This is a genomic window from Phyllobacterium sophorae (assembly GCF_003010965.1).
GTDB lineage: Bacteria > Pseudomonadota > Alphaproteobacteria > Rhizobiales > Rhizobiaceae > Phyllobacterium > Phyllobacterium sophorae.
In genome coordinates this window covers 114,670-230,012 of the sequence record NZ_PGGM01000007.1, presented here as the reverse complement: position 1 = coordinate 230,012, position 115,343 = coordinate 114,670, and the positions used below count along the sequence as shown (strand labels likewise).

Sequence of the window (115,343 nt, the reverse complement as noted above, 5' to 3'; positions counted from 1 at the left end):
AGTGACTTTGAGCGGTGAAGAATATGTTCTGAAATTCGCTCTGCCGAACTTCTATTTCCACGTGACAACGGCTCAAAATATCTTGCGTCACAATGGCATTCAGGTCGGAAAGCTCGACTACATCGGTTCGCTTGGCTAACCTATAACCGCACTGCGACCGCGGTCGACGACCAACCGCGGTCAATTTGCCGATCGTTACCGGGCTAAGCAACCAGATGTTCAATCTGATCCGCAGACAGCTCGTTCTTCCTCCCCATTTCATTCCAACGCTTCAGCATCGTGCGGTACTTTTCCAACTGCAGCTCCGGCCGATTGTCGGCGCGGTTGGAAATATCCTGCGGAAACTTGAGAATGTTGCTGAGAAAGTCAGCATAAGCGAAGTGCTTGTTAGGCTGGCTCGGGCCAAAGCCGACGAACTGTGTGTTACGGGTGCTGTTGCTGCTTGACCCGGGACTGCTGGAAGCTTTGATCGCCCGGAATAACGCAAGGATGTCATCCATTTCCTGCGCAGCCGCTTTGCTTAGCGTGGTCGCCGAAATCCCAAGGTCCTCGTAGAGACTCTCGAAACCCTTCTCTACGACTTCCTGGTGCCGCTCGTATAGGTCGGTCTTGTCAGGATCAAGTTTCTTCAAGATTTCGTATTGGTTAAACAATACTAAACGTTCCGCAAAGCTAAACACTGTTCACCTCCGTATGATATGGTTGCGACAGACGCCATGTCTCTTGCAATAATTCACGGGATTTCTGGGTGTTACTTTACACACATTCATCTTAAGAAGATTGTATTGCGCTTGTTACAATTTTACCTTTTGCAAACAGCGAAATAGCAGGCTCCGAGAAATGGTTGCTTGTGGTTCCTCGAATTATCGCTCGCTTTTGGTGCTCTTGTAGATATTGACACCCAGCTCGCGGATTTTCTTTCGAAGCGTGTTGCGATTGAGCCCCAGCAGTTCGGCGGCCTTGATCTGATTGCCGTGCGTTGCCGTCAGGCATGAAAGGATCAACGGATATTCAACCTCCTCAAGCACACGCTGATAGAGGCCTGCCGGTGGGAGCTCCTCCCCATAGGACAGGAAGTAGCGCTGCATGTTCAGTTCGACAGATTGAGCAATCGTCACATCTTCATTGGTCATCGAGCTTGATGATGGCTCGTTTGGTCGCAGGTCGGCTTTCAGTTCGGCTTCAATAACCTCAGCGTTGATTTCTTCTTGCGGATAAAGCGCAGCCAACCGACGGACAAGATTTTCCAGCTCGCGCACATTGCCGGCCCATGGATAGCGGCGCATGAGATCGAGGCCGTCGGCAGTGATGCGCTTTTCAGGCAGGCCATCCTTTGCCGCCATCTTGAAGAAGTGCCGGACGAGATCCGGAATATCCTCGCCGCGCTCACGCAGCGGCGGCAGACGCAGTGGCACCACATTCAGGCGGTAATAGAGATCTTCGCGAAACAGCCCCTGATTGATCAGTGTACGCAAATCCTTGTTCGTCGCAGCAACGATGCGAACATCGGTCTTGATTGGCGTACGGCCTCCAACGGTCATGTATTCGCCCTGCTGCAGCACGCGCAGCAGCCGGGTCTGTGCCTCCATCGGCATATCACCGATTTCATCGAGGAACAGCGTTCCACCGTCCGCCTGTTCAAAGCGTCCGCTCGAACGGTTCTGCGCGCCGGTGAAGGCACCCCGTTCATGGCCGAACAATTCGGATTCGATCAGATCGCGCGGGATTGCGGCCATGTTGATGGCGACGAACGGGCCTTTGCGCCGGCGCCCGTATTCATGCAGCGCCCGCGCCACGAGTTCCTTGCCGGTACCGGATTCGCCGGAGATCATCACCGTGAGGTCCGTCTGCATCATGCGGGCAAGAACACGATAGATGTCTTGCATTGCCGGTGAACGTCCAACGAGTGGCATGGTGTCCGGCTGTTCGTCAGCGGCCCACTTTTCCGGCTTCTTCTTGGGTTCCGATAGTGCGCGACCGACAATACTGACGAGTTCCGTCAGGTCGAATGGCTTCGGAAGATACTCATAGGCCCCTGCTTCCGATGCACGGATGGCAGTCATGAAGGTATTTTGCGCACTCATGACAATCACTGGAAGGTCGGGGCGGGATTTCTTGATGCGTGGCAAAAGATCAAAGGCGTTTTCATCGGGCATCACCACATCGGTGATCACCAGATCGCCATCTCCGGCCGATATCCAACGCCAAAGGGTGGCTGCATTCGAAGTAATCCGCACGTCATAGCCAGCACGGGAAAGCGCCTGATTAAGAACTGTTCTGATTGCCGCGTCGTCATCCGCGACGAGTATGCTGCCCAAACTCATGATCAGGATCCTGCTTTCTTGGAATATGGATTTTCGTCTGCATGAGCATCATCAAGCGGACCACTCTGCCAGGCAGGCATGAGAATTCTGAATGTCGTCTTGCGCGGCACTGAATCGCATTCGATGACGCCGCCGTGGTCTCCGACAATCTTGGCAACGAGCGCAAGGCCAAGCCCTGAACCATTTGGCTTGGTCGTCACGAAGGGATCAAACAGATGCGGCATGATATCGGGCGACACGCCAGCGCCCGTATCCTGGACAGTGAACTCCAGCGGCAGCGAGACGCGATTGCGCATGCCCGGAATCGAAAGGCGGATGCCCGGGCGGAACGCGGTCGATAGCGTGATTTCACCTGGCTCATTTGAGCCGATGGACTCGGCGGCATTCTTTACCAGATTGAGGAAGATCTGCACCAGCTGGTCACGATTTGCGAAGACATATGGCAGCGACGGGTCATAATCCTCATGAAATTTGATATGACTCGCAAAGCCGTTCTTGGCGATTGCTTTGACGTGGTCGAGCACCACGTGGATATTTACCGCTTCGCGTTCGATCGGTCGTTCGTCGGAAAAGACTTCCATCCGATCCACGAGCGAAACAATCCGATCCGTTTCATCGGTAATCAGCCGCGTCAGGGCCCGGTCGTCGTCATTCAAGCCGGTTTCGAGCAACTGCGCGGCGCCACGAATGCCGGATAACGGGTTCTTGATTTCATGCGCCAACATGGAAGCAAGACCTGTGACGGAACGCGCGGCACCGCGATGCGTCATCTGCCGGTCCAGCTTTTCAGCCATGGACCGTTCCTTGAAAAGAATGACAATCGATCCGGGAGATTCGTTGACCGGAGTTACATAGAGATCAACGATCCGGTCCTGACCGAGCCGCGGCGACGAAACATCGACGCGGTATTCGTTGACTGGAGACGGGTTTTCACGCACCTGCTTCACGAGCGCCAGCAACGGGCTGCCGAATGGCAGCAGCATGTCGAGTGTATTTCGGCTCAAAATGCTGGCGCTCGACCGGAAAAAAGCCTCGGCATCGGCGTTGGCATAGGAGATATACCCTGCATCATCAAGCATGATGACGGGATGCCGTATAGAATTCAGGACAATGCCTGCCAACCGGTCTTCCAGTATGGGATTGTCTGGAGCTGTCATTACGCTACCTTCTTGATGTCATCGGCATGCGCTCTGGATAGCGCAGCGTGGAGACGCCTTGCCACCTGACGCGGATTGATTTCGGTCATGATCGAACCGCGCTCGGCAGGGCTGATATCGACACCATGCATTTCCAGGTACCAGCCGAGGTGCTTGCGGGCATGACGAATTCCGGTGGACTCGCCATAATGCGCGAGCATCGCTTCGTAGTGCGCGACCGCATAGTCGGCGATCACGTCGTTGGTTCCCTCCCCGATGCCGCGGGCGATCGTTCCTGGCAGCCAAGGCTGGCCATAGGAGCCACGCCCGACCATCACTGCATCGGCGCCCGACGCCTCGAGAATCGAAATTGCATCCTCCCGGTCCAACACGTCGCCGTTTGCAACAAGCGGTATGGAGATTGCGTTCTTGACAGCGCGAATGGCATTCCAATCGGCCTTGCCCTCGTAAAACTGGCACCGTGTCCGGCCGTGAACCGTGACCATCCGTGCACCCGCCTGCTCCGCCCGGGCGGCAAGTTCCGGCGCGTTGATTGTGGCATCATCCCAGCCAAGCCGCATTTTCAGCGTCACTGGGACCTTTACGGCCCCAATTGTCGCCTCGATCAGCGTCAGCGCGTGATCGAGATCGCGCATCAGCGCCGAGCCTGACAGGCCACCAGTGACCTTCTTGGCGGGGCAACCCATGTTGATATCGATGATATGCGCGCCTTCGCCTTCGGAAATGCGCGCGGCTTCCGCCATCCAACGGGCTTCGCGTCCGGCAATTTGCACGACATGAGTGCCGAGCCCATTGCCTTTCAGGCGCAACAGATTTCCACGTTCACGCGTACAGAGTTCGGCGCTCGCAACCATTTCAGAGACGACCATGCCGGCACCTGCCTGCCAAGCCAATTGCCGGAATGGCAGGTCGGAAACGCCCGACATCGGCGCCAGAAATACCCGGTTGCGCAACAGCACACCGCCTACTTCCAATGGTTGGTCAAGTTCTATCACGCTCGGTCTGCCTGTTTCGTATGCAATTTTACAATAGCCTATCCTTTAGACAGGATCGTGCCTCTTCGCAAGGCAGAGAGCGTCGTTGATTGACCAGATTTCGACCTCCGGCTGTCTTAAACCTCTGGTCTTTCGGCTTGGCAAAGGGTAACGCAGTTCGATGCGACGGAGAGAATTGTGCCGGGTAAGACTAGTGACAAACAAATGCGGGTAGCCGCCGTCATTGTGGCGGCCGGACGTGGAGAACGCGCGGGCCAAAGCGTTGAGGGACCAAAGCAATATCGCAAGATCGGTGGGGAAGCCGTTCTGGCGCATACATTGCGCGCATTTCTTGATTGTCCGCTGATAGATCATGTCGTTGTCGTCATCCACAAGGAAGACGAGGCATTGTTTGTTCAAGCCGCCGAAGGCTGCTTATCCAGCGTTATTTCTGTAACGGGTGGACCTACTCGCCAGGAATCGACCCGCCTGGGACTTTTGGCGCTCAAGGAAATCGCGCCGGACCACGTGTTGATTCACGATGGGGTCCGCCCCTTTATTTCGGCTGACCTTCTGGAACGGGTTATTTTCAATCTTACGCCGCATATTGGCGTCCTGCCCGTGCTTGCTGTTTCGGATACTCTAAAAGCGGCGGGCCATGATGCGATGGTTAGCGCCACCGTCCCGCGCGCCGGGCTCTATGCTGCACAGACGCCCCAGGCATTTCCATTTGTGCCGATCCTTGCTGCGCATGATGCCGCGTTCGCCGCAGGCCGCTCCGATTTCACCGACGATTCAGCTATCGCAGAATGGCATGGCCTGCCGGTCCGGATCGTCGAAGGATCGGCCGACAACACGAAACTGACCTGGGCAAAGGATATCGATATGGCCGATGATCGTCTGTCACAGAAGCTTTCCGCCTACCCGGATGTGCGAACCGGAAACGGCTATGACGTGCATGCATTCGAACCGGGCAAGGGCGTGATGCTTGCCGGTGTCTTCATCGAACATGATTGCAAGCTGGCCGGACATTCCGATGCTGACGTCGCGCTGCATGCATTGACCGATGCCCTGCTGGCGACGCGCGGCGCTGGCGACATCGGCACACATTTTCCGCCATCCGACCCGCAATGGAAAGGTGCCGCGTCGCATATATTCGTTGAACATGCGGTGAAGATCGTCAAGGAAGCTGGCGGGCGGATCGCCAATGCCGATATCACGCTGATCTGCGAAGCGCCAAGAGTTGGGCCGCACCGCGAAGCGATGACGGCGGCGCTGTCGAAGATGCTGGGTATTTCCCCCGACCGCATTTCCATCAAGGCAACAACGAACGAAAAACTCGGCTTTATTGGACGCAAGGAAGGCATCGCGGCGATCGCAACGGCTTCCGTAATCTATCCGGGAGGCCTGCCGGAATGAGTGGTCTTATTGCAGAAACCAAGGCAATAGCTGTGCTTGAGGCTTGCCGGCACAAAGGTATTCTGCTCGCTACGGCGGAGTCCTGCACCGGAGGTTTGATTGCAGCTTCCCTGACAGATATTGGCGGCTCGTCCGACGTCGTTGATCGCGGTTTCGTCACCTATTCCAACGATGCCAAGCACGAAATGCTCGGTGTCCCGCCAGAATTGATCGCAGCACACGGCGCAGTATCGCAGGAGGTTGCGCTTGCCATGGCTGCAGGCGCCCTCACCCATTCGCGCGCCAGCGTCGCTGTCTCTGCCACCGGTATCGCAGGGCCCGGCGGTGGCACGGAAACAAAACCCGTCGGGCTCGTCTGGTTTGGGCTGGCGCTCAAGGGAAAGCCCCCAGTAGCGATATGCCATATCTTCGACGACCACGGCCGCGCTTCGATCCGCAATGCCGCGGTCAATGCGGCACTGGATATGATTCTGAAAGCGTTGTCAGATGATCAGGAACGTTGAATGCGAAGTGCCATGCCAATCGATTCAGGCGAGACAGGCTCGAAACCAAACTTCGCGTAAAGATATCTTGCAGGGCCGTCGGCAATCAGGCTGACATAAGCACCATCTGGCGCTTCCGCCTGTACAAAATCAACCAGACTCGCAACAACGATCTTTCCAAGTCCCTTGCCTTGATGGGCGGGATCAACGGCGATATCGACAATCTGGTAGAAACAGCCATCATCCCCGACAATTCGCCCCATCGCTACCGTTTCCGCGTGATAGATAATCGTTGCGGCGAAGATCGTGTTGGGTAGGCCTTTTTCCGCGGCATGCTGGCTTTTTGGGCTCAATCCGGAAACTTCACGCAAACGTCGATAGTCTTCGACGGAAGGTGTTCCGATGTGAAGCAGATAATCTGGATTCTCGTGTTTCATCGCCAGGTCGTCCTTCAGGCCGGTGATTTCTCGCCCTTGCCATAGATTGTGTCGGCGCGTTTTTCAAATGCCTCGGTGAACTTTCGAAAAGCGATATCAAACATCGAACCCATAAGAAATCCGAGGGTTCGGCTCTTGAACTCATAGTCGATGTAGAATTTCACCGTGGAATGATCCGGATTGACATCTGGTACAAATTGCCAGCGGTTATCGAGGTAGCGGAATGGTCCATCGATATACTTGGTCAAAATGACTTTTTCTTCCGGCTTCAGCAGCACCTGGCTGGTGAATGTCTCGCGGATCAGTTTGTAGCCCACGGTCATGTCGGCAACCAATAGGGTCTTTCCGTGGCTTTCCTTACGGGATCGGACCTTCAGGCTCTCACACATCGGCAGGAATTGCGGATAGCTTTCGACGTCTGCGACCAGATCGAACATCTGCTCGGCCCGGTGCACCACAGGACGGCTCGTTTCAAATTTCGGCATTGGTCAGGCGCGGCCAGCGTGCAGCGCCTCGCGTGCCGCCTTCAACTTAGCGAAATCCTCGCCGGCATGATGTGACGAACGCGTCAACGGGCTCGAAGCGACAACGAGGAAGCCCTTCGTCTTGGCAATCGTCGCGTAGGACTTAAACTCGTCGGGCGTCACATAATTGAGGACTGGATGGTGTTTGCGCGTCGGCTGCAAGTACTGGCCGATGGTCATGAAATCCACGTCTGCCGACCGCAAATCGTCCATCAGTTGCAGAACTTCGTTTCGCTCTTCGCCAAGCCCGACCATAATGCCCGACTTCGTAAAAATCGTCGGATCGATCTCCTTTACGCGCTGTAACAGGCGAATGGAATGGAAGTAGCGTGCACCCGGACGAACCTTCAGGTAGTTGGACGGAACGGTCTCAAGATTGTGATTGAAAACGTCGGGGCGAGCAGCCACAACAATTTCCAACGCGCCTTCCTTGCGCAGGAAGTCGGGCGTCAGGATCTCAATGGTTGTTCCGGGCGAAATCCGGCGGATCGCGTGGATAACATCGGCAAAATGCTGCGCGCCGCCATCGCCAAGATCGTCACGATCGACTGAGGTGATGACCACATGCGACAGGCCCATCTTCTTTACAGCCTTGCCAACGTTTTCGGGCTCGTTGGGATCAAGTGCTGTGGGCAGACCAGTAGCAACATTGCAGAATGCACAAGCGCGCGTGCAAATCTCGCCCATAATCATGAATGTCGCGTGCTTCTTGTCCCAGCACTCGCCAATATTGGGGCAGCCGGCCTCTTCACAGACGGTAACGAGATTGTGAGACCGCACGATTTCGCGTGTCTCCGAATACCCTTTTGACACGGGCGCCTTGACGCGAATCCAGTCCGGCTTTTTCAGAATCTCCGAATCGGGTCGGTGTGCTTTCTCCGGATGACGGAGGCGGCGCTTTTGATCGATCGTGTCGAGTACCGTTACCATAACTAAACTATCCTAGCTTGCAGCTCTGGACTTGCCAAAGATCCAAAGAATGAGGATTGCGCCCGCCGTCGCAACAATCAGATTTCCAAGAAATCCGTAGAAATTAAAATTCAGCAGATCAGCTAGCGTACCACCGACAAAAGAGCCAGCAATGCCGACGATAATGTTGGTGAGGAGGCCATGGTCACGCTTCATTGCTTTCTCTGCGATATAGCCGGCAATAAAGCCAACGAGCAGCATTCCAAAGAAACCGACGCCTGGCATACCCATGATGCCGACTGACTGATCCATCATTTTCTCCCCTCGCTAGCGCCCTGATGCAATCGCTATGGCGCGCAGCACCAGAGCCCATATAGCACCGAAAAGAAAACCACCCAACCCGCAGGCAACAGTCACAATCCAGACACCGGTCCAACCAACGATCGCAATTCCATTGACGGATATGGTGTTACCCGAAAGCAGACTCAAGGCGGAAGGCACGAACCCGACCAAGAGGCCGACGATTGTCGACCATTTGAGGATTAGCCAGGAAAGGCTGATCCAGGGTCTGCTATCCTTGATGGTGAACAATGAGTCTGCGTTCCTTTCGGGATCAGGCGTTCAGCACGCGGCCATAAGCATCCAGCACACTTTCCTTCATCATTTCCGACAAGGTGGGGTGCGGGAAGACCGTATGCATGAGTTCTTCTTCAGTGGTTTCGAGGTTCATGGCCACGACAAACCCCTGAATAAGTTCGGTGACTTCGGCTCCAACCATATGCGCACCGATCAGCTGGCCAGTCTTCTTGTCGAAGATTGTCTTGACAAGACCCTGATCTTCACCGAGCGCGATCGCCTTGCCATTCGCTGCGAACTGGAAACGACCGACGCGGATTTCACGGCCATTTTCCTTAGCCTTTGCTTCTGTAAGTCCGACCGAAGCAACCTGCGGATGGCAATAGGTGCAGCCTGGGATCTTGTCCTTTTCCATCGGATGGACGCCCGGCAGGTTGGCGATCTTCTCGACGCAGATAACGCCTTCATGCTCGGCCTTGTGCGCCAGCATGGGTGGGCCAGCGACATCGCCGATCGCGTAGATACCCGGCACGTTGGTTTTTCCGTAACCATCGATGACGATGCATCCGCGATCAGTCTTTACCCCCAGCGCCTCAAGTCCGAGATTCTCGATGTTACCCTGAACGCCAACCGCGGAAATCAGCCGGTCGGCGGTGATCTTCTCGACCTTGCCGTCCTTGGTCTCGATATGGGCAGTAATCGAATTGGCGGCTTTCTCGACTTTTGTCACCTTGGCATCGGTGATGATCTTCATACCCTGCTTTTCAAATTGCTTGCGGGCGATCGCAGATATTTCAGCGTCTTCAACCGGCATGACGGTCGGCAGCAACTCGACAACCGTTACTTCGGCACCCATTGTGCGGTAGAACGAGGCAAATTCAATGCCGATCGCCCCCGATCCCATCACAACCAGGGATTTTGGCATTTCCGGCGGCACCATGGCCTCGAAATAAGTCCAGATGAGCTTGCCATCCGGCTCAATGCCGGGCAGAGCACGCGGTCGGGCACCGGTCGCAACGATAATATGCTTAGCCGAATAAGTACCCTCACCCAGCGCATTCTTGGGCAGTGGATTTTGCGGCTCCATGGGCTTCTTTGACGTCTTGGCGACAATGATCTCGCCTGGCTTGGACAGTTTGGCCTCACCCCAGATCACATCGACCTTGTTCTTCTTCATCAGGAAGCCAATGCCGGCATTGAGACGGGCGGACACGCCACGCGAACGTTGCACGACAGCTTTGACATCGGCAGAGATCTTGCCTTCGATGGTCAGCCCATAATCCTTCGCGTGCTGGCCATAATGGAGTATTTCCGCAGAGCGCAACAGCGCTTTCGTCGGAATGCAACCCCAATTGAGGCAAATGCCGCCAAGGTGTTCGCGCTCGACTATCGCTGTCTTGAACCCAAGTTGGGCGGAGCGAATGGCGGTAACGTAGCCACCAGGGCCCGAACCAATGATGATCACGTCGTAATTATTGGCCAAGACCTGGGTCCTCCTAATTAAAGATCAAGTATGTCTCGAACGATGGGTGCAATCGCTTTGCCGATTGCCCGTGTATTTTCTGCATCAAGATGTACGCCATCAATGGATGACGTTGTAGCGACGGCACCCGCGTCAAAAAACGCGCATCCCGCAAGCAAAGCTGCATTGTTATAGAAGCCGGCTAATAAGTGGGACTGTTCAATGCCGCCTTCAAAAATCAACTTGAATTCTTCGCCACCATCCCCGCCCAGAGGTGGTGGCGACATGATCAGTACTGCCGGTGCCTTGGCGCCGAACTGATAAGGCACCGTGCGAACGATTTCGATCAACCGTTGCATACCCCGCTTGGAACCAAAAGCATTGCCGCAGAGCACATGTTTCATGTCGTTGGTGCCAAGCATGATAATGACCAGGTCAAGCGGGAAATGCGTGCCAAGTGCCGTCGTCAGCGTCTTGGCCGCATTGCGTTCAAATCCTGACAAATGATCGTCATAGGCAGTCGCTCGACCATTCAGACCGTCGGCGATGACATGAACGCCGTCACCGAGCTCCGCTTGAAGCACCTGCGGCCAACGATCCCTGAATGCATGGCGACCCGATCCATCAGGGATATAACCCCAAGTCAGCGAGTCGCCATAACAAAGGACGGTTTTCATGTCGCTTCTTAGACCAGCATGCCCATCGGGTTTTCGATATGCCGTTTGAAGGCCTGTGCGAGTTCTGCGCCCAGTGCACCATCAACCGCACGGTGATCTGTCGAAAGCGTCACTGACATGACGGTCGCAACCTTGATTTCACCTTTCTTGACGACTGCCCGCTCCTCGCCTGCACCGACCGCAAGGATCGTTGCATGTGGCGGGTTGATGATCGCAGCGAAGTCCTTGACGCCGAACATGCCGAGATTGGAGACCGCCGTGGTGCCGCCCTGATATTCCTCGGGCTTCAACTTGCGATCACGGGCGCGCTTGGCAAGGTCCTTCATTTCATTGGAAATGGTGGAAAGTGTCTTCTGCTCGGCTTTGCGGATGATCGGCGTGATAAGTCCACCTGGAATCGACACGGCTACACCCACATCGGAATGTTTGTGCTTGACCATATTGGCATCTGTCCAGGAAACGTTCGCTTCCGGAACATCGCGTAACGCCAGCGCCATGGCTTTGATGATCATATCGTTGACGGAAAGCTTATAGGCTGGAACGTCGCCCTTCTCGGTCTTGCGCATCGGTGAGGCGGCGTTGATCTGTGCCCTCAATTCCAGCAATGCATCAAGCTCGCAATCAAGCGTCAGATAGAAATGCGGAACAGTCGATTTGGCCTCGAGCAAGCGCTTTGCGATAGTCTTGCGCATGCCATCGTGCGGCACGAGTTCGTACGAGCCGTCCTCGAACAGCTTCAGCACGGCGTCATCGGACATGGGTTTTGGTGCCGAAGGTGTGGCCGCTGGAGCAGAGGCGGCTGCAGCCGGTGCTGCTTTAGCGCCACCGCCGGCAATCGCGGCTTCAACGTCCTTCTTGATGACGCGGCCATGCGGCCCAGAACCTGCAACAGCGGCAAGATCAATTCCAGCATCCTTGGCGATACGACGCGCCAAAGGTGAAGAGAACGGGCGATCGCCCGCCTTGGCGGGTGCAGAAGATGCTACCGGTGCCGGAGTTGTTTCTGACTTTGGCGTTTCAGGCTTTGGTGCAGCGGGAGCGGCATCGGCCTTCGCTTCTTCCTTTGGTGCTGCGGCTTTGGCCGGAGCCGCATCGGCGCCGCCCTTGGCAGCGGCTGCCGCATCTTCGCCCTCGCCCGCCAGAATAGCGATCAGTGCGTTGACCTTGACACCTTCGGTACCCGCGGGGACCACGATTTTGGCAACGGTACCTTCATCGACCGCTTCGACCTCCATCGTTGCCTTGTCGGTTTCGATCTCGGCGATGACATCGCCGGGCCCAACCTTATCGCCTTCCTTGACGAGCCATTTGGCAAGATTGCCTTCTTCCATCGTGGGAGAAAGCGCCGGCATGGTGATATTAATCGGCATATCGGTTTCCTCCCTTACGCTGTGTAGGTCACAGCTTTGACAGCGTCTACAATTTCCTTGACGTTTGGCAGAGCGAGCTTTTCGAGATTCGCTGCGTAAGGCATCGGCACGTCCTTGCCCGCAACTGTCAGGACAGGCGCATCGAGATAGTCGAAGGCTTGTTGCATGACGCGTGTGGCGATTTCCGTACCGACTGACGATTGTGGATAACCTTCCTCGATCGTGACGCAGCGGCCGGTCTTCTTCACCGATTCAATCACGGTTGGAATATCCATCGGGCGGATCGTGCGCAAATCGATGATTTCCGCATCGATGCCGAGCTTGGCGAGTTCCTCGGCGGCTTTAACCGTGTAATTCATGCCAATGCCGAATGATACGAGCGTGACGTCTGTGCCGGTCTTGTGAATGCGGGCTTTGCCGATAGGCAGCACGAAATCGTCAAGCTTCGGCACATCGAATGAATGGCCGTAGAGGATTTCGTTTTCGAGGAAGATAACCGGGTTCGGATCCCGGATGGCTGCCTTGAGCAGGCCTTTCGCATCCGCAGCCGTATAGGGCATGACGACCTTCAGGCCAGGAATGTGGCTGTACCAGGCGGCGTAACATTGGGAATGCTGCGCTGCGACACGCGATGCCGCACCGCTAGGTCCGCGGAAAACCATCGGAGCCCCCATCTGACCACCGGACATGTAGAGTGTCTTGGCGGCAGAGTTGAGAATTTGGTCGATTGCCTGCATGGCGAAGTTGAAAGTCATGAACTCGACGATGGGCCGCAACCCCGTCATCGCCGCACCAACACCAACGCCGGCAAAACCGTGTTCGGTAATCGGCGTGTCAACGACCCGCCGCGAGCCGAATTCATCAAGCAAACCTTGCGTGATCTTGTAGGCGCCCTGGTATTCGGCGACTTCTTCACCCATGATGAAGACATCAGGATCGCGGCGCATTTCTTCCGCCATGGCGTCGCGCAGGGCTTCACGGACCGTGGTCGAAACCATTTCAGTGCCGGCCGGAATATCGGGATCCGCAGCGACTTCGGTCTTCGGCGCGGCAGGAACGGAACCAGCAGACTTCTCAGGCGCAGCTTCCTGCTTCGGCGTTTCTTCGACCTTGGCAGGCGCTTCGGCAGCTTTCGGCGCGCTAACAGCATCGGCGCTTTCGCCTTCGCCAAGCAGAACGGCAATGATGGTGTTTACCTTTACCCCGTCCGTGCCTTCGGCAACAAGAATTTTGCCGATTGTGCCTTCATCGACAGCTTCGACTTCCATTGTTGCCTTGTCGGTTTCGATTTCCGCGAGAATGTCACCCGAAGTGACCTTATCGCCCTCCTTTTTCAGCCATTTCGACAGTTTGCCCTCTTCCATAGTCGGCGAGAGCGCTGGCATCAGAATATCTACAGGCATTTGGTACGCCTCCCTTAGAGCAGAATGTCGGTGTAAAGCTCGGATGCATCCGGCTCCGGATCGGACTGGGCAAAATCAGCAGCATCAGCCACGATATCGCGAACGTCCTTATCGATCTTCTTCAGGTCGTCCTCAGTGGACCAACCCTTCTCGATCAACCGGTTCTTCACCTGCTCAATGGGATCATGATCGGAGCGCATCTTCTGCACTTCGTCCTTCGAACGGTACTTGGCCGGATCCGACATGGAATGGCCGCGATACCGGTATGTCTGCATTTCGAGGATCATCGGCCCCTTGCCTGAGCGTGCCCAAGCTGCAGCTTCGTCGCCGGCTGCGTTGACAGCGCGCACATCCATGCCGTCGACCTGGATGCCGGGAATGTTGAACGAAATCCCGCGCTTGGAAAAATCGGTCTCGGCAGATGCACGGGATACCGAGGTACCCATAGCATAGCGGTTGTTCTCGATAATGTAGATGACTGGCAGCTTCCACAGGGAAGCCATATTGAAGCTTTCGTAGACCTGGCCCTGGTTGGCAGCACCGTCGCCGAAATAGGCCAGCGACACATTACCATTGTCACGGTAGCGGTTGGCGAAAGCGAGGCCAGTTCCGAGCGATACCTGCGCACCGACAATGCCATGACCGCCGTAGAAATGCTTCTCCTTGGAGAACATGTGCATCGAGCCGCCCTTGCCCTTGGAAAGGCCGCCCCGGCGACCGGTCAGTTCGGCCATGACGCCGCGCGGGCTCATACCGCAGGCCAGCATGTGACCGTGATCACGGTAGCCGGTGATAACCTGGTCACCTTCCTTCAACGACATCTGCATGCCGGTGACGACGGCTTCCTGACCGATGTAGAGATGGCAGAAACCACCGATGAAGCCCATACCATAGAGCTGACCGGCCTTTTCTTCAAAACGGCGTATCAGCAACATCTGCCGGTATGCTTCGAGCTCTTGCTCTTTCGTGAACTGGATTGGTTTTGGTGCTTTAGCAGCAGAGGTCTGCGCAGATCGCGCAGGGCTTTTTTTTGCCCTCGTGGCCATATCTCACTCCCTGTGACTTGGTCGCACGAGAATAGCAGCAGGGACGGAACTTACAATATGCAGAATCGAATAAGTGCTATGCAAATAAGGTGTTCAAAATACAAAGGAAAAACGCCATTAACCCGAATTCAGTTAATAGCAAGATCACCGGAGCCACGCATTATCGTGACTTCGTCCGGACGGGAAACATTCAATGCTTTACGAGCCTGTTCGTCCAGCATGTCCTTCTCAATTGTGCCATCATGCATAAGTTGCACCTGCCGTTCAAGCTCCGTGCGTGATGCCGTGACAGCATCGAGTTGAGCCTGAAGCAATTTGGTCTGCTCCTGCAGTTTGATGGTTGAATAGAGGCCATACTCGCCGTGATAGGCGTGGAAACCAAAATATGCGAAGAACAGGGTTGCCATCAGCGGAACGATCAACCGCCCACGTTTGGTTTTTCGTCTCTGTTTTGTCCACATGGCAGATGACCCGGAAGCTTCGTGAATCAGGTCACGATGGCCTGATTTGTTACCCGTCAATAAGACTATGTTTTGCTTAACAGGGGATTACCGCCGCCCCACACAAAACAAAATGGCGGGCACAGGGGCCCGCCATTCATCTTTGAGAAGCGCTCTGGATCAAGCGTTACGGAAAATTCCGCGTCCGGCATAGCGAGCCTGAGGTCCAAGCTCTTCCTCAATGCGGATGAGCTGGTTGTACTTCGCGACCCGGTCAGAACGAGCCAGCGAGCCGGTCTTGATCTGACCGCAATTGGTGGCAACAGCAAGATCAGCAATCGTTGAATCTTCTGTTTCGCCCGAACGATGCGACATCACGGCGGTGTATGCGGCGCGATGCGCGGTATCCACGGCGTCAAACGTTTCAGAGAGAGTCCCGATCTGATTGACCTTGACCAGAATCGAATTGGCGACCCCCATCTTGATACCATCACGCAAACGGGCCGAGTTGGTGACGAACAGATCGTCACCTACGAGCTGGCATTTATTTCCGACGAGTTCAGTCAGATATTTCCAGCCATCCCAGTCATCTTCGGCCATGCCGTCTTCGATCGTAATGATTGGATAGTCACCGACCAGCTTGGCAAGGTATTTTGCCTGCGTCTTCGGATCACGCGACTTTTTCTCGCCCTCGTAGACGTAGTTGCCGTCCTTGAAAAATTCAGTCGAGGCGCAATCAAGGCCGATGGCGATTTCTTCGCCGGGCTTGAAGCCCGCCTTTTCGATCGACTCGACAATAAAATCCAATGCAGCCTGGGCGGTCTTTAGGTTGGGCGCAAATCCACCCTCGTCGCCGACATTGGTGTTGTGACCGGCATCCTTCAGACGTTTCTTCAGCGTATGGAAAACTTCGGAACCATAACGAACCGCTTCGGCGATTGACGATGCGCCAACCGGCAGAATCATGAACTCCTGGAAATCGATCGGATTGTCGGCATGCGCACCGCCGTTGATAATGTTCATCATCGGCACGGGCAGCACGTGGGCGCTTGGGCCACCAAGGTAGCGATAAAGCGGCAAGCCAGAAGCCTCAGCGGCCGCCTTTGCAACGGCGAGAGAGACGCCGAGGATGGCATTGGCGCCAAGTCGGCTCTTGTTGGGTGTGCCATCAAGGTCGATCATCGTCTGGTCGATGTGGATCTGATTTTCGGCTTCCATGCCGCCAATGGCATCGAACAATTCGCCGTTGACCGCATCGACAGCCTTCTGGACGCCCTTTCCGAGATAACGCGGCCCACCATCACGAAGTTCGACTGCTTCATGCGCACCCGTGGATGCGCCCGAGGGAACCGCTGCACGGCCCTGGGAGCCATCTTCGAGAATGACATCGACCTCAACAGTCGGATTCCCACGACTATCCAGAATTTCACGGCCAATAATATCGACAATCGCAGTCATGGGGCATTTCCCTTTCAATTAGCATTGTGCAGCTAGCATCGCGTAGCGTTGGGCTGGCCACTGAATAGCGAATGAAGATGACAAGGAAAATCCCCACAAAGACGAATTATGGATCAAAACAGAAAAAAGGCCGTCAGAGACGGCCTTGCTGCAATCAGTAGTGAGTTTGGGCCGGCGTATCGACCTTGTAATACGAAAATGACATGTCGCGAACCTGACGGCCGTCATTCTCCGTCAATTCGGTGATACCGTGCGCGGGTGCCTGTTCCAGCTGGTCGCGTGTAAACGGTACAACGTAACCGCCGGTGCTTTCATCGTAATCGAGCAGTTTCCATGGAATAGCGTGATATTTCTCGCCGATGCCTAGGAAGCCGCCGAAGCCGACAACTGCAAACATGATGTTGTCCGCGGTCTTGTCCAGCATCACATCCTCGATCTCACCTATCTTATCTCCGGCGTTATTGTAGACACTGGTACCAATGACGCGGGAAGCCCGGATGGCTGTCGTATGTCCTGAATTGGTTGGCATATTGCTCACTCCTTTTCTGGTTTAGAGACAAGGGTAATGAGCAAGGCAGCGTCAGAGTTGCATAAAAACTTAATTTTATGTGGAAGAACGATTGTACCGGATTTTCACACGGCTTTGGCGATCCGGTCGAATTCCAGGAGCTTTTCCAGTAGACGTGGCATCTGGTCGAGCGGGACCATATTGGGACCGTCAGATGGTGCATTGTCCGGATCTTGATGGGTTTCGATGAAGAGGCCGGCAACGCCGACGGCCACTGCCGCGCGGGACAGGGTTTCCACGAACTCGCGTTGGCCGCCCGTTGAGCCGCCCTGCCCGCCGGGCTGCTGGACCGAATGGGTTGCGTCAAAGATGACCGGTGCACCAATGCTCGCCATGATGGGCAAAGATCGCATATCGGAGACGAGCGTATTGTAGCCGAAGGATGCGCCGCGTTCGGTCACCATGACATTCGGATTGCCACTTTCCGTAACTTTCGCCACTACGTTTTTCATGTCCCATGGAGCGAGAAACTGCCCCTTCTTGATATTGACGATCTTGCCAGTCTTGGCAGCGGCGATCAGCAAGTCAGTCTGGCGGCAAAGGAAAGCAGGGATTTGCAGCACATCGACCACTTCACCAAGAATGGCGCATTGTTCTTCTGTGTGTACGTCAGTCAGGGTCGGCAGGCCGAGTTCCTTGCGGATATCAGCGAAGACGGGCAAAGAGTTTTCCAACCCGAAACCGCGCTTCCCCGTCAATGAAGTGCGATTGGCCTTGTCAAAACTGGACTTGTAAACGAGACCGATACCGAGTTTGCCGGTCAGTTCCTTCAGCGCACCCGCCATATCAAACGCGTGCTGACGACTTTCCATTTGGCATGGACCGGCAATCAGCGACAATCGTCCGGTGTTGGAGAATGCAACATTGCCGGCGGAAACGGTGGAATTCAGGGACATTACAGGGCCTCAAATGCGATGGCGGCGCCCTGCCCCGGTGCCTTGTGCACAATCAGACGGGAGCCACGCTTTTCGAAGGGAATATTGTTCTTGGCCAGCAAGGATTCGACGCTAGCGAGATCACGAACTGCAAGCACCAAGGCCTGCAAGCGCAAACCGCGCTCATTTTCTGAACTTTCGATGTTGAAAAATGAGCGCAAGCCCTGCGGCGTCAGCACCGTGACATTGGCATTGGCGGCGCGCAAGTCCATACCAAAGGAATGGGCGTTGACATCGCGCTGGTTGATGACTTCCTGCAGCAGATATTGGAAATCCGTTGGATTGACTTCGGAAAGGACTATCTCGCGCAGAGCAACGGCACCATTCTCGTGTGCGTGAAATGCTGTGCGGTCGACTTTCGGCGTATTGACCCGCTGACAGGTAAAGAAAAACGCATCAGGTGCACGCAGATCGGCAGCGAAAGCCAAACGAAAACCCGCAATATCTTCCTTGCCGTCGGGAGTTCTGAAAGCCCGGGAGAAATTCAATACCTGGCCGGCAGATATGCCAGCTTGCACGAAAGCATTATGGTTCGCCTCGGCGTCCTTCGTACCCATCACAAGGGCCGAAAAACCTTCATTGCCATTGCGGAACCGAAAGGCCTGATCCCGCGCAACAAAGACATTGCCGTTTCTCGCCTCGACCTCGCAGGTTTCCCGCTGGCCCACCGCCAACAATTCCAGAAAACTGTCGTCACCGAAGTAGACGCAAATGTTCTCCGTACCGAAGGGATGTTTCCCAACCGGAGCAACGAGAAAACCGAGCTGTTCCAGTCGTGCTCTTGCGACATCTAGGTCTGCTGTCGGCAGGACCAGATGATCGACGGGATGCGCTGTACGGGGTGAAGAAGCGTTCATGGTCAAAGGGTGTGCCTCAATGCGCCGTGCAATTCAAGTCACACCCGTTGATCAAACCAGTCTGCTTTGCGCCATTGCTGCGTTGATGAACGAAGCAAATAGCGGATGTGGCTCGAACGGCCGGGATTTCAGCTCGGGGTGATACTGAACGCCGATGAACCAAGGATGGTCGGGGTACTCGATGGTTTCCGGCAAAACGCCATCCGGCGACATGCCAGAAAACACGAGACCGCAGTCTTCCAGACGATCCTTGTAGTCAATGTTGACTTCGTAGCGATGGCGGTGGCGTTCCGAGATATCGGTCGTTCCGTAAATATCAGCGATACGCGTCCCGGATTTGAGAAGAGCCTCATAAGCGCCAAGACGCATGGTTCCACCAAGGTCGCCCGATTGTGCGCGCTTCTCCAGCATGTTTCCCTTGAGCCATTCCGTCATCAAACCGACAACGGGTTCGCTCGTCGGACCGAACTCGCTCGAGGATGCCTTGTCAACGCCGGCAAGTGATCGCGCTGCTTCAAGCACGGCCATTTGCATGCCAAAGCAGATGCCGAAATACGGAACCTTCTTCTCTCGTGCGAATTTGGCAGCCAGAATCTTCCCCTCCGAACCGCGCTCGCCAAAGCCGCCCGGCACGAGAATTCCGTGCACCTTCTGCAGATAAGGCGCAGGATCCTCCTGTTCGAAGATTTCCGATTCGATCCAGTCAAGGTTGACTTTCACCTTGTTGGCCATGCCGCCATGGTGAAGGGCTTCTATCAGCGATTTGTAGGCGTCCTTGAGACCGGTATATTTGCCGACGATCGCAATCGTGACCTCACCTTCCGGATTGTGGATGCGTTGGCTGACCTCGTCCCAGCGCTCCATGCGTGGCTTGGGCGCGGGATCGATGCCGAACGCGGCAAGCACTTCCGAATCGAGGCCCTCCTTGTGGTAGGCCATGGGCACGTCATAGATTGTGTCGACGTCGAGCGCCTGAATGACCGCCGACGCGCGCACATTGCAGAAAAGCGAAAGCTTGCGCCGCTCGGATTCCGGAATCTCGCGATCGGCACGTATGAGCAGTATATCGGGCGCAATGCCGATCGAGCGGAGTTCCTTGACGGAATGCTGCGTTGGCTTGGTCTTGAGCTCGCCAGCCGCCGGGATGTAAGGCATCAGCGTCAAGTGAATATAAACGGCGCTGCCGCGCGGCAAATCATTGCCGAGCTGGCGAATTGCCTCGAGAAACGGCATGGCTTCAATATCGCCGACCGTGCCACCGATTTCACAAAGAACGAAATCATACTCCTCATTACCTTCGACAATGAAGTTCTTGATCTCGTCCGTGACGTGCGGAATCACCTGAACAGTCGCGCCGAGATAATCTCCCCTGCGTTCCTTTTCGATGATATTCCGGTAGATACGTCCGGTCGTAATATTGTCCTGCTTGTTGGCAGGACGTCCTGTAAAGCGCTCATAGTGACCAAGATCAAGGTCAGTTTCAGCGCCATCGTCGGTCACAAAGACCTCGCCGTGCTGATACGGCGACATCGTGCCAGGATCGACGTTGAGATAAGGGTCGAGCTTGCGAATCCGCACGCGGTATCCACGAGCCTGCAGGAGTGCCGCCAAAGCGGCTGCAGCGATGCCTTTTCCGAGGGAAGAAACCACGCCGCCAGTGATGAAAACATATCGGGCCATGGGCTTATCTCGTTAGTCCTTTGCGAGTGATTTGGCCACAAAAAAATCGGCGTCAGCGCCGTTTTTCCCGTCCCAAATATTTTCAATTCAAACAAAACGGCCAGACGCGAGGTCTGGCCGTTCGGATCAGTTCAACGATAAATCTTACAGAACAACCACTTCCGTGCCGACGCTGACACGATTATACAGATCGATCACATGATCATTGACCATGCGGAAACAGCCGTTCGATGCAGAACTTCCGATGGTCCATGGCTGGATCGTGCCGTGAATGCGCACATACGTATCCTTGTTTCCTTGCGACAGGTAGAGGGCGCGCGCACCGAGAGGATTACCCGGACCACCGTCCATGCCGTTTTCGTATTTGGCGTAGTGTGCAGGCTCGCGTTCGATCATTTCCTTGGTCGGGATCCAGCGCGGCCATTCGCGTTTGGTCTGGATTTTCGCAGTTCCCTTGAATTCCAGCCCTTCCTTGCCGACTGCAATGCCGTAGCGGCGTGCACTGAAAGGCGATTCAACGAGATAGAGGAACTTGGCTTTCGGGTCGATAACGATCGTCCCCGGCTTGTAACCAGAGAATGCCACGTCCTGAGGCATATATTTCGGATCTATCCCGTACTTCGTTTTGGCTTTGCCCGGCTTCGCCGGCTTGCGTACCTCTGCCACTTCAATAGGCTTGACTTCAGCATCCGGTTTTGCAGCAGCCGGCTCGGACGCGTTCCCGCCAAATGGGTTCATGATTTTTTTGAGGATCGGTTCTGCCGATGCCGGGCCGGATAGCGCCAGGACTGACATTCCTACAAGCAGAGAGCGACGTGACAGCATAGTTTAAATTTCCCGCATAGAGTGCACAACGCCCTCACGGCGTTTGCCCGGCCCCCAAGGCCAACCTGATATCGCGTTATCTGAAGACCAAATTCTTCTCAATGCAAATCGCTGTGAAGGACAAACCCCAATGATCCTTCGTTGTAAAAGGTTGCGGATACGCAACACATTCACCGCATGCTGTATAGTCGCAAACGGCTCTATTGTGAATTTGGAACCGGATTTGCTGGCGCAGGTGTGACCGGAGCCGTCGGCGCAGGTAGGGTTGATTCGGGCGCCGCAGGCGCGGCAGCGCCGGGTGCAACCGACCCAGAAGCCGGCGGAGCAGCAGGCGTATCAGACGGCGGGGTCGCACTATTCGAGGAGGGACCACCAAGCTGGTTCAGAATGCCGCCACTTGCTGGAGGCTGCTGACCTGCGGGCTGATTGCCCGTGGTTGTCGGAATCCGGTTTAGAATATCGGTCGGGCTCTCGCCATAGCGAGCCATAATGCCGAGGGCCAGAGAGGTAATAAAAAATCCCGTTGCAAGAATGGCAGTCGCACGCGTCAACACATTGGCGGCGCCGCGGGCCGTCATGAAGCCAGAGCCGCCGCCAATTCCGAGACCGCCACCTTCAGAGCGCTGCATAAGCACGACGCCAACGAGAGCAAGTACAATCAGAAGATGAATGACGATTACGACGGTTTGCATGGGATATTTTCTGCTTTCTAGGTGTCGGACGCGGCTCTTTACACCGGATTGGTCAATAAACCAAGCCCGTCAGACCACAGTTTTCTTGTCGCAATTGCGGTTCTCTGCCCGTTAAAGCGAATGGTACGCCTCACAGATGGCAAGGAAGTCCACTGCTTTCAAGCTGGCGCCTCCGACGAGCGCACCATCGACGTTCTCGATCCCCAGGAGTTCGATTGCATTGGCCGGCTTGACCGACCCGCCATAAAGGATCCGCATCTTCGCGCCGTCGGCGCCGAAACGGCCGGTGAGCGCCGCGCGGATTGAAGCATGCACTTCTCTTACGTCGTCTGAAGTAGGCGTCAATCCGGTTCCAATGGCCCAAACCGGTTCATAGGCAACTATGGTATTATTCGCATTCGCACCGTCGGGGATCGATCCAACAAGCTGTTCGGCAATAATATCGAGTGTGGAACCTGCCTTACGCTGTGCCTCTGTTTCACCAATACAGATGATCGCGACGAGGCCAGCGCCCCAGCCCGCCCTTGCCTTGGCACGGACCACGTCGTTCGTTTCGGCATGATCTGTCCGGCGCTCGGAATGACCAACTATCACATGCGAGGCGCCGGCATCTTTCAACATATCCCCAGAGATGTCGCCGGTATGGGCGCCGGACTTCTTGGTATGGCAATCCTGTCCGCCAATGCTCAGGGCCTCACCCTCAACGGATTGGGCCGCCCTGAAAACAAGGGTTGCGGGGACGCAAATGAGTGCATCGATTTTCTCACCGATGGCGGAATTGGGCCGGTTGACGATTATACGCAACTCATCGAGTGACTCTCCAGTGCCATTCATTTTCCAGTTACCGGCGACGAGCGGACGAACATCAGGGGTCATTGGGCGTTCCTTAGATATCGGTTTTGGTGACTTTCTCAGTCATTTGATTGCCTGACTAGCAAATTCACTTGATAAAGCAATCGACACAAGCGTTGCATGACGCTATTCCCCTATGCATTCAATTAAGCCTCTTGACTGATACGGTGACTTTTAATGCTCGACTCTCTCCGCAACGTTGCACAGACCTGGGTAGTCAAAGTGCTCATGGGCCTTCTCGTGATCAGCTTTGCCGGATGGGGTGTCTCCCATACCATACTTGGTGCCATTGGCGGTAATGCCGCCATACGCGCCGGCCATTCAGAAGTTTCCCCGGTAGATTATCGCTTGGCCTATGATCGCCAGCTTGCGGCTCTTTCGCAACGTTTCGGGCAGCGACTGACCCGTGAACAGGCGGATGCCATCGGGATTGGTCATCAGGTACAGGCGCAGCTGGTCGCAGGTGTCGTTCTGGACGAACAGGCCCGAACCATGTCGCTCGGACTTTCGAAGGACCGCCTGGCACAACTGGCGGCGGAAGATCCAGCCTTCCAAGGATCCGACGGCCGGTTCAATCCTGCGCAATTTGACGCTGTATTGCGCAACGCCGGTATGACCGCGCAAAGCTATCTCGACAATCGGGCGCAGGTGGCGCGCCGTCAGCAGATCGTTGAAGCTGTTGCTGAAGGTATCAAAGTGCCGGACATTCTCCTGAAAGCCGTTGCCTTGTACAAGGGCGAGTCGCGAACGGTGGATTATGTCGCGATGCCCAAGGACTTCGTAAAGGATGTTGCTGATCCCAGCGATACGGAACTGAAGACATATTTCGAAGCTAACAAGGAAGCCTACGGCGCTCCGCAATACCGCAAGGTCAGCTATGTCAAACTTGAACCCAAGGATATTGCCAACCCGGCGACTGTGACCCCGGAAGAAATCAAGGCGGAATACGACAAGAACATTGCACGCTATTCAACCCCCGAAACACGAACTGTCGAACAGTTGACTTTTGCAACCGATGATGCGGCAAAGGCCGCTCACGACAAGATCGTGGCGGGAACGAGCTTCGATGACATCGTCAAGGCTGAAGGCAAGACCATGGATGATGTTCGTCTGGGGACGTTTCCAAAGACCGGCCTGCCCGATCAATCTATCGCAGATGCCATTTTCGGTATTAATGCCAACGGCGTCAGCGATGTTCTGAAGGGCTCGTTTGGCCCCGTCATCGTTCGTGTGACCGCAATAGCGCCAGAGGTGGTGAAACCACTATCCGAGGTAGAAAACGACATTCGCGAAACCATCGCGCTGACGCAGGCGGCTTCGTCAATCGCCGATGTTCATGACGCTTATGAAAATGCCCGTGCCGATGGCGCCAGCATGGCGGAAGCCGCACAGAAGCAAAACCTCAAGATGGTAACGATCGACGCTGTTGATCAAGCCGGGCGCGCTCCCGATGAAAAGGAAATACCCAACCTTCCCTTCGACGAAAACCAGCTTGCCGCTGTTTTTCAGGCCGACGTTGGTTTCGACAACGAACCTTTCAACCTCGGAACGAACAGCTACCTTTGGTACGACGTCGACAGTGTAACGCCTGCACGCGAACGGCCGCTCGATGAGGTGAAGTCGCGTGTGATCGAAAACTGGAAGAAGGCTGAAATTGAAAAGCGTCTCAATGAAAAGGCCGAAGAGGTACGCAAGCGTGTTGCTGGCGGTACGTCGCTGGATGACATTGCAGCTGAGTTCAAGTTCACCAAGGATACGAAGCGCGGCATTACCCGGGAGAGCAAAGACGCCGATCTGGGTGAAGGCGGCGTTGCGTCGGTTTTCGACGGACCCGAAGGTGTCGTCGGTGTGACAGAATCAGCATCCGACGGTTCGAAACTGATTTTCAAGGTTGCCGAATCGATCGAACCGGCCAACGTCGGGCCGGAGTCACTGACAACCGCGGAACGGGAAGCTTTCTCATCCCGCCTCGCGGATGACCTGCTGGACCAGCTGGTGGCGCAACTGCAGACGGTTTACCCAGTGACGATCAATCAGACCGTCATTAACCAGGCACTTGCCCGTTAGGTCGAGAGACAGAGAATGGCTGAATTAAAGCGTTTCATCGGCATTGCGGCAGCGGGAAAAGCGCTTTCGCGCGAAGAAGCCGTCGAGGCTTTCGACATCATGATGTCGGGACAGGCGACGCCGGCTCAAATTGGCGCGTTATTGATGGCATTGCGCGTGCGCGGTGAAAATATCGACGAGATTGCCGGCGCGGTCTCCTCCATGCGCTCCAAGATGCTGAAGGTCACTGCACCTTCCAACGCCATCGATATTGTTGGAACCGGCGGGGATCAATCGGGCTCCTACAACGTCTCCACATGCGCTGCGTTTGTGGTGGCAGGCGCTGGCGTCCCTGTTGCAAAGCATGGCAACCGCGCCCTGTCCTCACGTTCGGGCGCTGCCGACACCCTTGCGGCACTCGGTATCAATATTGAAATCGGTCCTGAGCTGATTGCGGCCTGTATTGAACGGGCAGGCATCGGCTTCATGTTCGCACCGATGCATCACCCGGCGATGAAACATGTGGGCCCGGCACGCGTCGAACTCGGCACACGCACGATATTCAACTTGCTTGGCCCCCTCACCAATCCGGCAGGGGTGAAACGCCAGCTTGTCGGTGTTTTTGCCCCGGAATGGGTCGAACCAGTTGCGCATGTCCTGAAGAACCTCGGTTCCGAGGCCGTTTGGGTCGTTCATGGCGACGGACTGGATGAGATCACCACGGCCGGCACTACCAAGGTTGCAGCGCTGGAAAATGGTACGATTCGCACATTCGAGATTGATCCGGAGTCGTTTGGTCTCCGGCGGGTGGATCCACTCGACCTGAAGGGCGGTACAGCGGATGAGAACGCTGTTTCGCTGCTGTCGGTCCTTGATGGTGCGCATGGCGCCTATCGTGACATTACCCTGTTCAATGCTGGCGCCGGACTTCTCATTGCCGGTGCCGCATCCGATCTTAAAACGGGGATCGATATGGCTGCCCATTCGATCGACAGCGGTGCGGCCAGAAATGTGCTAAAGAAACTCGTCCACGTGTCGAATAGCGGGGCTGGCTGAGAATGGTTGATATCCTTCGCAAGATTGAAGCCTACAAGCGCGACGAGATCGCGGCTGCCAAGGCACGCATATCCGTGGACGAGTTGAAGGCGCAAGCGAGAGATCAGGAGTCTCCGCGTGGTTTTTTGAACGCCTTGCAGAAGAAGCGCGCTCAGGGACAATTTGCGCTTATTGCGGAGATCAAAAAGGCGAGCCCGTCGAAAGGCTTGATCCGTCCCGACTTCGACCCGCCCGCCCTGGCGAAAGCCTATGAGCTCGGCGGAGCCGCCTGCCTTTCAGTCCTGACCGATGCCCCATCATTTCAAGGCGCGCCCGAATTCCTGAAGGCCGCACGCGCGGCGACCAGTCTCCCTGCCCTCCGCAAGGATTTCCTGTTTGACACCTATCAGGTTTATGAGGCACGCAGCTGGGGCGCTGATTGTATTCTCATCATCATGGCAAGCGTAACAGACGATGTCGCCGCGTCGCTCCAGGATACGGCAATGTCGCTCGGCATGGACGTGCTTGTTGAAGTGCATGACGAGGCGGAACTGCACCGCGCGTTAAGGCTTTCATCGCCGCTGCTGGGCATTAACAATCGCAATCTGCGCACTTTTGAAGTCGATCTGGCGGTATCGGAACGGCTTGCACAAATAGTGCCGCAGAGCAAGTTTCTGGTCAGCGAAAGCGGCGTCTTCACGCATGCGGATTGCCAGCGCCTCACCAAGTCCAACATTGGGACCTTTCTTGTTGGGGAAAGCTTGATGCGGCAGGATGATGTGGCTGCTGCAACAAAGGCGCTCCTGTCAGGTATAGCAGAAAAAGAGACAAGCGCGGCATGACCGGGAGGCTTACCCATCTCGACGAAACGGGCGCCGCCCACATGGTGGATGTTGGCGGCAAAGCTGAAACGGAACGGGTAGCAGTCGCCGCAGGCTCCGTCAAAATGCAATCGCAAACGCTCGAGCTCATTAAATCGGGCAATTCCGCCAAGGGCGACGTCATAGGAACAGCGCGGATTGCCGGCATCATGGCGGCAAAAAGGACTCATGAACTGATACCCCTCTGCCACCCGCTGCTGTTGAGCAAAATCGCGGTCGATATTGAAGCCGACGAAGGATTGCCGGGCTTGCACGTCGTTGCATCGGTGAGTTTAACCGGCAAGACCGGTGTCGAGATGGAGGCGCTGACAGCCGTTTCTGTCGCATGCCTGACGATCTACGACATGGCAAAAGCTGCCGATAAGGGCATGATTATTCAGAACATTCGGCTTTTACGAAAGACAGGCGGCAAATCAGGCAATTGGTCAGCCGACGCGACTGGCGGGAAATGATATGTCTGGACTCCTTCCCGTCGATGAAGCCCTGAGGCGAATTCTCGCTGGTGCTTCAAAGCTCGAAACCGAGGCCGCTTTCCTGGGTGAAGCCGGTGGCCGCGTTCTCGCCGCGGACTTGCACGCCAAGCGACAGCAACCGCCCTTTGCTGCTTCAGCCATGGATGGTTATGCGCTACGGGCCGCTGATGTGGTAAATGTGCCTGCCACTTTGAAACTGATTGGCCAATCTGCAGCCGGGCATGCGTTTTCAGGTGTGGTAAGCGCCGGCGAGGCCGTCCGCATTTTCACAGGTGCACCGGTTCCAGAAGGCGCCGACAGTGTTGTAATTCAGGAGAATGCGGTTGCGCGAGATCAGACTGTCGAAATCGTAGAGACAATTGCCTTGGGCAGAAATATCCGCAAGGCTGGGTTGGATTTCAGTCAAGGTGATGCGCTGCTGCAGGCGGGGCGGGTTCTCGATCCGGCGGCTCTCTCTCTTGCCGCATCTGCAGATCATCCCACGGTTCAAGTCGTGCGCCGCCCTCGCCTGGCCATTCTTGCGACGGGCGATGAGCTGGTCAGCCCTGGAGAACCCTACCGGCCAGACCAGATCATTGCTTCGAACAGCTTTGGTCTGGCCGAAATCGTCCGTCAGGCAGGCGGCGTCGCAATCGACCTTGGAATAGCCGAGGACCGCATGGAGGCCTTGGACAAGGCGCTCGATCGGGCTATCGCTGCCAAGGCGGATATTCTTGTTACGCTTGGCGGCGCTTCGGTGGGTGATCACGACCTCGTCCAGCCCGCACTGGCTGCGCGGGGCATGGAACTTGATTTCTGGAAGATCGCCCTTCGTCCTGGCAAGCCATTGATGTTCGGACACTTGGACAGGATGAAGATCCTTGGTTTGCCCGGCAATCCGGTCTCCAGCCTGATCTGCGCCCATGTTTTTTTGACACCGCTGATCCATGCCCTAACCGGGCGATCCCATGAACCAAATCTCCGAGTCGCCAAACTTGGAAGCGACATGGCAATGAATGATCAGCGACAAGACTACGTTCGCGCTCGCGTTGTGATCGGCGCCGACGGTCAACTTACCGCGACGCCATTTGCTCTCCAGGATTCATCGATGCTGAAATTCCTTGCGGACGCCAACGGTCTGATTATCCGCCAGCCCCATGCTTCTGCGGTTAAAGCCGGAACGGATTGCACTGTGCTGATGCTGCGGTAGGCAGTTTACGCGCTGATAGTCGCCCCACTGCATTCCTATTTGCTCGAAATGCAGTCAGTTCATCCGATGTACACCACATATTAAGCCTTGTAGAACACAACTGGAACAGATAGTGTTTGTTCTGGTTTTGTTTTTTCGATTCCACCTTGAAGGATCGCCGATGCTCACGCGTAAACAACACGAACTTCTGCTCTTTATTCATGAGCGCCTGAAGGAGACCGGCATCCCGCCATCATTCGACGAGATGAAGGATGCATTGGATCTTGCATCCAAATCGGGTATCCATAGGTTGATAACCGCATTGGAAGAACGCGGATTCATTCGCCGGCTTGCAAACCGCGCAAGAGCGCTGGAAGTTCTTCGCCTGCCCGACTCAATTGCCCCAGGCCTCAACGCACAAAGGAAGTTTTCGCCGAGTGTCATTGAGGGCAGCCTCGGCCGCAACGCCCCTCCTCAGCGACCTCAGGCACGCGCGTCTGATGAGACAAACGCCTCCACCATCGTCAGTATACCGGTCATGGGCCGCATCGCTGCCGGTGTACCGATTTCAGCAATCCAGAACCAGACTCACATGATTGGCCTGCCGCCTGACATGATCGGCAACGGTGAACATTATGCCCTGGAGGTCAAAGGTGACTCGATGATCGAAGCTGGAATCTTCGACGGTGACACGGTTGTGATCAAGCGCAGCGATACGGCGAATCCGGGAGAGATCGTTGTCGCGCTGGTTGACGACGAGGAAGCAACGCTCAAACGCTTCCGGCGCAAGGGTGCCTCAATTGCCCTTGAGGCCGCGAATCCCGCTTATGAGACCCGCATTTTCGGACCCGATCGCGTTCGTGTGCAGGGAAAATTGGTTGGCCTGATCCGGCGCTACTAAGCAGGCGATCTGCTGTCTGCTCACTTCAGTCGGCATTTGCCTTTGTGGCGCGACCGGGAGAAGTGTATTCCGCGAGATTTCTCGCGGCGCGTGAGTATGTCCTGTAGAAGTTCCACGGGCGAGCCGGCGGCCCCACGGCGTAGGTAACATCTGCGGTCCGAATGCGCGGAATGTCTCCGGTATTTGCCTCTGCAACGTTCTGTTGAGTTAAGTCACCGCTTATATTGACTTTGGTGCCAATCTGTTTGCGTTGAGCGGTGTGCAAAGCGATTTCCGCCGTTCCACTCAATGCGAGATCTCGCTGAGTAATCACCAACACATTCTTATCGCTGCACGCTGCCTCCCCAGTTGCAAAGGCCAGGATGGCGATATCCCCTTCCGAACAAGCTGCCAACTTCTGTCCAGGATCGTCGGTATAGGCAATAACCATGCCGCCCTGCTCGCGTGCGATACAAAGCTTTCCTTTACATTCAAACTGTGTTTCTTCAGGTCGCGTGCCGGCATTGAACGGCTTGACGAGTCCGCTTGTCCCGTATCCCTGTTGCCAGTTATTGAGAGTAAATGCACTTCCGGACGGCCGATTAATCGCCAGTCTATTGTCCGGCGTTCGCAGCGCAACCAGTTTTCCTCCTTCTGCAATGATGATGTCGGGTTCCTGTGCACGCGCCATGAATATGGCAGCTGCTAGCAACACGGGCATGCCGCACAGACGCAGTCGCGTTGACAGGACAAATATCATCGCCAATCCGATGCTCACAAGAAGCAGAGTTGCCGGGGGCATCATGCCAAGATTGCCACTTGGAGAGTGTGAGGCAACAGCCTTGGCGATGGCGATCACAGCTTCGATACCATGCCCCATGACAGTGAACGGCAACCAATCGAGATCGAACGGCATGGCAAGCAAACCAAGCACGGCGAACGGCATCACGAACAATGAGATGACTGGAAGGGCAAGAGCGTTACCGATCAGCCCGAATGGCGCGGTATTGTTGAAATGATAGGCCGCGAAGATGGAACTGGCTGTGCCGGCGACGAGCGATGTCATGGCAATCGCACTGATATGGTTCACCGCTTTCATCACGATCGCCAACCACAGATAGTTATGAATTTTTTTTTGGCGTTGGTCTTTGCCGCGCCGTTTTGACCACCAGCCGTAGAAGCAGATTAAGGCGGCAGTTGCAGAATAAGACATCTGGAAACTTGGCCCGAGAATTTCATGCGGCGAGATCGCAATGGTTATGAGTGCCGCAATGGCCAGATTACGCATCGAGATCGCCGCCCGATCGACGGTTATGGCCAAAAGCATGACACCCAGCATGACAAAGCTGCGTTGGCAGCGATGTCGGATCCTGAAAGCAGCAAATAGAAAGCAGATCCGATCAATGCGATCACAGCGGCGAACTTTTTAACCGGATAACGTGCCGAGAATCCCGGAAACAGTGCCAAGACAGCGCGCAACGACCCGATGATCGTTGCCGCAACGAGCGCCATGTGAAAGCCGGAAATCGACAGGATGTGCGACAGCCCGCTCAATCGCATGGCGTTGTTGGTATCATCGCTGATACCATCACGTTGGCCAGTGATCAGCGATGCCGCGATGTCTCCCGGCTCACCTTTAATGTTGCGCAAAATTCGCTGGGTGAGCTGGTGCCTAATATTGGCAATCGTCATCAATAGGGCCGCAGTTGGTCCGGAATCCGCTGATACGCTTACCATTTCGGCCTTTCCGAGCAGAAATCCATTTGCGCCGATGCCGCGATAAAAGTTGTAAAATGCGAAATCATAATTGCCTGGGCGCATGGGCCCAGATTGCGGGCGCAGACGGACGAGACCGGCGAGACCGTCTCCTATCTTGAGGGCGCGCGGCAGCGCCCTGGCGGATATCACAATGCGATCGGGTCCGTAGTGCAGTTCTGGTCGCGTTGTTGACATCACATCCATGGTGAGACGCCACCCTCCCGTGGCATCCTTCGTCAATGCTGTGACCCGCCCCACAATACGCGTCGTGACTTCCGACCCAAGCATGCGCGTGTTGACCCGGACTGTTTCCAGCTTCGCAAACAGCATGCCGGCAACAACTGCGATTGCCAGAAGCAGGACGAGCCTGATCATGGGCCGCGCGGCCGCCCATGCGCGACAACCGATGATGACGGTCAGACCGGACAATATGGCGCTGAGTTCGGGTTCAGCAGGCAAGCTGAAATAGAAAATAGCACCGGTACCGGCGAAGACGGGTAAGAGCATGAACAGTGTGCCACGGCTGATTTCGTCGCTGAACGCCGTCGGCACCGCCAGTAGCGTGGCTCGAACCTGCGATCGTGCAGACCGTGCGCGTTCGTGTAGCGTGACGGCGGAGCGATCCTCATTGCTGATGCCACGTTCGTCGCTAACCGTTTGAGTCGCAATCTCTTTACCGGCTTTTCCAGGGAGGAAGAAGAGCCGTTCACTCGTCCTCGTTTTGGTAACAGGATCTTCCATTTGTCTCGCAGTTCTGCCAACACCCTTGCACACCAGCGTTGCTATGCTACATGAACGCCAGATCAATTCGATTGGACGTTCGACTAATGGCCGAACATCCCTGGAGTATCCATGTCATCCTCTGTCGTTACCCGTTTCGCCCCTTCCCCAACCGGTTTCCTGCATATTGGCGGAGCAAGGACCGCCTTGTTCAACTGGCTGTATGCAAAGCATACTGGTGGTAAAATGCTGCTTCGTATCGAGGACACGGATCGCGAACGCTCGTCGGAAGCCGCAGTCACGGCCATTCTTGATGGGTTGAAATGGCTGGGATTGGACTGGGACGGCGATGCCGTGTCGCAATATCAGCGCGCCCCGCGTCATCGCGAAGTGGCGGAGGAACTCGTTGCCAAGGGCAAGGCCTATTATTGCTATGCTTCTCAGGCTGAACTCGAGGAAATGCGCGAGAAGGCCCGCGCCGAGGGGCGTCCGCCTCGTTATGACGGCCGCTGGCGCGATCGCGACCCCAGGGAGGCCCCGGCGGGCGTCAAGCCGGTTATCCGTATCAAGGCACCGCAGGAGGGCGAAACCCTCGTACGTGATCAGGTTCAGGGCGATGTGCGGTTCCCCAACAAGGACCTCGACGATTTCATCATCCTGCGTTCCGATGGCAACCCGACCTATATGCATGCGGTCGTCGTCGATGATCACGATATGGGCGTCACCCACATCATCCGCGGTGATGACCATCTGACCAATGCGGCACGCCAGACGGTGATCTACAATGCCATGGATTGGGACGTCCCTGTCATGGGACATATACCCCTCATTCACGGCGCAGACGGCGCCAAGCTCTCGAAGCGCCATGGCGCGCTCGGTGTCGAAGCCTATCGTGCCATGGGTTACTTGCCGGCGGCGCTGCGCAATTACCTCGTCCGCCTCGGCTGGAGCCACGGTGACGATGAAATCATGTCAGATGAGCAGATGACCCAGTGGTTCGAAATCTCCGATATAAATCGCGGTGCCTCGCGTTTCGACTTCCAGAAACTCGAGGCAATCAATGGCCATTATATGCGTTTCTCCGACGATGCCGATCTGGTAAAAGCCATGATTGACATTCTTCCGGATATCGAAGGCGGCAACGATATTCTGGCCAGATTGAACGACCGGTCGAAGGCGCAGTTATTGACGGCTATGCCGGGCCTGAAGGAGCGGGCAAAGACACTTGTCGAGCTTGCAGACAGCGCCAAGTACCTATTTGCGCAGCGCCCGCTTTCACTCGATGAAAAAGCATCCGGTCTGCTCAATGAGGAGGGATTGGGTGTGCTTTCGGGTGTGATTCCTGTGCTATCTGCCGTCCACGAATGGACCGCCGAAGCACTTGATGCTGCGGTGCGGGTGCATGCCGAAAGTACTGGTCTGAAGCTTGGTAAGATCGCGCAACCATTGCGTGCCGCTCTAACCGGAAGAGCAACGTCTCCGGGTGTTTTTGACGTCCTGGCGGTGCTTGGAAGAGAAGAATCTTTGGGGCGCATCGAGGACCAGATAAAAGGTTAAAGGTATGCAGATTTGAGTGCATTTTTGCATTGCAACATCGTACCTTTCGAGTACGGTGTCGTGCCTGACAAGATCACGGTCAGAACCTCGCTTGAGGTAAATGCTTTTGCGCTGGTAAAGCGCAAGTCGAAGCAAGAAAGGAACGGCAATGTCTGAAAACAGCGTCAACATCGATCTGAATGGTCACCAGTTCTCGTTACCCATTAAAAAGGGGACCATCGGACCGGATGTCGTGGACATTGGGACACTCTACAAGAACACGGGCGCATTCACGTACGATCCGGGTTTCACATCCACGGCGTCCTGTGAGTCGCAGATCACCTATATCGATGGTGATGAAGGCATTTTGCTGCACCGCGGTTATCCAATCGAACAATTGGCCGAACATGGCGATTTTCTTGAAGCCTGCTATCTCTTGCTCTACGGCGATCTGCCGACAAAGAGCCAGAAGGCGGATTTTGACTTCCGCGTAACGCGCCACACCATGGTGCATGAGCAAATGTCGCGGTTTTTCACCGGTTTCCGCCGCGATGCGCATCCAATGGCGGTCATGGTTGGTTGTGTCGGCGCCCTTTCGGCTTTCTACCACGACTCAACGGACATTTCCGACCCGCATCAGCGCATGGTCGCTTCGATCCGAATGATCGCGAAAATTCCCACACTCGCAGCGATGGCCTATAAATACCACATCGGTCAGCCGTTCGTTTATCCGCGCAACAATCTCGATTTTGCAACGAACTTCCTGCACATGTGCTTTGCTGTTCCGTGTGAGGAATATGTTCCGAACCCTGTACTTGCGCGCGCAATGGACCGGATCTTCATTCTGCACGCGGATCACGAGCAGAACGCTTCCACGTCCACGGTTCGTCTTGCCGGTTCCTCTGGCGCTAATCCATTTGCTTGTATCGCTGCAGGCATCGCCTGCCTTTGGGGCCCTGCCCACGGCGGAGCAAATGAAGCGGCTCTCACCATGCTCGGCGAAATCGGCACCGTTGACCGCATTCCGGAATACATTGCCCGCGCCAAGGACAAGAACGATCCGTTCCGCCTGATGGGCTTCGGTCACCGCGTTTACAAGAACTACGACCCTCGCGCCAAGATCATGCAGCAGACCACCCGTGAAGTGCTTGCCGAACTCGGCATCAAGGATGATCCGCTGCTTGACGTTGCGATGGAACTTGAGCGCATTGCACTAACCGATGAATATTTCATCGAAAAGAAGCTGTACCCGAATGTCGATTTCTATTCGGGTATCACCCTCAAGGCACTCGGTTTCCCGACCACGATGTTCACCGTGCTGTTTGCCGTAGCCCGCACAGTTGGCTGGATTGCACAGTGGAAGGAAATGATCGAGGACCCGCATCAGAAGATCGGCCGTCCGCGTCAGCTTTATACAGGCGCGACGCAGCGCGATTATGTGAACGTCGAAGATCGCAAGTGATCGCCATCCCAAACCACAAAACAGGCGCCCACAGGGCGCCTTTTTTGTTGGTAGATCAACGCCGCTTCGATTGCACCAGCTCAAGCACTTTTTCTGCTGCGATTGCACCAGCCGGCCGCTCGGTCTGCATCACCTTGGCAATTTTATCGAAACTTTCAAGCTGTGCACTGCGTCGATGGCCTGGAACGAACAGTTGCTCGATCTGCCGGGCGAGCGACCCGGCGCGCACGAATATGTTGAAATATTCTGGAACGACCGGTTCATCAGCAATGATGTTGGGAAGCGCAGCACTCCAGATCGTAATGCGCGGTGCCAAGAAGGTCCGGGCCAGCCAGTCTGGCTTGTAGGATAGGACTGTGGGAATGCGGGCAAGAGCCAACTCCAGCGATACAGTTCCGGAGGCCGCGAGCGCAGCATCCGCTTCGGCAAAAGCATGCAGTCGTTCCGCTTCGCCGACAACAATACGAGGCTGCACTTTCCAGCCGGCGGTCAATTGTCTGACAAGCGGTTCAACCTTTGGCAATGTTGGCAAGGTGACATTGAACCGGTTACCACGGCTTGCAAGAAGATCGATCGTCTCGCCGAATGGCTCAGCAAGGCTAGTGATTTCCGATTGGCGTGACCCAGGCAAAACCACGAGGTTTTTGACTTCGCGATTGCCCAAGCTGGCATCGCGAGCGCGGTTTATCTTCGCTGCCTCGAGAAGTGGTGCGTGCGAAACAAGCCTGTGCCCGACATAGGTGGCGGATGGCCCGTCCAGATCTTTCAGCGCTTGCACTTCGAAGGGCAGTATCGCCAGCACATGGTCGATATAGGCGCGCATGGCCTTGGCACGTTCCGGCCTCCATGCCCATACGGAGGGGCTGATATAGTTGATGATCGGGATCGAAGGGTCGGCCACCCTCACCTTGCGGGCCACACGGTGCGTGAAATCCGGGCTATCGATTATCACCAGACAATCAGGCTTTGCCGCGACGATGGCACTGGAGAGCTCTGAAATACGGCGAATGAGGCGGGGCAGTTTGCGAACGACAGCGCTCAAACCGACGAGAGCGATTTCATGCTGGTCGAAAGGACTATCGAGCCCGAGCGCCGCAAGATGCTCGCCTCCCAGGCCCGTGAGAGTGACATCACCCGCATATTGCCGTCGAAGTGATTGAACCAGATCTGCGCCGAGCAGATCTCCTGACTCTTCGCCGGTGACAATCGCAAGCCGCAATGGCATTTCAGCAGCCATTTGATGCCTCGTGCTCAAACGTCTCGATAAACAGCCCCGCCTCGTTAGCTGCGGCAACGGTTTCTGCGTAGCCGAGGATCAACGTACGGTCAGATTCGATGGCAATACCTTTCAACCCCGCGGCAACGGCGTTCTCAACTGTGCTGACGCCTATGGCAGGCAAGTCGGCACGTACCTCCTGTTGTGGCTTGGCGCATTTCACAAGGACCCCGCCCTTGCGATTGATGCGTTTGGTCGACCGCAATTCCGCCACACGCTGCAGCATCGCGTCAGTGCCTTCAACGCCTTCCAGCGCCACAACGCGCCCACCCACTGCAATCGCCGCTTGACCAATGTCGAGGGAACCGATCATGACAGCGGCTTCTCGTGCGGCCCGCATATTTGCGACACTGTCCGGATCGGCGCGTTTGCGCGTTATGGTGCCAGGCGCGGGCGCAAGAATATCAGGAACAACCTCGTGTGCACCCAGCACCCGGAAACCATAGGATTCGATTGTTGAGATTACCGCGCGCAAGAGTCCGTCATCTCCAAGTCGAAAAGCGCGCAGGAAGCGGTAAAGCGCGACCAGATTGCCATTACCGGGCCTAAGTGCTGCACGGAATTCTGGCCGATGACGAATACCGCCGGCCAGCACAACATTCGAAATGCCTTCTGCCTTCAGTATTTTGACAAGACCGCCAAGCTCCACGATGGAAATCTCGGCATGTTCGCCCGCATAGAGCGCTGGCTCAGCTTCACCCTTGATCGCAACGATTAGCGGATTGCCACCCTTTTGCCGCAAGCTTTCGGCGACAGCCACGGGTAGTAGTCCATTGCCTGCGACAATTGCCGTGCGGCCCGCAATGGCAGGATGCGGATTCGTTACCTTGGCTGGCTTAGCTCTTGTCGTCACTGTCACTGATCTCGATGGCTGAATCGAGTGGCGGCGTGCAATATGCCCGCTTTGTATCAGTGGTAATAAACCCGATCAGATCCGCCACCGCCGCGGATTCTACGTACGAAATACGAACATCTTCCGCTCGAACCTTAATCGGCTTTGTGCGATCGAACAGCATGCGAACAGCGTGGCGGAGATTGTGGATTTCCGGCCGCGCCATGCCCGAACGTTTCATGCCTACGATGTTCAGGCCACCAAGATAGGCATGATTTCCGATGGCCATGCCATACGGAATGAGATCGTGCGCAAGGGCAGCAAGTCCACCGATAAAGGCATGATGGCCAACCCGCGTAAACTGGTGAATGGCTGCTCCACCGCCGATGATAACATTATTGCCGACGGTGACATGGCCGCCAATCATCACATTGTTAGAGAAGGTGACGTTATCTCCAATCACGCAATCATGAGCCACATGCGCATAAGCAAGGAACATGCAATTGTCACCAACCGTTGTTTCGCCCCGGCTGCCATCAGTGCCGCGATGCATGGTGACGCCCTCGCGGATCATGCAATTCTTGCCAATGACCAGGGTCGTATGACCACCCTTGTGCTTGGTGTTCTGTGGATCACCGCCGAGGACGGCATTCGGATAGACCTTCGAGCCGCTGCCAAGAGTGGTCGGGCCCATGATAACCACGTGGCTGATCAGAACAACATCGTCACCAATGACGGCTTCCGAACCCACATGGCAAAACGGGCCGATGCTGACTCCATTCCCGATTTTCGCGCCCTGTTCGACAATGGACGTTGGGTGAATGCTGGTAACGGACATCAGGCCCCAGTCTCATCTTCATCGGGAAAGCTAACCATTGCAGCGACTTCGGCTTCTGCGACTTTGACGCCATCAACTTCGGCAATACAGCCATATTTATGAATGTTGCCGCGTTGCTTCAGTTTCGTCACCCGCAGTTTGAGCTGATCGCCCGGCACGACAGGCTTTCTGAACTTGGCATTATCGATGGTCATGAAAAAAACTTTGCCCGGCTTGCCGCTGCCATTGTGGAAGAGAACGATCGCACCAGCTGTCTGCGCCATCGCCTCGATGATCAGCACGCCCGGCATGATCGGCAGTTCCGGGAAATGACCGGCGAAATGCGGCTCATTGATCGAAACATTCTTGATGCCTGTCGCTGAGACATCGCGATCAATATCCACGATACGGTCGATCAGAAGGAAAGGATAACGATGTGGCAGATTCGCCAGAATTTTCTGGATATCCGCGACGCCAAGGGTGTCGGCTTGCACATTGTCACTCATCTGTACTGCTCTCCTTCTTGGTTCGGGTCATCGCGCGCACGCTCGCGATCTCACGGAACCATTGCTTGAATGGCTGCGCAGGCGCACCCGCCCATCTTTCACCATCCGGAATATCGTTCATTACACCACTCGCCGCCGCGATTTCGACGCGTGATCCGATGTTGACATGATCCTTGATGCCGACACTTCCTCCAAGCATCGTCATATCACCCAGAACAACGCTGCCCGAAATGCCACACTGAGCAGCAATAACGCAATGCCGGCCAATCCTTACATTGTGGGCAATTTGCACAAGGTTGTCGATTTTCGTGCCTTCGCCGATGATAGTATCGGCCAAGGCACCGCGATCGACTGTGGTGTTGGCGCCGATTTCGACGTTGTCCTGAATAATCACGCGACCAAGTTGGGGCATCTTATCCAACCCGGCCTTGCCAGGCACATAACCAAAACCGTCCTGGCCAATCCGCACACCTGGATGCAACAGCACGCGATTGCCGAGGAACGCATATTGTATCGACGAGTTTGGCGCCACGTAGCAATCGCGGCCAATCTTGCAGCCATTGCCGATGACAACATTGGCTGCAATTACAGTCCCCGATCCAATGGACACATTGCTGCCGATGATCGCACCTGGCTCAATCGTTACGCCATCTTCGATCTCGGCCGATGCGTGTACAATTGCGTGGTTTGAGATGCCGGTCTGACCACTCCACAAATGCGCATTGACCGCATTGGGATAGAGTGCACGGCCGATGGCAGCAAAATCCTGCTGCGGGTGCCTGGTGATGATGATAGCTACATTTTTCGGGATGTTCGACTTGACCTCATCGGTACAAAGAACACCAGCCGCCTTTAAGCTGCCAAGGTCCTGCGCGTGCTTCTTGCCTTCAATAAAGACAAGCGCATCGGGACCCGCGTCCGAGAGTGAGGCTAATCGCGCTACTGGCCGATTTGCCAGGGAACTGTCCACAAGGACGCCATTGGTCAGATCGGCGATCTGACCAATAGTCACATTAAGCAGTGGCTCATAGAAGATCGGATCGGCCATCGACTAACTTTCTCCCCCGGGGAAACTTGCTCCCCCCGGGAGGTCAGCAATCTATCAGAATTTGCTCGATATACCGAAGTTGAAATTCTGGACCTGATCACCGTCTTCTTTCACGACTGGCTGAGCATAGTCGAAGCGCAGGGGTCCGAACGGTGATGCCCACATGATACTTGCGCCGACCGACATGCGCCACTCCATATCTGTGTTGGACGCTTCCGGTAGATCGTTTCCAAACAGGCTCGCGGCGTCCGCAAAAAATGCCCCGCGAATGCCAAGACTTTCAGGAATTACAGGCATCGGGAATTGCGCTTCAGTCGAGGCACTGAAGTAGGTCGTACCGCCGAGGAAGCTTCCCTTGCTATCTTCAACGCTAAGATCGCGAGGACCGATACCGGCATACCTGAAGCCGCGGATCATTTCCGTATTGTTCTTGAACAAGTCAAATACGCGCAGATCTTCGTCGCCGAAACCGGTGATATGACCAGCACCAACGCCGATCAAACCAACAATGTCCATCTCTTCGGACAATGTCTTGTAATACTGGCCCTTGAAGGTCGTCTTCAAGAAGTTGGCATCACCGCCGATACCAGCATATTCCTGGAAAAACTTGCCAAAGAGACCATCGTGCGGGTTCTTTGTGTCATCGATCGTATTGTAGGTCAGACCCCAACTGACCGATGACTTGATCCACGGGCTCTCCTCGGCCGCATCAATATACGCTTGTGAGATTTCGGCAGGATCCGGTTCGCCATTCGGAAGCTTTGCTTCGTCATCGATGTCATACTCTTCCTGCGTGAGGTTGTATGCGATGCTTGCAGTCAACGCTTCGGTGATTGGCAGCCCGAAACGAATCGTTCCACCTGTCAAATCAGTCTCGTATTTGTCGCTAACACCTGACTGACGCTTGTAAATGTCGAAGCCGGCGGAGATACGCTGACCAAGGAAATAAGGCTCGGTGAACGAGAGCGAGTAGGAACGGTTGTTATCGAGGCCACCACCCGCCGCAAGGCGCACATATTGACCACGGCCAAGGAAGTTGCGCTCGGTAATCGACCCTTCAACGGTTGGTCCCGGAGTTTCGCCGCCGGTCGTATAACCACCGCCGATCGAGAATTCACCAGTCGACTTCTCTATAACGTCCACGACGAGGACGACCTGGTCCGGCTGAGAACCCGGCGCAGTTGAAATATTGACAGTCTGGAAGAAATCCAGCCGTTCGAGGCGGCGCTTGGCACGCTGGATCAACACCTGATTGAAGGCGTCACCCTCGCTCACATCGAATTCACGGCGGATAACGAAATCACGGGTCTTTTCGTTGCCGCGAATTTCAATTCGCTCAACATAGGCGCGTGGCCCCTGATCAATCGCATAGACGACCGAAATAGTATGATTCTCGAAATTGCGGTCGCCGCGCGGCTCTACCTTCGCAAAAGCATAGCCTTGACCGGCAACTTTCTCAGAAACCTTGATGATTGAATCTTCGACTTCCTTGGCGCTGTAGGTCGCGCCTTCCCTGGTCTCGACAAGACCATTCAACTGGGAAGTATCAACACCCTCAACAGAGCTTTCGATCTGAACGCCGCCGAACGTATACTTTTCACCCTCTTCAACTGTGATGGTGATCGTATAATCGTTTGTTGCGGGATCAAGATCAGCAGTCGACGACACGACCCTGAAATCCGCATAGCCCCTGTTGTAGTAGAACCGACGCAGCGCCTCTTCATCAGCGCGCAAGCGATCTTCGCTGTAAACGTCGTTACGGGTCAGCCAGGAAAGAGGATTGGAACGCTTGGTCGAAATAACATCACTCAATCGGCGATTGCCGAAGGCCTGATTTCCGACGAAATTAATCTTGGCAATCTTGGTGCGGTCGCCTTCATTGATATCGAAGACGACGTTAACGCGCCCCTCGCCCAGATCCATGGTGCGACCGGTCACTGTTGCATCGCTGCGACCGATATTGCCGTAAGCCGCACGGACGGCCTCAACATCGGAATCAAGCGTGGCTTGATCAAAAGCAGCGCGCGGCTTCAACTGCACGGCGTTCTGAAGCGCGGGATCCTTGATCTTCTTATTGCCCTGGAAGATCACCTGATTGACAACCTGGTGCTCAGAAACCTGAACGATCAACGTACCGCCGGACTGGCTGATGCGCACATCACCAAACAGGCCGGTGTTGAACAAGCGTTTGGTGGCTGCATCGATATCCGCATTGGAAAAGGGCTTTCCTGGCGTAATCCCGAGGTTGTCGCGGACCGTCTGGGCATCCACGCGTGTGTTACCACGCACTTCAATGCGGCTTACTGTTGCTGCCTGCGCTGCTGTCACCCCTGCTACCGTTGTTACGATTGCACCGGAACTCACAAGAGCCGCTGATATGGCGAGCGCCGACGCTGCACCAACGAATTTTGAACTTGCCGCCATAGGCCTTCTGAACCTTCGTTTCTCGTTGTCCCCGGGCGAGATCCCGGACTAAGCATTACTCGCACACCGTCATAGCCGGTTTTTACATACACGCAAGGCTTACGGTTAAAAACTGTTTACTTCACACGAAAGCGTGGCATCCCTGCCACGCCATTCAAAGCTTATAGTAAACAGATCATATCGCTTTGCCAGCCCACGCCTCTAATTTTCACTAATGTTTAATATTCTCGCTACCGCGTACGTCCACCCGATTGAGCACGCATCGAACGCGGTAACATTTTGAATCAGTGCAGATTTCTGCCCGAAGAACCGATTCCGGCTTGGAACTGAGCGCTAGCAGGCGAAGAGGTCGTTGAATACGACAAATCCCATGAAGCCCAATACCAGCAGGAACCCGAAACGGAAGAAGATCTCCTGCACCGCAGGCCTAACAGGTCTGCCGATGACAGCTTCCGCCGCATAGAAAATGAGATGGCCACCATCAAGCGGCGGTAACGGGAAAAGATTGAGCAAACCAATGCCGATGGACAGCATTGCAGTCAGTTGAATCAACCAATCGATCCCCTGACTTGCCGCCTGGCCTGCCATCGTCGCAATCTTGACCGGACCACCCAATTGGCATTTGTCTTCGCGACCCGCGAAAAACCGGCCGAAAAACTGCCCCGTGCGAGCGATAATAAATCCGCTTTCACGTACGGCTTGAACAACTGATTCGACAGGGCCGTATTCAATGCGGCGAAAATTTCCGAGTTCTTGATTGTTCACAACACCGATGACGGCGATCTTTACCGTGTTGCCCAGCGGATCTTTTTGTTCGATGAGCTCGGGGGTTGCGGACAGCTTGATTTCCTGTCCGTTGCGCTGCACGACGAAATTCAGCGAATCGCCGGCTCTCGAAGAAACGATGCGCTGGACATCAGAGAACGTTTCAACCTTGTCGCCATCGACACTGACAAAGCGATCACCTGGCTGGAATCCAGCGACCGCCGCTGGCCCGCCGGGTCGAACTTCAGCCACCATCGGATCAGCGACCATTTTGCCGTAGAGAGCAAAAAACACTGAGAAAATAGCTATCGTCAGAAGTATGTTGAACGCTGGTCCTGCAAAGACCGTTGCTGCGCGTTTCCAGACAGGTTGCGTATGGAAGGCAACCGCACGCTCTTCCGCACTCATAGCCTCGGTTGGCGAAGATGTGGAACTTGTCACACCCTCGTCGCCGGCGAATTTCACGTACCCCCCGAGCGGGATCGCCGAAAGCTTCCAGCGCGTGCCCCTCCGGTCGTTAAACCCGATGAGCTCCGGACCAAATCCGACCGAAAACGCTTTAACCCCGATTCCGCACCAGCGACCCACCAGGTAGTGTCCCATCTCATGGACAAAAACCACGACGGTCAGAACAATAAGAAATGGCAAAACCGTGCCGATCAACACGCTTTGCGAACCGAACAGGGTGTGCAGCATATCCGTCAAATTATCCTCCGGGCCTAACACCATCGAACGACCCATAGGGGCCCCGGAAGCTCAGCCGTCTAGAAAAGAATGTCGTAGGGCGCTTCTGGTGTCATCAGAATGGCTCCGATGACGTATAGCAATGCCGCAGCAGCTACAAGCCCGTCGACCCGGTCCATCACGCCACCGTGACCAGGAATAAGTTGGCTTGAGTCTTTTACGTGAAATTTCCGTTTAACCCAGGATTCGCCGAGATCACCAACCTGCGCGATGACTGACAGCAAAAGTGCGACAAGCGGAATGGGTACGCCACCGGCCGGGGTAATGAATGCCGCACAAGCCACCCCGGCTGCTACACCTGCGGCCGCGCCGCCGATTGCTCCAGACCAAGTCTTGTTGGGCGAAAAGCGCGGCGCGAGTTTCGGCCCGCCAAGTGCGCGCCCATTGAAGTAGGCAAATATGTCGGTGGCCCATACGACCGCGAAGAGAAAGAGAATCGCGGCGAAGCCATCCCCCGTATCTCCGCGCAACAGCGTTAGCGCGATGGATGGGAAGCCGGAATAAATCAGACCGAACGCTGGCCAGTAGCCGGATTCACGTCCGCCCAGCCCTGCCACCAGAGCGGCGCCGGCGAACAGAATGCCGATCATCAGAAGTATGTGTTGCGTGAAGAGGAGCACGGCGAAAACAACGATGAGGCACGACCAGGACAACCCGCGGGTCAAGGGCGTTGAACGGGCGGTGGTGATCAGCTGCCACTCATAGAACACACTGATGCCTATGGCCGACGCCAGCAGCCCAAAGGCGAAGCCCCCAATCCACGTGAGGGCGACAGCTACGGCAATGAGAACAATCGCGCTGAGAATGCGTGTCTGCAGATTGGAAAGACCGCTTCCAGGTTGGATCACAGAGCAATATCCTGCGCTGTCACTCCGCCGAACCGACGCTCACGCAACTGGAATGTCTCGATCGCCTCGGCCAAATGCGATGGCCGGAAATCGGGCCAATAGCATGGCAGGAACATGAATTCCGAATATGCGGCCTGCCAAAGAAGAAAATTGGAAAGGCGCATTTCGCCGCTTGTGCGGATTATCATGTCCGGATCCGGAATATCGGCCGTATCAAGTCGCGAGGTGATTGCCTCAGGGGTGATATTCTCGGGTGCGATAGTGCCTGACGTTACGTCGGCCATCAAACGCTGTACCGCCCGGGTGATCTCGTTGCGCGAGCCGTAGTTGAAGGCAATGACCAGGGTGAGACCAGTATTCGTCCTCGTCAGCGTCTCGGCTTCGTTCAGAAGACCGCGAATGTCTTTTGCCAGCCCTTCACGCTCACCGATAATCCGAACGCGGACATTTTCCCGATGCAGGTCCGCCAGGTCGCGCCGGATAAACAGCTTTAGCAGCCCCATCAGATCCGAAACCTCTGAGCGCGGCCGCGACCAGTTCTCGGATGAAAATGCGAAGAGGGTTAGAAACGGGATACCCATTTTGCCCGCCGCCCGAATTGTCTCGCGCAGGGATTCAACGCCGGCCTTGTGACCGGCGGTACGCGGCAGTCCCCGCGCCTTTGCCCAACGGCCATTTCCATCCATGATGATGGCAATGTGGCGCGGAATGGACATGGAATTCAACCTCCAGTGATATGGGACGGGCCAGTATCTGGCTTTAGACCTGCATGATTTCCGCTTCTTTGACGGCTACAACTTTGTCCATTTCAGCGATGGTGTCGTCGGTCAGTTTCTGGACTTTGTCAGACAGGATGCGGTTATCGTCCTGGCTTATGTCGCCATCCTTCTCGAGCTTCTTCAACTCATCCATGCCGTCGCGGCGAACATGGCGTGCTGCCACTTTTGCATGTTCAACGTACTGATGCGCGATCTTTACCAGTTCCTTGCGGCGTTGCTCGTTTAGCTCCGGCAATGGGATGCGCAAATTATTGCCATCCGTAATCGGATTGAGACCCAGACCGGATTCCCGAATTGCGCGCTCTACTTTGCCAACCATGGACTTGTCCCAGACCGAGACTGCAAGCATGCGCGATTCCGGCACGGTGATATTAGCGACCTGATTGAGCGGCATTTGCGAACCATAGGCTTCAACCGTAATCGGCTCCAGCAGGCTTGCGGACGCGCGGCCGGTCCGCAATCCATTAAGTTCGTGCCTCAGAGCCTGTATGGCGCCGTCCATGCGGCGCTTCAGATCGTTCAGGTCGAGTGCGTCACTCATACTCAATGCTCCTATATTCAAGGCGGGTTGACTGGCAAGGATAGATCAGCTGTCAGAAACGACTGTCGCGCGTCCTTTACCCTGCAAAACTTCCGCAAACCCACCTTTTTCGTGGATCGAATAGACGATTATTGGGATATTGTTCTCACGTGCAAGAGCAACTGCTGTTGTATCCATCACGGCGAGCCCGCGATCAAGCACATCTTTATGGGTCAGGTGATCAAACCGCACCGCATTGGGGTCTTTCTTCGGATCGGCGGAATAAATTCCGTCTACCTGGGTGCCTTTGAAAAGCGCGTCAGCACCGATTTCCGCTGCGCGTAGCGCCGCTGCCGAGTCCGTGGTGAAGAATGGGTTCCCGGTACCACCAGCAAAAATCACGACCTTACCCATGTCCATGTAAGCGGTTGCCTGACGTTGCGAGAAAGTTTCACATAGTTCAGGCATGGCAACGGCCGACAGAACCACGGTGTCGATGCCAATTTTCACCAGCGACGTGCGCAGAGCAAGAGAATTGATCACCGTCGCAAGCATGCCCATGTGATCGCCCGTCACCCGGTCACCACCCTTGGACGCCACGGCAACTCCACGGAAGATATTACCACCGCCGATGACGACGCCCACCTGGACGCCGAGCGCACGTGCTTCGGCAATATCACTGGCGATACGATCGGCAACCGCTACGTCAATGCCGAAACCCTGATCGCCCATGAGAGCTTCGCCGGAGGCCTTAAGCAGAACGCGTTTATAGACAGCCGTACCAGCCATGGGACCTTCCTCAGAGTCGTTTCAAATTCCGGATACACGAAGGGCATCGCGTTGTCACGCGATGCCCTTTGATTTCAGTCGTATAAGATTACTTCTTCACAGCCGCAGCAACTTCGGCGGCAAAGTCACTTTCTTCCCGCTCGATCCCCTCGCCCAGAGCAAAACGAACAAAAGCAGTGATCTTGGCCGGTGCACCGATCGTCTTTTCTGCTTCCTTGAGCGCAGCTTCCACTGTCAGGTCAGGATTGATGACGAATGCCTGTGAGAGAAGCACCACCTCTTCATAGAACTTGCGCATGCGGCCATCGACCATCTTCTCGATGATGTTCTCTGGCTTACCGGACTGACGTGCCTGATCGGCAAAGATCGACTTTTCACGCTCAACCGCGACCGGGTCAACTTCGGCCGAAGTCAATGCGAGTGGGTTCGTCGCAGCAACATGCATCGCCACCTGACGGCCGAACGCCTGTGCGGCGTCCGCGTTACCCGTCGTTTCGATTGCAACCAGCACGCCGAGCTTCCCCAGACCATCGGAAACGCCGTTGTGGATGTAAGTCGCAACAACTCCCTGGCCCACAGTCAAAGCAGCCGAGCGGCGGAAAGATAGGTTCTCACCAATCGTACCAACGGCGTCCTTGATAGTGTCAACAACGGACTTGCCTGAAGAAGGATAGATCGCAGCGGCAACAGCCGAAGTGGAACCATCCGTGGTCAATGCTACGTTGGCGACATTGCGAACGATATCCTGGAACGCGTCGTTGCGGGCAACGAAGTCGGTTTCCGAATTGACTTCAACCACAACGGATTTTGTGCCATTGGAAGCAACACCGACAAGTCCTTCAGCAGCCGTACGGCCAGCCTTCTTGTCAGCCTTGGAGATACCCTTCTTGCGCAGCCAATCGACAGCAGCTTCCATGTCGCCATTGGTTTCTGTGAGGGCTGCCTTGCAGTCCATCATGCCAGCGCCGCTAATTTCGCGAAGTTCTTTTACCTGTGATGCAGAAATGCTCATTGTGTCGCCTCTTCTCAAAGCGAAGGCATACTGGGGAAACCAGCATGCCAACTTTGCGGCGCGTCATGCGCCAATTTGGTGTTTTTAATCACCCGATAAGACGGGTGTATGAAGCCTCAAGCAGAGGCTTCACCTTCCTGTGCAGGAGCCTCTGCCGGGGCTTCCAGTGCCGGCTCAGCAGGAGCTTCTTCCTGGGCACCGACATCGACGCCGAGCGAACCCTGCTGACGCAGAATGCCATCCAGCGCTGCCTTGGCAACGAGATCGCAATAAAGCGAAATGGCACGGGACGCGTCGTCATTGCCCGGGATCGGGAAATCGATCTGGTCAGGATCGCAATTGCTGTCGATAACGGCCACAACCGGAATACCAAGACGCTTGGCTTCCTGAATTGCGATCGCTTCCTTATTGGTGTCGATGATGAAGATGAGATCCGGAATCGAACCCATGTTCTTGATGCCGCCAAGGGCACGGTTGAGCTTCTCGCGTTCGCGATCGAGGTTCAAACGTTCCTTCTTCGTGAAGCCCTGTGCTTCGCCGGAAAGAAGCTCGTCCAGCTTGCGCAGACGCTGAATGGAATTCGAAATCGTCTTCCAGTTGGTCATCATGCCGCCGAGCCAGCGCGCATTGACGTAGTACTGGGCCGAGCGGGTTGCAGCATCGGCAATGATGTCAGAAGCCTGACGCTTGGTTCCAACGAACAGAACGCGGCCGCCCCGGGCAACGGTGTCCGAAACCTTCTTCAACGCAGTGTGAAGCAGGGGAACGGTCTGGGCAAGATCGAGAATGTGAATGTTGTTGCGGTCACCATAAATGTACGGTGCCATTTTCGGGTTCCAGCGATGTGTCTGGTGGCCGAAGTGAACGCCAGCTTCAAGGAGCTGACGCATGCTGAAATCAGGCAATGCCATCTCTTATTTTCCTTTTCCGGTTTAACCTCCACGGAGAAGAGGCGGGAAACCCGCCACCGGAGGCCATATCGGATTTCTCCCGATATCAACCCAAACCCCGTGTGTGGAATGCTGCGGCTGTTAACGGATAATCATGACAAACGCAAGTGCACAGGCGATAAAAGGCAGTCTTCGCGCGCCTGGCCCTTGGGTACACACCTATTTCTTACATTTGGGCATGTCGAACAGCTGCAAGTTGACGAGCTTTCCGGTCATCGAGAAATCGCCATAGTCCATTTTCAAATCGCGGGTAACACCGTTACGATACATCTTGAAATTGATCCGGTAACTCGGAAGCCCTTCGGACTTCTCGCTTTCATCGAAATAGGCAATCGAGACCGGCCAGGTGCTCTCCTTTGCCAGTGGGCCCATATTCCTAATTTCTTCGTCTGAATCGGAAACCGCAGATTTGCCGATAACAACCGTCGTCGCCATTATTTTATCGGCATCTTCCGAACCATCGAACAATTTCGTCTGATAGAAGACTTCGCCGGCGAGAGCTTTCTCGATCAATTGCTGCATGTGCCGCGTCGGGAATTGAGACAACTCAAGGTTTTCCTTGGTTGCTTCGGGTTTCGTCAATGAAATTTCCGTCTTGTCATTTAACAATGCGGCATCGCCACGAACTTCCTTGGTCAGGCTCTGATCAACGAATGTCTTGTTGACGAAGCGGAACTTCCCGCCGTCGCCCGATTCGAATGTCGTCGTTTGCTGATCTGTTACTCGCTGGGGTTGCTCTTCCATGTCAACGCGGGTCACGAAGCGGAAATTCGTCGTATATCCTTCGCAATCAGATCCGTTAAATTCATAGACCATCCGGCCCGTCAGGCCCGTGATACCGCTGCTATCCTGTGCGTTGTCCAGCTTTAGATCATAGATTGCGCGGTGCGGAACAAGCGTCGCCGTTCCAGCGGCGTGTGCCATATTTGAACCAGTCAGACCCAAGGCACCGAGACTGAAAACGAGGGCAGGTAAAACGCGCATAGACAGGATTCTCCAATATTCGAATGCGCATATTAAAAAAACTCTTGGCGGAAGCGAGGCAAAAATCGCAACTTCTTTCACAATCGCTTGCGATTCCGAAACATAAGGAAAATGATCCCATGAGCAGCTCCATAGAAACCCGTCTCCAGGAACTCGGCATTACGCTTCCCGTTGCAGCTGCGCCGGCCGCGAACTACGTCCCATTTACCCGGACCGGGTCACTGCTCCTGACATCCGGACAATTGCCGCTGGCCGACGGAAAACTCGTCCACAACGGGCTCCTGGGCGCTGAACTCAACGTTGCACAGGGTAAGGAAGCGGCAAAAGCCTGTGCGATCAATATACTGGCGCAGGCAAAGGCAGCACTGGGGGACCTCGAGAAAATCACGCGTATCGTAAAAATTACCGTGTTTGTCGCATCGACACCGGATTTTACCGAACAGCATCTGGTTGCCAACGGCGCTTCGGATCTACTTGTTGCCGTCTTGGGGGATGCGGGCCGTCACGCGCGCTCTGCAGTCGGCTCCGCCGCCCTGCCCCTCAATGCGCCGGTTGAAATCGAAGCGATCATCGAGGTTCGTTGAATATGGCCAAGATTGACTGGTTAAAGAAAGTTCCGATCGCGCATCGCGGTTTGCATGATCTCAACAGGGCACGCTGGGAAAACACGCTCTCGGCTTTCGAAGCCGCCGCCAGTGCTGGCTTTGCAATTGAATGCGACGTGCATCTCTCAGCCGACGGCAAAGCGGTTGTATTTCACGACGGCACTTTGGACCGCGTCACTGGCACCCAGGGGAATATTGATGCGTTGACGGCGGAACAGGCTGGCAGGTTGCGCGTCGGTGGAACGAATGATCATGTCCCGACGCTGGCCGAATCCCTTGAACTCATCGCCGGCCGCGTCCCGATTGTTGTCGAGCTGAAAGGCATTCCCGGCCGGGACGACGGGCTAGTCAGCGCTGTTGCCAATGATCTCAAAGAGTACGCCGGTTTAGCTGCCATCATGTCCTTTGACCATCATTTGATCCGGCTTTTTGGCAAGGACGCGCCCGGCATACCAGCAGGCTTGACGGCCGAGGGCCTGCTCGATCGGGAGCTTGAGGCGCATTTCTCGATGCTCGCCCACAATATCGATTTTGTCTCCTACAATGTGCATCATCTCGAAAACCGTTTTGTCGAATTTGTGCGTGCGAGGCTCGGACTGCCTGTCATCTCGTGGACCGTGAGAAATCTGGCCGACAAGGCGGCAAGCGATGCTCTTGTCGATCAGATTACCTTTGAGGGCTTTGATCCGCGGAACGCCTAATGCCTGAGACCCTGCCAAGCTGCCTCTTGTATCGCCGGTCGGAATGCCTAGCTTAAACACAAGGCAGCGAGGCTGATCTTCATCCTGCCGACACAGCCAGGAAGTCAATTTCAAACATGGAAAATCTTCATCGCGGCGATTTCATCTTGCGTGTTTGCGACGGCATTGGTGCATTCACTCAAGAGGAATGGGCGGGCCTCTCCGGGGCGTCTCGCGACGCCGCCGATTACAACCCCTTCCTGTCGCACGCCTTTTTGTCGTCGCTTGAAGACTCTGGCTGTGTCGCTCGCAATGCCGGCTGGCTCCCGCAATTTCTGCGGCTTGAAATTGACAGTGGCACTTTGATTGGCGCTATACCGTGCTATCTGAAAAGTCACAGTCAGGGCGAATATGTCTTCGACCATGGCTGGGCTGATGCATACGAGCGCGCTGGCGGGCGCTACTACCCGAAATTGCAGGCCAGCATTCCCTTCACTCCCGCTACCGGGCCCCGCCTGCTGGTGGACCGGAACTGGAACTCCGGCGCCGTCCGTGTTGCACTTGCCAATGGATTGCGGCAATTGACCGATCAAACCGGAGTCTCGTCGGCACACTCAACCTTTGTAAATGAAGACGACCTACCGGCCTTCACCGGGTCAGGATTTCTCCACCGCATTGATCAGCAGTTTCATTTCTTCAATGAGGGATATGGAAGCTACGACGATTTTCTTGAGACGCTCGCTTCACGCAAACGCAAGGCACTTCGACGTGAGCGGCGGGAAGCGCTTGCTGATGACATCAGCATCGACCGGCTGACGGGCAGTCAAATCACTCAAAGGATCTGGGACGACTTTTTCACCTTCTATATGGATACCGGTAGCCGGAAATGGGGCCGACCCTATCTTAACCGCAAGTTTTACTCTTTGATCGGTGAACGCATGCCTGATGACATCATGCTGGTGATGGCACGGCGTGGCGGGCGCTACATTGCAGGAGCAATCAACTTTATTGGTTCCGACCGGCTCTTCGGCAGACACTGGGGGTGTATCGAGGATCACCGCTTTCTGCATTTCGAGGTCTGCTATCATCAGGCGATCGATTTCGCCATCGAGCGAAAACTGCATATTGTCGAGGCCGGGGCTCAGGGCGAACACAAGTTGGCCCGAGGCTATCTCCCGGTTACAACCCATTCGGTCCACTATATCGCCCATGAGGGCCTGCGGCGCGCGATCAATGACTTTCTGATCCACGAGCGCCGCGACGTGGCGCTGATGAGTGATGTACTGGGCGAACACACTCCATTCAGGAAGTCGGACCATTAGCCGGTCATTTAAGATGGCGATCTTGACTGCCAAGCCCGCCGTGACGAACATTGCATTCATTTCCGGAAAGCCACAGGTGCCATATGAGCCAGCCCTACGACGACAACAATGTATTCGCGAAGATTCTGCGCGGAGAGATCCCCTCGCACAAGCTCTATGAGGACGCGGATACTTTTGCATTCATGGATGTCATGCCACAGGGAAAAGGTCATTGCCTCGCAATAACCAAAACTCCATTCCGCAACATCCTCGATGTCGCGCCAGACAGCCTCGCGGCCGTGATTGCCACGACCCAGAAGCTCGCGCGCGCAGTCAAGACGGCTTTCGACGCCGATGGGGTTACAGTTATGCAATATAACGAGCCTGCTGCCGGACAGACGGTTTTCCACCTGCATTTTCACATTATTCCGCGTTTTGACGGTGTCGCACTCAAGCCCCATACCGGACAGATGGAAGATCAAGGCGTGCTTGCCGCCAATGCCGAAAAAATCAGGCAGGTCCTGCTCAAAACCTGAACTACGGCACCCGAACCGTGGCTTCCTGTTCCAGGCGTGAAGTGGAAACAGGTAACATTCTGGACACCATGAGAGCTAAGCCAAAAACAATAAATCCGGCAAAAACATCAACTAGATGGTGCCCGCCATGCACAAGAATGGCGGGCAGCATCAGGATGTTGACGATGAGAAACAGTGGAAAAACGCGCTTTGTTTGAGCCATGAACCAAACCGCCATACATGCCATTACTGTGTGAAACGACGGAAACGCGATCAACCCGAGTGCATCCTTCGGCGAAAGAAACGACGGGCCATCCAGGGCAAGACGATTGAGTTCGGTCCCATAGGCCGCGCCGACGACAAATGAACGAGCAACCTCTGCAGGGAGAATTTCGAAGGCCGAGGGACCCGAGCTTGGGAAGACAGCCCAGAACGCAATGGCCATTAAAGCTCCGAAAACGCCGGTTAACAGAAACTGGTGCAGACGCTCCCGTTGGCCCAAAAACCCGAGAATGATAAGAATGACAATGAGTTGCGGCAATGAACTCATATAGATGAAGCGTAGGAGGCTTGCGAGCCACGGCAGGGACGCCACGTAGACAACCGCCTCCGGCCACGAATAGTGAAGCATGGCGTCTAATTTGATCAAAAGCGGATCAATCCGGCGATCGCCAACGGGCAAAAGCAGATAGTTGAAGATCGAGCAGCAGATTGTGAAGAGAATGAACAGCCCGGACGCTGTTGTCGCCAGCGCAATTTTTTCTTCCAGACGCTTTGTGCGGTAGAGCTGGCCAATCGCAATGGCGCCAATCCCGATTGCGCACGTTACCCCATAGCCTGTCCAATCGACGCCCACCCCCTTGATCTGGATCAGGATCGCATCGAGCAAGAAGAGCACCACAATGACAGTGGCACAGATTTTTTCTGCAGGGTAAAGGATCATCGTTCAAACCCTAGTTTGGCTCGAACATACCCTGCGTCCGCTTAAAGATGCCTGAATCGGGAATTCACGACAGCAACAGTCCCATAATTAGAATGAACTCGGCGACGATGACACTGACAATAATGCGCCTGCCGAGATAGAGATAGGCCGCGAAGCCCGCCGCTGCGGCGCCAACTCGCAGGAAAACTGATGATTCCGCCAGGGAGCCGCTTGGGTAGAGGATCAATTGGGCGATGACACCGGCGACAAGCGCGGTAGCGACAGCCCGCACAATAACGAGCGCCTCGGAATCTTCGCGTACGCGGCCGCCAATCAATACACCTATGAATCGCCAGATGTCTGTTGGCAGCCAGCCCGCCAGCAGAATAAACAGGTAGGGCCACCACCAATCGGTCAGGCTGGCCCAGGTCATCGTCCCTCGCTCTTTTTCGGGAGCCACCGCACATACCCCATGGTGACTGCCCCTCCGGCAAGGCCGGTCAACAGCAAATCATAGGCAGGTGCAAAAAGGTGGATCAGTGGAAAGAGAAGCAACCCTGAGATCATGGCAATATGGATCGAGTGATCACGCGCCGAACCCCAGAGCGAAGCCAGAAAGTACATTGGCGTGAGAAAAAACAGTGCAGCAAAGACGATGGGCGGGAAATCGGCGGAAAGAAAATACACAATTGCCACAACGAGCGTATTTGTGATCGTCAACGTCATGCCTAAACCGGCAAAATAGCTCGTACGCATGTTGCGCGGAACATGTTGCAGGCGTTCCATGCCGATCACCCATGCCGTCACGGCAATAAAATGCGAAAGAAACAGCAGTGTGAATTTTCGTGTTCTTGATCCGCGCATTTCTGGCACAAAGGCCGCAACCATCGGCATTAGGCGTATCGAAGACAGAGCCACGGCAATTGCCGCACCAAGCAAGGAATAGCCGCCCGAAATCGCGCCAATCAACACGATATTGGCAGGCAGAGCCCAGATCGCGGCGACCATGAAGGTTGCCTGAAAGAGCGACACGCCGTTTTCACTGGCAAACCCGGCAAACCCTACATGTGCCGTCATGAGGATCAAGGCCGGAACGCTGAAGACCAGTGATGCACCCGACAAGAACCACGAGAAACCTGTCCTCGGGTCTGCGACTTCCGCCTGGTGAGAGGGCAATTCAGAATCGGTCATGCATCCAGCGATAAACATAAGAATTGATGCCAGCAAGAAAAAGGCCGCCCAAATGGCGGCCTTTTGTGACTATTTCTTGCGCGGCACTTTGGGCACGGAAGCCTTGCGCGATGGCTGCGCTACCGTTCCGCTTATCGCAAATCCGGCTCCCGCCTTTTCAAGGGCCGGCTTCTTTGACGCTGGCTTTTTTCTCACGACCGGCTTTTTGTCGACCGGAATTTCCTTTTTCGGCTTCACCACCACTTCGTCGGCAATGTAGTCCAGAACGAGGCCCTGCGATCCATCCGGCTTAGGCGCAACCGATACACGCACGGTCCCGCCCTTCTTCAGCTTGCCGAACAGCACCTCATCGGCCAACGGCTTCTTGATATGCTCCTGAATAACGCGAGCCAGCGGACGAGCGCCCATCCGGTCGTCATAACCCTTTTCAGCCAACCATGCGATCGCATCCTGCTGCAGGTCGAACGTCACGCCGCGATCGGCAAGCTGTGCCTCCAGCTGGATAACGAATTTCTGCACCACCTGATGGATAACCGGAACCGGCAGTGCGCCGAAGGGAATGATCGCGTCAAGCCGGTTGCGGAATTCGGGTGTGAACAACCGGTTGATCGCCTCCATGTCATCGCCTTCACGCCTGGACGAGCCGAAACCGATTGCAGCCCTTGCCATGTCCGAAGCACCGGCATTGGTTGTCATGATCAGTATGACATTGCGGAAGTCGATCTGCTTGCCGTTGTGATCCGTCAGCTTGCCATGATCCATGACCTGCAGAAGGATGTTGAACAGGTCCGGATGTGCCTTCTCGATTTCATCCAGCAGCAATACGCAATGCGGATGCTGATCGACGCCATCGGTCAACAAACCGCCCTGATCGAATCCGACGTAGCCGGGAGGCGCACCAAGCAAACGCGAAACCGTATGGCGTTCCATATATTCCGACATGTCGAAACGCAGGAGTTCCACGCCGAGCGACAAAGCCAGTTGCTTGGCGACTTCTGTCTTGCCGACACCAGTCGGACCGGAGAACAGATAGGAACCGATCGGCTTTTCCGGTTCCCGCAAGCCAGCCCGCGCCAGCTTTATCGATGAAGACAGTGCTTCGATGGCAAGATCCTGACCGTAGACGACGCGCTTCAGTTCTGCCTCGAGATTGGACAGCACCGCTTCATCATCTTTCGACACACTCTTGGGCGGAATGCGGGCCATCGTCGCGATCGTCGCCTCGATTTCCTTCACCCCGATTGACTTCTTGCGTTTCGACTCCGGCAGCAACATCTGGCTGGCACCGGTCTCGTCGATCACATCGATTGCCTTATCGGGCAATTTGCGATCATTGATGTAACGGGCCGATAGCTCCACCGCCGATTTAATCGCTTCCACCGTGTATTTGACCTTGTGGAAGTCTTCGAAATACGGCCGCAGTCCTTTCATGATCTCAATTGCATCCGGGATCGACGGTTCATTGACATCGATCTTCTGGAAGCGGCGTACAAGCGCCCTGTCCTTTTCAAAGAACTGCCGGAACTCTTTGTAAGTTGTTGATCCAATGCACCGAATTGCCCCTGAAGAAAGAGCAGGCTTCAGGAGGTTCGATGCATCCATCGCGCCGCCGGACGTGGCGCCTGCGCCGATGATCGTGTGAATCTCGTCAATGAACAGGATTGCACCGGGAAACTCCTCGAGCTCCTTGATGACCTGCTTCAGTCTTTCCTCGAAGTCACCGCGATAGCGGGTTCCGGCAAGTAACGTACCCATGTCCAGCGAGAATACCGTGGCGTCGCTGAGAACATTCGGAACCTTGCCCTCGACAATGCGCTTTGCAAGACCTTCAGCGATGGCAGTTTTGCCGACGCCCGGATCGCCAACATAAAGCGGATTGTTCTTGGAACGGCGACAAAGGATCTGGATCGTGCGGTTAATTTCCTGATCGCGACCGATCAATGGATCGATTTTTCCTGCCTTGGCCCGATCATTCAGATTATTGCAATAGGCTGTGAGCGCGTCCTGTTTCTTCTTGGTGCCCTCTTCAGCCTCCGGAGCGTGGCCCTCCTCATTATTGCTCTCGGTACCAAGCGGTGTGCGCGGCTCGGATGCACCGGGGCGTTTCGAGATGCCATGCGAAATATAATTGACCGCATCGTAACGGGTCATCTGCTGTTCCTGGAGAAAGAAAGCCGCATGGCTCTCCCGCTCGGCAAAAATAGCCACGAGGACGTTAGCCCCGGTTACCTCTTCGCGGTTGGATGACTGAACATGAATTACCGCACGCTGAATGACCCGCTGGAATGCCGCGGTAGGTTTCGAATCCTCATCATAGCCTGTAACGAGGTTATCCAGTTCATGATCGACATAATCGGTCACGGTGCGGGTCAATTGCGCGAGATCCACATTGCAGGCGCGCATGACACTGCTTGCGTCCTGATCATCGATCAATGCAAGAAGCAAATGCTCAAGCGTTGCATACTCGTGATGATGCTCGTTCGCAATTGTCAGCGCCTGATGGAGGGCCCGCTCCAGACTAGGTGAGAAAGATGGCATGAAACCTCACTTTTTCTCCATCACGCATTGCAGCGGATGTTGGTTTTGCCGCGCATAGTCCATGACTTGTGTCATCTTGGACTCCGCGACCTCATAGGTAAAGACACCACATTCTCCGACCCCATGATTATGCACATGAAGCATGATGCGTGTAGCATCTTCTCTGTTCTTCTGGAAAAACCGCTCCAGAACGTGAATGACGAATTCCATAGGTGTGTAATCGTCATTGAGAAGCAACACGCGATAAAGGCTCGGCTTTTTGAGTTTGGGTTTGGTCCGGGTTATCACGGCCGTACCCCGGCCGGGCCCGTTGCCGCTCCCCTTGTCCTCGTCTTGCATGATGGGTGACAACCGCTTCATCTCATCCGATACCCGCATCCTGATCGTTATGTCGCTCACTGCATTCTATGTAGGTCGCTACGGGCTAATTTTAAGCCCTCTCATAAAGCTTGCAATATCAAGTTGCAGTTGCACAGTCAGAATTGACGTCCCGGAACAAAAAAAGTCCGGTTGCGCGGGCAACCGGACTTTTAAATGCGCTCATAGAAACGTTGCGCTTACTTCGCAACCTTCGCTACGACGGCTTCATAGGGCTTGTATGCCTCTTTTGCCAAGTCGGCATAGAGCTCGCCAAACTTGGTTGCCTGAGCGATAAAGTTTTCATAAGCCTTCTTGGAAAACACGCTGTGGGTTTCGAATGCCTGTTCGGGTGACTTCGTGGAAGCAAGCTTCTCGATCAACGCGGTACCCTCCTCAAAAGACTTCTTGGAGTAGTCTGCCGCTTCGTTTGCGATGGTCTGCAGCCCTTGCGAAAGAGCTGAAACGCTCTTCATCGCGCTGTTGACGAATTCCTTGCTGGAATCATTCAGGGTTTCGAATGGAGTTGCCATGGTGGATCCTTCCACGTGTTTAATTTTCTGGTGGGGCTGATGTAGTGTGCACTGCACAAAATGTCAAATTTATTGTGCACTGCAATATTTTCATAAAAATTAATCCAATAGCCACGGAAAACGTGAACGGCCCGGTTACCATAAACAGTTTGGTAACGCTGATACGGATAAAGTCCAGAAATTCGCTCTGGTGCTTCAGATCGTCAATTCAGTTCCCTACACGCATATCGAGCAGGTGTTGATTGTGCTTTACCCGGCCCGCCAAAGTTACACGTTAATCAAGAAAATGGCTCACGCATTCGTTGCTTTGGCGATGGTCTCGGGAATAAGCCTCTCCGCTACTGCCGAGGCAGTGGCCGAGACAAGGGCTGCCGCCATTGTGGTCGATGCCAATACCGGCAAGACGCTCTATTCGTCTAATGCAGACGCACAGCGCTTTCCTGCATCGCTGACGAAAATGATGACGCTGTATATGCTGTTTGATGCAATGGCGGCGGGTAAGGTTTCCAAGTCCACACCCATTCCAGTTTCCGCATACGCAGCAAGCCAGCCGCCGACGAAGATCGGATTTCGCCCGGGGCAATCCATCAGCGCGGAGGCTGCAATCCTCTCGCTGATTACCAAATCGGCGAACGACTCAGCAACCGCGATTGCCGAATATCTTGGCGGATCGGAACAGCGGTTCGCGGTCATGATGACCAACAAGGCCCGGCAGCTTGGAATGCGCAACACCCAGTTCCGCAATGCCAATGGGTTGCCAGACCCGCAGCAGCGGTCCTCAGCGCGTGACCTGGCGATGCTCGGCATCGCACTTCGCGAGCATTTTCCGCAGTATTATGACTATTTCTCGACCCGCAGTTTCAGCTATCGCGGTCGCCGTATTGTTGGTCATAATCGCCTCCTCGGCAAGGTGCGCGGCGTCGACGGCATCAAGACAGGTTATACTCGCGCCTCGGGCTTCAACCTGGTGAGTTCAGTGAATGTGGACGGCAAGAAACTTGTTGCAGTCGTGATGGGCGGAACAAGCGGTGGCTCGCGCGACGCGCAAATGGCGAGGCTGATCGAACAGTATCTCCCGGCGGCGTCACGTCGCGATGGCGGCAATCTCATTGCCTCGCGTAAGAATAGCAAGGTCAACGTAGCAGCGCTCGAACTACCAGAGAGTGCAGACGTTCCTGTTCCAGTTCAACGCGAGCGGGTTGTGGCTCAACCTGCAGATGTAATTACGGCTTATGCAGAACCCGCTCCGGCACCCTCGCCGGTTGCGCAAGTTCTCGCCGTTCCTGCACCGTCGCCCAAGGCTGAGGTAGCTGAAGGGGACACAACGGACGTCGATCCCGTAACAACCGCATCTGCTTCAGCCGGTGGCTGGATGGTGCAAATTGCCTCTGTCGGCAGCTCTGAGGAAGCCAAGGCGATGCTCGCCAAGGCCGCTGCGCAGACCGGTGATCCAATCGCCGCGCTGTCGCCTTATACGGAAAAATTTCAAAAGGGATCGACTACCTACCACCGCGCGCGGTTTGCCGGAATCTCGTCTGCCAAAGCCGCCAACGACGCATGCACTGCACTGAAGCGCCAGAAATTCAACTGCTTTGCGATTGCGCCGCAATCGTAAGGCACGATCAGAAAGACCCCGATTGTATAGTGTAAAGGGTTTTGCGAATGTCCAGTATAACCGATATGCATGGCCCAACGGGCCACATGAACAGAGAAACAAAGCCGCTGTTTGGTGGCATGCAGGTATTGCAGCAGGCTGCTTTGCGCCTGGCTGATTTGCGCCACGGCAATGCAGCTTTCAAGACTATGGATATTGTGAATGTACTGCTTTGCCAGGCCGCAAGGACACGGCGTGCTGCCATGCCGCCGGCCCGGCTGCGCATACGCTCCGAAAGCCGCAACGGCGTTTCGGCGGTGAGACTGCGAATTTCCTGATTGCTGCCCTAAAGCAGGCCCAAGGATGCGAGTTCGTTGCGCAGTTCCGGCGGTAGTTTTGCTCGCCCCGCCTTGCCCTGCCCTTCATCGATCGGAGCATCGTCGCTTGTCAGGTAGCGCCATCCCTGAAATGCCCGGCGCGGCTGCCACTCTGTTGGAATGATCCGCGGCTCGAGCACCAGATGGCACCGCGAAATCCCTTCATCGTCAGTAAAGGTCCTGATATCGGTCAATCGCTGCCGGCATTGGATGTTGCCCTTGATGACCCAATACAACGATCCGCCATCAAGTAGTTCCTCAACGCGCTTCGGTACCATGCGCGTCGTATGAAACTGTTCGGCCGACAGGCCGGCCCTTCTACGCTCTTCAAGGCGAAAATCGATCCATGCCGCCAAATCTTCAATTGCGGTGCAGCCGACACAGAGTTTTACCAGATTGAGAGCCATTCCAAAGCATTTACGCTTTCGGGTTGAGACGTCAACCATAACCCGCGACTTCTCCACAAAGCCATTGGGAGCGGCACTCCGCCGCCGCTCCTGACGACAAGCCTTTCAGCCAGTTAACTTGTCGTGGCCGGGAGTGCTGTTTCCCCCAAGTGGCGTTTGGTCACCACCGAATGGAATTCCGGCGCGACAATCGGCACTTCAACGCCATTTTTGTCATAAAGCTTCCCGTTGAGGAAATAGTCTCCGTCATGTAGCAAGGCAACGTCTTGATACCGGAGGGTACGCTCCGTGCCGGCAACAAAAACCGACTGTTGATCGGAGTTGCCTGCGGTCAGGTGGTTGAACACCAGGTTGAGCGCAATTGCCATAATGGCCGCCGAGCTGATGCCGGAATGGAAGATCGTCGCAAACCACGTGGGGAACTGATCGTAGAAGCTCGGTGATGCGATCGGTATCATGCCGAACCCGATAGAGGTTGCTACGATAATCAGGTTCATGTTGTTTCGGTAGTCCACCTTGGACAACGTCCGTATGCCGCTCGCAGCGACCGTGCCAAACAGAACAATACCAGCACCACCCAAAACAGCGCTCGGGACCGCGGCAACGATCCTGCCCATGACTGGCAACAGACCCAGCGTCACCAGAACTAGACCGCCAGTTGCCACCACATACCGGCTCTTTATCCCCGTTACAGCAACCAGGCCGACATTCTGGGCAAATGCACTTTGGGTGAAGGAGCCGAAGATTGGTGCAATCAGACTTGAAAGCATATCCGCGCGCAAACCATCGCCGAGCCGGCGCGAGTCCACCTTGGTTTCGATGATTTCACCCACCGCTAAAATATCCGCTGACGTTTCCACCAAGGTCACCATGATCACGATGAACATTGAGACAATTGCTGCGATTTGAAACGAGGGATAGCCAAAATGAAATAATGACGGCAGCGCCAGAAATGCCCCTTCACCCACCTTCGAGAAATCTGTCATCCCAAGGCAAAGGGCAAGGACTGTTCCGATTATCATCGCCAAGAGAATTGAGAGCCTCGAAACAGTCGCGCTCCCGACCTTGCTCAGCAAGAGCACGATGACAAGAGTCGTAGCAGCCAGGCCGATATTAGCCATGCTGCCAAAGCCGGGTGCATTGCTGTTTCCACCCATGGCCCAGCGGGCAGCAACCGGCATCAAGGTCAAGCCGATCGTGGTGATCACGATTCCTGTGACCAGTGGTGGAAAAAATCTCGTGATCCGGGAAAATACCGGAGTAATCAGCAGCCCTATGAGCGAGGCAGCCATAACGGCTCCCAGCACCGACTCCATCCCTCCGTTCCCGGAAATAGCCACCATCGTCGCCACTCCGGAGAATGAAACGCCTTGAACCAGCGGCAACTGGCAGCCAAAGAAGGGCAAACCGATCGTTTGCAGGATTGTGGCCAAGCCGCCAGCAAAAAGAGACGCGGTGATCAACAAGCCGATTTCGCTCGATGACAAGCCCGCAGCCTGACCGAGGATGAGCGGAACTGCTATGATCCCCCCATACATCGTCAACACGTGTTGCAGTCCATAAGCCAGGTTGGCTCCGATGCCTAGATTTTCGTCTTCCGGTCGCTGTCGTAACGATTTCGCAATTGAGTTTGATGCCAAGGTAGTGTCCTCCCAATACCTTTATGCAGCCCAACCAGATTTTGCTGATCAGGCGGGAGGAAACTATGGCAGCTTTTTGGGCGCTGACTGTATTTGATTTATTGAAACTGTTTCCGGCAGGACGCAGGTATTGGCCAGCATACGGGAATATTTTTCAGCATTCCACCACGTTCACAGCCAAACCCCCAAGACTGGTCTCTTTGTAGCGTTCGTTCATATCCACACCGGTCTGGCGCATCGTTTCAATACAGGCATCCAGCGGAACGAAATGCGTGCCGTCGCCTTTGACCGCCAGCGATGCTGCCGTAACGGCCTTCACTGCCCCGAGCGCATTGCGTTCGATACACGGCACCTGGACCAGTCCAGCGACCGGGTCGCAGGTCATGCCGAGGTGATGTTCGAGCGCGATTTCGGCGGCATTCTCGATCTGCTCTGGGGTTCCACCAAGCACCGCCGCAAGGCCCGCGGCAGCCATGGCCGAGGCGGAGCCTACTTCGCCCTGACAGCCGACCTCTGCCCCGGATATCGACGCGTTATGCTTGATCACGCCGCCGATTGCGGCGGACGTCAGCAGGAAGTCGCGAATGCCATTCTCGTCGGCATCGTCGTGGAAATGCAAGTAATAGCGTAGAACCGCGGGGACAACGCCGGCGGCGCCGTTGGTCGGTGCAGTCACAACCCGTCCACCCGCCGCATTCTCTTCATTGACCGCCATCGCGTAGACCGACAGCCAGTCATTGGCGAGCAGCGGGTTGATGCGATTCTGGCGCCATTCCTCCTGCAGGCGGTCGTGCAGGTAACGGGCGCGTCGCTTGACCTTGAGTCCGCCGGGCATAATGCCTTCCTGTTCCAAACCGCGATCGATACACGAACGCATGGCCGACCATATGCGGTCCAAACCCGCATTCAGTTCGTCACGACTCATGAAGACTTCTTCATTTTGCCGCTTCATCTCGGCGATCGACAAGCCGCTATCCTTGGCCATGCGCATCATCTGAGCGGCATTGATAAAGGGAAATGGAACTGGAACTTCCGCTTTGGGCGCCGTGCGCGTTTTTGCCGACTCGAGCTCTTCCTCCGTCACGACAAACCCGCCGCCAATCGAATAGAAGATACGGCGCAGCAGCAGCCGGTCGTCGACATCATAGGCTTCAAATGCCATACCGTTCGCATGCCCCGGCAAAGGCGTACGCCGATCCATGATAAGGTCTGTTGCGGGGTCGAACCGATAGGAGGGGTGGCCTGCAGGCGAGATGCGCTTATTCTGCTTGACCGTCTCGAGTAATGCATCCATCTCGTTTGGATCGACGGTCGCGGGCAACAGTCCGCAGAGGCCGAGAATGACGGCACGGTCCGTCGCATGACCGATGCCAGTGAAGGCGAGTGAGCCATGCAAATGAACGCGTAACCTATCGACCTTGACGCCGGTCGGCCTCGGCCATTGGCCGTTCTTGAGTTCTTCGAGGAACTGGCCGCCAGCAGTCATTGGCCCCATGGTGTGGGAACTTGAAGGACCAATGCCGATTTTATACAGATCAAAAACCGACAGAAACATCCGGCTACCTTACTCGAGTGAAATCGATCGCAATCATAATGGCTGGTTGCCGGCAATTGCCGCAGCCCGCCACCGACCTTGGCTTGCGTTTCTACGACATAGGCCGGTAAAGCAAAAGCCAAAAGAATTGCGCATAAAAACCCTGCTCACTTCCAAACGGATTGACCGCTTACGACATTTGCGAACCGGGCGAATTGACGTACATTCGCCATCAACAGTTGCGCATCATTGAGAGAAGAAATGGAAGCTGCCCCAACTACATCCTATTGGCTCGATGTCCTGGCTCTGGTCTATTTCTTCATCGTCTGGGCACTCTACTCTCATACCACAGCCAACGGCTTCGCCGGCAGAAAATCGCTGACTTACGAAATGAACCAGGCAAGGCACCAGTGGATGGCGACGATGTCGACGCGCGAACTACGCATGATCGACACCAGCATCATGATCGGTTTGCAGCAAGGCACCGGCTTTTTTGCATCGACATCGATTCTGGCCATTGGCGGCTGCTTCGGACTGCTCAACTCGTCGGGCCGTGTTCTCACCTTGTTTCATGATCTGCCGTTGTTGGGCGAGACGACCCAACAATTGTTTGAAACGAAGATTCTCGGACTACTCGTGCTTTTTGCCTATGCCTTCTTCAAATTCGCCTGGTCCTACCGGCTCTTCAATTATTGCTCGATACTGATCGGCGGCGTGCCTATGGCGCGTGACAAAGGGCCGGACGACCCAATCGTCATTGCCAGCATCAATCGCGCTGCGGGAATCAATATTCAGGCTGGCCAGCATTTCAACAGCGGCCTGCGCGGTATTTTCTTTTCCATCGGCTATCTCGGCTGGTTTCTGCACCCTTTGGTCTTCATGATCACGACGACACTGGTTGCTATCGTTCTCTTACGCCGGCAGTTCTTTTCAACTGCACGCGATGTGCTAATGCGAAACGGTGTAACTTCCGATTACAGTCCTCGTGGCAAATAGCGCCACACAAAGATCGCCGTGAAGACCATCAGGCCGGCGAGCGCAATGAAGATCGCACCAAGCTGGAAAAACGTCAGAATGAATGAATAGAAGAAAGCGGGCAATATTTCGGAAAAATCGAGATATGTTCGATAGACGGCTGTCATCTGCGCCCGTTCGTGCGGGTGGACCGCGCGTATGAACGTCGTAGATCCGAGTGTATCGAGCGCGACACAGAAAAACGCCCCGGCAAGAAGCATTATCGCCGCCAACATCGGGAAGCTTTCGCCAGCGAGCCCTGCTCCAATCAAAGCCACAGCGAGCAATACGAACACGCCGGATATCGTGCGGGTCAGACCTTTGGCCATGCCAACCTTCCCCCAAAGAATGGAGCCGAGCAGGAAAAGATTGCCAAGTGAAACCAGAAGCCCGCCAGCGAGGGTTCCCTGCCCCGTCGCCACCATCAAAATGGGACCGTAGACGAAGAAAGTACTCCAATAGCAGGAACGCGAAAACGCAATCAGCCAAGCCAGCCGGAGCCGCGGCTGCACAACGAAGCGGCGCACATTGGCTATCGGATTGGCTGGACGGCTTGGCCCCTTCTGCAACGCCGGATTGTCGCTGAGTCGGAAATACCAGAACAGCGTCAGCAACAGCAGCGAAAATCCGATCGACAGAAGGAACGGCGCAACCATTCCAACCCGTGTGTAGAGGAGAACGCCGAGAAACGGCCCGCCGGTCCACGCGAGGGTAGCCGTTGCCATCCGCACGGACTCAGCGCGGACCAGCTCGCCCTTCTTGATGTGATCCATGATGTAGAGGCTGAGTGTAATCGATAGAGTTCCGGCGCCAAACGTACGCAGAAACAGCCCTGCCGCCTGCCCAGGCAACGTGTCGAGCGCAAATGCGCAGCAACCCAGCATCAGCGATGTCGCACCGGCAGTATAGACCCATCTACGCGGGATGCGCACGATCAACAGCGGAATCGACAACGTTGAAATCAATCCGAGAAGAGACATACACGTATAGAGAATGCTGACCCCGCGCTCGCTCTGCATCAAATCGTATGTCTGGATCGGAACGACACTGGTAATGATCGCCCGGGCCATCGATTCAATGCCGAAAAGGATTGCGAACACCCGCGCCGTGGGACGCTTGGCTGTGGTAATCCAAATGGGGTGGCGGACCTGATTGATCACTGAGATGACTTTGGGGGCACTGATTCGAACGGCGCCACGAGTTTCGGACGCGAGCTTGTGGATAGCAGTCAATCAAGCGACATAATATGTCCGTTTCATAGAAACCGTTGAAATATGTGCGGAAAGCGTTCCGTTGCTTTTAGGGGAAAGATCATGGATTTTGCCTGCCATGTCGCCTAGCTTGCCGCAAAAGCCGTAGCGACCGGGATTCTGCCACATGCGCCAAGCCGAGACCTTAAATCCACCCGCGAAAGCGCGCCTCGGCAAGCTCGATGCGTTGCGCGGTATCGCCCTCATCGCAATGGCGACATACCACACGGCTTGGGATTTCGAGTTTTTCGGATATTTGGAGCCCGGAACCACCGGGCAAGGCGTCTGGAAACTCTACGCTCGCATCATTGCCTCTACGTTTCTTGCGTTGGTTGGCTTCAGCCTTGTCCTGGCGCATGGCCGGCAGATACGCTGGCGGGCTTTTGGCATCCGCCTTGCTCAAATCATCGTTGCGGCGCTGGCGATCACACTCGTCACCGCGTACATCACGCCTGACAATTTCGTGTTTTTTGGCATTCTGCATCAGATCGCTGCGGCGAGTGTCCTCGGGCTGCTGTTCCTAAGATTACCGGCATTGATCGTTGCTATCGCTGCTGCAGCGGTCATTGCCGCTCCGCACTATCTGATCTCCTCCTTCTTCGATCCGCCAATCTTCTGGTGGCTTGGATTGTCGGAAATACTCATCCGATCAAATGATTATGTGCCGATCTTCCCATGGTTCGGCGCCGTTTTGGCCGGCATGACGGTCGCCAAAATCATGCAGCACTTCAACGCTTTGAAGCTGCTTGCCGGTAATATAGCACCGGCTTGGCTCGACCGATTGCTGCGCTTCATCGGTCAGCACAGCCTCGCGTTTTACCTTATCCATCAACCAATTCTCATCAGCTGCGTATTTCTGATTTCGCAGCTGTTTCCGCCTGCAGTTGCAACACCGCAGGAGGTTTTTGGACAGGCCTGTATTCAGAGCTGCCAAAATGACAACGACAAGGCGTTTTGTCAGAAGTTCTGCGAGTGCGTGATTGGCCAGACCGAGACTCAGGGCATTTTCGACGATGTTTTCGCTGGTCGGCGCGATCAGAGCGATCCGCAAATGCAGGAAATCGCTGGCATTTGTACGCAGCAAAACTTGCCGCAATAGGGCTCAGGTATTGACGCCAAGCTCTGCCAGACGTTCGATACAGGCTTCTTCGACTTGGTCGAGCTCCGTCAAGGTTTCTTCGATATCACGCCGCTTCTGACGCAAATCCGCGCGCTTCTCTTCGACGCGTTTCATCAAGAGATGCAGTTGGCCCATTTCACCCGGCGGTTCGTTATACATCTGGACGATCTCGTGTATTTCCGCAATGGAGAAACCGAGACGCTTGCCGCGCAGGATCTGCTTGAGCAGATGACGATCTGAAGGCCGGAACAGACGGGTCCGGCCGCGACGAACCGGATGGATCAGGCCCTCGTCTTCATAGAATCTCAACGTGCGCGTCGATACTCCAAACTCTCGCGTCAGTTCGGTAATGGAATAATATTCGCGCATGACAGACACTGCTCTACATTCCCACATTGTATCGATTGGATGTTTTGGTCACGCAATTACGTAAAAGTCAATTGCACGATTGTGTCTGGTTGCGAACTTTAGTCCATAGCCAGCAATAAGCTGTTGTTACTTAAAGCCAAACCACCATGTGGCGAGGCCAAGAAACGAGGAAAAACCAACCACATCGGTGACTGTAGTTACAAATACGGCAGATGCGATGGCGGGATCTGCACCAAAACGATGCAGCAATAGCGGAATCAATATTCCGCCTAGCGCCGCTGCAAGCATATTGATAATCATCGCCGCCGCGATGATTCCCCCGAGATTGACATTTGCAAACCACATGCCGGCGACCAGACCGATCATGATCGCAAAGATAACGCCGTTGATAAGGCCCACGAAGGCTTCACGGCGGATAATACGACCAGCGTTGTAAATATCCATGTCCCGCGTCGCCAAGGCTCGCACGGTCACAGTCATCGTCTGGGTACCGGCATTGCCGCCCATGGACGCCACGATCGGCATCAAAACGGCCAAGGCAACCATCTGCTGGATTGTGGCATCGAACAGTCCAATCACTGATGCGGACAAGAAGGCCGTAAAGAGATTTATCACCAGCCAGGGCGTGCGTGACCGGGAAGTCGATAACACGGAGTCGGAGAGTTCTTCGTCACCGACGCCACCAAGGCGCATGATGTCCTCTTCGGCTTCTTCCTGAATGACGTCAACGATGTTTTCAATGGTCAGGACACCAACAAGCCGTTCGTTCTCATCGACCACCGCGGCTGACAAAAGGTCATACTGTTCGAAGATTTGTGCAGCTTCTTCCTGGTCCATCGTAGCGGGGATCGCATGACGTGTCTCATGCATGATCTCCTCGATCTTGGTATCGCGACGTGTGCGCAGGATGCGGTCGAGGTCGATAGCGCCCAACAGCCGGAACATCGGGTCGATAACAAAAATCTGCGAGAACGACTCCGGCAGATCATCATTGTCGCGCATATAGTCGATGGTTTGCCCGACAGTCCAGAACGGCGGAACAGCGACGAACTCCGTCTGCATGCGGCGGCCGGCGGTTTCTTCCGGGTAGCCAAGAGAGCGCCGCAGTCGCACGCGCTCCGTGAAGGGCAGTTGTGCCAGAATTTCGTCACGATCTTCCTGATCGAGATCCTCGAGAATATAGACCGCATCGTCAGAGTCGAGGTCCTGAACGGCCTCGGCGATCTGCTGATTTGGCATCGCATCGACGATTTCAAGACGAACGGCTTCGTCCACTTCGGTGAGTGATGCAAAATCAAACTCATCACCGAGAAGTTCGACAAGCGCCGAACGCTGATCGGAATGCAGCGCTTCCAGCACGTGGCCAAGTTCCGACTGGTGCAGCTTGCCGACATGTGATCGAAGAAACAGAACGTCCCGATCCGCAATAGCGGCACCGACCCGCGCTAGAAAGGACGTCTTGACCGCACCATCCTCACCATAGATGTCGGCATCCTCCTCGTCCGGGGCGGATTCTGGTAGGGTCTCTGTATCATCCATTGTGTCCGCACCCGCCTTCCCGACAAATGTTGTGCATTGTCAGTTAGAGCAAAGGATGTCGAAATGGAACCGGCGACATCCCTTGCTTTCATTTTTTGGCAGTTCAGGCGGCGCTATCTTCCCAACCGCTGATAGCCTTTACTTCAAGGAAGTCTTCGAGGCCCCAATGTCCGCCCTCGCGCCCGATTCCGGACTGTTTATAGCCGCCAAACGGAGCATCGGCAGCGTGAGAAGCACCGTTGATGCGCACCATGCCTGCGCGAAGTTGTTTCGATACGCGCTTGATTCGCTCCCGGTCGCCTGACTGGATATAGGCGGCGAGCCCGTAAGGTGTATCGTTGGCGATCTCGACGGCTTCTTCCTCCGTATCAAACGGAATCATGGCAAGGACAGGACCGAATATTTCTTCTCGGGCGATAGTCATCTCATTGTTGACATCCGCGAACACTGTCGGACGGACATAATAGCCGCGATTAAAGCCCTCAGGACGTCCGGTGCCGCCGGCGACAAGCCGGGCACCTTCCTTGATGCCCTGTTCGATCAAGCCTTGCACCTTGTTGAACTGCATTTCCGAGACCAGCGGCCCCATGTGATCGCCATCCTGCGATGGATCGCCCACTTTGGTCGCCTTCGCGGTTGCGGCGGCGATTTCAGTGGCCTTATCATAGACAGAACGCTCTACAAGCATTCGCGTCGGGGCGTTGCACGACTGGCCGGTGTTGTTGAATACATGCGAGACGCCGCGCTTGATTGCAGCTTCCAGATCCGCATCCGCGAACACAATGTTCGGCGACTTGCCACCAAGTTCGAGCGAAACGCGCTTGACTGTTTCGGCTGCGGCTTTGGTGACGGCAACGCCTGCGCGCGTCGAGCCCGTGAACGACATCATGTCAATGCCGGGGTGTCGCGACATTGCCTCGCCGACCGTTGGACCATCGCCATTGATCAGATTGAAGACGCCCGCAGGAAGGCCCGAGGCATCGATCATTTCGGCAAAGATGACGGAAGAAATTGGAGCAATTTCCGAAGGTTTGAGGATAACGGTGCAACCCGCGGCGATCGCGGGAACAACTTTCAGAACGACCTGGTTCATCGGCCAGTTCCATGGCGTGATCAAGCCGCAGACACCGATCGGCTCGTAGGCGATGCGGACTGTCTTGTTGTGCGTATCAAGCGGACGTTCGAATTCGAAATTCTTCAGTGCCCGGATGAATGCCTTTATATGGCCAGTTCCCGAGGCTGCCTGTTCGTCCAGAGCCATCGTGATCGGTGCCCCCATCTCGGATGATATGGCCGTGGCCATGTCGGCGAGACGCGATTCATAGACGACGAGCAGCCGCTCGAGCCATGCCAGCCGCTCTTCGCGGCTCGTAATGCTCCATGTGGCAAAACCCTTGCGCGCAGCAGAGACAGCCTTGTCGACATCGGCAGCAGAACCAAGCGAAATTACCGCAAAAGCCTGCTCGTCAGCCGGATTGATGACGTCGAGCTCTTTGGCCACCGCTGGAGCTATCCACTTACCGTTAATATAGAAATCGGTCTTGCGAAGCATGGTCAGTCTCCTGCTTGTTACTTTATGGAATGTCCGTTGATTGAGCGCCGGATGATATCCGGCAGGTGTCAGCAGTGTGTGTAGCGGATGTCTTAAGGTCCGGCCAATAGGATTACCGAACAAAGAGGCGAAAATAGCGGCAGCTGGTCACGACAATTTTTGCTTGCGATTGAATTGGCGGGAGAGACACAGAAAATTGCCGAGCATCGCATGACCATACTCCGTCAGCACCGATTCTGGATGAAACTGCACCCCATAGGTTGGATGCCTCACATGGGTCAGGCCCATAACCTCCCCAATGTCGGATTGTGCAGTTACTTTCAAATCGCCGTCATCCTTGATGGATTCGACAATCAGCGAGTGATATCGCCCTGCCCGGAATGGACTGGGCAGACCCTTGAAGACTCCGCTTCCATCGTGATTGATCGCCGAAGAACGGCCGTGCATCGGCTCCTGCGCGCGAACAACCTCGCCGCCAAAGACCTCTCCGATGCACTGATGTCCAAGGCAGATGCCAAGCATGGGGATCTTCCCGCTCAACCCTTCGATGATGTTCATTGACTGGCCGGCCTCATGCGGCCCGCAAGGGCCTGGCGAGAGCACTATCGCTTCCGGCGCCAACCGTTGGACCTCGGCGGCAGAAATCGCGTCATTGCGGACGACCTGGGTTTCGACGCCGAGTTCAGCAAAGTAGCGGGCGACGGTGAAAACGAAGGAGTCGTAATTGTCGATGATCAGGATCATGGCCCGTTCCCCTGATCGAAGACGGCAAAGATGCGAGCCGCCTTGTCGAGCGTTTCCTGATATTCCGCCGCGGGATCTGACAAGGCGGTGATGCCGCCGCCCGCCTGAAATGCCGCTTTTCCGCCTTGAAAAAGCACCGTGCGGATACCTATATTGCCATCGAAATTGCCGTTGAACCCAATGAAGCCGATGGAACCGCAGTAGACGCCGCGTGCTTCACGCTCGATTTCGGTGATGATTTCCATCGCCCGAAGTTTTGGTGCGCCGGTGATCGATCCGCCCGGAAAGGCCGCCCTAATCAAATCCGCCAGGCAATTGCCTTCCGCCAGCCGCCCGGTAACGACAGAAACCAGATGATGGACGCTCGCATAGGTTTCGAGCCCGCAAAGCACGGGTGTCAATACAGAGTGCGGACGACAGACGCGGGAAAGATCGTTGCGCATCAAATCGACGATCATCAGATTTTCCGCGCGATCCTTCTCTGATTTGAGAAGGATATCGGCTAAACGCTTGTCTTCGTTCGGGTCTTGCGATCTGGGCATCGTGCCTTTGATCGGACGTGTCTCGACTTGATCGCCCTTCACCGAAATAAACCGTTCCGGCGAGCTCGAAGCAACGATGATGTCTCCATGATCAAGATAAGCTGCAAAAGTCGCGGCGTTTTGCTTTCGCAACGCCTTGTAGAAGCGCCACGGCGCGAAGTTTTTCGGCAAGTCAGCTATGAAACGCTGGGCGATATTGGCCTGAAAGATGTCGCCGTCGAGGATGTATTCCACGACTTTGGCAACGGCCTGCATATAATCATCGCGCTCAAAGTTGGACCGCCACGAAGCTCTTGGAATCCTCAAATCATGTTGCGGTTCAGGGGCCATCTGCCCCGAATCCCGCTGGATCGCTCCCAGGAATAATTCGGACCGCTCGATGCGTCGCGCTACCCGCGCCGCCTCGCTCTCTTCCGGCAACCCGGAAGATATCAGCCAGACCCGTCTGGATTGATGATCAAAGGCCAGCACAACATCGTAGAAATACCAGGTCGCATCCGGCATTGAACCTTGGATAGGAGCATCCGGCTGCGGCAGACGCTCCAGCAGGCGGCCGAACTCGTAGGAAAAATAGCCGATAGCCCCGCCTTGGAATGGCGGCAGTTCCGGCTGGTCGTCCAGACGATAAACATCCAGATAATACGAGAGAGCCTCCAAGGGCCGCATGTCGATCGCGACGCCGTTCCAACCTGCAACGCCGTTTTGCACCATCAGTTTGCCAAAAGGATCCGCCGCCACATAGGAATAACGGCCGAGATTCTCGTGACGCATGGCGCTGTCAAGAAAGCTTAGCCCCCCGAGCGGCCGCAATCGCTCGGCCGCATCGACGGGCTCCAGCCATGGAATCTCACGAACGTGCAAGCGCCAACCTCCCTTTCAGCCGCTGAGATTATCCGCTCTTGCGGGTTGATAGAAGGATACTTGTCTCGGTCGAGGTGATTCCGTCAATATGACGGATATCGCGCAGCGTGCGGTCAAAAGCTTCCAATGTCTCCACCTCGATCTCAGCGACGATGTCCCAACGCCCGTTCGTCGTGTGCATGGCGCGGATTTCCGGAAAGCCCTGCAGCCGCCGGATAACTTTTTCTGCGCCCTGTCCGGCAACTTCGATCATGGCAATTGCCCGCACACCGTATATGCCGGCTCCAGCTTTCAACGTGACTGTGAAGCCCTGTATCGTTCCATCCGTGGTCAGCTTGTCGATACGCGTTCTTACCGTTGCGCGAGAAATGCCGAGAATTGTCGCCATGGAAGAAACCGGCAAACGGCAATCATCCCGCAGCAAAGACAGCAATTTACGGTCTACATCATCCATTGTCTTTCAATCTGATAAATCCAATTGGGCAAAGTGCGCATATATATGCGCATTTCTATCAGGATGCTGTCTTTTTGTCACCGCCTCGAAGTGCCAGTATCGCGGTGAAACATGATATTATTTTTCCATATCCTGGACCATTCAAACGCGAAAGTGGCGGTTGTTGATGAACATGCAAGGCAATTTCGAAGACGCTCACAAGCAGAAGCTTACCATCATCGGTGCGCCGATCGAGGAAGGTGCGGGCCGGCTCGGCGCACTGATGGGGCCCGCAGCCCTGCGCACGGCCGGCCTGGTCCGCACGCTCGAAGAGCTTGGTCACCCGGTGGAGGATCGCGGCGATCTGCGCTTGCCGAAGGTATTGCCAATTGTTCCGCCGGTCGCGGGCCTTGCGCATCATATCGAGAAAATTGCCGCCTGGTCGCGCATGCTAAGCGCTGAGACGTATGAGGCGATGAAGCACGGCAGCTTCCCGGTCATTCTTGGCGGCGACCATAGCCTGTCCATGGGCTCGGTCAGCGGCGTTGCCCGCTATTGCGAGGAACACAACCGTGAATTGTTCGTGCTCTGGCTGGACGCTCATTCCGATTTCAACACACCATCGACCTCGCCATCCGGAAACATGCATGGCATGTCGGCGGCGCTCCTGTGCCGTGAACCCGGCCTGGAAGGTGTCATGGGCGATGAGCCCCACGGATTCGTCAAGCCGGAAAACCTCCACCTCTTTGGTATTCGCTCCATCGACTCGACCGAGCGCGTACTTTTGCGCGAACGGGGCATTGATGTCATCGACATGCGCAAGATCGATGAGTTTGGCATCGCGAAATTGATGCGTGGCATCATCGAGCGGGTGCAAAGGGCCAATGGCATTCTGCATGTGAGCTTCGACGTCGATTTTATCGATCCCTCGCTTGCACCTGGCGTCGGAACCACCGTTCCAGGCGGCGCGACCTATCGCGAAGCACATCTCGTGATGGAAATGCTGCACGATTCCGGCGTGGTCGGTTCGCTCGACGTGGTCGAACTCAACCCATTTCTGGATGAGCGCGGCAAGAGCGCCTTGCTGCTCGTTGATCTTGTCGCGAGTATTTTCGGTCGGCGGATTTTCGACAAACCCAATCTTTCAGACCAGAGCGCAGCCGCTCTGAACGCATGAATTCGGCAATAGGAGGATAATTTGCTGCACACAGCCGCTGACCTGATCTCAACAGAATCCCGCCTTGGGGCGCACAACTACAAGCCGCTTGACGTGGTACTGGAGCGCGGCGAAGGCGTGTATGTCTGGGATATCGACGGCAATCGTTATCTGGATTGCCTGTCCGCCTATTCGGCCGTCAATCAGGGCCACTGTCACCCGAAAATTCTGAAAGCAATGACCGAGCAGGCTGGCAAGCTGACGCTGACCTCCCGCGCTTTCCGCAATGACCAGCTGGCTTTATTCTATGAGGAACTCGCGGCGCTTACCGGCTCGCACAAGATCCTGCCGATGAACAGCGGCGCCGAAGCGGTTGAGACCGCGATCAAGGCTGTGCGCAAATGGGGCTACGAGGTTAAGGGCGTGCCGGAAAACGCTGCCGAGATTATCGTGTGTTCGAACAATTTCCATGGCCGTACGATGGGCATCGTCGGTTTCAGCACCGATCCTACGGCACGCGAAAATTTCGGTCCGTTTGCTCCAGGCTTCAAGATCGTTCCGTTCGGCGATATCGATGCCTTTGCCAAGGCACTGACGCCCAACACAGTCGGTTTTCTGGTAGAACCGATTCAGGGTGAAGCCGGCGTGATCATTCCGCCCAAGGGCTATTTCAGCAAAGTGCGCGAGCTGTGCACCGAAAACAACGTTACGCTCATTCTGGACGAGATCCAGACCGGCCTCGGCCGTACCGGTGCGCTGTTGGCGGAAGAGCATGAGGGCATCGAGGCTGATGTGACGCTCATCGGCAAGGCGCTTTCCGGCGGCTTCTATCCAGTGTCGGCAGTGCTTTCCAACAGCGACGTTCTTGGCGTGCTCAAGCCGGGGCAGCATGGCAGCACCTTCGGCGGCAACCCACTGGCCTGCGCTATTGCACGTGCGGCGCTACGTGTGCTCACCGAAGAAAACATGATCGAAAACTCCCGCATCGAAGGCGAATATTTCCTTCAGCAGCTGAAGGGTATACGCAGCAATATCGTGCGGGACGTACGCGGACGCGGGCTGATGCTGGCGGTGGAGCTGCATCCGGAGGCCGGCGGTGCCAACCGGTTCTGCAACGAGTTGAAAGAACGCGGCATTCTCGCCAAGGACACCCATGGCGACACGATCCGCATCGCTCCGCCGCTGGTGATCAAGCGCGACCAGATCGACTGGGCTCTGGAGCAGTTCGAGACGGTCCTGACAAGCATGAACTGAGTTGAAGGGCTGGCCGGGTCAATCCCGGCCAGTCTCACATCCGTACACGTTCAGCCTTTGGATCGTACATCGGCTTTAAAGAAGCCTCGGCCTTCACCCGCACCCCGGCGATCTCGATCTCGTAATTTGAAGCCAGAATCTGTTCCGGATTTTCTTCCTTGCTCGGAACGTAACCCAGGCCGATAGCGCCGCCGAGATGGTGGCCATAATTGCCCGAGGTGATTGTTCCCACAATCTCTCCATCACGGACAATGGCCTCATTGTGGAAAAGCAGTGGCTCTGGATCACTTAGACGAAACTGCACGAGCCTGCGATCGAGCCCGGCTGCCTTCTTTCTCAGCACGGCATCGCGGCCAATGAAATCACCCTTATCGACTTTCACTGCAAACCCAAGCCCTGCCTCCAGCACATGATCCTCGTCGGTGATGTCGTGGCCGAAGTGGCGGAACGCCTTTTCAATGCGGCACGAATCCAGCGTGTGCAGACCGCAAAGCTTGAGGCTCAGCTCTTGTCCCGCCTCCTCGATGGCCTCGAATACATGCGCCGTCTGATCCGTGGAGACATACAGCTCCCAACCGAGTTCGCCGACATAGGTCACGCGGTGCGCGCGTGCGAGGCCCATACCGATCTCGATCTCGCGCGCGGTCCCGAACGGATTGGCTTCGTTCGAGAAATCATTTGGACTGATCTTCTGGATCAGTTCGCGAGATTTGGGTCCCATCAGACACAGCACCGATTCCGCCGGGGTTACATCGGTAATCACCACGAATTCGTCCTTGAGGTGCTTGCGCATCCAGGCCTGGTCACGCTGCAGGGTCGCACCGGGGACAACGACAAAGAAAGTTGTTTCCGACAGGCGTGTAATCGTCAGGTCGCTTTCGATCCCCCCGCGATTATTGAGCATCTGGGTGTAAACGATGCGGCCAGGCTCGACGTCGAGCTGGTTAGCGCAAAGCTTCTGCAGGAACAGCAAAGCATCACGGCCCTCGACGCGGATCTTGCCGAACGAAGTCATGTCGAACAGGCCGACTCCATTGCGCACGGCAAGATGCTCTTCGCGCTGATTGTCGAACCAGTTCTGCCGTTTCCAGGAATAGCGGTATTCGCGCTCCTGACCGTCCTTGGCAAACCAGTTTGCGCGCTCCCATCCGGCGACTTCACCGAAGACCGCGCCACGCTGCTTAAGATGTTCATGAATGGGTGAGCGGCGGATATTTCGGGATGTCGCCATCTGCCGGTAGGGGAAATGATCGGCATAGAGCAGGCCCAGTGTCTCAGAGACACGTTCCTTCAGATAACGCCTGTTCTTCTGGAATGGCTGCGCGCGGCGGATATCCACCTCCCACAGGTCGAACGGCGCCTCGCCATCATGAATCCATTGAGCGAGTGCCATCCCCGCACCGCCGGACGAGACAATACCGATCGAATTATAGCCCGCAGCGACCCAATAGCCGCCAAGTTCCGGCGCTTCTCCGAGATAATAGCGGTCATCGGGGGTGAAGCTTTCCGGACCGTTGAAGAATGTGTGGATCCCGGCTGTACCGAGCATAGGCATGCGGTTGACGCCCATTTCAAGGATCGGCTCGAAATGCTCGAAATCCTCCTGGAGCTGGTCGAAACAGAAATCTTCGGAAATGCCGTTCATGCCCCAAGGCTTGGCGACCGGCTCAAAGGCGCCCAGCATCATCTTGCCGGCATCCTCCTTGTAATAGGCGCATTCATCCGGAACGCGCAGCACGGGCAAGCGCCCAAGCCCCTCGATGGCCTCGGTAACAAGATAGAAATGCTCGCAGGCATGCAGCGGCACGGTGACACCCGATGTTCCCGCCAGATCGCGTGCCCACATGCCGGCGCAGTTGATCACCACGTCGGTCTCGATCGTGCCCTGTTCTTCGCCTTGCACCCAGGTCACGCCGGTTACGCGGCCGTGCTTTTTGAGAACGCCGGTGACTTTGACGTTTTCGACAATTTTGGCGCCGCGCTGGCGTGCGCCCTTGGCAAGAGCCATGGCGATATTGGCCGGGTCGCACTGTCCGTCGAGCGGCAGATGCACCGCGCCCACCACATCTTCAATGTTAAGATGCGGATACATCTCCTTGACTTCATTTGGAGATATTTCACGAACATCGACATCGAAGGCACGCGCCAGCGAAGCCTGCCGGTAAATCTCGTGCTTGCGTTCCTCGGTCAGAGCCACGGTGATCGAGCCCACCTGGCGCATACCGGTGGAGACCCCGGTTTCCGCCTCCAGCTTGACATAGAGGTCGGCGGAATATTTCGCCAGCCGTGTCATGTTCTGCGAGGCGCGCAGCTGGCCGATGAGCCCTGCAGCGTGCCACGTGGTGCCGGAGGTCAACTGCTTGCGCTCCAGCAGAACGACATCGGTCCAGCCGAGCTTGGCGAGATGATAGGCAACAGAACAGCCGGAAATGCCGCCGCCGATGATGACGGCGCGCGCTTTGGTGGGTAGCGAACTCATGCGCGTATTCTTTCGTTCTTGGGATCCCAAAGCGGCTGGTCAGGATGGACGGTCGCTTTGTAGCGCTCGCCGAAGATTTCCACCTCGACTTCCGTCCCGGGTTCGGTGAGTTCGGTCTTCAGCATGCCAAGCGCGATCGATTTGTCGATCCGGTGCCCCCAGCCCCCGGAAGTAGTTTCACCAACAATAGCGCCATTGTGCCAAAGCGTGGACATATAAGGCGCGTCACAGTCTCCGGCATCCACAGTCAGCGTGACGAAGCGTTTCTTCACGCCCTGCTGCTTTTCACGTTCCAGAGCGGCCTTGCCGATGAATTCCGGCTTTTCCCACTTGATGAAACGTTCAAGTCCGCTTTGCAGCGGAGTGTAGTCAGTGGAAAGGTCGCCTTTCCAGGCGCGATAGCCCTTTTCGAGGCGCAGGGAATCCAGTGCGAACATGCCGAAGGGCTTGATCCCGTATTTCTGTCCTGCTTCCCATATCGCATCGAAGATCGCGGCGGTGTCGGCAACTTTCGTATGCACCTCCCAGCCAAGCTCACCGGCAAAGGAAACGCGCACCAACTGGCAATACCGCCCGGCGATCTGAGTCGTCTGGTGCGAAAGCCAGGTTTTCTCGAGATCCGCATCGCAGATATCCCGGAACAGATCACGGGCCTTCGGCCCGGTAACGATCTGGCAAGAGAAAGCTTCCGTGACGTTGGCGATGCTGATTGAACGGCCGTTCGGCAAATGATTGAGCAGCCAGTCGCGATCATGCCATTCGGCAACACCGGCGGTGATCAGGAAGAACACATTCTCATCGATCGCCATAATGGACATTTCGGTGACGACCCGGCCCTTGTCGTCGGAGAAATAGCCAAGGCCGATCCGTCCAGGCTTCGGCACGATACCGGTGACCAGCGTCGACAGCCATTCGCGAGCGCCCTCGCCGCTGACTTTGAAGCGCGAGAAACCGGGCAGATCGAGAATGCCAACAGCGTCGCGCACGGCATGGCACTCTTCGCGGATACGCTGCTGCCACGGACCATCACGAAGGAACGTTTGCATTGATTCCTCCGAAACATCGTCGCCCGGCTGCGCATACCAGTTTGCGCGTTCCCAGCCATTATAGGCACCGAACTGCGCACCCAGCCTGGCAATCCGATCATGGATAGGTGAAACCTTCTTGTTGCGGCCCGCCGGCCACGTATGGCGCGGAAAATGAATGGCATATTCGTGCCCGTACACCTCCACACCCTTGGCAACGCAATATTCAGTATCGGTAAAGGCGGTGAAACGGCGCGGATCGCACGACCACATATCCCATTCCGTCGCGCCTTCCGTGACCCATTCGGCCAGAACCTTGCCTGCTCCGCCAGCCTGCGCGATGCCGAAGGTGAAGACACAGGCTTCGAATGCATTGGGTACGCCGGGCATCGGACCGATCAGCGGATTGCCATCCGGCGCGTAGGGGATTGGACCATTGATCACCTTCGACAGGCCCGCGGTACCGAGAATTGGTACACGGGCAATGGCATCATTGAGGTACCAGTCGAGGCGCTCAAGATCATCGGGGAACAGCTGAAACGAGAAATCATCCGGCATTGGATCATCGGCAGTCGCCCAATGCGCACGGCAATTGCGTTCATATGGCCCGAGATTCATGCCGTTCTTTTCCTGCCGCAGGTAATAGGACGAATCGACGTCGCGCAGCAACGGCAGCTTGTGGCCGTTTTCGCGAGACCAGGCAGCGATTTCGGGGATTTCGTCGAACAGCAGATATTGATGGCTCATCACCATCATCGGCACGTCGCGGCCAAACAGCTTGCCGATCTCCTGCGCCCGATAACCCGCCGCATTGACCACATACTCGCAGCGGATGTCACCCTGAGGTGTGGAGATCACCCACTCATCGTTCTCGCGGCGCGCCCCGGTGACCGGACAGAAGCGGATGATCTTCGCTCCCATGTCGCGGGCACCCTTGGCCAGAGCCTGCGTCAGCTGTGCAGGGTCGATATCGCCATCATTGGGATCGTAGAGGGCGCCCTCAAGCTCATGCGTTGCAATGAACGGATAGCGGCCGTTGATTTCGTCAACGCCCAGCACGTCGATATCCATGCCCTGGTATCGCCCCATGCTCTTCACGCGCTGGAATTCGCGCATCCGCTCCTTGGTATGCGCAAGGCGCAGCGATCCGGTGACGTGATAATTCATCGGGTAGTCGACCTCGGCGGCCAGACCACGATAGAGCTCGGCCGAGTAGCGTTGCATGTTCATCACCGACCAGGAGGCCGAAAATGTCGGCACATTGCCCGCTGCATGCCAGGTTGAACCCGATGTCAGCTCGTTCTTTTCAAGCAGCACGCAATCGGTCCAGCCTGCCTTGGCAAGATGGTAAAGCGAGGAGACGCCGACCGCTCCGCCACCGATAATGACGACGCGCGCCGAAGTTGGAAAATCAGACATACAAAGTCTCCCGTGGTCTCATGCTGTAATGAGGACCGGCCCGATTTCATCGAGGTACCACTGGATGTACCGCAATTCGTTATACTCCATCGGCGCAATCGGCCCCGGCACAAAGTAGTGCGAGCGAACCCCGCGCGCCGTGTGTTCGATGATCGTCTTGTCTTCCGCAGTCGTCACCTTCCACAGCCAGGTCAGCTTTTCGAGGTCGTAATCCTTGCCCTCTTCCGCATCGCCGCGCACCAGCCAGATCAATTCCATCTCGCAGCTATCGACGGTCTTTGGAATGAAGCGGTAGATCATGCCGTGGTCCGGATAGCAGACGAGGAAACTCGTGCCGCCCAGGTGAATGGAGGTGACGCCGCCATCGAACTCCGAAAACCGCCCCATCAAGGGCCCGACCGGCGAACCATCCTCGCTGCCACTGGAGACGCCATCATACAGTGCATAGCGGAATGTGTGGATTGCCTCCTGGCCCTGTGCGGAATTCTGCCAGTTATCGCCGGTGGCAATATCAATACCAAGAGCGCAGGTGCGCTGCTCCATGCGCGCATTGAGCTCGACAATCTTTTCAGCTGGCTGTTCCAGCGCGTGCGTCTGCGAATATTCCGGGTGCGCCGGGCCGCAATGGTAGCATTCCACGTAGTTTTCGACAGCCAGCTTCCAATTGGAATCGACGGGATAGGTTTCCCGGTGTGCGACTTTGGCGTCCGCCCAGCCATATTGACCGCAGGTGGTGCGAAGCGACTGCTCAATGATGGAGAAATCCAGCGGTTCGTCGGCAAAGCAGATGAAGATCAGTCCTTCCGCCACGCGTACATGCAGCTTCTTCAAACCGTGGGCGCTGCGATCGAAATCCTTCGGCATCAGTCGCGCCGCGCGCAGACTGCCATCATTGCTGTATGTCCAGGCATGATAGGGACAAACGAAGAAGCGTGCATTACCCTTCTGCTTGGTGCAGACTTCGGCACCGCGATGGCGGCAAACATTCAAAAAGGCATGGATCGACCCGTCTTCGGTGCGTGAAACAATCACCGCCTCGCTGTCGATCTTGAAAAGCTCGAAATCTCCGGCATTGGGGACGATGCTCGCATGACCGATGCAGTGCCAATGCCGCCGGAACACCCGCTCCATGTCGCGGGCATAGACATCCGGATCCATGTAGAAAGCACGAACCAGCCCGTGGCCCGGCCGGTGTTCGGCGATCAATTTATCGATCTTGTCCAGAGCCGGTGCAATTTCTGCAAATACCTGTTCTGCACCCATGTCATTCTCCGAAGAAGATTGTTTCAGGACGCTTATTTTCTGTGAGACGCGTCGCAGATTAGAATGATTCCGCATTGCGTGCCGTTCAAGCGATCGTTACTCATAAAGGCATGAATTATATTCACGCATCTTTTTTCGAGGTTCCGAAGCCATGATGTCGAAGCCCCGCATTCCGCCGCTTGGCTCCCTTCGGGCATTCGAAGCATCCGCCCGATTGTTGAGTTTCCGGCTTGCTGGAGAGGAACTTGGCGTGACCCAGTCCGCCATCAGCCACCGCATCGCCGAGCTTGAAGCCATCCTCGGCGTCAAGCTGTTCGAACGCCTGCCACGTGGCGTGTCGCTGACGGACGCCGGCACACTTTACTATCCTTACATGCGAGATGCGTTCGAAAAGATCGCGCGCGGTACGGCGCTGATCAATCGGATCGGCACCACCGACGATTTAGCGCTCGAAACCTATGCGACCTTCGCCATCCGCTGGCTGATCCCGCGACTGACGGACTTTCGCAAGGTCAATCCCAATCTCGCCATCCGCATCGGCACCAGCCAGCTCGATTGGGAACTGAATATCGACAGTTCCGATATCGGCATCATCCATACCACTCGGCCGGAGCGGATGAACCTGCACTACCGCCTGCTGGTCAAGGCGGAAATGCGACCCGTGTGCAGTCCGCAAGTGGCCGGGCGGATCGAAGGCGACGCGGGGGCTCAGGCTCTGGCCAAAGTGCCACGCCTCGCGCTTTATACCTCCCCTGAAGATTGGGGCACGTGGCTTGAGGCGGCAGGCATCGCCGATACGGCGCAGGCGGTAACGTTGAAGTTCGACACCTATCTTGCCGCCCTGCAATCGGCTCTGGACGGTCAAGGCCTCGCCGTCGCACCGGATTTTCTCGTGGCTGATGACATCAAGGCTGGGCGGCTCGTCGCTCCGTTCCCGCTGAAAGTTCCGCAGCCCGGCGCCTGGTACATGATCTGCCGCAAGGAGCGCGTCGGCGAAACCCGCATCCGCCAATTCGAGCGCTGGCTCATTGAGCAGTTCGGCGGAACTACTTCCGCTTGATGCCTATCGACCGGCCAACACGCGCAGGCATGGGAAGCCTTGAATGCGCTTGCTTGTACAACTCGAGCATAGGCAGAACATCATCGGGAAACGGCACGACCCTGGGGCCGCTCATATCGACGTGAAGTGACAGAACCTCGGCCGTAGCCGCAACCCACCCATCCTTGTGCACGATTTCGTTGTAGGTGTGGAGGCGTTTGGCATCGAAATCGATCAACTGACTGGTGACGGTAACGATATGGTCGAGATGAATTTCCTGCACGTAGCAGATGTGCACTTCTGCGGTATAGATCGTCAGTTTGCGCTCGGCAGCATATCTCGGCCCAAAGCCAAGTTCTGCAAGGAACTCGTCGCCACCCCGGTCAAACACAACGTTGTAATAGGCCATGTTTAGATGGCCGTTATAGTCGATCCATTCCTTTTCCATGGCAATCGGCGCGGAACGATGCAGTTCACCTTGTGAAGTTTCGGCTGACATTCTGGGCTCCTGTCTGGAATGGCGCGGCTATTTGATCGCAGGTTGAAACATGAAGTTGAATAGTGCTGCTTTGTCAAAAGCGACTCTCAGTGAACACTCCGGAAAGCACTGGGCGGTTTACCCTCGAAACTTCGGAAGGTCCGGGTGAACGCCGCTGCCGACGAAAAGCCCGTGCGCGCCGCGATATCGGCAAGCGGGGATCTCGTATCGGTGATCAGCCGCCGCGCTACCTTCAACCGCAGGCGCAGATAGTAGCGCCCCGGCCCCTCGCCGACAGCTTTCGCGAATATCTTTTCCAGACTTCGGGCGCTCAGGCCACATCTCTTGGCAATCGCGCCAATGGTCAACGGCGTATCAATATGGCTTTCCATCAAGCGGATGGCCCCCGCCAGTTTCGGGTGCACATCATCGAGCCGTCCGAGCGAAACAAGTGGCTGCGCATCGTTCGAAGCATGTGCTTCGTCATAGATGAACACGCTCGCAACATCGAGAGCCACCGACATGCCATAGCGTGACCGGATCAAATGGAGCATCAGATCGAAGGTCGGCGAAGCGCCGCCGCTGGTGAAGACGGGTCCATCGATGACATATCGATCCGGACGAATGTCGGCGTCCGGAAACTCCGCCGTGAACTCCTCCATGTCTTCCCAATGGGTGGTCGCCTTGCGCCCCGATAGCAGTCCCGCACGGCCAAGCAGCCAGGAACCTGCCTCGATACCGCCAATCATCTGGTAATTGTGAACGGCGCGGCGCAGATTGGCAGTAAAAGTAGTGCGGGCGATATCGGACGTGCCAAAACCGCCTACAACCAATAGCATATCACCTTTTTCTGATGTATCAAATGAGCCAGAAACCGCAATTGGCAAGCCACAGGTCGTCATTGTCGGTTCGCCATCGAGCGAGACGATCCGCCATTTGAAGAGATTGCTACCCGAGACGCGATTCGCTGCGCGCATCGGGTCGATTGTCGAGGCCACACACATGAGCGATGCGCCGCTAAAGACGAGAACAGTCACGTCCAGCGTCTTTGTGTTCGGCAAAAAGAGTGGCGATGTTTCGTTATTCATCAATTTCATTTCGTATATTGCAAAGCATGGCTTGGCAATCGGGGCATGATCAGGATAACCAAAATAATGGGAGCACTGCCATGGGACTTACCCCCAACCGCGAAGTATTCATCACTTGCGCCGTGACCGGTGCGGGCGATACCACAGGCCGTTCCGACAAAGTACCGGTCACCCCGCGCCAGATTGCCGATGAATGCATTGCTGCCGCCAATGCCGGCGCCGCCATCGCGCATATTCACGTTCGTGATCCGAAAACGGGCAAGGGTTCGCGCGACATCACGCTCTATACGGAAGTCGTCGAGCACATCAAGGCATCCGGCGTCGACATGGTCCTGAACCTCACCGCCGGCATGGGCGGTGACCTTACTCTCGGCAGCGTCGAGCAGCCGATGCCGCCCTCGCCCAATGGCACTGACATGGCGGGCGCAACCGAACGGCTGGAGCACGTGGCCAAACTTCGCCCGGAAATCTGCACGCTCGACTGCGGCACGATGAATTTCGGTGAAGGCGATTACGTCATGACCAACACGCCGGCCATGCTGAAAGCAATGGCGGCGCAGATCCAGGCTTTAGGCGTGCGTCCGGAAGTCGAAATCTTCGACACGGGGCATCTGCTTCTTGCCAAGTGGCTCCACGACCAGAAACTGCTGGATGATCCGGTCATGGTTCAGCTCTGCATGGGCATTCCATGGGGTGCACCGGACGACATCGGCACACTGCTGGCGCTTACCAATAATCTCCCATCCAACTGGACGTTCTCGGCTTTCTCCATCGGCCGCAACCAGATGCCCTATGCAGCAATGGCCATGCTGGCAGGCGGTAATATCCGTGTTGGTCTTGAAGACAATATCTGGCTCGACAAGGGCGTGCTTGCCACCAACGGCCCGTTGGTTGAGCGGGCGGTGAAAGTCGCCGAAGGCATGGGCGCCCGCATTCTCGGACCCCAGGAGGTCCGTGAGCGCATGAAATTGACAAAGGGCTGGTGAGAAAAATGACAGGTATTCGCAGGGCTGCCGCTGTCGGTGGCGGTGTTATCGGTGCGGGCTGGGTAGCCCGCCTCATTCTCAACGGCATCGACGTATCGATTTTCGATCCTGACCCCGAAGCAGAGCGCAAGGTTAGCGAGGTGATGAAGAATTCTCGCCGCGCCTACAAGACCATGCTGCCGGATGGATTGCCAAAAGAAGGCAAGCTGACCTTCGCCAAGACTATTCAAGAAGCAGTTACCGGCGCCGACTTCATTCAGGAAAGCGTGCCGGAAAGGCTCGACCTGAAACACAAGGTCCTGGCCGAAATCGACAAGCACGCCGCAGTTGACGCGATCGTTGGCTCGTCCACATCCGGGATCCTCCCATCGGATATGCAGACCTCGATGAAGCATCCGGAGCGGCTGGTCGTCGGCCACCCCTATAACCCTGTTTATCTCTTGCCGCTGGTTGAAATCGTCGGCGGTAAACTGACATCGCCGGAAGCCGTGGAAAAAGCCCGGGAACTTTACGCCTCCATCGGCATGAAACCAGTCGTGATCCGCAAGGAAATCGAGGCCTTTGTTGGCGACCGGCTACTGGAAGCCGTCTGGCGCGAAGCACTGTGGCTGATCAAGGACGACATCACCACGGTCGAGGAGCTCGACGATATCATGCGTTATTCGTTCGGCATTCGCTGGGCGCAGATGGGCATGTTCCAGGTTTATCGCGTGGCGGGCGGCGAAGCTGGCATGCGCCACTTCATTGCCCAGTTCGGCCCGTGCCTGTCATGGCCCTGGACCAAGCTGATGGACGTTCCGGAACTTGACGAGGAACTGGTCGACAAGATCGCAAACCAGTCAGACGAACAGGCACATGGCCTGTCCATTCGTGAACTCGAGCGCATCCGCGATGACAATCTGGTTGCCATCATGGAGGCCCTCTCCCGCCAGAACAAGGGTAAGGGCTGGGGCGCTGGCGCCCTCTACAAGGACTACACCAAACGGCTGTCGAAGCTGGCACAAAAGCCAGCCACATCCAAAGCAGCTGAGAAGGCAAAAACCAGCAAGCCCAAGAAAAAGAAGGGGTAACGCTATGGAATTCGGTCTTTCGGAGGAGCAAATGCTGATCGTCGAGACGACCCGGGCCTTTGTTGAGAACGAACTCTACCCGCACGAAGCGGAAGTCGAGCGCACGGGAATCTTGCGCAAGGAACTTGCCGAGGAACTGAAGCATAAGGCCATGGAGGCTGGGCTTTATGCGGCAAACATGCCGGAATCCGTAGGCGGGGCCGGCCTCGATACGGTGACCTGGCTGCTCTATGAAAAAGAGCTGGGCCGCGCCAATTATGCGCTGCACTGGACCTGTGTCGGTCGTCCGTCGAACATCCTGCTTGCGGGTACTGATGCGCAGAAGGAAAAGTACCTTTATCCCTGCATCCGCGGTGAAAAATCAGACTGCCTGGCCATGACGGAACCGGGTGCCGGTTCCGACCTGCGCGGCATGAAGGCGACAGCCATCGAAAAGGGTGGCGACTGGGTCGTCAATGGGACGAAACACTTTATCAGCCACGCGCTTGAAGCGGATTTCGTCATCCTCTTCGTCGCCTCCGGCGAGGAAGACACGCCGCGCGGCAAAAAGAAGAAAATCACTGCCTTCTTTGTCGATAAAGGTCATCCCGGCATGACCATTCGCGAGGGCTATCGGAACGTCTCGCATCGCGGTTACACCAATGCCATCATCGAGTTCGACGATTGCCGTCTGCCGCAGGATGCGATACTTGGCGAAGTGCACAAGGGTTTCGAGGTCGCGAATACCTGGCTCGGAGCAACGCGCCTGCAGGTGGCAGCGACTTGCCTTGGCCGTGCCGAACGGGCGCTCGGCCATGCCATTGAATATGCGGCGCAACGCCAGCAGTTCGGTCAGCAGATCGGTAAATTCCAAGGCGTATCGTTCAAACTGGCGGATATGGCGACAGAATTGAAAGCTGCGGACCTGCTTACTTTCGAGGCGGGCTGGAAATTCGATCAGGGCACAGTGACCGACCAGGATATGGCGATGGCCAAGCTCAAGGCCACCGAGATGCTGGCTTTCGTGGCCGACGAGGCGATCCAGATTCACGGCGGCATGGGATTGATGGACGATCTGCCGCTTGAGCGTATCTGGCGCGACGCGCGCGTAGAGCGCATTTGGGAAGGTACATCCGAAATCCAGCGGCACATTATTTCCCGTGCCCTGCTCCGCCCGCATGGCGCATAACGGAGCATTCGATGGCATCGCATAAGCTCGATCGTCTGTTACGACCGAAAACCATAGCTGTCTTCGGGGGCCTTCAAGCCACCGAAGTTATCAAGCAATCCCAGAAAATGGGTTTTGCCGGCGAAATCTGGCCGGTGCATCCCAAGCATGATGAAATCCTCGGCCTCAAGGTATATCGCTCCGTTGCTGATCTGCCGGGCAGCCCCGATGCGGCCTTTGTCGGCGTCAACCGCTTTCTGACGCTCAGTATTGTCCGGGAATTGCGCGAAGCCGGTGCAGGCGTTGCCGTGTGTTACGCTTCCGGCTTTTTGGAGGCGGGTGCCGATGATGAGGATGGAGCAAGGCTCCAGGGAGAACTGGTTGAAGCAGCTGGCGATATGCCCATCATCGGCCCGAATTGCTACGGGCTGATCAACTATTGCGATGGCGCCCTGCTCTGGCCGGACCAGCATGGAGGGCGCCGGCTTCGCCCGGATGAGCGCGGCGTCGCCATCATCACCCAATCTTCCAACATCGCCATCAACATGACAATGCAGACACGCGGTCTGCCCATCGCCCATGTGATGACCGCAGGCAACCAGGCGCAGACCGGCCTGCCGGACATGGCCATCGCGCTGCTGGAGGACGAGCGTGTGACCGCATTGGGTCTCCACATCGAGGCTTTTCAATCGGCCGCTAAGTTCGAGGCGTTAGCCAAACGCGCCCGCGAACTCGGCAAGCCTATTGTTGCGATGAAGGTCGGCCGTTCCGCACAGGCGCGGGCGGCGACCATTTCGCATACGGCATCGCTGGCGGGATCGGATGCCGCATCCGGCGCATTTCTTAAGCGGCTCGGAATCGCGCGCGTCAACTCGATCGCCTCTTTTCTCGAAACGTTGAAACTGCTGCACGTACATGGCCCGCTTGACGGCAACACACTGTGTTCCATGAGTTGTTCAGGCGGCGAAGCTTCCGTCATGGCGGATAGCGCCGAAGGCCGGGATGTTGTCTTCCCTCCTCTGACTCCCGAGCATCGCGCCCGCGTAAAGTCCACGCTTGGCCCGCTCGTCGCCGTCGCCAATCCGCTCGATTACCACACCTTCATCTGGAACAACGAGCCGGCGCTGACCGAGACTTTTACTGCCATGGTGTCGGGCGAATTCTCGCTCAGCTGTCTCGTCCTCGATTTTCCCCGCAAGGACCGTTGCTCGGACGTGGACTGGTGGTCCACCGTCCGTGGCTTTGAAACCGCGTTGAAAACCAACAAGGCCAAAGGGGCCATAGTAGCGTCGATACCGGAGAATATCCCGGAAGAATATATGGCCGGCCTAATGGAAAAAGGCATCGCTCCGCTCTGCGGCATCACCGAAGCCTTCGACGCGGCAGAAGCGGCGGCCTTCATCGGCAAGGCGTGGAAAAAGCCGCTTGCTGCTTCAATGGCTATGTCCGCCAATGAAATCCCGGGCGATATGAACACACCAGACGAAGCTGAGGCCAAGGCCATTCTCAAAAAGGCTGGTCTGCCCGTAGCCGATGGGCGTTGCTGCACATCCTCCGATGAAGCAGTCGCGATTGCCGACCACCTTGGCTATCCGGTGGCGCTCAAGGCACTGGGTATCGCCCACAAATCGGAGCGCAACGCCGTCCGTCTCAATTTGCGCGATGCCGATGCGGTCAGATCCGCAGCCAATGATCTCGCGGGTCTTGGTTCCGGTCTGTATGTCGAGCGGATGGTGACGGGAGCGGTTGCCGAGCTTATCGTCGGCATTACTGACGATCCGCAGTTCGGCCCGGTCATGACGCTTGGTACAGGCGGCGTCTTGGTGGAATTGTTGCAGGATACGGTGACGATGCTCCTGCCCTCGAGCCGCGAGGACACTGGGGCCGCGCTGCGTGCGCTACGCATGTTTCCGCTGCTCAATGGCTATCGCGGCAAGCCACAAGCAGATCTTGAAGCGGCGCTGGACGCTATCATGGGAATCGCTGCTTTCGCCATGAACAATGCGGGCCGCATCACCGAACTTGATATCAACCCCCTGCTGGTGTGCGGCACGGGACACGGCGTTTGGATCGCCGATGCGCTGATGGTGACGAAGGGAGAGCTGAAGTGAACGATGTAGTCCGGACGCGCCGCGAAGGCGGCATTCTCGAAGTCACGCTAGACCGGCCAAAGGCCAATGCCATCGACCTCATGACAAGCCGGCTCCTTGGAGAGACATTCCAGAAATTCCGCGACGATCCGGAGTTGCGTGTCGCGATCGTACAGACCGAGGGCGACAAGTTCTTCTGCGCAGGCTGGGACCTGAAGGCCGCCGCCGGCGGCGACGCGGTTGATGGAGACTATGGCGTCGGCGGCTTCGGCGGCTTGCAGGAACTGCTCGATCTCAACAAGCCGGTAATTGCGGCGGTCAATGGCATGGCAGTTGGCGGCGGATTCGAGCTCGCCCTCTCCTGCGACCTGATCTACGCCTCCGATCATTCCAGTTTTGCCTTACCGGAAATTCGCGCTGGAACGCTCGCCGACGCGGCAACCGTCAAGCTGCCAAAGCGCATCCCCTATCATGTGGCGATGGACCTGCTTCTCACTGGACGCTGGATGGACGTTGCAGAGGCGCATCGCTGGGGTCTGGTCAATGAGGTCCTGCCCAAGGATAAATTGATGGAGCGCGTCTGGGAGATCGCACGCATGCTGGAAAGCGGCCCGCCGCTGGTCTTCGCCGCCATCAAGGAAGTCGCGCGTGAGGCTGAAAGCATGGGTTTCCAGGAAGCGATGAACTGGATTACGAAACGCAAATTCCGTACAGTCGACACGCTCTACGCATCCGAAGATGGGCAGGAAGGCTTCAAGGCCTTCGCCGAAAAGCGAGAACCCGTGTGGAAGGGAAAATGACGACTGACTATTCCACCCTTATCGACGCGGAGACCTGGGCGTTCATAGAACGGACGAACAGCTTCTATCCGTCCGATGCAGTCGATCTTTCGGTGGAGCAGCAGCGCGAGGTCTACAACACCATGTGCCGGGCATTCTTCGCCGGCTACCCGGAATCGGTGGCATCGGCGGATCGTTTCATCGATGCAAGGGACCGCAAGATACCGATACGCATCTACGAAAAGCGCGACAGCGATCCTGAAGCTATCTGCCTTTATTTTCACGGCGGAGGCTTTGTTGTTGGCGGGCTCGACAGCCATGATGATGTCTGTGCCGAAATCTGCGAAGCCACCGGATTTCGCGTCATCTCGGTAGACTACAGGCTCGCGCCGGAACATTTGCACCCTTCCGCCTTCAGGGATTGCCTTGCTACTTTTGAGTACGTGGATTCGACCTTTGGATTGCCCATCGTCTTGTGTGGCGATAGCGCCGGCGGCAATCTGGTGGCCGCAGTCTCCCATCACGTGCGCCGTCACGAACGTGCGCCAATCGGTCAGGTTCTCATCTATCCGGGGCTCGGTGGAGCAACTGATCAAGGCTCCTATCTCACCCATGCCGACGCGCCTATGCTGACGACGCGCGATGCGCTTTACTATGCCAAAGTCCGTGGCGGCGGTTTCAACTGGTCAACCGACCCACGTTTTGCACCCCTCAATGACACTGATTTCAGCGGATTGCCGGACACGATCATCATCTCCGCCGAATGCGACCCATTGTCGGATGATGGACGCCACTATCGCGACAAGATCCTTGCAGCAGGCGGTAAGGCGATCTGGAACAACGAGCCCGGTCTCGTACACGCGTATCTACGCTCGCGCCACAGCGTGGAACGCGCCCGCTCAAGCTTCCGGCGGATTGTTACCGCCGTGCACCTGCTCGGTCAGGGCCGCTGGCCGGGCCAGCTCTAACCTAGTTGCCGGCGCTTGCCATACGCCGGTTCTTCACGGCACCTTCCAGCCATCCCAATTCCATTTCCGGAACCGAAGACAACAGCAGGTCCGTATAGGCATCAAATGGCGGCTTGAGCACTTGCGATTTCGGGCCGTAGCGCACCACTTCGCCGCGATACATGACAGCGATGGAATCGGCGATCGACTTCACCGTAGCGAGATCGTGAGTGATGAAGAGATACGCCACGTTCTCGTCTTTCTGCAAATCCAGAAGCAGTTTCAAGATGCCGTCCGCCACGAGCGGATCGAGCGCACTGGTTACTTCGTCGCAGATGATGAGTTTGGGCTTCGCGGCCAGCGCTCGAGCGATGCAGACGCGCTGCTTCTGACCACCGGAAAGTTCGGCTGGGTACCGGTCGGCAAAGCCCTTACCCATTTCGATCTTCTCAAGGAGTTCGGCTATGCGGGCGTCGCGCTGCTTTCCCCTCATGCCAAAATAGAATTCCAGCGGGCGGCCAATGATTGTGCCGATCGTCTGGCGCGGGTTCATCGCCGTATCAGCCATCTGGTAAATCATCTGCAATTCGCGCAGATCGTTGCGCGTGCGATTTGCCAGACGTGGCGACAAGGTCCGCTTATCGAAGGTAATGCTCCCCTCCATTGGTGGCAGCAATCCGGTGATGGCGCGAGCGAGCGTGGATTTCCCCGAACCGGATTCACCAACAACGGCGAGCGTCTGGCCGAGGTGAATGTCCACCGACACATTCTTCAGTACCTTGACCAAACCGCCCCCATAGGCCGCCGTGACATTCTTCACTGAAAGGATCGGCGCATCTTCCGGATTATTCTCCTCATGCGGGATGTGGTGTACGGAAACCAGCTGTTTGGTATATGGCTCGCGTGGTTCCTTGATAATCTGGTGTGTATTGCCATATTCAACCTGCTTACCGTGCCGCAGGACGATGATGTCGTCGGCCACCTGTGCGACGACCGCAAGGTCATGGGTGATGTAGAGCGCCGCAACGTTCGTGTCGCGAATGGCGTCCTTGATCGAGGCGAGCACGTCAATTTGCGTGGTCACATCCAGCGCTGTCGTCGGCTCATCAAACACAATCAGGTCAGGTTCGGAACACAGTGCCATCGCGGTCATCGCGCGTTGCAGCTGGCCACCGGAGACCTGATGCGGATAGCGTTGACCAAATGTTTCCGGATTCGGTAGCCCGAGCTTCTTGAAGAGGCCAACAGCGCGTTTTTCCGCTTCCGCCTTGGTGCATATCTTGTGCAGGAGGGCGGCCTCAACGACTTGATCCATTAACTTGCGTGCGGGATTGAAGGCTGCTGCCGCCGACTGAGCGACGTAACATACTTCCCTTCCCCGTATCTGGCGGAGAAGATTTGGACCTCCCTTGAGAAGATCACGCCCGTTGAGCATCACCTCGCCGCCGGTAATCCTCACGCCGCCACGCCCGTAACACATGCTGGACAAGCCGATGGTTGATTTACCTGCCCCGGATTCGCCGATAAGCCCCAGGACCTTGCCGCGTTCTACCTTGACCGAAACGTTATCGACAATAACGACATTGCGCGGGGGCTCGCCGGGCGGATAGCTGGTCGCCTCTATTCGCAGATTGCGAATATCGAGCAGGAGGCCGGATCTGTCTACTGGACGTTTGGCCATTAGCCGCGCCCTCCCTTGAGGCTCGTAGTACGGTTCAGGATCCAGTCAGCCACCAGGTTGACGGAAATCGCGAGGATGGCGATAGCCGCCGCAGGAATGAGCGCTGCCGGAATGCCAAAGACGATACCTTCCTTGTTTTCCTTGACCATGCCGCCCCAATCCGCGTCAGGCGGTTGAACGCCAAGGCCAAGGAAGGAAAGCGCTGAAAGGAAAAGAACAGCGAAGATGAACCGCAGGCCAAGTTCGGCAATCAGCGGTGTCAATGCATTAGGAAGAATTTCGCGGAAAATGATCCAAATCTTGCCCTCGCCGCGGAGCTTTGCCGCCTCGACAAAGTCCATGACGTTGATATCGACGGCGACCGCCCGTGCCAGACGGTAGACGCGAGTAGCATCCAGCAGGCCCATGACCAATATCAGTGTGATGACATTGGCCGGAAGCACCGAAAGAACCACCAGCGCAAAGATCAGCGTCGGAATGGCCATGATCAAATCAACGAAGCGCGACATCAATTGATCGAACCAGCCACCGATGACCGCTGCGGCAAAGCCAAGCACGGAACCCAGAATGAAGGAGAGTGCCGTGGCCATCGCCGCGATGAAAATCGTGATCCGCGCCCCATAAATCATCCGGGACAACAGATCACGGCCGAGATTGTCAGTACCGAGCCAGTATTTGGCGGACATCGGCTCCCAGACATCGCCGACAGTTTCGCCAACCGAATAGGGCGCAACCCATGGAGCGAAAATCGCTGCGAACAGAAACACCGCAGTGATGATCAGGCCGATCCATGCGCTGATGGGAATAGTCTTAGCATTCAGCATTGGGCGGCCTCACTTCGGGTGTCTGAGGCGGGGATTGGAGACAATCGCCACGATGTCAGCAATGATATTGAGGCTGATATAGACAGCCGCGAAAACCAGCCCGCATGCCTGCACCACAGGAACATCGCGCTTGGCCACGTGATCGACCAGATACTGGCCCATTCCGGGATAGACAAAAATCACCTCGACCACCACCACGCCGACAATCAGGAAGGCCAGATTGAGCATAACGACGTTGACGATCGGTGCAATCGCATTGGGAAATGCATGCCGGGTGATGATTTGCAAAGGAGAAAGTCCTTTAAGCTCGGCCGTCTCGATGTAGGCCGACTGCATCACATTTAGAATTGCCGCGCGCGTCATACGCATCATATGCGCCAACACAACCAGGGTGAGCACCGTCACCGGCAAGGCAATCGCGCTTAAACGTTCGCCGAACGACATGCCGTCATAGACTGTCGAAACGCTGGGGAACCATTGCAACTGCACTGCCACGAAGTAAATCAGCAAGTACCCCGTGAAGAACTCCGGCAAGGATGTCGAGGCAAGTCCAAGGCCGGAAATCAACCTGTCCACAAAACCGTTGCGATAGCGCACTGCCAGCAGCCCCAGTCCGATCGCCAGCGGAATGGAGACGGCTGCTGCAGCAAAGGCGAGGAACAATGTGTTCCACAACCGTCCTTTCAGCGACGTGGCAATATCCTGACCGCTGGACAGAGCCGTCCCCAGATCTCCGGTCAAGATCCCGCCCAGCCAACGCAGATAGCGGATATAGGCCGGATCGTTCAGCCCCATGTCGCGCCGCAGGTTTTCAAGCGCCTGCGGCGTGGCCGACTGTCCGAGAATGGATTGCGCAACGTCTCCGGGCAAAATCTGCGTGCCAACAAATATCAGCACAGAGACCGCAAGGAGGAGAAGAAGGCCCATCGCAATGCGCTGGGCCACCAGTTTCAGGACAGGTGAACTCATCCGCCCGGACCGCTTAAGCGTTCAGCCAGCAGCGTGACAGCGCATAGCCGCCACTCATCTCCTGATTGCCGTCCGGTACCCAACCACCGACCTTGGCGCTGGTCGCATCGATGAAGTCATTGAACATCGGCACGATGACGCCGCCTTCATCGCGCACGATCACTGCCATGTCGCGATACATCTGCTTGCGCTTGGCTTCATCGAGTTCGGCACGTGCCGTGATCAGCAACTTGTCGAACTTTTCGTTGAAGAATTTCGTATCGTTCCAGTCTGCAGTCGAGAGATATGCGGTCGAGTACATTTGGTCCTGGGTCGGTCGTCCTCCCCAATATGATGTGGAGAACGGCTGCTTGTTCCATACCTCCGTGAAATAGCCATCGCCCGGCTCGCGCTTGACCTCGATCTGGATGCCGGCCTTTGCAGCGCTTTGCTGGTAAAGTTGTGCGGCATCAACAGCACCCGGGAATGCAACGTCGGATGTGCGCAACAGGACCGGACCGTCGTGACCGGATTTCTTGAAGTGGAAGGCAGCCTTGTCCGGATCATAGGTGCGCTGTTCAATGTCATCCGAGAACAGCGGATAGGCCTTGTTGATCGGGAAATCATTGCCGATAGAGCCATAGCCACGCAGGATCGTCTTGACCATTTCTTCTCGGTTCATGGCGTATTTCAACGCAAGACGCAGGTCATTGTTGTCGAACGGCGCGGTGTTGCAATGGGCAATGAACACATAGTGGCCCTTGCCCGCAACGTTCTGAATGGTAACTCCCGGAACGCGTTTGACGAGATCAACAATCTTCGGCTCAACGCGATTGATCATGTGTACCTGACCGGACTGCAGCGCAGCTGTACGGGCGGTGGAGTCATTGATGACGATGATTTCGATCTGGTCGGCATGCCCGCGCTTGTCGCCATTCCAGTAATTGGCGAACTTTTCACCGATATGCCGCACGCCCGGTTCTTCGGTCACAACCTTGTACGGTCCCGTACCGATACCTGCCGCCGGCTTGTCCTTGCCGCCATTCGGCTGGATCATCAAATGGTAGTCATCCATGAGGAAGGGCAGATCGGCGTTGGCTTCTTTCAATGTGAAAACAACGGTATCGCCGTCCTTCTTCACATTGGCGATACCGCCCATGATACCGAGAGCACCGGATTTCGAGTTCGCATCGGAATGGCGTTCCATCGTGGCGACGACGTCGTCCGGTGTCATCTCCTTGCCATCATGGAACTGAACACCCTTGCGGATCTTGAACGTCCAGACCTTGGCATCGTCCGAAGAACCCCACTCCTCAGCGAGCTTCGGCTCAAGCTTGCCATCGGGCTGGATTTCAACCAGTTGTTCACCCCATTGCCGGCCGAACTTGTAAGGAACCTGGCTTTGCCAGCTTGCCGGATCAAGGCTATCCGTGGAAGCACCGCCAGTCATACCTGCTTTGAGCGTGCCGCCTTTGACCGGGCCCTCCGCAAGCGCCGCGCTCGACAACAGGGAATTGGCGAAGACCGTGGTGACGCCGAGAGCAGCGGCACGGCCCAGAAAATCACGGCGTGACAGATGTCCACGTGCGACCTTGCGGCTTAGATAATCGAGTTCTTTTGACATACCCATTCCCCTATTGTTGGTTTGGACCGCCTCGCGTCCAATTCGGTTTTTGTGATAATGCGACGTGATACCCGTTAATTTCAACCCATTGATTTAGTAAATGATCCTCCAGCAGCCGATGCTGCATTCATATGCCCTGGCGTGCGATCGTTTCGGCGAAGTCCCGCTCAAACACCACATTGTCGTTCTCGTAGGCTTCGATGCGGCCGGTGAGATAGAAATTGTGCCTGTCGCAACGCATTGTCGTAAAAGTCTCGGTACGCGTTCGCCAATTGTCGCGTCCCGATACCTCGGTCCAGTGAGTCTCACCATAAGCGGAGAGCGGGTCATCGGGATGAATTTCCCAACGCTCACGCGCGATGCCGCCATGGATCAGCCCGTGATCCTTGTCGCGGGCTTCGCCGAAATCATCTTCGATCAACAGGGCGATCTTGCCACTGACCTGGTCGTGTTCGATGGACCGGCTGTTACTGCCGGCCCGCAGCGTCTCGATCTGCCAGGGGGACGCAGCTTCCGGCTCAGGAAAGGTCCATTCGTCGCCAGTTGCGGCCTCCCGCACGGGAACGCTGATCTGGCCGGACTGGAGGGTAAGGCTCACTTGCGCTGGCGACGGCCAGACCATTGGCCAATAGGATGACGACACTGCGACACGCAAAATGTGGCCTGCGGGTACTCTGTACGCGATGTCATCAAGCTTGAGACTCATGGTGACGGCCTCGCCCGGAACCAAGGGTTGAGCATTCTCGGAACCATGCCGATGGCAGAGATTGAGTACACCGTAGGTGATGCGTGTTGACGCCCCATCCGGATGCACGTCGCACAGGCGCACGGCGACCATCGCGACCGGTCTGTTGCTGGTCAACGTCAGCGTAATCTCAGGTGCGCCAACGATATCGATGGGCTGTTCCAGGGCCGTATCGTAGCAGGCTGACAGTGCATCATCATGGCGCTGATCGCCCGGCATCTCCGGACCAAGCCATATCGCGCAATATTCACCGCCCATCATGCCGCAATCCTGCGGCGAGGCCACCAAGTGAGAAAAACTGCCGGATGTTTTGCGGGAGAGCGATTTGTCAGGCTGCAGATGCCACACCTGGGTAGCGATGTTCGTTGACGGCCATTGTTCTTCCGCGATCCAATAGCCAGGACGTTCCGTGTACCAGCTCTTGGGGCGGACTGAGTCCATCAGGTATCCACGATAGGCCGGATCGTTTTCGACGCCCGTATCGATATCCTTGAGCCAGCGATCCCACCAGCGCAGTGCCTCCTGCAGGAAGCCGATGCGCGGCTCCGGCACTGCAAAGTGCGGATATTTGTGGACCCAGGGGCCGATGATTCCCTTGACTGGTGCTGTAATGCCCTGCATCAGCCGTGGCACGGCATTCTTGTAGGCATCGCCCCAGCCGCCGATGGCGAGCGTAGCTGCCTTGATTGCGGAAAAGTCCTCGCATACCGAGCCGTGCTTCCAATAATCATCCCGCGTCTGGTGCTTTAGCCACACAGCCGGAAGGAATGGCTCATTCTCGAGGCGGTCAAGCCACATTTTTCGCCACTTTTCGCCAACGTGGGCGGGATCCGGCGGTCGCGACGAATAGGCCAGCATGGTCGCGCCCCAGCCGAGATTTTCATTGAGCAGCAGCCCGCCCTTATAGTGAATGTCGTCGGCATAGCGGTCGTCGGTAGAGCAGAGGGTGATGATTGCCTTCAACGCTTCGGGCTGGAGTGCTGCGACCTGCAGTGAATTGAAGCCGCCCCAGGATATGCCCATCATGCCGACATTGCCGGTCGACCATGGTTGTGCGGCTATCCACTTGATTACCTCGCAGGCATCGGCGAGCTCCTGCTCGGAATACTCGTCTTCCATCAGGCCCTCGGAATCGCCGTTGCCGCGCATGTCGACGCGCAGGCAGGCATAACCGTGACCAGCAAAGTAAGGATGAGTGAGATTGTCCCGGGCCGTTGTGCCATCGCGTTTGCGATAGGGAAGGAATTCAAGAATGGCAGGAACCGGGTTTTCTTCGGCGTCTTCGGGCATCCAGACCCGCGCCGAAAGGCGGCAACCATCGGACAAGACTATGCCCATGTCGGCTTGCTCTGTGACCTTATGCTGAAAAGTTTCAACTGTCCGCATTATCACCTTTCGTCCCCACAACGGAGTTGAAAACAGATAATGCTCGCCGGCGGCACGCCAGGCGAAAACATGAATCCCATTTTCTCGTCTTTGCGAGGCGTTCCTTTTGCCCACACTATGCGCATCTGCTCAACGGCACGCATCAAACACTTGCGACATAAGTCGAACAATTTGCGCCACTGCACAAATCCTTTATCCGAGTTTCGACGGGATCAATCTTTCCAAGCGCCGGAACAGGTACACGATGATGCCCGTGATAACCACATAGCCCGCTGCAAGCAGCAGCAATGGCTCGTAAGTAAGGAAGGTGTCCTGCCGGACACGTGATGCTACCGAATAAAGATCCACGACGGTTATCGTCGCGACCAAGGGCGTCGATTTCAACTGAAGTACGGCTTCACCCGCCAGCGTGGGCAAGGCGCGGTGTATGGCTTGCGGCAACCAGATACGCCGGAAAATCGTAAACCGTCGCATTCCGAAAGCGCGCGCGGCCTCCAGCTGCCCTTTGGGGACACTGGCGAAGGCGCCGCGCATGACCTCGCCTTCATAACCGGCATAGGACAATGTCAGCGCCAGCACGGCGTACGGCCAGGCCTGTCGTAGATAGGGCCAAAGCTCCGAGCCGCGAATCCACGGATATTGCGGAAAGAGCGATCCGAGCCCGTAGTAGAGCAGCCAGAGTTGGACGAGTAGTGGCGTACCGCGAATGACTGTGCAGAACGCCCGCGCGGGAATGGCCAAAATGGCGGGACCGGCAGCCTGTGCCAGCCCCAAGGGAACCGCCAGCAGGAAGCCGAGGAACACTGTCACGCACAGAATCCAGATCGTCCGCCAAAGACCTTGCAGGATAAGATCACCATAGTTCGGCAGCCAGTCCCAGCGCATGAAGAAAATGGCGGAAGCCACAAGCGCCAGACCGATGAGAATGAGGACGATACGATGCGGCGGCAGCTTGCTCGTCTGTGCGCTCGGATCCTTTTCCTTGTGAATAGGGAAGGTCTCGACCGGAACTTCGATCTGGGTTTCGCTCATCAGCGCGCCTCCTTCACCGAAGGCATCCCGCGTCGCGCCCGTTTCTCAACCCATTCCAGGATGACACTGGAGAACAGCGTAATGAACAGATAGAGCGCGCCGGCTGCGAGGTAGAACGTCATATAGGCTTTTGTCGTCCCGGCAGCCTGGCGCGTTTCCAATGTCAGTTCGCTGAAGCCAACGACTGCCAGCAGCGCTGTGTCCTTCGTCGAAATGAGCCAGAGATTGGCAAGCCCGGGCAATGCGTGGGGCAACATCGCCGGCAGCGTGATGCGGCGCATCATCAGCACAGGCGACATGCCGTAGGCCCTCGCCGCTTCGATCTCGCCCTGCGGGATAGCTTTGATTGCGCCGCGCAGCACTTCCGTCGCATAGGCGCCCTGCACAAATCCCAGCACCACGATACCGGCGACGAGGCCGCTGATATCGACACGCTGATACCCCATCCCCTCTAGGATACGGTTGATCAGGTCCGTCCCCGCATAATAGAGCAGGATAATCATCACCAATTCCGGAATTGCCCGCACCAGCGTAGTATAGATTGCCGCCAGATCGCGTGCGATCGGGCCGCCATAGAGTTTCGCGTATGAGCCAAATGTTCCGATAATCAGGCCCATGCCGAACGCGCCGAAGGCAATCTGCAGCGACCGGATCAGCCCGCGCAAGAGATTGGCACCCCATCCTGGCGCAACAGGAGATAGAAGATCGAACATGCCGGTAATTGCGGCGGGGATAATCGATGCGTCGGCCAAGCCGTCCTCGATTCAGCGTCAAATGCAGGTTTCGAACAACGAAAAGGCCGGAGTTGGAAACCCAACGCCGGCCCAAACTCAATCAGCCGCCATACATGTCGATGGTGAAGTACTTCTTCGAGATTTCGTCATACTTCCCGTTGGCCCTGATTTCTTTGATCGCCGCGTTGAACTTTTCCTTCATCGCAGTGTCGCCCTTGCGTAGGCCAACGCCAACGCCAGGTCCAAGGATATCCAGATCATCGGCGACCTTGCCCTTGATGTCGCAGCAAGCCTTGCCTTCAGGCGTGGCAGCAAAGGTTTCCAGTGCCAGTCCATCGGCCTGGGTGGCGTCGATACGTCCGGCTGCCAGATCCTGATTGGCCTCATCCTGCGTCTGATATTCCTTGATCTCGGCCGCAGTGTCAGCGAAATGCTTCTTCGCGTAGGCCTGGTGCACGGTCGAAACCTGCACGCCAAGGATCTTGCCCTTCAGACCTTCGGGTGTCGCGTCCATCTTCTCGTCCTTGGAGCCGAGAATCAAGGTCGGGGTATTGTAGTACTTGTCCGAAAAATCGATCGTCTTCTCGCGTTCCGCGGTGATCGACATCGAAGCAGCAATAATGTCGATCTTCTTCGTCGTCAGCGCCGGAATGATGCCGTCCCACGAAACCGGCGTGATGACGCAATCGAGCTTGGCCGCTTCACACATTGCCATGGTGATGTCGATTTCCCAGCCCTGCCACTTGCCGGATGCATCTGGCGCCGCGAAAGGCGGATAGGGTTCGGCGGCAATGCCAACCTTGACCTGTTCGGCATTGGCTGCGCCAAGACCGGCAACCACAAGCACAACGGCTGCTACCGTCGTTTTCAGAAAAGACTTCATGTTCATCTCCATTGTTTCAACTGTTCCCCGGGGTTGGTCCCCGTATTACTTGATGTCTATCATGAAACAGTCCGGATAAACTGTTTCAAACGTTCAGATTTTGGCGATCCAAACAATTCTTCCGGCGACCCCTCTTCTTCGACGATACCATTGTGCAGGTACATCACGTGGCTCGCCACTTCGCGGGCAAACTTCATTTCATGAGTCACCAGGAGCATGGTGCGGCCTTCTTTGGCGAGGTCTGCGATGACCTTCAGCACCTCGCCGACAAGCTCGGGATCGAGCGCTGATGTCGGCTCGTCGAACAGCATGACACGGGGTTGGATGGCGAGCGCGCGTGCAATGGCGCCACGCTGCTGCTGGCCGCCAGAAAGATAGGCGGGATAGACGTCGCGTTTCGCTGACAGCCCGACGCGCTCCAGCAATTGTTCGCCGATAGTCATTGCCTCGTCGCGCTTCATACCAAGGACATGGACCGGAACCTCGATGACGTTCTGGATAAGCGTCATGTGCTGCCAGAGATTGAAATTCTGGAACACCATGCCGAGCCGGCTGCGGATCCGTTCGATCTGACGACGATTGGCGGGAATTTGGCCGCCTGCGCCATCACTGATCATCTTGATATCTTCGCCATTGATGCGGATGGCACCGCTGGTGGGATTTTCTAAGAAGTTGATGCATCGAAGGAAGGTCGACTTGCCGGAACCACTGCCGCCGATAAGCGCAACGACGTCACCGTCCTTCGCGGTCATGGATACGCCCTTGAGGACTTCGAGCGCTCCAAAGCGTTTGTGCAGGTTCCAGACGTGTATGGCTTCAGCCTGTTCGGTCGTTGCCGGTTGGAGAGGATCCGTCGAAACGGCGGCCACTTCCGTCGCCATCATTCCTGGATTCCATTCCGTGGTTGTCGTGCACGTTCGGTCATGACACCTTTGATCCGCCTCTTTTTCATTACAGGTCTATTTGCCTGAATTAGCCGCATCACACCACTTGCGCTCTAATTATGCAAGCGTATAAATACTGGCAGAAGCAATTTTTTGAGAGCACCCCACATGAGCGCATTCGGTTCCCAGTCCATGGCCCTTCCCCTGAAACGCGTCATCATGCGCATGCCGGACCGCGTCATGGCAGGTGCCGAACGCGATGTCTGGCACTACGGGCCGCAGTTCGATCCGCGCAAAGCATCGGACCAGCACCGCGTGTTTGCCGATCTCGTCGCGCAGTCCGGTGCCGACATTACCTGGATCAGGGATGGTAACGACGGATTGTCGGATTCGATCTTTACTCACGATCCGTCGCTCGTGACCGACCAAGGTGCTGTCCTGCTGCGCATGGGCAAAAACCTGCGCCTGGACGAACCCGATCTGCATGACGAAACCTATCGCCAGATGGATGTGCCTGTGCTCGGGCGCATTGAAGCGCCTGGAACCGTTGAAGGCGGCGACTGTGTCTGGGTCGACAGCAAAACGCTGGCCGTCGGCCGCGGTGTCCGTACCAACCAGGCAGGTATCGAACAGCTGTCAGAGATTCTCAAACCGCTCGGGATCACGGTTCTCGGTTTCGATTTGCCGCTATGGCACGGCGAAGAAGCCTGCCTGCACCTTATGTCGATCATTTCGCCGCTTGCGGAAGATCTCGCCCTGGTTCACCTGCCCCTTTTGCCGGCTGCCTTTTACCAGCTCTTGAAGGAGCGCGGCATTCGCCTTGTCGTGGCGCCCGAAGAAGAGTTCGCGGCGAGCAACGGCCTCAACCTCAATGTGCTGCCAACTGCGCCTTACGAAGTTATCGCGGTAGCAGGTTTTGAAAAGACCAAGGCAGCAATGGAAGCCGCCGGCTGCACCGTAACGACCTTCGAGGCCGATGCTCTGTGCATCGCCTGCGAGGGTGGCCCGACCTGCCTGACACGACCTGTCTGGCGCCAATGAAAACCCAGACCGTTACACGCAAGAGCTTTCGCCGCGAAGGTGAAGACAAACGCCGTGAGGATTTGATCGCGGCGACCCTGGAATGTGTGGCGGAGCGCGGTCTTGCGGGAGCGACCGTGCGTGAGATCGCATTGCGCGCGGACGTGACCGCGGGGCTTATCCGTTATTATTTTCCTACCAAGGACGACCTGATCGGTGCCGCCTATCGTGCAGTAATGAATCGCATGACGGTTCAAGCAAGCGACGCACTGCAAAATGCGCCCAACGATCCGCGGGCCCGTCTCTATGCATTCGTGACCGCCAATCTGGGTCAACCCATCATGGATCCCAACAATCTTTCCCTCTGGGCGGGGTTTATCGGACTGGTTCACGCCGATCCGGCAATGGCAGTGGCACATCGCGAAGGATATCTTGGTTTTCGCGATGAACTCGAGGCCCTGATCCGGGAAGCCCTGCTGGCTGTCGGCAAACCGGCGGAAGCAATCCATACCCGCCGTCACGCAATCGCCATCAATGCGATCATCGACGGCCTTTGGCTGGAAGGCTGCCTGGCGGGAGATATTTTCGCCGACGGGGAGTTGGCGGATACGGGCATTACCGCTATCGAAGCCGTGCTTGGAATTTCACTTAAAGCTGAAGGAGGCGCCCCATGATGCGCTTTGCGTCTGTTACCGATCGTCTGGCCGGCCTGGGCTCCGACAAATGGGCTGTCCATATCCGGGCGCGCGAAATGAAACGTGCCGGTCACGAAATCATCGAGCTGACGATTGGAGAGCCGGACATCCCGACTCCCGCGGACATGATAGATGTTGCCGAACGCGCCATGCGTTCCGGTAGGACGGGTTATTCGAACGGCCGCGGCGAGCCTGCCGTGCTGGCTGCCCTTTCCGCCAAATATACGGCCCGCACTGGCCGGCAGATCGATACGGACAACATCATGTGCTTTCCCGGCACGCAGACGGCGCTGTCGCTCGTCATGTTAGGCCTCGCTGAAGAAGGCGACGAGATCATCACCGGCGATCCGCTCTATGCGACATATGACGGCGTCGTCAGGGCGACTGGTGCGACACGCGTGTCCGTGCCGCTTCGTCCGGAAAAGGGCTTTCGCATGCAGGCGGCGGACCTTGAGAAAGTCATAACGCCGAAAGCCAGGGTGCTTCTGCTCAACACACCGCACAATCCAACCGGCGCCGTCCTCAGCGAACAGGAAGTCGCGGACATCGGCGAAGTTTGCCGCAAGCACAATCTCTGGATCGTTTCCGACGAAGTTTACGAGTTGTTGATCTTCGACGGCAAATTCGCCTCGCCGCTGGATCGCCCGGAACTGGCAGATCGTACCATCGCCGTCGCGTCTATTTCGAAGTCGCACGCGGCGCCCGGATTCCGCAGCGGCTGGTGCATCGGACCGAAGGAATTCACCGGGCGATTGCTGCCGCTGTCGGAATCCATGCTGTTTGGAGTGCAGCCGTTTATCGCCGACATGACAGCCTATGCGTTGGGCCAGCCCTCGGCCGCCGCCGCAACGATGCGCGGGAGCTACCTGAGCCGCGCGCAACGGATATCGGAACGGCTCGACGGCATTGCCGGCATTATCTCCAAGGTACCGCAGGCCGGCATGTTCATACTCGCTGATATCCGCGCAACCGGTCTCAGCGGCAATGACTTCGCCATGCGGCTGCTTGAAGAAGAACTCGTGGCGGTGATGCCGGGCGAATCCTTCGGCAAGAACCTTTCCGGTTATCTTCGCTTGAGCCTTAGCGTTGCTGATGACAAGATCGATGCGGCATGTGCCGGCATCGTTCGGCTTGCATCGCGACTGCAGCAACGGAAATCCGCATGACCACGGTTGGTGAAGCCCTCATCCACTTGCTTGAATCCTACGATGTCGATACGGTTTTCGGCATTCCTGGCGTTCATACGATCGAACTCTATCGTGGTCTTGCGGCCTCGAAGATCCGGCACATCACGCCGCGCCATGAACAGGGTGCGGGCTTCATGGCCGATGGTTATGCACGCGCCACCGGCAAGCCTGGTGTGGCCATCGTTATCACCGGTCCCGGCGTAACCAATACCATCACAGCGATGGGACAGGCACGCGCAGATTCCATACCTATGCTCGTCATATCCGGCGTCAACCAGCGTGAATCGCTGGGTAAGGGCATGGGATTCCTGCATGAGCTGCCTAACCAGCGCGCCATGCTGCAGACTGTTGCGATGTTCTCCCATCGCATCGAGAAGCCCGACGAGCTGCCCATCGTGCTCGCCAGAGCCTTTGCGCTTTTTGCCTCACGCCGTCCCGGTCCCGTCCATATCGAGATTCCGCTGGATGTGATGGCGCTGCCGCTGGATGGCGCGGAACGCCTGTCCTCCGATGCGCCGATCCCGCACGCTTCGGCCGAGACCATGGCCGAACTGACGCGCCTATGCCTCGGCGCCGAACGGCCGGTGATCCTGATCGGTGGCGGTGCCAAGGCTGCTGCCAGCGCCCTGCAGGCCCTTGCGGAAAAGCTCGATGCACCTGTCATCGCGACAACAAACGGGCGTGGCATCTTGCATGCCCATCCGCTTCTCGTTCCCGCCAGTCCCAGCCTTAATGCCGTGCGTGATTTGCTCGCCGCCAGCGATCTCGTGATCGCGATCGGTACCGAGATGGGCCCCACCGATTATGACATGTATGGCGATGGCGGTTTTCCCGAACTGAAGCGGTTTGTTCGCATCGATATCGACGCCGGACAGCTCGATCGCTGGCCTGCCTTCATGCCGATCGAGGCCTCGGCAAAGGAAACAGTCGAGACACTCGAGGCTGCACTGCCCGATCGCCGCAAAGCGGGTTCAGGGCAAGAACGCGCCAAGCAAACGCGCGATGCGGCCTGGTCAGAAGTCGGGTCTCGTACCCAGGGCCAGGTGCGATTCCTCAACACATTGCGCGATACGCTGCCGGGTTCGCTGATCGTTGGCGATTCGACCCAGACAATCTATTCCGGCAACATGTATTACGATCATGATCGCGTCGGCGGCTGGTTCAATGCGGCGACCGGCTTCGGGGCTCTCGGTTTTGGTCCTCCTGCCGCTATCGGTGCGGCGCTTGGCAAGCCGGAAACACCGACCATCTGCATCGTCGGCGATGGAGGCTTTCAGTTCGTGCTGGGTGAACTCGGCGCTGCTGTCGACGAGAATGTGCCGGTGATCTTCGTGGTCTGGAACAATCAGGGCTATCAGGAAATTGAGCGCGCCATGGTTGAGGTCAATATCAGTCCCATCGGGGTACGTCCCTCCGCGCCCGATTATCTGAAGATTGCCGAGGCTTATGGTGTCCCGTCGCAGCGGCTCGCCTACATCGCCGAATTGCCCGATGCCTTGCTGAAAGCCAAGTCGAGCGGAAAGCCATATCTGATTGAAATCGATGAGAAACTGGTTGGTTGATGGCTTGGCGCCATCAACCATTTTGATCTTTTACGGTCTGTGGATGGTCTTGACCTCAAGGAAATCCTCAAGCCCGAATTTTCCGCCTTCACGGCCATTGCCGGACTGCTTGTAGCCACCGAACGGGCTGCCATAGCGATGCGGTCCGCCATTGATATGGACCATCCCGGCCTTCAGCCTTGATGCCACGCGCTCGGCGCGCTCGGCATCGCCTGTCTGCACGTAAGCGGCAAGGCCGTACGGCGTATCGTTGGCGATCGCGATGGCTTCTTCCTCAGTGTCGAACGGGATAAGCGATAGAACCGGGCCGAATACTTCTTCCTTGGCGATGCGCATGTCATTCCTGACATCGGCAAAGATCGTCGGCTGCACGAAGTAACCTGTCTCGTAACCTTCCGGCTTGCCGGCGCCACCAACGAGAACCCGCGCACCCTCGGCAATCCCCGCTTCGATCAAATTCTGCACCCGGCCATATTGAATGTGGCTGACAAGCGGGCCGATGTGATCGCCCTCGTCCTCCGGATTGCCGACGCGCGCCTCTCGCCCGGCCGCCCCGGCAATCCTGACCGCCTTGTCATAGACAGAGCGCTGTATCAGCATGCGCGTCGGCGCGTCGCAAGACTGGCCGCTATTGTTGAAACATTCGAGCACGCTGCCCGCAACGCGGTCTTCAAGATCGGCATCCTCGAAGACAATGTTCGGTGATTTACCGCCGAGTTCCAGCGTGACCCGCTTAACCGTGTCCGCTGCGTCCTTGCTGACAGCGATTCCCGCGCGGGTCGAACCGGTAAAGGACATCATGTCGACATCCTTGTGCTTCGACAGCGCCGCGCCCGCAGTGATGCCATCGCCATTGACCAGATTGAATGTTCCAGCTGGGAAACCCGCTTCATCGACCATTTCCGCATAAAGCATCGCATTGAGCGGTGTAAACTCGCTCGGCTTCAACACGCAGGTGCTCCCCGTTGCCAGTGCCGGAATCACCTTCAAAGCAATTTGGTTGATTGGCCAGTTCCATGGCGTGATCAGGCCACAGACACCGATCGGTTCGCGCACGAGAATATCGCCATTGGGCAGTTCTTCACGTATATGCAGGTTCTTCAACGCATCGATGAACCCCTGCAGGTGACCGACGCCGACATCGGCCTGCTGCTGCATACTCATGGTGATTGGCGCACCAAGTTCCAGCGTGATCGTTCGCGCTACTTCGTCGTAGCGGCGCTTGTAGATTGCCAGCAGCCTTTCCAGCAGTGCCAGCCGCTCTTCGGCGGATGTCCGGCTATAGGTCTGATAGGCCTTCTTGGCAGCCGCTACGGCGCGGTCGATATCCGCGGCAGTTCCCATTGAAATAACAGCAATCGGCTGTTCCGTCGCCGGGTTGATCACTTCCAGGTCATTCGCCTGCAGAGGAGCTACCCACTCGCCATTGATGTAAAACCTACGCTTGTCGAGCATGAGAAGCCTCCAAATGAATTTTCATTGTCGGGCCATTCTGACCATCAATCGAGCGAACGCAAGTGCGTCCGTCCAACAGCACGGTGCGTGTCGCAGAGAACAAAAACTTTGACGCATCCGGGCTTCTTGCCAGCAATAGGCAAGGCTATCGTTGCAATTATGGTCCAATACTCTCCTTGCTGTTTTCCAACGGGCCGGGCGCATCAGAAGCGTTCGGTGCGGGCATGATTGGTATGACCCTCATCACCACAAATCACACAAAATCAACAATAGGGGTTCTCTGATGAAAGCATTACTTTTGAGCGGCGTCATGGCGTTTGCGCTGCTCGGCGCGGCAGGCGGCGCATCCGCAGCGGAATGCGGCAGCGTTACCATTGCCAGCATGAACTGGCAGTCGGCGGAGGTCCTCGCCAATCTCGACAAGATCATTCTCGAGTCCGGATATGGTTGCCAGGCGGAGATCATTCAGGGTGATACGATACCAACCCTCACCTCGATGACCGAAAAGGGTCAACCCGACATCGCCCCCGAAGGCTGGGTCGATTTCATGCGCGATATCATGGACAAGGCAGTTGCCGACGGCAAGCTCGTCTATGCCTCCAAGTCGCTCTCCGATGGCGGCGTTCAAGGATGGTGGATCCCGAAATATCTGGCGGATGCCCATCCGGACATCAAGACTATCGACGACGCGCTGAAACATCCGGAGTTGTTCCCGGCTCCAGAAGATTCGTCCAAAGGCGCAGTCTTCAACGGACCTGCAGGCTGGGGCGGCACGGTTGCGACCGCACAGTTCTTCAAGGCCTATGATGCCGAGAAGAAAGGCTTCACCCTCGTCGATACGGGCTCTGCCGCCGGTCTCGATGGTGCGCTGGCAAAAGCCTATGAGCGCAAGGAAGGCTGGGTCGGTTATTATTGGGAGCCGACTGCCATTCTCGGCAAATACCCGATGGTAAAGCTGGACCACGGCGCAAAATTCGATGCGGCTGAATGGAAGCGCTGCAACACCGTTGCCGATTGCCCGGACCCCAAGAAGAACGATTGGGAAATCGCTGAAGTCGATACGGTTGTCACCAAGAAGTTCAGCGAATCGGCAGGCCCGGCCATGGACTATCTGAAGGCCCGTTCATGGGACAACAAGACGGTCAACACTCTGCTCGCCTGGATGACCGACAATCAGGCGACAGGCGAGGACGGCGCCAAATACTTCCTCAAGAACCATGAGGATATCTGGACCAAGTGGGTCAGCGCCGAGGTAGCAGAAAAGGTCAAGGCTGCTGTCCAGTAAGCAGTAGCTTACCAAAAAGGAAGGGCAGCGCATTGTCGCTGCCCTTTTTATCTCTCCCCTTTGGGAGAGAGAGCGATTTCAGCATCCTAGCTCTTGCAAAGTGCTAGAAATCGCAAGTAAGGCACTTCGACCTCATCACAACTTCGCGCTAGAATCTGATGGCGTACCGCAACCCGTCATAGATGGCTGCGTGAATATTGCGCGAATGAACTGCGTCGCCGATCCGAACGAGATCGAATGCACCCTCTGCGCGCGCTGGAAAGATCGCACCGCCATTGACCAGATGATCATAATCGACAGCGCCCCCGTTGCGCGACAGTGGCTTGAGCTCGCGGTAGAGGTCATCGATCGGCAGGGTGCCGTGCTCGACCACAACCTGATCTACCAGACGTTCCTCGCGATATTCCGGCGCAAAATCCGAGCCAAGCGTCGCTATGAGCTGATTGCCGTTTCGCGCAACGCTGACCAGCCGCGTATTGATCGTCACACGGACGCCCTGCTGCTGAAAGGCACGCATATAGGGCACATGGTTCATGCCACCCATTTCCGGTGCAAAGAAGCGTTCAGGACTGACAAGCTCCAGCTTGGAACCGGCTTGGGCGATCATTTCCGCCGCGCTCATGCCCTGGTGCCCGCCATTGTCGTCGTAGAGCAAGACGTTCTCACCCGGCTTGATCGCTCCCGCAAGAATATCCCAGCTCGACGTTACCAGCTCATCACCCGCCGTCAGCGGCGGGTTTTGTGGCAGACCGCCGGTCGCAATGACCACCACATCGGGTTCGAGCGACAGCACGTCTCCCGCTTCCGCCCATACGTTGTAGCGCATCGAAACGCCGAGCCGCTCCAGCTCCTCAAGGCGCCAGTCGACAATGCCAATCATCTCCCTGCGGCGCGGATTTTTGGCCGCGAGCCGTATCTGACCGCCAGCCTGGTCCGAAGCTTCCAGCACCGAAACCCTGTGACCGCTTTCAGCGGCAACACGTGCAGCCTCAAGGCCGGCCGGACCAGCACCGACTACGACGATATTGCGCGGGGTATTCGCCTTCGAGATCACATGCGGCATCGAGGCTTCGCGCCCCGTTGCGGCATTGTGAATGCACAGGGCCTCGCCGCCTTCATAGATGCGGTCAAGACAATAGGTCGCGCCGACACACGGCCTGATGCGATGTTCGTCGCCTGCCATGATCTTCCGCACGATATGCGGATCGGCAAGATGCGCGCGGGTCATGCCGACCATGTCGAGTTTTCCTTCCGCCACCGCATGACGTGCCGTCGCCACATCGGCGATGCGCGCGGCGTGAAAGGTCGGGAATTTGGTCTGCTGCCGTATTTCACCGGTGAAATCGAGATGCGGTGCGGACCGCATGCCCTGGATGGGTATCACCTCGTTCAGTGCCGCATCCGTATCGATGTGGCCCCGGATAATATTGAGGAAATCGAACTTGCCCGAAGCGGCAACGCGCCGCGCGATCTCGACGCCCTCGTCCTTTGAAAGCCCCTGCTCCCAGTCCTCATCCGCCACCATGCGGATGCCGACGATAAAGTCCGGACCGACCGATTTGCGCACAGCATCGATCACAGCCCAGGTGAAGCGCAGACGGTTATCGAGCGTGCCGCCATATTCGTCGTCACGCCGGTTGGTTGCAGGCGACCAGAAGCCGTCCATCAGATGGCCGTAGGCCTCGAGCTCGATACCATCGAGCCCAGCGGCCTGCATGCGCTGCGCGGCCGAAGCATAATCGGCAGTGATCCGCTCGAGATCCCATTCCTCCGCCTCCTTCGGAAAGGCGCGATGCGCCGGCTCCCGCACGGGCGAAGCCGAAACCACCGGCAACCAGTCCCCCTTGTTCCAGCTGGTGCGGCGGCCAAGATGCGTCAGCTGAATCATGACGGCAGCGCCATGCTCATGACAATCATCTGTCAGTTCGCGCAGCCATGGCACAATCTCATCCTTATAGGCATGCAGATTTCCGAAGGCGGGAGGCGACTCGCGCGAAACCACCGCGGAGCCCGCGGTCATCGTCAGCGCGATACCGCCCTTGGCTTTTTCCGCATGGTACAGCCGGTAGCGCTCCTTCGGCATGCCGTCTTCGGAATAGGCCGGCTCGTGACTGGTCGACATGATGCGGTTCTTGAGCCGCAGATGTTTGAGCTGATAGGGCTGCAGCAGCGGATCGTCATGTAAGGCCAATGAACCAAACTCCCTTTGTTTGGGTGATCCTAGCCCGAGGGCACCGCATTAAGTTTCTTCCCCGCGACGTGTTCTGGCACGAAGTCGCCGTTATATATATATCGCAACCTTCCCGATGGGGACGATTGCTTTTTGATTTTGGGGAGAATGGTGCGGTCGAGAAGACTCGAACTTCCACGTCTTGCGACACAGCGACCTCAACGCTGCGCGTCTACCAATTCCGCCACGACCGCACTGTGGTAGAAGCCGAACGTGTCGGCTCGCGGCATGTAGCAAATAGGTTTCAGCTAAACAAGCCCTATCGTCAGATATCGTGATTGTTTTTCACAAAGCTGTCAGAAACATTGGTCCGCAACGCCAGACTGGAAATCTGGCCGGAAAAGGTCCATATCCGGAGCACCCATCGGGAACCCCTTGAAACCCCGCCAATCACTGTTTTGGTGGCAATTTCGCGGATTTCACGACAGGCAATGACAACCGGATCTGAATTTGCATCATGAAAACCAATCGCGACGATCTCGTCCCCGCATTCTGGCCCCATGACGAATCGTTTCCGGTGGAATGGCTGATCGCCGATGGCCTTACCGACTATGATGCGGCGCTTGCGTTCATGGAGCAGCGCGTCGCGGCGATTCGCGAAGGCACCGCGCGCGAACTGGTCTGGCTCGTCGAACATCCGCCGCTCTACACGGCCGGCACCAGTGCCAAGGCGACAGATCTTCTCGTCTCCGACCGTTTCCCGGTCTATGCAACAGGCCGAGGCGGCGAATATACCTATCATGGGCCGGGACAGCGTGTCGCCTATGTGATGCTCGACCTGAAACGGCGCCGCGAGGATATCCGCGCCTTTGTCACGGCGCTGGAGCAATGGATCATTTCCACGCTCGCTTCGTTCAACGTGAAAGGCGAGCGGCGCGAGGACCGCGTCGGCGTCTGGGTCATGCGGCCGGAGCGGCCCGCCCTGCCCGACGGCTCGCCGGCAGAGGACAAGATCGCCGCCATCGGTATCCGTCTGCGCAAATGGGTCAGCTTCCATGGCATCTCGATCAACGTGGAACCAGACCTCACACATTTCGACGGCATCGTACCCTGCGGCGTGCGCGGCCACGGCGTCACGAGCCTCGTTGATCTGGGCCTGCCGGTGGAAATGCACGATCTCGACCGGGCTTTGCACGAATCGTTCAAAAACGTGTTCGGAGCGGTCCAGCGAGTTACACGAACTCCATGATCACGGCGTCGACCGCCAGGCTGTCGCCCTGCTTGGCGTTGATCACGGAGACAGTCAGGTCGCGATCGGCCCGCAATACGTTTTCCATTTTCATTGCCTCGACGATCGCCAAGGTCTCGCCCGCCTTGACCTCCTGGCCTTCTGTCACATTGATCGAGACTATCAGGCCCGGCATCGGGCAGAGCAGCAAGTTCGAAGTGTCAGGCGGCAATTTCACCGGCATCAGCTTTTCCAGCGCTGCCACATGCTTCTGCATGGCGTAACCAATGACCGACATGCCCTTCCAGTCGATGCGCATGCCGTTGAGCACCGGGCGCAGCTGCGCTTTTATTGCGCGCTCATCTACATAGCCGTCCCAGACGGCATCGCCGGGCTGCCAGTCACTGCGAATGGTAACCACCTCGCGGCCATGCAGCGAAAGCTCGATCTTCACCGGAGGCTTCGCCGTGCTCTTGCGAATTGTAGCAGGCACATAGTCATCACCAATCCGCACCTCCCATTCGGCACGGATCTTGCCGGTATGTGGACGCAGGCGGTCACTGAGACGGTCCAGCCGCTCCTTGCGCACCAGTTCCACGGCCAGCACAATTGCTGCGAGGATATCGCGATCCTCCGGCGCCGGCGAAATTGCCTTGAACCCTTCCGGGAACTCCTCGGCAATGAAACCGGTCGATAGCCGTCCTTCCCGCCAGCGCGGATGTTGCATGAGCGTGGCAAGAAACGGGATATTGTGCTCGATCCCGTCAACGACGAACGTGTCCAACGCATCTGCCATGGCATCGATTGCTTCAAGCCGTGTTGGCGCCCAGGTGCAAAGCTTGGCGACCATCGGGTCATAAAACATCGAGATTTCCGAGCCTTCGGTCACGCCGGTATCATTGCGGATGATGGCCTTGCCGACGGGCCCCTCCGCTGGCGGGCGATAGCGCGTCAGCCGGCCGATGGACGGCAGGAAATTACGGTATGGATCCTCTGCGTATAGCCGGCTCTCGACCGCCCACCCATTGAGCCTCACATCGGCCTGTTTGATCGCCAGCTTTTCTCCAGCGGCGATGCGGATCATCTGTTCGACCAGATCGATGCCGGTGATCATCTCGGTCACCGGATGCTCCACCTGCAGGCGCGTATTCATCTCGAGGAAGTAGAAGTTGCGGTCCTTGTCGACGATGAACTCGACTGTTCCCGCGCTCTGGTAATCGACGGCCTTGGCAAGTGCCACCGCCTGCTCGCCCATGGCCTTGCGGGTCTTTTCATCGAGGAATGGCGACGGCGCTTCTTCAACAACCTTCTGGTTGCGTCGCTGCACCGAACATTCGCGCTCGCCCAGATAGATGCAGTTGCGATAACCGTCGGCAAGCACCTGGATTTCGATGTGACGCGGATCGACGACGAACTTTTCGATAAAGACGCGGTCATCACCAAAAGAATTGCGCGCTTCCGAGGTGGCGCGCTCGAAGCCGTCGCGCACTTCCGACTTGCTCCAGGCGATGCGCATGCCCTTGCCGCCGCCGCCGGCGGAAGCCTTTATCATCACCGGATAACCGATTTCGCCGGCGATCTTCTCCGCATGGGTGGGATCGGTGATAATGTCGAGGAAACCCGGAACGGTGTTGACCCTTGCCTCATTGGCGAATTTCTTCGATTCGATCTTGTCGCCCATGGCGATGATCGCCTTCGGCTTCGGCCCGATGAAGATGACCCCCTGCTTTTCCAGCGCTTCACAGAAGGAGGCGCGTTCGGAGAGGAACCCGTAGCCGGGGTGGACGGCTTCCGCGCCGGTTTGCTTGCATGCTGCGATGATCTTGTCCGCGACAAGGTAACTTTCGGAAGCCGCGGCGGGACCGATATGAACCGCCTCGTCCGCCATTTCCACATGAACTGCATCGCGATCGGCATCCGAATAGACCGCAACAGTGGCAATTCCCATCTTGCGCGCGGTTTTGATGACGCGGCAGGCTATTTCGCCACGATTGGCAATCAGGATTTTCTTGAACACTAATGGACCTCCCAATACGTCCTTGTTTCTATTGCCAATCGCGGGTTTGCTCAACCGCTTCCTGTCAATTGTATGCCGGCTCCTGCGCATGACGTTTCTTGCCCTCGCGCCAGACCACATAGGCACCCGAGCCAACGATGATCGCAATCCCCAGCCATTTCGATGCCGTCGGGAATTCGTTGAAAACGACGAGCCCGATGATCACCGCCATGACAATTTCGAGATACTGGAAGGGCGCAAGCAACGATGCCGGCGCCAGCCGCGAGGCTTGAACGACCAGGAGATGCCCGCCGGTGGCGATTGCACCGATCGCAACCAGTAAAAGCCACGACAGGCCGCCCGATGGCATTTCGAGCGTCATATCGCTCACGTCGAACATTGCGCCAAGGAAAAGTGCAGCCACCACGGTAATTGTGCCGCCGATCCCGGCATAAAGCTGCATGACGAGCGGAGTATCGGCATCGCCATAGCGACGGTTCAAGATCAGATAAATGGCGAAGAGTGTCGCGGTCCCGAGCGGCAACAGCGAAACCCAGCCGAACAGTTCCCAGCTCGGCTGAATGACGATCAACGTTCCGACGAAACCGACTGCAACGGCGATGCGCCTGCGCCAGCCCACCTGTTCCTTGAGGATCAGCGCGGAGAGCAGCGTCAGCATCAGCGGCTCAACGAAGAACACCGCCATGGCGTCAGCGAGCGGCATATATTTGACGGCCGCAAAGAAACACAGGCTGCCGATTCCCATCAGAAAGCCGCGAAACAGGTTACCCCGCAACTTGACGGGTCTCAACGAACCAACGCCTGTCAGCGCAAGAACGATGATCA

At 56.4% G+C, this 115,343-nt stretch carries 107 protein-coding genes and 1 tRNA gene (2 of these 108 only partly in view); 34 read left to right on the top strand and 74 right to left on the bottom strand.

The window, feature by feature from the left end:
* On the top strand, window positions 1-139 hold the end of the coding sequence (locus CU103_RS16910; RefSeq protein ID WP_106665200.1) for a DUF1993 domain-containing protein. Its footprint begins 371 nt before the window's first position; 139 of the gene's 510 nt are visible here — the last part of the coding sequence; its start codon lies beyond the left edge, outside the window; it ends in the stop codon at window positions 137-139.
* A gap of 64 nt (window positions 140-203) precedes the next feature.
* Here CU103_RS16910 and CU103_RS16905 read toward each other — a convergent pair whose 3' ends face one another.
* The 4 genes from CU103_RS16905 to dusB form a co-directional block, all read right to left on the bottom strand.
* Window positions 204-680, bottom strand: a complete 477-nt coding sequence (locus CU103_RS16905; RefSeq protein WP_106665199.1) for a YfbU family protein — start codon at window positions 678-680, stop codon at window positions 204-206.
* A 183-nt stretch (window positions 681-863) separates the two neighbouring features.
* On the bottom strand, window positions 864-2,324 hold the full coding sequence (ntrC, locus tag CU103_RS16900; RefSeq protein ID WP_106665198.1) for a nitrogen regulation protein NR(I): 1,461 nt from the start codon (window positions 2,322-2,324) through the stop codon (window positions 864-866).
* A gap of 2 nt (window positions 2,325-2,326) precedes the next feature.
* Window positions 2,327-3,481: a two-component system sensor histidine kinase NtrB gene (locus CU103_RS16895; RefSeq protein ID WP_106665197.1), complete on the bottom strand. Its 1,155-nt coding sequence runs from the start codon at window positions 3,479-3,481 to the stop codon at window positions 2,327-2,329.
* The gene (gene dusB / locus CU103_RS16890) at window positions 3,481-4,476 is read right to left on the bottom strand and encodes a tRNA dihydrouridine synthase DusB (protein WP_106665196.1); all 996 of its coding nucleotides are present in this window, start codon (window positions 4,474-4,476) and stop codon (window positions 3,481-3,483) included. The genes CU103_RS16895 and dusB overlap by 1 nt, the downstream gene beginning before the upstream one ends.
* Before the next feature lie 204 nt (window positions 4,477-4,680).
* On the opposite strand from dusB, the gene CU103_RS16885 reads away from it, so the two are divergent.
* The gene (locus CU103_RS16885) at window positions 4,681-5,874 is read left to right on the top strand and encodes a bifunctional 2-C-methyl-D-erythritol 4-phosphate cytidylyltransferase/2-C-methyl-D-erythritol 2,4-cyclodiphosphate synthase (RefSeq protein ID WP_106665195.1); all 1,194 of its coding nucleotides are present in this window, start codon (window positions 4,681-4,683) and stop codon (window positions 5,872-5,874) included.
* The gene (locus tag CU103_RS16880) at window positions 5,871-6,377 is read left to right on the top strand and encodes a CinA family protein (RefSeq protein WP_106665194.1); all 507 of its coding nucleotides are present in this window, start codon (window positions 5,871-5,873) and stop codon (window positions 6,375-6,377) included. The genes CU103_RS16885 and CU103_RS16880 overlap by 4 nt, the downstream gene beginning before the upstream one ends.
* Here CU103_RS16880 and CU103_RS16875 read toward each other — a convergent pair.
* From CU103_RS16875 to tpiA, 19 genes are all read right to left on the bottom strand, one after another.
* Window positions 6,365-6,793, bottom strand: coding sequence for a GNAT family N-acetyltransferase (locus CU103_RS16875; RefSeq protein ID WP_106665193.1), 429 nt, complete (start codon window positions 6,791-6,793; stop codon window positions 6,365-6,367). The genes CU103_RS16880 and CU103_RS16875 overlap by 13 nt on opposite strands.
* 14 nt (window positions 6,794-6,807) lie before the next feature.
* Window positions 6,808-7,278: a type II toxin-antitoxin system RatA family toxin gene (locus tag CU103_RS16870; RefSeq protein ID WP_106665192.1), complete on the bottom strand. Its 471-nt coding sequence runs from the start codon at window positions 7,276-7,278 to the stop codon at window positions 6,808-6,810.
* 3 nt (window positions 7,279-7,281) lie between these two features.
* Window positions 7,282-8,247, bottom strand: coding sequence for a lipoyl synthase (gene lipA, locus CU103_RS16865; protein ID WP_106665191.1), 966 nt, complete (start codon window positions 8,245-8,247; stop codon window positions 7,282-7,284).
* Between the two features lie 12 nt (window positions 8,248-8,259).
* The gene (locus tag CU103_RS16860; protein ID WP_106665190.1) at window positions 8,260-8,538 is read right to left on the bottom strand and encodes a GlsB/YeaQ/YmgE family stress response membrane protein; all 279 of its coding nucleotides are present in this window, start codon (window positions 8,536-8,538) and stop codon (window positions 8,260-8,262) included.
* Between the two features lie 15 nt (window positions 8,539-8,553).
* Window positions 8,554-8,817 carry a hypothetical protein gene (locus CU103_RS16855; protein WP_483428618.1) on the bottom strand — a complete coding sequence of 88 codons (264 nt, stop codon included), beginning with the start codon at window positions 8,815-8,817 and terminating at the stop codon, window positions 8,554-8,556.
* A gap of 22 nt (window positions 8,818-8,839) precedes the next feature.
* A complete protein-coding gene (gene lpdA / locus CU103_RS16850; protein WP_106665189.1) occupies window positions 8,840-10,285 on the bottom strand; it encodes a dihydrolipoyl dehydrogenase in 1,446 nt (481 codons plus the stop codon).
* A 17-nt stretch (window positions 10,286-10,302) separates the two neighbouring features.
* Window positions 10,303-10,941 carry an SGNH/GDSL hydrolase family protein gene (locus CU103_RS16845; protein ID WP_106665188.1) on the bottom strand — a complete coding sequence of 213 codons (639 nt, stop codon included), beginning with the start codon at window positions 10,939-10,941 and terminating at the stop codon, window positions 10,303-10,305.
* 8 nt (window positions 10,942-10,949) lie between these two features.
* Window positions 10,950-12,311, bottom strand: coding sequence for a pyruvate dehydrogenase complex dihydrolipoamide acetyltransferase (locus tag CU103_RS16840; protein WP_106665187.1), 1,362 nt, complete (start codon window positions 12,309-12,311; stop codon window positions 10,950-10,952).
* A gap of 14 nt (window positions 12,312-12,325) precedes the next feature.
* Entirely contained in the window at window positions 12,326-13,714 is a 1,389-nt protein-coding gene (locus CU103_RS16835; RefSeq protein WP_106665186.1) for a pyruvate dehydrogenase complex E1 component subunit beta, read from the bottom strand.
* A 14-nt stretch (window positions 13,715-13,728) separates the two neighbouring features.
* Window positions 13,729-14,760: a pyruvate dehydrogenase (acetyl-transferring) E1 component subunit alpha gene (pdhA, locus tag CU103_RS16830; RefSeq protein ID WP_106665185.1), complete on the bottom strand. Its 1,032-nt coding sequence runs from the start codon at window positions 14,758-14,760 to the stop codon at window positions 13,729-13,731.
* A 128-nt stretch (window positions 14,761-14,888) separates the two neighbouring features.
* On the bottom strand, window positions 14,889-15,221 hold the full coding sequence (locus CU103_RS16825; RefSeq protein ID WP_106665267.1) for an FtsB family cell division protein: 333 nt from the start codon (window positions 15,219-15,221) through the stop codon (window positions 14,889-14,891).
* A 159-nt stretch (window positions 15,222-15,380) separates the two neighbouring features.
* A complete protein-coding gene (gene eno, locus CU103_RS16820) occupies window positions 15,381-16,658 on the bottom strand; it encodes a phosphopyruvate hydratase (protein ID WP_106665184.1) in 1,278 nt (425 codons plus the stop codon).
* 154 nt (window positions 16,659-16,812) lie between these two features.
* A complete protein-coding gene (locus tag CU103_RS16815; RefSeq protein WP_106665183.1) occupies window positions 16,813-17,187 on the bottom strand; it encodes a PRC-barrel domain-containing protein in 375 nt (124 codons plus the stop codon).
* A gap of 104 nt (window positions 17,188-17,291) precedes the next feature.
* Window positions 17,292-18,122, bottom strand: coding sequence for a 3-deoxy-8-phosphooctulonate synthase (gene kdsA / locus CU103_RS16810; protein WP_106665182.1), 831 nt, complete (start codon window positions 18,120-18,122; stop codon window positions 17,292-17,294).
* Window positions 18,122-19,018: a VOC family protein gene (locus CU103_RS16805; RefSeq protein ID WP_106665181.1), complete on the bottom strand. Its 897-nt coding sequence runs from the start codon at window positions 19,016-19,018 to the stop codon at window positions 18,122-18,124. The genes kdsA and CU103_RS16805 overlap by 1 nt, the downstream gene beginning before the upstream one ends.
* A gap of 51 nt (window positions 19,019-19,069) precedes the next feature.
* Entirely contained in the window at window positions 19,070-20,698 is a 1,629-nt protein-coding gene (locus CU103_RS16800; protein WP_106665180.1) for a CTP synthase, read from the bottom strand.
* A gap of 144 nt (window positions 20,699-20,842) precedes the next feature.
* A complete protein-coding gene (locus tag CU103_RS16795; RefSeq protein ID WP_106665179.1) occupies window positions 20,843-21,523 on the bottom strand; it encodes a L,D-transpeptidase in 681 nt (226 codons plus the stop codon).
* A gap of 200 nt (window positions 21,524-21,723) precedes the next feature.
* The gene (secG, locus tag CU103_RS16790) at window positions 21,724-22,215 is read right to left on the bottom strand and encodes a preprotein translocase subunit SecG (RefSeq protein ID WP_106665178.1); all 492 of its coding nucleotides are present in this window, start codon (window positions 22,213-22,215) and stop codon (window positions 21,724-21,726) included.
* Window positions 22,216-22,326: 111 nt separating this feature from the next.
* On the bottom strand, window positions 22,327-23,091 hold the full coding sequence (tpiA, locus tag CU103_RS16785) for a triose-phosphate isomerase (RefSeq protein ID WP_106665177.1): 765 nt from the start codon (window positions 23,089-23,091) through the stop codon (window positions 22,327-22,329).
* Between the two features lie 153 nt (window positions 23,092-23,244).
* On the opposite strand from tpiA, the gene CU103_RS16780 reads away from it, so the two are divergent.
* From CU103_RS16780 to lexA, 6 genes are all read left to right on the top strand, one after another.
* The gene (locus tag CU103_RS16780; protein WP_106665176.1) at window positions 23,245-25,134 is read left to right on the top strand and encodes a peptidyl-prolyl cis-trans isomerase; all 1,890 of its coding nucleotides are present in this window, start codon (window positions 23,245-23,247) and stop codon (window positions 25,132-25,134) included.
* Window positions 25,135-25,149: 15 nt separating this feature from the next.
* On the top strand, window positions 25,150-26,169 hold the full coding sequence (gene trpD, locus CU103_RS16775) for an anthranilate phosphoribosyltransferase (RefSeq protein WP_106665175.1): 1,020 nt from the start codon (window positions 25,150-25,152) through the stop codon (window positions 26,167-26,169).
* Between the two features lie 2 nt (window positions 26,170-26,171).
* Complete coding sequence (trpC, locus tag CU103_RS16770) at window positions 26,172-26,990, top strand: indole-3-glycerol phosphate synthase TrpC (protein ID WP_106665174.1); 819 nt, start codon at window positions 26,172-26,174, stop codon at window positions 26,988-26,990.
* The gene (gene moaC / locus CU103_RS16765; RefSeq protein ID WP_106665173.1) at window positions 26,987-27,481 is read left to right on the top strand and encodes a cyclic pyranopterin monophosphate synthase MoaC; all 495 of its coding nucleotides are present in this window, start codon (window positions 26,987-26,989) and stop codon (window positions 27,479-27,481) included. Before trpC ends, moaC begins: the two co-directional genes overlap by 4 nt.
* A gap of 1 nt (window position 27,482) precedes the next feature.
* On the top strand, window positions 27,483-28,691 hold the full coding sequence (locus tag CU103_RS16760) for a molybdopterin molybdotransferase MoeA (protein WP_106665172.1): 1,209 nt from the start codon (window positions 27,483-27,485) through the stop codon (window positions 28,689-28,691).
* A gap of 160 nt (window positions 28,692-28,851) precedes the next feature.
* Entirely contained in the window at window positions 28,852-29,571 is a 720-nt protein-coding gene (gene lexA, locus CU103_RS16755; RefSeq protein ID WP_106665266.1) for a transcriptional repressor LexA, read from the top strand.
* 25 nt (window positions 29,572-29,596) lie between these two features.
* Here lexA and CU103_RS32975 read toward each other — a convergent pair whose 3' ends face one another.
* Window positions 29,597-30,889, bottom strand: a complete 1,293-nt coding sequence (locus CU103_RS32975; RefSeq protein WP_106665171.1) for a ComEC/Rec2 family competence protein — start codon at window positions 30,887-30,889, stop codon at window positions 29,597-29,599.
* Entirely contained in the window at window positions 30,862-32,049 is a 1,188-nt protein-coding gene (locus CU103_RS32970; RefSeq protein WP_106665170.1) for a ComEC/Rec2 family competence protein, read from the bottom strand. Before CU103_RS32970 ends, CU103_RS32975 begins: the two co-directional genes overlap by 28 nt.
* Window positions 32,050-32,160: 111 nt before the next feature.
* Between CU103_RS32970 and gltX the strand changes: the two genes are divergently transcribed.
* On the top strand, window positions 32,161-33,585 hold the full coding sequence (gltX, locus tag CU103_RS16740; RefSeq protein ID WP_106665169.1) for a glutamate--tRNA ligase: 1,425 nt from the start codon (window positions 32,161-32,163) through the stop codon (window positions 33,583-33,585).
* A 148-nt stretch (window positions 33,586-33,733) separates the two neighbouring features.
* The gene (gene gltA, locus CU103_RS16735; RefSeq protein ID WP_106665168.1) at window positions 33,734-35,026 is read left to right on the top strand and encodes a citrate synthase; all 1,293 of its coding nucleotides are present in this window, start codon (window positions 33,734-33,736) and stop codon (window positions 35,024-35,026) included.
* A 55-nt stretch (window positions 35,027-35,081) separates the two neighbouring features.
* Here gltA and lpxB read toward each other — a convergent pair whose 3' ends face one another.
* The 14 genes from lpxB to CU103_RS16665 all read right to left on the bottom strand — a co-directional run bounded on the left by lpxB (window position 35,082) and on the right by CU103_RS16665 (window position 49,320).
* Complete coding sequence (lpxB, locus tag CU103_RS16730) at window positions 35,082-36,263, bottom strand: lipid-A-disaccharide synthase (protein ID WP_106665167.1); 1,182 nt, start codon at window positions 36,261-36,263, stop codon at window positions 35,082-35,084.
* Window positions 36,253-37,155 (bottom strand): LpxI family protein, encoded by a 903-nt coding sequence (locus CU103_RS16725; protein ID WP_106665166.1) that lies wholly within the window; start codon window positions 37,153-37,155, stop codon window positions 36,253-36,255. The genes lpxB and CU103_RS16725 overlap by 11 nt, the downstream gene beginning before the upstream one ends.
* Window positions 37,139-37,972: an acyl-ACP--UDP-N-acetylglucosamine O-acyltransferase gene (gene lpxA / locus CU103_RS16720; RefSeq protein ID WP_106665165.1), complete on the bottom strand. Its 834-nt coding sequence runs from the start codon at window positions 37,970-37,972 to the stop codon at window positions 37,139-37,141. The genes CU103_RS16725 and lpxA overlap by 17 nt, the downstream gene beginning before the upstream one ends.
* Complete coding sequence (gene fabZ, locus CU103_RS16715) at window positions 37,972-38,457, bottom strand: 3-hydroxyacyl-ACP dehydratase FabZ (protein WP_106665164.1); 486 nt, start codon at window positions 38,455-38,457, stop codon at window positions 37,972-37,974. Before fabZ ends, lpxA begins: the two co-directional genes overlap by 1 nt.
* The gene (gene lpxD / locus CU103_RS16710; protein ID WP_106665163.1) at window positions 38,450-39,505 is read right to left on the bottom strand and encodes a UDP-3-O-(3-hydroxymyristoyl)glucosamine N-acyltransferase; all 1,056 of its coding nucleotides are present in this window, start codon (window positions 39,503-39,505) and stop codon (window positions 38,450-38,452) included. Before lpxD ends, fabZ begins: the two co-directional genes overlap by 8 nt.
* Window positions 39,506-39,559: 54 nt before the next feature.
* Window positions 39,560-41,929: an outer membrane protein assembly factor BamA gene (bamA, locus tag CU103_RS16705; protein ID WP_106665162.1), complete on the bottom strand. Its 2,370-nt coding sequence runs from the start codon at window positions 41,927-41,929 to the stop codon at window positions 39,560-39,562.
* Between the two features lie 333 nt (window positions 41,930-42,262).
* Window positions 42,263-43,390, bottom strand: coding sequence for an RIP metalloprotease RseP (gene rseP / locus CU103_RS16700; RefSeq protein WP_162707107.1), 1,128 nt, complete (start codon window positions 43,388-43,390; stop codon window positions 42,263-42,265).
* A gap of 68 nt (window positions 43,391-43,458) precedes the next feature.
* Window positions 43,459-44,286: a phosphatidate cytidylyltransferase gene (locus CU103_RS16695; RefSeq protein ID WP_106665160.1), complete on the bottom strand. Its 828-nt coding sequence runs from the start codon at window positions 44,284-44,286 to the stop codon at window positions 43,459-43,461.
* Window positions 44,283-45,002 (bottom strand): isoprenyl transferase, encoded by a 720-nt coding sequence (locus CU103_RS16690; protein WP_106665159.1) that lies wholly within the window; start codon window positions 45,000-45,002, stop codon window positions 44,283-44,285. The genes CU103_RS16695 and CU103_RS16690 overlap by 4 nt, the downstream gene beginning before the upstream one ends.
* A 43-nt stretch (window positions 45,003-45,045) precedes the next feature.
* Window positions 45,046-45,606: a ribosome recycling factor gene (gene frr / locus CU103_RS16685; protein ID WP_106665158.1), complete on the bottom strand. Its 561-nt coding sequence runs from the start codon at window positions 45,604-45,606 to the stop codon at window positions 45,046-45,048.
* 45 nt (window positions 45,607-45,651) lie between these two features.
* Complete coding sequence (gene pyrH, locus CU103_RS16680) at window positions 45,652-46,374, bottom strand: UMP kinase (RefSeq protein WP_106665157.1); 723 nt, start codon at window positions 46,372-46,374, stop codon at window positions 45,652-45,654.
* Window positions 46,375-46,462: 88 nt separating this feature from the next.
* Window positions 46,463-47,386 (bottom strand): translation elongation factor Ts, encoded by a 924-nt coding sequence (gene tsf, locus CU103_RS16675; protein ID WP_106665156.1) that lies wholly within the window; start codon window positions 47,384-47,386, stop codon window positions 46,463-46,465.
* A 116-nt stretch (window positions 47,387-47,502) separates the two neighbouring features.
* Entirely contained in the window at window positions 47,503-48,297 is a 795-nt protein-coding gene (gene rpsB / locus CU103_RS16670) for a 30S ribosomal protein S2 (protein WP_106665155.1), read from the bottom strand.
* A 198-nt stretch (window positions 48,298-48,495) separates the two neighbouring features.
* Window positions 48,496-49,320 (bottom strand): cell envelope integrity EipB family protein, encoded by an 825-nt coding sequence (locus tag CU103_RS16665; RefSeq protein ID WP_106665154.1) that lies wholly within the window; start codon window positions 49,318-49,320, stop codon window positions 48,496-48,498.
* A 119-nt stretch (window positions 49,321-49,439) separates the two neighbouring features.
* Here CU103_RS16665 and CU103_RS16660 point away from each other — a divergent pair, with 119 nt between their 5' ends.
* The 4 genes from CU103_RS16660 (at window position 49,440) to CU103_RS16645 (ending at window position 52,442) form a co-directional block, all read left to right on the top strand.
* Entirely contained in the window at window positions 49,440-49,904 is a 465-nt protein-coding gene (locus CU103_RS16660; protein ID WP_106665153.1) for a RidA family protein, read from the top strand.
* Between the two features lie 2 nt (window positions 49,905-49,906).
* Window positions 49,907-50,626 carry a glycerophosphodiester phosphodiesterase gene (locus CU103_RS16655; protein WP_106665152.1) on the top strand — a complete coding sequence of 240 codons (720 nt, stop codon included), beginning with the start codon at window positions 49,907-49,909 and terminating at the stop codon, window positions 50,624-50,626.
* Window positions 50,627-50,742: 116 nt separating this feature from the next.
* A complete protein-coding gene (locus tag CU103_RS16650; RefSeq protein ID WP_106665151.1) occupies window positions 50,743-51,927 on the top strand; it encodes a GNAT family N-acetyltransferase in 1,185 nt (394 codons plus the stop codon).
* An 83-nt stretch (window positions 51,928-52,010) separates the two neighbouring features.
* Window positions 52,011-52,442, top strand: a complete 432-nt coding sequence (locus tag CU103_RS16645; RefSeq protein ID WP_106665150.1) for an HIT family protein — start codon at window positions 52,011-52,013, stop codon at window positions 52,440-52,442.
* Window position 52,443: 1 nt separating this feature from the next.
* On the opposite strand, the gene CU103_RS16640 is transcribed toward CU103_RS16645, so the two are convergent.
* The 6 genes from CU103_RS16640 to CU103_RS16615 all read right to left on the bottom strand — a co-directional run bounded on the left by CU103_RS16640 (window position 52,444) and on the right by CU103_RS16615 (window position 57,962).
* The gene (locus CU103_RS16640) at window positions 52,444-53,364 is read right to left on the bottom strand and encodes a phosphatase PAP2 family protein (RefSeq protein WP_106665149.1); all 921 of its coding nucleotides are present in this window, start codon (window positions 53,362-53,364) and stop codon (window positions 52,444-52,446) included.
* 64 nt (window positions 53,365-53,428) lie between these two features.
* On the bottom strand, window positions 53,429-53,776 hold the full coding sequence (locus tag CU103_RS16635; RefSeq protein ID WP_106665148.1) for an AzlD domain-containing protein: 348 nt from the start codon (window positions 53,774-53,776) through the stop codon (window positions 53,429-53,431).
* The gene (locus CU103_RS16630; protein WP_106665265.1) at window positions 53,773-54,534 is read right to left on the bottom strand and encodes an AzlC family ABC transporter permease; all 762 of its coding nucleotides are present in this window, start codon (window positions 54,532-54,534) and stop codon (window positions 53,773-53,775) included. Before CU103_RS16630 ends, CU103_RS16635 begins: the two co-directional genes overlap by 4 nt.
* 69 nt (window positions 54,535-54,603) lie before the next feature.
* Window positions 54,604-57,072 (bottom strand): ATP-dependent Clp protease ATP-binding subunit ClpA, encoded by a 2,469-nt coding sequence (gene clpA / locus CU103_RS16625; protein ID WP_106665147.1) that lies wholly within the window; start codon window positions 57,070-57,072, stop codon window positions 54,604-54,606.
* Between the two features lie 6 nt (window positions 57,073-57,078).
* On the bottom strand, window positions 57,079-57,432 hold the full coding sequence (gene clpS, locus CU103_RS16620; RefSeq protein ID WP_106665264.1) for an ATP-dependent Clp protease adapter ClpS: 354 nt from the start codon (window positions 57,430-57,432) through the stop codon (window positions 57,079-57,081).
* A gap of 197 nt (window positions 57,433-57,629) precedes the next feature.
* Window positions 57,630-57,962, bottom strand: coding sequence for a phasin family protein (locus CU103_RS16615; protein ID WP_106665146.1), 333 nt, complete (start codon window positions 57,960-57,962; stop codon window positions 57,630-57,632).
* 286 nt (window positions 57,963-58,248) lie between these two features.
* Here CU103_RS16615 and CU103_RS16610 point away from each other — a divergent pair, with 286 nt between their 5' ends.
* Both CU103_RS16610 and CU103_RS16605 read left to right on the top strand, forming a co-directional pair.
* The gene (locus CU103_RS16610; RefSeq protein ID WP_106665263.1) at window positions 58,249-59,577 is read left to right on the top strand and encodes an SPOR domain-containing protein; all 1,329 of its coding nucleotides are present in this window, start codon (window positions 58,249-58,251) and stop codon (window positions 59,575-59,577) included.
* Between the two features lie 47 nt (window positions 59,578-59,624).
* The gene (locus tag CU103_RS16605) at window positions 59,625-59,894 is read left to right on the top strand and encodes a hypothetical protein (RefSeq protein ID WP_106665145.1); all 270 of its coding nucleotides are present in this window, start codon (window positions 59,625-59,627) and stop codon (window positions 59,892-59,894) included.
* 8 nt (window positions 59,895-59,902) lie between these two features.
* On the opposite strand, the gene CU103_RS16600 is transcribed toward CU103_RS16605, so the two are convergent.
* The 3 genes from CU103_RS16600 to CU103_RS16590 form a co-directional block, all read right to left on the bottom strand.
* Complete coding sequence (locus CU103_RS16600; protein ID WP_106665262.1) at window positions 59,903-60,340, bottom strand: DUF1489 family protein; 438 nt, start codon at window positions 60,338-60,340, stop codon at window positions 59,903-59,905.
* 113 nt (window positions 60,341-60,453) lie between these two features.
* Window positions 60,454-61,980, bottom strand: a complete 1,527-nt coding sequence (locus CU103_RS16595) for a nucleobase:cation symporter-2 family protein (protein WP_106665144.1) — start codon at window positions 61,978-61,980, stop codon at window positions 60,454-60,456.
* Window positions 61,981-62,134: 154 nt separating this feature from the next.
* Complete coding sequence (locus CU103_RS16590) at window positions 62,135-63,535, bottom strand: L-serine ammonia-lyase (protein WP_106665143.1); 1,401 nt, start codon at window positions 63,533-63,535, stop codon at window positions 62,135-62,137.
* A gap of 240 nt (window positions 63,536-63,775) precedes the next feature.
* Between CU103_RS16590 and CU103_RS16585 the strand changes: the two genes are divergently transcribed.
* Window positions 63,776-64,510 (top strand): DUF599 domain-containing protein, encoded by a 735-nt coding sequence (locus CU103_RS16585; RefSeq protein ID WP_106665142.1) that lies wholly within the window; start codon window positions 63,776-63,778, stop codon window positions 64,508-64,510.
* Here CU103_RS16585 and CU103_RS16580 read toward each other — a convergent pair.
* Window positions 64,489-65,688: an MFS transporter gene (locus tag CU103_RS16580; RefSeq protein ID WP_106665261.1), complete on the bottom strand. Its 1,200-nt coding sequence runs from the start codon at window positions 65,686-65,688 to the stop codon at window positions 64,489-64,491. The two genes, CU103_RS16585 and CU103_RS16580, sit on opposite strands and share 22 nt — an antisense overlap.
* Window positions 65,689-65,905: 217 nt before the next feature.
* On the opposite strand from CU103_RS16580, the gene CU103_RS16575 reads away from it, so the two are divergent.
* Window positions 65,906-66,877, top strand: coding sequence for a heparan-alpha-glucosaminide N-acetyltransferase (locus CU103_RS16575; RefSeq protein ID WP_106665141.1), 972 nt, complete (start codon window positions 65,906-65,908; stop codon window positions 66,875-66,877).
* 3 nt (window positions 66,878-66,880) lie between these two features.
* Here CU103_RS16575 and CU103_RS16570 read toward each other — a convergent pair whose 3' ends face one another.
* The 6 genes from CU103_RS16570 to CU103_RS16545 form a co-directional block, all read right to left on the bottom strand.
* The gene (locus CU103_RS16570; protein WP_099998926.1) at window positions 66,881-67,267 is read right to left on the bottom strand and encodes a MerR family transcriptional regulator; all 387 of its coding nucleotides are present in this window, start codon (window positions 67,265-67,267) and stop codon (window positions 66,881-66,883) included.
* Between the two features lie 126 nt (window positions 67,268-67,393).
* A complete protein-coding gene (gene mgtE / locus CU103_RS16565; protein ID WP_106665140.1) occupies window positions 67,394-68,806 on the bottom strand; it encodes a magnesium transporter in 1,413 nt (470 codons plus the stop codon).
* 103 nt (window positions 68,807-68,909) lie between these two features.
* Window positions 68,910-70,358 (bottom strand): aldehyde dehydrogenase family protein, encoded by a 1,449-nt coding sequence (locus CU103_RS16560; RefSeq protein ID WP_106665139.1) that lies wholly within the window; start codon window positions 70,356-70,358, stop codon window positions 68,910-68,912.
* A gap of 147 nt (window positions 70,359-70,505) precedes the next feature.
* Complete coding sequence (locus tag CU103_RS16555; RefSeq protein ID WP_106665138.1) at window positions 70,506-71,102, bottom strand: anthranilate synthase component II; 597 nt, start codon at window positions 71,100-71,102, stop codon at window positions 70,506-70,508.
* A complete protein-coding gene (pabB, locus tag CU103_RS16550) occupies window positions 71,099-72,505 on the bottom strand; it encodes an aminodeoxychorismate synthase component I (protein WP_106665137.1) in 1,407 nt (468 codons plus the stop codon). The genes CU103_RS16555 and pabB overlap by 4 nt, the downstream gene beginning before the upstream one ends.
* A gap of 28 nt (window positions 72,506-72,533) precedes the next feature.
* Window positions 72,534-72,959: an Lrp/AsnC family transcriptional regulator gene (locus CU103_RS16545; RefSeq protein ID WP_106665136.1), complete on the bottom strand. Its 426-nt coding sequence runs from the start codon at window positions 72,957-72,959 to the stop codon at window positions 72,534-72,536.
* A gap of 166 nt (window positions 72,960-73,125) precedes the next feature.
* Here CU103_RS16545 and rocF point away from each other — a divergent pair, with 166 nt between their 5' ends.
* Window positions 73,126-74,115, top strand: a complete 990-nt coding sequence (gene rocF / locus CU103_RS16540; RefSeq protein WP_106665135.1) for an arginase — start codon at window positions 73,126-73,128, stop codon at window positions 74,113-74,115.
* A 24-nt stretch (window positions 74,116-74,139) separates the two neighbouring features.
* Window positions 74,140-75,348 carry an ornithine--oxo-acid transaminase gene (gene rocD, locus CU103_RS16535; RefSeq protein WP_106665260.1) on the top strand — a complete coding sequence of 403 codons (1,209 nt, stop codon included), beginning with the start codon at window positions 74,140-74,142 and terminating at the stop codon, window positions 75,346-75,348.
* Window positions 75,349-75,382: 34 nt separating this feature from the next.
* On the opposite strand, the gene CU103_RS16530 is transcribed toward rocD, so the two are convergent.
* The 3 genes from CU103_RS16530 to CU103_RS16520 are packed head-to-tail and all read right to left on the bottom strand — an operon-like array spanning window position 75,383 to window position 81,534.
* Window positions 75,383-77,827 carry a GcvT family protein gene (locus CU103_RS16530; protein WP_106665134.1) on the bottom strand — a complete coding sequence of 815 codons (2,445 nt, stop codon included), beginning with the start codon at window positions 77,825-77,827 and terminating at the stop codon, window positions 75,383-75,385.
* The gene (locus tag CU103_RS16525) at window positions 77,824-80,271 is read right to left on the bottom strand and encodes a GcvT family protein (RefSeq protein WP_106665133.1); all 2,448 of its coding nucleotides are present in this window, start codon (window positions 80,269-80,271) and stop codon (window positions 77,824-77,826) included. The genes CU103_RS16530 and CU103_RS16525 overlap by 4 nt, the downstream gene beginning before the upstream one ends.
* Window positions 80,272-80,289: 18 nt before the next feature.
* A complete protein-coding gene (locus CU103_RS16520; RefSeq protein WP_106665132.1) occupies window positions 80,290-81,534 on the bottom strand; it encodes an aromatic ring-hydroxylating oxygenase subunit alpha in 1,245 nt (414 codons plus the stop codon).
* Window positions 81,535-81,685: 151 nt separating this feature from the next.
* Here CU103_RS16520 and CU103_RS16515 point away from each other — a divergent pair, with 151 nt between their 5' ends.
* Entirely contained in the window at window positions 81,686-82,594 is a 909-nt protein-coding gene (locus CU103_RS16515) for a LysR substrate-binding domain-containing protein (protein WP_106665131.1), read from the top strand.
* Here the strand turns inward: CU103_RS16515 and CU103_RS16510 are convergent.
* Complete coding sequence (locus tag CU103_RS16510; protein WP_106665130.1) at window positions 82,581-83,072, bottom strand: thioesterase family protein; 492 nt, start codon at window positions 83,070-83,072, stop codon at window positions 82,581-82,583. The two genes, CU103_RS16515 and CU103_RS16510, sit on opposite strands and share 14 nt — an antisense overlap.
* Window positions 83,073-83,158: 86 nt before the next feature.
* On the bottom strand, window positions 83,159-84,139 hold the full coding sequence (locus CU103_RS16505) for a GlxA family transcriptional regulator (RefSeq protein ID WP_106665259.1): 981 nt from the start codon (window positions 84,137-84,139) through the stop codon (window positions 83,159-83,161).
* Between the two features lie 80 nt (window positions 84,140-84,219).
* Between CU103_RS16505 and CU103_RS16500 the strand changes: the two genes are divergently transcribed.
* From CU103_RS16500 to CU103_RS16475, 6 genes are read left to right on the top strand one after another with little or no spacing between them, the layout of a single operon-like run.
* Complete coding sequence (locus CU103_RS16500; RefSeq protein WP_106665129.1) at window positions 84,220-85,125, top strand: beta-keto acid cleavage family enzyme; 906 nt, start codon at window positions 84,220-84,222, stop codon at window positions 85,123-85,125.
* Window positions 85,126-85,130: 5 nt separating this feature from the next.
* Window positions 85,131-86,195: a carnitine 3-dehydrogenase gene (locus tag CU103_RS16495; protein ID WP_106665128.1), complete on the top strand. Its 1,065-nt coding sequence runs from the start codon at window positions 85,131-85,133 to the stop codon at window positions 86,193-86,195.
* 4 nt (window positions 86,196-86,199) lie between these two features.
* Window positions 86,200-87,363, top strand: a complete 1,164-nt coding sequence (locus CU103_RS16490; RefSeq protein WP_106665127.1) for an acyl-CoA dehydrogenase family protein — start codon at window positions 86,200-86,202, stop codon at window positions 87,361-87,363.
* Window positions 87,364-87,374: 11 nt separating this feature from the next.
* Window positions 87,375-89,453, top strand: coding sequence for an acetate--CoA ligase family protein (locus CU103_RS16485; RefSeq protein WP_106665126.1), 2,079 nt, complete (start codon window positions 87,375-87,377; stop codon window positions 89,451-89,453).
* A complete protein-coding gene (locus CU103_RS16480; protein WP_106665125.1) occupies window positions 89,450-90,232 on the top strand; it encodes a carnitinyl-CoA dehydratase in 783 nt (260 codons plus the stop codon). The genes CU103_RS16485 and CU103_RS16480 overlap by 4 nt, the downstream gene beginning before the upstream one ends.
* On the top strand, window positions 90,229-91,179 hold the full coding sequence (locus CU103_RS16475) for an alpha/beta hydrolase (protein WP_106665124.1): 951 nt from the start codon (window positions 90,229-90,231) through the stop codon (window positions 91,177-91,179). The genes CU103_RS16480 and CU103_RS16475 overlap by 4 nt, the downstream gene beginning before the upstream one ends.
* A 1-nt stretch (window position 91,180) precedes the next feature.
* Here the strand turns inward: CU103_RS16475 and CU103_RS16470 are convergent, their stop codons facing one another.
* From CU103_RS16470 to CU103_RS16430, 9 genes are all read right to left on the bottom strand, one after another.
* Window positions 91,181-92,839 carry an ABC transporter ATP-binding protein gene (locus tag CU103_RS16470; protein ID WP_106665123.1) on the bottom strand — a complete coding sequence of 553 codons (1,659 nt, stop codon included), beginning with the start codon at window positions 92,837-92,839 and terminating at the stop codon, window positions 91,181-91,183.
* Entirely contained in the window at window positions 92,839-93,663 is an 825-nt protein-coding gene (locus tag CU103_RS16465; protein ID WP_106665122.1) for an ABC transporter permease, read from the bottom strand. Before CU103_RS16465 ends, CU103_RS16470 begins: the two co-directional genes overlap by 1 nt.
* 9 nt (window positions 93,664-93,672) lie before the next feature.
* A complete protein-coding gene (locus CU103_RS16460; protein ID WP_106665121.1) occupies window positions 93,673-94,632 on the bottom strand; it encodes an ABC transporter permease in 960 nt (319 codons plus the stop codon).
* A 13-nt stretch (window positions 94,633-94,645) separates the two neighbouring features.
* The gene (locus CU103_RS16455; protein ID WP_106665120.1) at window positions 94,646-96,235 is read right to left on the bottom strand and encodes an ABC transporter substrate-binding protein; all 1,590 of its coding nucleotides are present in this window, start codon (window positions 96,233-96,235) and stop codon (window positions 94,646-94,648) included.
* Window positions 96,236-96,362: 127 nt separating this feature from the next.
* Complete coding sequence (locus CU103_RS16450; protein ID WP_106665119.1) at window positions 96,363-98,366, bottom strand: CocE/NonD family hydrolase; 2,004 nt, start codon at window positions 98,364-98,366, stop codon at window positions 96,363-96,365.
* Window positions 98,367-98,558: 192 nt separating this feature from the next.
* Entirely contained in the window at window positions 98,559-99,398 is an 840-nt protein-coding gene (locus CU103_RS16445) for an ABC transporter permease (RefSeq protein ID WP_106665118.1), read from the bottom strand.
* On the bottom strand, window positions 99,398-100,111 hold the full coding sequence (locus CU103_RS16440) for an ABC transporter permease (RefSeq protein ID WP_106665258.1): 714 nt from the start codon (window positions 100,109-100,111) through the stop codon (window positions 99,398-99,400). The genes CU103_RS16445 and CU103_RS16440 overlap by 1 nt, the downstream gene beginning before the upstream one ends.
* A gap of 121 nt (window positions 100,112-100,232) precedes the next feature.
* Window positions 100,233-101,015: a transporter substrate-binding domain-containing protein gene (locus CU103_RS16435; RefSeq protein WP_106665257.1), complete on the bottom strand. Its 783-nt coding sequence runs from the start codon at window positions 101,013-101,015 to the stop codon at window positions 100,233-100,235.
* 59 nt (window positions 101,016-101,074) lie between these two features.
* The gene (locus tag CU103_RS16430; RefSeq protein ID WP_106665256.1) at window positions 101,075-101,896 is read right to left on the bottom strand and encodes an ABC transporter ATP-binding protein; all 822 of its coding nucleotides are present in this window, start codon (window positions 101,894-101,896) and stop codon (window positions 101,075-101,077) included.
* Window positions 101,897-102,067: 171 nt separating this feature from the next.
* On the opposite strand from CU103_RS16430, the gene CU103_RS16425 reads away from it, so the two are divergent.
* From CU103_RS16425 to CU103_RS16410, 4 genes are read left to right on the top strand one after another with little or no spacing between them, the layout of a single operon-like run.
* A complete protein-coding gene (locus CU103_RS16425; RefSeq protein ID WP_106665117.1) occupies window positions 102,068-102,940 on the top strand; it encodes a dimethylarginine dimethylaminohydrolase family protein in 873 nt (290 codons plus the stop codon).
* Window positions 102,937-103,593, top strand: coding sequence for a TetR/AcrR family transcriptional regulator (locus CU103_RS16420; protein ID WP_106665116.1), 657 nt, complete (start codon window positions 102,937-102,939; stop codon window positions 103,591-103,593). Before CU103_RS16425 ends, CU103_RS16420 begins: the two co-directional genes overlap by 4 nt.
* Complete coding sequence (locus tag CU103_RS16415) at window positions 103,593-104,780, top strand: pyridoxal phosphate-dependent aminotransferase (protein ID WP_170117049.1); 1,188 nt, start codon at window positions 103,593-103,595, stop codon at window positions 104,778-104,780. The genes CU103_RS16420 and CU103_RS16415 overlap by 1 nt, the downstream gene beginning before the upstream one ends.
* On the top strand, window positions 104,777-106,363 hold the full coding sequence (locus CU103_RS16410) for a 5-guanidino-2-oxopentanoate decarboxylase (RefSeq protein WP_106665114.1): 1,587 nt from the start codon (window positions 104,777-104,779) through the stop codon (window positions 106,361-106,363). The genes CU103_RS16415 and CU103_RS16410 overlap by 4 nt, the downstream gene beginning before the upstream one ends.
* Before the next feature lie 30 nt (window positions 106,364-106,393).
* Here the strand turns inward: CU103_RS16410 and CU103_RS16405 are convergent, their stop codons facing one another.
* Window positions 106,394-107,818, bottom strand: a complete 1,425-nt coding sequence (locus CU103_RS16405; RefSeq protein ID WP_106665113.1) for an aldehyde dehydrogenase family protein — start codon at window positions 107,816-107,818, stop codon at window positions 106,394-106,396.
* Between the two features lie 283 nt (window positions 107,819-108,101).
* Between CU103_RS16405 and CU103_RS16400 the strand changes: the two genes are divergently transcribed.
* A complete protein-coding gene (locus tag CU103_RS16400) occupies window positions 108,102-109,103 on the top strand; it encodes an ABC transporter substrate-binding protein (protein WP_106665112.1) in 1,002 nt (333 codons plus the stop codon).
* A 148-nt stretch (window positions 109,104-109,251) separates the two neighbouring features.
* On the opposite strand, the gene CU103_RS16395 is transcribed toward CU103_RS16400, so the two are convergent.
* Complete coding sequence (locus CU103_RS16395) at window positions 109,252-111,294, bottom strand: NADH:flavin oxidoreductase (protein WP_106665111.1); 2,043 nt, start codon at window positions 111,292-111,294, stop codon at window positions 109,252-109,254.
* A gap of 148 nt (window positions 111,295-111,442) precedes the next feature.
* A tRNA-Leu gene (locus CU103_RS16390) sits at window positions 111,443-111,527 on the bottom strand.
* Window positions 111,528-111,790: 263 nt separating this feature from the next.
* Here CU103_RS16390 and lipB point away from each other — a divergent pair.
* Window positions 111,791-112,522: a lipoyl(octanoyl) transferase LipB gene (lipB, locus tag CU103_RS16380; RefSeq protein WP_106665109.1), complete on the top strand. Its 732-nt coding sequence runs from the start codon at window positions 111,791-111,793 to the stop codon at window positions 112,520-112,522.
* On the opposite strand, the gene CU103_RS16375 is transcribed toward lipB, so the two are convergent.
* Window positions 112,506-114,518, bottom strand: coding sequence for an acetyl-CoA carboxylase biotin carboxylase subunit (locus tag CU103_RS16375; protein WP_106665108.1), 2,013 nt, complete (start codon window positions 114,516-114,518; stop codon window positions 112,506-112,508). The two genes, lipB and CU103_RS16375, sit on opposite strands and share 17 nt — an antisense overlap.
* Window positions 114,519-114,582: 64 nt before the next feature.
* Window positions 114,583-115,343, bottom strand: the 3' portion of a protein-coding gene (locus CU103_RS16370; RefSeq protein ID WP_106665255.1) for a DMT family transporter. It continues 166 nt past the right edge of the window; 761 of the gene's 927 nt are visible here — the last part of the coding sequence; its start codon lies off the right edge, out of view; its stop codon occupies window positions 114,583-114,585.

Excerpts from the sequence above, each read along its gene's own strand:
- CU103_RS16545 (WP_106665136.1), bottom strand. The coding sequence starts at position 72,959 with ATGGATGATGTAGACCGTAAATTGCTGTCTTTGCTGCGGGATGATTGC.
- lpxD (WP_106665163.1), bottom strand. The coding sequence starts at position 39,505 with ATGGCCGATCCGATCTTCTATGAGCCACTGCTTAATGTGACTATTGGT.
- lipA (WP_106665191.1), bottom strand. The coding sequence starts at position 8,247 with ATGGTAACGGTACTCGACACGATCGATCAAAAGCGCCGCCTCCGTCAT.
- ntrC (WP_106665198.1), bottom strand. The coding sequence starts at position 2,324 with ATGAGTTTGGGCAGCATACTCGTCGCGGATGACGACGCGGCAATCAGA.
- CU103_RS16455 (WP_106665120.1), bottom strand. The coding sequence starts at position 96,235 with ATGTCAAAAGAACTCGATTATCTAAGCCGCAAGGTCGCACGTGGACAT.
- CU103_RS16610 (WP_106665263.1), top strand. The coding sequence starts at position 58,249 with ATGGCTCACGCATTCGTTGCTTTGGCGATGGTCTCGGGAATAAGCCTC.
- CU103_RS16525 (WP_106665133.1), bottom strand. The coding sequence starts at position 80,271 with ATGTCTGATTTTCCAACTTCGGCGCGCGTCGTCATTATCGGTGGCGGA.
- CU103_RS16415 (WP_170117049.1), top strand. The coding sequence starts at position 103,593 with ATGCGCTTTGCGTCTGTTACCGATCGTCTGGCCGGCCTGGGCTCCGAC.
- CU103_RS16615 (WP_106665146.1), bottom strand. The coding sequence starts at position 57,962 with ATGGCAACTCCATTCGAAACCCTGAATGATTCCAGCAAGGAATTCGTC.
- CU103_RS16460 (WP_106665121.1), bottom strand. The coding sequence starts at position 94,632 with ATGAGTTCACCTGTCCTGAAACTGGTGGCCCAGCGCATTGCGATGGGC.
- CU103_RS32970 (WP_106665170.1), bottom strand. The coding sequence starts at position 32,049 with ATGGAAGATCCTGTTACCAAAACGAGGACGAGTGAACGGCTCTTCTTC.
- CU103_RS16435 (WP_106665257.1), bottom strand. The coding sequence starts at position 101,015 with ATGAAGTCTTTTCTGAAAACGACGGTAGCAGCCGTTGTGCTTGTGGTT.
- CU103_RS16555 (WP_106665138.1), bottom strand. The coding sequence starts at position 71,102 with ATGATCCTGATCATCGACAATTACGACTCCTTCGTTTTCACCGTCGCC.
- CU103_RS16570 (WP_099998926.1), bottom strand. The coding sequence starts at position 67,267 with ATGCGCGAATATTATTCCATTACCGAACTGACGCGAGAGTTTGGAGTA.
- CU103_RS16450 (WP_106665119.1), bottom strand. The coding sequence starts at position 98,366 with ATGCGGACAGTTGAAACTTTTCAGCATAAGGTCACAGAGCAAGCCGAC.
- CU103_RS16440 (WP_106665258.1), bottom strand. The coding sequence starts at position 100,111 with ATGTTCGATCTTCTATCTCCTGTTGCGCCAGGATGGGGTGCCAATCTC.
- CU103_RS16895 (WP_106665197.1), bottom strand. The coding sequence starts at position 3,481 with ATGACAGCTCCAGACAATCCCATACTGGAAGACCGGTTGGCAGGCATT.
- CU103_RS16470 (WP_106665123.1), bottom strand. The coding sequence starts at position 92,839 with ATGGCCAAACGTCCAGTAGACAGATCCGGCCTCCTGCTCGATATTCGC.
- CU103_RS16880 (WP_106665194.1), top strand. The coding sequence starts at position 5,871 with ATGAGTGGTCTTATTGCAGAAACCAAGGCAATAGCTGTGCTTGAGGCT.
- CU103_RS16575 (WP_106665141.1), top strand. The coding sequence starts at position 65,906 with ATGCGCCAAGCCGAGACCTTAAATCCACCCGCGAAAGCGCGCCTCGGC.
- kdsA (WP_106665182.1), bottom strand. The coding sequence starts at position 18,122 with ATGTCCCTGAATTCCACCGTTTCCGCCGGCAATGTTGCATTCTCCAAC.
- CU103_RS16660 (WP_106665153.1), top strand. The coding sequence starts at position 49,440 with ATGAGCAGCTCCATAGAAACCCGTCTCCAGGAACTCGGCATTACGCTT.
- CU103_RS16530 (WP_106665134.1), bottom strand. The coding sequence starts at position 77,827 with ATGAGTTCGCTACCCACCAAAGCGCGCGCCGTCATCATCGGCGGCGGC.
- fabZ (WP_106665164.1), bottom strand. The coding sequence starts at position 38,457 with ATGAGTGACAATGTGCAAGCCGACACCCTTGGCGTCGCGGATATCCAG.
- CU103_RS16805 (WP_106665181.1), bottom strand. The coding sequence starts at position 19,018 with ATGAACGCTTCTTCACCCCGTACAGCGCATCCCGTCGATCATCTGGTC.
- gltX (WP_106665169.1), top strand. The coding sequence starts at position 32,161 with ATGTCATCCTCTGTCGTTACCCGTTTCGCCCCTTCCCCAACCGGTTTC.
- CU103_RS16490 (WP_106665127.1), top strand. The coding sequence starts at position 86,200 with ATGGAATTCGGTCTTTCGGAGGAGCAAATGCTGATCGTCGAGACGACC.
- gltA (WP_106665168.1), top strand. The coding sequence starts at position 33,734 with ATGTCTGAAAACAGCGTCAACATCGATCTGAATGGTCACCAGTTCTCG.
- CU103_RS16760 (WP_106665172.1), top strand. The coding sequence starts at position 27,483 with ATGTCTGGACTCCTTCCCGTCGATGAAGCCCTGAGGCGAATTCTCGCT.
- CU103_RS16410 (WP_106665114.1), top strand. The coding sequence starts at position 104,777 with ATGACCACGGTTGGTGAAGCCCTCATCCACTTGCTTGAATCCTACGAT.
- clpA (WP_106665147.1), bottom strand. The coding sequence starts at position 57,072 with ATGCCATCTTTCTCACCTAGTCTGGAGCGGGCCCTCCATCAGGCGCTG.
- moaC (WP_106665173.1), top strand. The coding sequence starts at position 26,987 with ATGACCGGGAGGCTTACCCATCTCGACGAAACGGGCGCCGCCCACATG.
- CU103_RS16690 (WP_106665159.1), bottom strand. The coding sequence starts at position 45,002 with ATGTCCATTCCGCGCCACATTGCCATCATCATGGATGGAAATGGCCGT.
- CU103_RS16840 (WP_106665187.1), bottom strand. The coding sequence starts at position 12,311 with ATGCCGATTAATATCACCATGCCGGCGCTTTCTCCCACGATGGAAGAA.
- CU103_RS16405 (WP_106665113.1), bottom strand. The coding sequence starts at position 107,818 with ATGCTCGACAAGCGTAGGTTTTACATCAATGGCGAGTGGGTAGCTCCT.
- lipB (WP_106665109.1), top strand. The coding sequence starts at position 111,791 with ATGAAAACCAATCGCGACGATCTCGTCCCCGCATTCTGGCCCCATGAC.
- CU103_RS16780 (WP_106665176.1), top strand. The coding sequence starts at position 23,245 with ATGCTCGACTCTCTCCGCAACGTTGCACAGACCTGGGTAGTCAAAGTG.
- CU103_RS16445 (WP_106665118.1), bottom strand. The coding sequence starts at position 99,398 with ATGAGCGAAACCCAGATCGAAGTTCCGGTCGAGACCTTCCCTATTCAC.
- CU103_RS16590 (WP_106665143.1), bottom strand. The coding sequence starts at position 63,535 with ATGTTTCTGTCGGTTTTTGATCTGTATAAAATCGGCATTGGTCCTTCA.
- CU103_RS16640 (WP_106665149.1), bottom strand. The coding sequence starts at position 53,364 with ATGATCCTTTACCCTGCAGAAAAAATCTGTGCCACTGTCATTGTGGTG.
- eno (WP_106665184.1), bottom strand. The coding sequence starts at position 16,658 with ATGACTGCGATTGTCGATATTATTGGCCGTGAAATTCTGGATAGTCGT.
- CU103_RS16510 (WP_106665130.1), bottom strand. The coding sequence starts at position 83,072 with ATGTCAGCCGAAACTTCACAAGGTGAACTGCATCGTTCCGCGCCGATT.
- trpD (WP_106665175.1), top strand. The coding sequence starts at position 25,150 with ATGGCTGAATTAAAGCGTTTCATCGGCATTGCGGCAGCGGGAAAAGCG.
- lpxA (WP_106665165.1), bottom strand. The coding sequence starts at position 37,972 with ATGTCCGTTACCAGCATTCACCCAACGTCCATTGTCGAACAGGGCGCG.
- CU103_RS16585 (WP_106665142.1), top strand. The coding sequence starts at position 63,776 with ATGGAAGCTGCCCCAACTACATCCTATTGGCTCGATGTCCTGGCTCTG.
- clpS (WP_106665264.1), bottom strand. The coding sequence starts at position 57,432 with ATGAAGCGGTTGTCACCCATCATGCAAGACGAGGACAAGGGGAGCGGC.
- frr (WP_106665158.1), bottom strand. The coding sequence starts at position 45,606 with ATGAGTGACGCACTCGACCTGAACGATCTGAAGCGCCGCATGGACGGC.
- pdhA (WP_106665185.1), bottom strand. The coding sequence starts at position 14,760 with ATGGCCACGAGGGCAAAAAAAAGCCCTGCGCGATCTGCGCAGACCTCT.
- secG (WP_106665178.1), bottom strand. The coding sequence starts at position 22,215 with ATGCAAACCGTCGTAATCGTCATTCATCTTCTGATTGTACTTGCTCTC.
- CU103_RS16485 (WP_106665126.1), top strand. The coding sequence starts at position 87,375 with ATGGCATCGCATAAGCTCGATCGTCTGTTACGACCGAAAACCATAGCT.
- lexA (WP_106665266.1), top strand. The coding sequence starts at position 28,852 with ATGCTCACGCGTAAACAACACGAACTTCTGCTCTTTATTCATGAGCGC.
- CU103_RS16800 (WP_106665180.1), bottom strand. The coding sequence starts at position 20,698 with ATGGCCCGATATGTTTTCATCACTGGCGGCGTGGTTTCTTCCCTCGGA.
- CU103_RS16520 (WP_106665132.1), bottom strand. The coding sequence starts at position 81,534 with ATGGGTGCAGAACAGGTATTTGCAGAAATTGCACCGGCTCTGGACAAG.
- CU103_RS16630 (WP_106665265.1), bottom strand. The coding sequence starts at position 54,534 with ATGACCGATTCTGAATTGCCCTCTCACCAGGCGGAAGTCGCAGACCCG.
- pyrH (WP_106665157.1), bottom strand. The coding sequence starts at position 46,374 with ATGGCTGGTACGGCTGTCTATAAACGCGTTCTGCTTAAGGCCTCCGGC.
- tpiA (WP_106665177.1), bottom strand. The coding sequence starts at position 23,091 with ATGACCCCTGATGTTCGTCCGCTCGTCGCCGGTAACTGGAAAATGAAT.
- CU103_RS16400 (WP_106665112.1), top strand. The coding sequence starts at position 108,102 with ATGAAAGCATTACTTTTGAGCGGCGTCATGGCGTTTGCGCTGCTCGGC.
- CU103_RS16795 (WP_106665179.1), bottom strand. The coding sequence starts at position 21,523 with ATGCTGTCACGTCGCTCTCTGCTTGTAGGAATGTCAGTCCTGGCGCTA.
- CU103_RS16650 (WP_106665151.1), top strand. The coding sequence starts at position 50,743 with ATGGAAAATCTTCATCGCGGCGATTTCATCTTGCGTGTTTGCGACGGC.
- CU103_RS16495 (WP_106665128.1), top strand. The coding sequence starts at position 85,131 with ATGACAGGTATTCGCAGGGCTGCCGCTGTCGGTGGCGGTGTTATCGGT.
- rocF (WP_106665135.1), top strand. The coding sequence starts at position 73,126 with ATGAACATGCAAGGCAATTTCGAAGACGCTCACAAGCAGAAGCTTACC.
- trpC (WP_106665174.1), top strand. The coding sequence starts at position 26,172 with ATGGTTGATATCCTTCGCAAGATTGAAGCCTACAAGCGCGACGAGATC.
- CU103_RS16465 (WP_106665122.1), bottom strand. The coding sequence starts at position 93,663 with ATGCTGAATGCTAAGACTATTCCCATCAGCGCATGGATCGGCCTGATC.
- mgtE (WP_106665140.1), bottom strand. The coding sequence starts at position 68,806 with ATGGATGATACAGAGACCCTACCAGAATCCGCCCCGGACGAGGAGGAT.
- CU103_RS16605 (WP_106665145.1), top strand. The coding sequence starts at position 59,625 with ATGTCCAGTATAACCGATATGCATGGCCCAACGGGCCACATGAACAGA.
- CU103_RS16600 (WP_106665262.1), bottom strand. The coding sequence starts at position 60,340 with ATGGCTCTCAATCTGGTAAAACTCTGTGTCGGCTGCACCGCAATTGAA.
- CU103_RS16635 (WP_106665148.1), bottom strand. The coding sequence starts at position 53,776 with ATGACCTGGGCCAGCCTGACCGATTGGTGGTGGCCCTACCTGTTTATT.
- CU103_RS16515 (WP_106665131.1), top strand. The coding sequence starts at position 81,686 with ATGATGTCGAAGCCCCGCATTCCGCCGCTTGGCTCCCTTCGGGCATTC.
- CU103_RS16430 (WP_106665256.1), bottom strand. The coding sequence starts at position 101,896 with ATGGCGACGGAAGTGGCCGCCGTTTCGACGGATCCTCTCCAACCGGCA.
- CU103_RS16870 (WP_106665192.1), bottom strand. The coding sequence starts at position 7,278 with ATGCCGAAATTTGAAACGAGCCGTCCTGTGGTGCACCGGGCCGAGCAG.
- CU103_RS16825 (WP_106665267.1), bottom strand. The coding sequence starts at position 15,221 with ATGTGGACAAAACAGAGACGAAAAACCAAACGTGGGCGGTTGATCGTT.
- tsf (WP_106665156.1), bottom strand. The coding sequence starts at position 47,386 with ATGAGCATTTCTGCATCACAGGTAAAAGAACTTCGCGAAATTAGCGGC.
- rpsB (WP_106665155.1), bottom strand. The coding sequence starts at position 48,297 with ATGGCATTGCCTGATTTCAGCATGCGTCAGCTCCTTGAAGCTGGCGTT.
- CU103_RS16655 (WP_106665152.1), top strand. The coding sequence starts at position 49,907 with ATGGCCAAGATTGACTGGTTAAAGAAAGTTCCGATCGCGCATCGCGGT.
- CU103_RS16500 (WP_106665129.1), top strand. The coding sequence starts at position 84,220 with ATGGGACTTACCCCCAACCGCGAAGTATTCATCACTTGCGCCGTGACC.
- rseP (WP_162707107.1), bottom strand. The coding sequence starts at position 43,390 with ATGCTGCACACCCTGTTCGGTTCGCAAAGCGTGTTGATCGGCACGGTT.
- CU103_RS16420 (WP_106665116.1), top strand. The coding sequence starts at position 102,937 with ATGAAAACCCAGACCGTTACACGCAAGAGCTTTCGCCGCGAAGGTGAA.
- CU103_RS32975 (WP_106665171.1), bottom strand. The coding sequence starts at position 30,889 with ATGCTGGGTGTCATGCTTTTGGCCATAACCGTCGATCGGGCGGCGATC.
- CU103_RS16875 (WP_106665193.1), bottom strand. The coding sequence starts at position 6,793 with ATGAAACACGAGAATCCAGATTATCTGCTTCACATCGGAACACCTTCC.
- CU103_RS16475 (WP_106665124.1), top strand. The coding sequence starts at position 90,229 with ATGACGACTGACTATTCCACCCTTATCGACGCGGAGACCTGGGCGTTC.
- CU103_RS16885 (WP_106665195.1), top strand. The coding sequence starts at position 4,681 with ATGCGGGTAGCCGCCGTCATTGTGGCGGCCGGACGTGGAGAACGCGCG.
- bamA (WP_106665162.1), bottom strand. The coding sequence starts at position 41,929 with ATGGCGGCAAGTTCAAAATTCGTTGGTGCAGCGTCGGCGCTCGCCATA.
- CU103_RS16560 (WP_106665139.1), bottom strand. The coding sequence starts at position 70,358 with ATGCTTCGCAAGACCGATTTCTATATTAACGGTAAGTGGATAGCTCCA.
- CU103_RS16835 (WP_106665186.1), bottom strand. The coding sequence starts at position 13,714 with ATGCCTGTAGATATTCTGATGCCAGCGCTCTCGCCGACTATGGAAGAG.
- CU103_RS16845 (WP_106665188.1), bottom strand. The coding sequence starts at position 10,941 with ATGAAAACCGTCCTTTGTTATGGCGACTCGCTGACTTGGGGTTATATC.
- CU103_RS16645 (WP_106665150.1), top strand. The coding sequence starts at position 52,011 with ATGAGCCAGCCCTACGACGACAACAATGTATTCGCGAAGATTCTGCGC.
- CU103_RS16860 (WP_106665190.1), bottom strand. The coding sequence starts at position 8,538 with ATGGATCAGTCAGTCGGCATCATGGGTATGCCAGGCGTCGGTTTCTTT.
- CU103_RS16425 (WP_106665117.1), top strand. The coding sequence starts at position 102,068 with ATGAGCGCATTCGGTTCCCAGTCCATGGCCCTTCCCCTGAAACGCGTC.
- CU103_RS16665 (WP_106665154.1), bottom strand. The coding sequence starts at position 49,320 with ATGCGCGTTTTACCTGCCCTCGTTTTCAGTCTCGGTGCCTTGGGTCTG.
- lpxB (WP_106665167.1), bottom strand. The coding sequence starts at position 36,263 with ATGGCTGCTGAAATGCCATTGCGGCTTGCGATTGTCACCGGCGAAGAG.
- CU103_RS16815 (WP_106665183.1), bottom strand. The coding sequence starts at position 17,187 with ATGCCAACCAATTCAGGACATACGACAGCCATCCGGGCTTCCCGCGTC.
- CU103_RS16505 (WP_106665259.1), bottom strand. The coding sequence starts at position 84,139 with ATGAATAACGAAACATCGCCACTCTTTTTGCCGAACACAAAGACGCTG.